Source organism: Rhizobium sp. CF080 (genome assembly GCF_000282095.2).
Taxonomy (GTDB): Bacteria; Pseudomonadota; Alphaproteobacteria; order Rhizobiales; family Rhizobiaceae; genus Neorhizobium.
Genome location: NZ_AKKC02000008.1, coordinates 401,638 through 516,980, shown reverse-complemented (window position 1 = coordinate 516,980; position 115,343 = coordinate 401,638). Strand labels below are relative to the sequence as shown.

The 115,343-nt window shown below is 63.0% G+C and carries 94 protein-coding genes and 2 pseudogenes (1 of these 96 running past the window's edge); 51 read left to right on the top strand and 45 right to left on the bottom strand.

What is annotated here, in order from left to right; all coding sequences use genetic code 11:
* Together PMI07_RS19515 and PMI07_RS19510 are read right to left on the bottom strand one after the other, a co-directional pair.
* On the bottom strand, positions 1-218 hold the beginning of the coding sequence (locus tag PMI07_RS19515) for a sigma-54 dependent transcriptional regulator (protein WP_007751478.1). The gene continues 1,153 nt to the left of window position 1, outside the view; 218 of the gene's 1,371 nt are visible here — the first part of the coding sequence; it begins with the start codon at positions 216-218; its stop codon lies off the left edge, out of view.
* A complete protein-coding gene (locus PMI07_RS19510) occupies positions 215-2,023 on the bottom strand; it encodes a sensor histidine kinase (RefSeq protein ID WP_280949778.1) in 1,809 nt (602 codons plus the stop codon). The genes PMI07_RS19515 and PMI07_RS19510 overlap by 4 nt, the downstream gene beginning before the upstream one ends.
* Positions 2,024-2,277: 254 nt before the next feature.
* Here PMI07_RS19510 and PMI07_RS19505 point away from each other — a divergent pair, with 254 nt between their 5' ends.
* From PMI07_RS19505 to PMI07_RS19490, 4 genes are all read left to right on the top strand, one after another.
* Entirely contained in the window at positions 2,278-2,754 is a 477-nt protein-coding gene (locus PMI07_RS19505; protein WP_024163953.1) for a DUF4126 family protein, read from the top strand.
* Positions 2,751-4,124 carry an FAD-containing oxidoreductase gene (locus PMI07_RS19500; protein WP_007769002.1) on the top strand — a complete coding sequence of 458 codons (1,374 nt, stop codon included), beginning with the start codon at positions 2,751-2,753 and terminating at the stop codon, positions 4,122-4,124. Before PMI07_RS19505 ends, PMI07_RS19500 begins: the two co-directional genes overlap by 4 nt.
* A 105-nt stretch (positions 4,125-4,229) precedes the next feature.
* Positions 4,230-6,188: an asparagine synthase (glutamine-hydrolyzing) gene (gene asnB / locus PMI07_RS19495; RefSeq protein ID WP_007769004.1), complete on the top strand. Its 1,959-nt coding sequence runs from the start codon at positions 4,230-4,232 to the stop codon at positions 6,186-6,188.
* 335 nt (positions 6,189-6,523) lie between these two features.
* The gene (locus tag PMI07_RS19490) at positions 6,524-7,936 is read left to right on the top strand and encodes a GumC family protein (RefSeq protein WP_007761203.1); all 1,413 of its coding nucleotides are present in this window, start codon (positions 6,524-6,526) and stop codon (positions 7,934-7,936) included.
* 6 nt (positions 7,937-7,942) lie between these two features.
* On the opposite strand, the gene PMI07_RS19485 is transcribed toward PMI07_RS19490, so the two are convergent.
* Complete coding sequence (locus PMI07_RS19485) at positions 7,943-9,040, bottom strand: glycoside hydrolase family 5 protein (RefSeq protein ID WP_007761207.1); 1,098 nt, start codon at positions 9,038-9,040, stop codon at positions 7,943-7,945.
* A 282-nt stretch (positions 9,041-9,322) separates the two neighbouring features.
* Here PMI07_RS19485 and PMI07_RS19480 point away from each other — a divergent pair, with 282 nt between their 5' ends.
* The gene (locus PMI07_RS19480; protein WP_037087657.1) at positions 9,323-10,630 is read left to right on the top strand and encodes an O-antigen ligase; all 1,308 of its coding nucleotides are present in this window, start codon (positions 9,323-9,325) and stop codon (positions 10,628-10,630) included.
* Positions 10,611-11,408: a WecB/TagA/CpsF family glycosyltransferase gene (locus tag PMI07_RS19475; protein ID WP_007761212.1), complete on the top strand. Its 798-nt coding sequence runs from the start codon at positions 10,611-10,613 to the stop codon at positions 11,406-11,408. The genes PMI07_RS19480 and PMI07_RS19475 overlap by 20 nt, the downstream gene beginning before the upstream one ends.
* Before the next feature lie 18 nt (positions 11,409-11,426).
* Here the strand turns inward: PMI07_RS19475 and PMI07_RS19470 are convergent, their stop codons facing one another.
* Together PMI07_RS19470 and PMI07_RS19465 are read right to left on the bottom strand one after the other, a co-directional pair.
* Complete coding sequence (locus tag PMI07_RS19470) at positions 11,427-12,200, bottom strand: polysaccharide deacetylase family protein (protein WP_007761215.1); 774 nt, start codon at positions 12,198-12,200, stop codon at positions 11,427-11,429.
* A gap of 49 nt (positions 12,201-12,249) precedes the next feature.
* Complete coding sequence (locus PMI07_RS19465) at positions 12,250-13,437, bottom strand: glycosyltransferase (protein ID WP_197032543.1); 1,188 nt, start codon at positions 13,435-13,437, stop codon at positions 12,250-12,252.
* A gap of 134 nt (positions 13,438-13,571) precedes the next feature.
* Between PMI07_RS19465 and PMI07_RS19460 the strand changes: the two genes are divergently transcribed.
* A complete protein-coding gene (locus tag PMI07_RS19460) occupies positions 13,572-14,996 on the top strand; it encodes an oligosaccharide flippase family protein (protein ID WP_155956568.1) in 1,425 nt (474 codons plus the stop codon).
* Between the two features lie 24 nt (positions 14,997-15,020).
* On the opposite strand, the gene PMI07_RS19455 is transcribed toward PMI07_RS19460, so the two are convergent.
* On the bottom strand, positions 15,021-16,082 hold the full coding sequence (locus tag PMI07_RS19455) for a glycosyltransferase family 4 protein (RefSeq protein WP_051484216.1): 1,062 nt from the start codon (positions 16,080-16,082) through the stop codon (positions 15,021-15,023).
* Between the two features lie 457 nt (positions 16,083-16,539).
* Between PMI07_RS19455 and PMI07_RS19450 the strand changes: the two genes are divergently transcribed.
* Positions 16,540-16,755 (top strand): hypothetical protein, encoded by a 216-nt coding sequence (locus PMI07_RS19450; protein WP_007772013.1) that lies wholly within the window; start codon positions 16,540-16,542, stop codon positions 16,753-16,755.
* A 38-nt stretch (positions 16,756-16,793) separates the two neighbouring features.
* On the opposite strand, the gene PMI07_RS19445 is transcribed toward PMI07_RS19450, so the two are convergent.
* Positions 16,794-17,306, bottom strand: coding sequence for a DUF892 family protein (locus tag PMI07_RS19445; protein WP_007772010.1), 513 nt, complete (start codon positions 17,304-17,306; stop codon positions 16,794-16,796).
* A gap of 441 nt (positions 17,307-17,747) precedes the next feature.
* On the opposite strand from PMI07_RS19445, the gene PMI07_RS19435 reads away from it, so the two are divergent.
* From PMI07_RS19435 to PMI07_RS19425, 3 genes are all read left to right on the top strand, one after another.
* Positions 17,748-17,927, top strand: a complete 180-nt coding sequence (locus PMI07_RS19435) for a hypothetical protein (protein WP_155956585.1) — start codon at positions 17,748-17,750, stop codon at positions 17,925-17,927.
* Positions 17,928-17,962: 35 nt separating this feature from the next.
* On the top strand, positions 17,963-18,166 hold the full coding sequence (locus tag PMI07_RS19430) for a hypothetical protein (protein ID WP_007772005.1): 204 nt from the start codon (positions 17,963-17,965) through the stop codon (positions 18,164-18,166).
* 98 nt (positions 18,167-18,264) lie between these two features.
* Positions 18,265-19,770: a phospholipase D-like domain-containing protein gene (locus tag PMI07_RS19425; RefSeq protein WP_007772004.1), complete on the top strand. Its 1,506-nt coding sequence runs from the start codon at positions 18,265-18,267 to the stop codon at positions 19,768-19,770.
* On the opposite strand, the gene PMI07_RS19420 is transcribed toward PMI07_RS19425, so the two are convergent.
* Positions 19,750-20,691 (bottom strand): lysylphosphatidylglycerol synthase domain-containing protein, encoded by a 942-nt coding sequence (locus PMI07_RS19420; protein WP_007772003.1) that lies wholly within the window; start codon positions 20,689-20,691, stop codon positions 19,750-19,752. The genes PMI07_RS19425 and PMI07_RS19420 overlap by 21 nt on opposite strands.
* A 65-nt stretch (positions 20,692-20,756) precedes the next feature.
* Between PMI07_RS19420 and PMI07_RS19415 the strand changes: the two genes are divergently transcribed.
* Positions 20,757-21,527, top strand: coding sequence for an endonuclease/exonuclease/phosphatase family protein (locus PMI07_RS19415; RefSeq protein WP_007772001.1), 771 nt, complete (start codon positions 20,757-20,759; stop codon positions 21,525-21,527).
* A gap of 3 nt (positions 21,528-21,530) precedes the next feature.
* Here PMI07_RS19415 and PMI07_RS19410 read toward each other — a convergent pair whose 3' ends face one another.
* Entirely contained in the window at positions 21,531-22,214 is a 684-nt protein-coding gene (locus tag PMI07_RS19410) for a phosphoribosyltransferase family protein (RefSeq protein ID WP_007771999.1), read from the bottom strand.
* A 428-nt stretch (positions 22,215-22,642) separates the two neighbouring features.
* Between PMI07_RS19410 and PMI07_RS19405 the strand changes: the two genes are divergently transcribed.
* Together PMI07_RS19405 and cydB are read left to right on the top strand one after the other, a co-directional pair.
* Positions 22,643-24,061, top strand: coding sequence for a cytochrome ubiquinol oxidase subunit I (locus tag PMI07_RS19405; RefSeq protein ID WP_024163950.1), 1,419 nt, complete (start codon positions 22,643-22,645; stop codon positions 24,059-24,061).
* Positions 24,051-25,055: a cytochrome d ubiquinol oxidase subunit II gene (cydB, locus tag PMI07_RS19400; protein WP_007772596.1), complete on the top strand. Its 1,005-nt coding sequence runs from the start codon at positions 24,051-24,053 to the stop codon at positions 25,053-25,055. Before PMI07_RS19405 ends, cydB begins: the two co-directional genes overlap by 11 nt.
* Positions 25,056-25,168: 113 nt before the next feature.
* On the opposite strand, the gene PMI07_RS19390 is transcribed toward cydB, so the two are convergent.
* Both PMI07_RS19390 and PMI07_RS19385 read right to left on the bottom strand, forming a co-directional pair.
* Positions 25,169-25,777 carry a flavodoxin family protein gene (locus tag PMI07_RS19390; protein ID WP_007772600.1) on the bottom strand — a complete coding sequence of 203 codons (609 nt, stop codon included), beginning with the start codon at positions 25,775-25,777 and terminating at the stop codon, positions 25,169-25,171.
* 72 nt (positions 25,778-25,849) lie between these two features.
* Complete coding sequence (locus PMI07_RS19385) at positions 25,850-26,413, bottom strand: XRE family transcriptional regulator (protein ID WP_007772602.1); 564 nt, start codon at positions 26,411-26,413, stop codon at positions 25,850-25,852.
* 94 nt (positions 26,414-26,507) lie between these two features.
* On the opposite strand from PMI07_RS19385, the gene PMI07_RS19380 reads away from it, so the two are divergent.
* The gene (locus PMI07_RS19380) at positions 26,508-27,869 is read left to right on the top strand and encodes an LLM class flavin-dependent oxidoreductase (protein ID WP_007772604.1); all 1,362 of its coding nucleotides are present in this window, start codon (positions 26,508-26,510) and stop codon (positions 27,867-27,869) included.
* 4 nt (positions 27,870-27,873) lie between these two features.
* Positions 27,874-29,109 carry an MFS transporter gene (locus PMI07_RS19375; protein ID WP_007772606.1) on the top strand — a complete coding sequence of 412 codons (1,236 nt, stop codon included), beginning with the start codon at positions 27,874-27,876 and terminating at the stop codon, positions 29,107-29,109.
* On the opposite strand, the gene PMI07_RS19370 is transcribed toward PMI07_RS19375, so the two are convergent.
* Complete coding sequence (locus PMI07_RS19370) at positions 29,110-30,633, bottom strand: globin-coupled sensor protein (RefSeq protein WP_007772608.1); 1,524 nt, start codon at positions 30,631-30,633, stop codon at positions 29,110-29,112.
* Between the two features lie 257 nt (positions 30,634-30,890).
* On the opposite strand from PMI07_RS19370, the gene PMI07_RS19365 reads away from it, so the two are divergent.
* From PMI07_RS19365 to PMI07_RS19355, 3 genes are all read left to right on the top strand, one after another.
* Positions 30,891-31,532 (top strand): TetR family transcriptional regulator C-terminal domain-containing protein, encoded by a 642-nt coding sequence (locus PMI07_RS19365; protein WP_007772610.1) that lies wholly within the window; start codon positions 30,891-30,893, stop codon positions 31,530-31,532.
* Positions 31,533-31,547: 15 nt separating this feature from the next.
* Positions 31,548-32,756 carry a pyridoxal phosphate-dependent aminotransferase gene (locus PMI07_RS19360; RefSeq protein ID WP_007772613.1) on the top strand — a complete coding sequence of 403 codons (1,209 nt, stop codon included), beginning with the start codon at positions 31,548-31,550 and terminating at the stop codon, positions 32,754-32,756.
* Between the two features lie 86 nt (positions 32,757-32,842).
* On the top strand, positions 32,843-33,076 hold the full coding sequence (locus PMI07_RS19355) for a tautomerase family protein (RefSeq protein WP_007772614.1): 234 nt from the start codon (positions 32,843-32,845) through the stop codon (positions 33,074-33,076).
* Here the strand turns inward: PMI07_RS19355 and PMI07_RS19350 are convergent.
* Entirely contained in the window at positions 33,058-34,338 is a 1,281-nt protein-coding gene (locus PMI07_RS19350; protein WP_024163949.1) for a DUF763 domain-containing protein, read from the bottom strand. The genes PMI07_RS19355 and PMI07_RS19350 overlap by 19 nt on opposite strands.
* Before the next feature lie 27 nt (positions 34,339-34,365).
* Positions 34,366-35,538: an aminotransferase gene (locus tag PMI07_RS19345; RefSeq protein WP_007754053.1), complete on the bottom strand. Its 1,173-nt coding sequence runs from the start codon at positions 35,536-35,538 to the stop codon at positions 34,366-34,368.
* A 118-nt stretch (positions 35,539-35,656) separates the two neighbouring features.
* Between PMI07_RS19345 and PMI07_RS19340 the strand changes: the two genes are divergently transcribed.
* Entirely contained in the window at positions 35,657-36,319 is a 663-nt protein-coding gene (locus PMI07_RS19340) for a sulfite oxidase-like oxidoreductase (RefSeq protein WP_007754051.1), read from the top strand.
* A 3-nt stretch (positions 36,320-36,322) separates the two neighbouring features.
* Here the strand turns inward: PMI07_RS19340 and PMI07_RS19335 are convergent, their stop codons facing one another.
* Positions 36,323-36,952, bottom strand: a complete 630-nt coding sequence (locus PMI07_RS19335) for an NADPH-dependent F420 reductase (protein WP_280949777.1) — start codon at positions 36,950-36,952, stop codon at positions 36,323-36,325.
* Positions 36,953-37,033: 81 nt separating this feature from the next.
* On the opposite strand from PMI07_RS19335, the gene PMI07_RS19330 reads away from it, so the two are divergent.
* A complete protein-coding gene (locus tag PMI07_RS19330; protein ID WP_007754049.1) occupies positions 37,034-37,987 on the top strand; it encodes a LysR family transcriptional regulator in 954 nt (317 codons plus the stop codon).
* Between the two features lie 34 nt (positions 37,988-38,021).
* Here PMI07_RS19330 and PMI07_RS19325 read toward each other — a convergent pair whose 3' ends face one another.
* From PMI07_RS19325 to PMI07_RS19315, 3 genes are read right to left on the bottom strand one after another with little or no spacing between them, the layout of a single operon-like run.
* On the bottom strand, positions 38,022-40,310 hold the full coding sequence (locus PMI07_RS19325; RefSeq protein WP_007754046.1) for a xanthine dehydrogenase family protein molybdopterin-binding subunit: 2,289 nt from the start codon (positions 40,308-40,310) through the stop codon (positions 38,022-38,024).
* Entirely contained in the window at positions 40,307-41,290 is a 984-nt protein-coding gene (locus PMI07_RS19320) for a xanthine dehydrogenase family protein subunit M (protein WP_007754022.1), read from the bottom strand. The genes PMI07_RS19325 and PMI07_RS19320 overlap by 4 nt, the downstream gene beginning before the upstream one ends.
* Positions 41,290-41,763 carry a (2Fe-2S)-binding protein gene (locus tag PMI07_RS19315; protein WP_007754020.1) on the bottom strand — a complete coding sequence of 158 codons (474 nt, stop codon included), beginning with the start codon at positions 41,761-41,763 and terminating at the stop codon, positions 41,290-41,292. Before PMI07_RS19315 ends, PMI07_RS19320 begins: the two co-directional genes overlap by 1 nt.
* 241 nt (positions 41,764-42,004) lie before the next feature.
* Between PMI07_RS19315 and PMI07_RS19310 the strand changes: the two genes are divergently transcribed.
* Entirely contained in the window at positions 42,005-42,598 is a 594-nt protein-coding gene (locus PMI07_RS19310) for a TetR/AcrR family transcriptional regulator (RefSeq protein WP_024163948.1), read from the top strand.
* A gap of 396 nt (positions 42,599-42,994) precedes the next feature.
* A complete protein-coding gene (locus PMI07_RS19305; RefSeq protein ID WP_024163947.1) occupies positions 42,995-44,953 on the top strand; it encodes a HAMP domain-containing methyl-accepting chemotaxis protein in 1,959 nt (652 codons plus the stop codon).
* A 21-nt stretch (positions 44,954-44,974) separates the two neighbouring features.
* On the opposite strand, the gene PMI07_RS19300 is transcribed toward PMI07_RS19305, so the two are convergent.
* From PMI07_RS19300 to PMI07_RS19290, 3 genes and pseudogenes are all read right to left on the bottom strand, one after another.
* A complete protein-coding gene (locus tag PMI07_RS19300; protein ID WP_024163946.1) occupies positions 44,975-45,802 on the bottom strand; it encodes a helix-turn-helix transcriptional regulator in 828 nt (275 codons plus the stop codon).
* Positions 45,799-46,163: pseudogene (locus PMI07_RS19295) on the bottom strand (nuclear transport factor 2 family protein). Before PMI07_RS19295 ends, PMI07_RS19300 begins: the two are co-directional and overlap by 4 nt.
* A gap of 89 nt (positions 46,164-46,252) precedes the next feature.
* Complete coding sequence (locus PMI07_RS19290) at positions 46,253-46,864, bottom strand: LysE family translocator (RefSeq protein WP_007768903.1); 612 nt, start codon at positions 46,862-46,864, stop codon at positions 46,253-46,255.
* A gap of 134 nt (positions 46,865-46,998) precedes the next feature.
* On the opposite strand from PMI07_RS19290, the pseudogene PMI07_RS19285 reads away from it, so the two are divergent.
* Positions 46,999-48,149 (top strand): annotated as a pseudogene (locus PMI07_RS19285) (DSD1 family PLP-dependent enzyme).
* On the opposite strand, the gene PMI07_RS19280 reads toward PMI07_RS19285, so the two are convergent.
* The 5 genes from PMI07_RS19280 to PMI07_RS19260 all read right to left on the bottom strand — a co-directional run bounded on the left by PMI07_RS19280 (position 48,146) and on the right by PMI07_RS19260 (position 53,022).
* Positions 48,146-48,928 carry an ABC transporter permease gene (locus PMI07_RS19280; RefSeq protein ID WP_007768888.1) on the bottom strand — a complete coding sequence of 261 codons (783 nt, stop codon included), beginning with the start codon at positions 48,926-48,928 and terminating at the stop codon, positions 48,146-48,148. The pseudogene PMI07_RS19285 and the gene PMI07_RS19280 sit on opposite strands and share 4 nt — an antisense overlap.
* Before the next feature lie 4 nt (positions 48,929-48,932).
* Positions 48,933-49,790 (bottom strand): ABC transporter permease, encoded by an 858-nt coding sequence (locus PMI07_RS19275; RefSeq protein ID WP_024163945.1) that lies wholly within the window; start codon positions 49,788-49,790, stop codon positions 48,933-48,935.
* Positions 49,787-50,830, bottom strand: coding sequence for an ABC transporter ATP-binding protein (locus PMI07_RS19270; protein ID WP_007772145.1), 1,044 nt, complete (start codon positions 50,828-50,830; stop codon positions 49,787-49,789). The genes PMI07_RS19275 and PMI07_RS19270 overlap by 4 nt, the downstream gene beginning before the upstream one ends.
* 91 nt (positions 50,831-50,921) lie before the next feature.
* Entirely contained in the window at positions 50,922-51,959 is a 1,038-nt protein-coding gene (locus PMI07_RS19265) for an ABC transporter substrate-binding protein (protein WP_024163944.1), read from the bottom strand.
* 88 nt (positions 51,960-52,047) lie between these two features.
* A complete protein-coding gene (locus tag PMI07_RS19260) occupies positions 52,048-53,022 on the bottom strand; it encodes a 2-oxoglutarate and iron-dependent oxygenase domain-containing protein (protein ID WP_024163943.1) in 975 nt (324 codons plus the stop codon).
* Positions 53,023-53,137: 115 nt separating this feature from the next.
* Between PMI07_RS19260 and PMI07_RS19255 the strand changes: the two genes are divergently transcribed.
* The 4 genes from PMI07_RS19255 to PMI07_RS19240 are packed head-to-tail and all read left to right on the top strand — an operon-like array spanning position 53,138 to position 58,177.
* Positions 53,138-54,247: a carbohydrate kinase gene (locus PMI07_RS19255; protein WP_007758158.1), complete on the top strand. Its 1,110-nt coding sequence runs from the start codon at positions 53,138-53,140 to the stop codon at positions 54,245-54,247.
* 36 nt (positions 54,248-54,283) lie between these two features.
* The gene (locus PMI07_RS19250) at positions 54,284-55,213 is read left to right on the top strand and encodes a pseudouridine-5'-phosphate glycosidase (RefSeq protein ID WP_007758157.1); all 930 of its coding nucleotides are present in this window, start codon (positions 54,284-54,286) and stop codon (positions 55,211-55,213) included.
* A gap of 23 nt (positions 55,214-55,236) precedes the next feature.
* Complete coding sequence (locus PMI07_RS19245; protein ID WP_007758156.1) at positions 55,237-56,061, top strand: enoyl-CoA hydratase/isomerase family protein; 825 nt, start codon at positions 55,237-55,239, stop codon at positions 56,059-56,061.
* A 10-nt stretch (positions 56,062-56,071) separates the two neighbouring features.
* The gene (locus tag PMI07_RS19240; RefSeq protein WP_007758151.1) at positions 56,072-58,177 is read left to right on the top strand and encodes an acetate--CoA ligase family protein; all 2,106 of its coding nucleotides are present in this window, start codon (positions 56,072-56,074) and stop codon (positions 58,175-58,177) included.
* Between the two features lie 86 nt (positions 58,178-58,263).
* On the opposite strand, the gene PMI07_RS19235 is transcribed toward PMI07_RS19240, so the two are convergent.
* From PMI07_RS19235 to PMI07_RS19225, 3 genes are read right to left on the bottom strand one after another with little or no spacing between them, the layout of a single operon-like run.
* The gene (locus tag PMI07_RS19235; protein ID WP_007758149.1) at positions 58,264-59,238 is read right to left on the bottom strand and encodes a nucleoside hydrolase; all 975 of its coding nucleotides are present in this window, start codon (positions 59,236-59,238) and stop codon (positions 58,264-58,266) included.
* A gap of 27 nt (positions 59,239-59,265) precedes the next feature.
* Positions 59,266-62,742 (bottom strand): indolepyruvate ferredoxin oxidoreductase family protein, encoded by a 3,477-nt coding sequence (locus PMI07_RS19230; RefSeq protein ID WP_024163942.1) that lies wholly within the window; start codon positions 62,740-62,742, stop codon positions 59,266-59,268.
* Positions 62,743-64,155 (bottom strand): FAD-binding oxidoreductase, encoded by a 1,413-nt coding sequence (locus PMI07_RS19225; protein WP_007763568.1) that lies wholly within the window; start codon positions 64,153-64,155, stop codon positions 62,743-62,745.
* Positions 64,156-64,372: 217 nt separating this feature from the next.
* Here PMI07_RS19225 and PMI07_RS19220 point away from each other — a divergent pair, with 217 nt between their 5' ends.
* Positions 64,373-65,131 (top strand): FCD domain-containing protein, encoded by a 759-nt coding sequence (locus PMI07_RS19220; RefSeq protein ID WP_024163941.1) that lies wholly within the window; start codon positions 64,373-64,375, stop codon positions 65,129-65,131.
* Between the two features lie 48 nt (positions 65,132-65,179).
* Positions 65,180-66,175, top strand: coding sequence for an MDR family oxidoreductase (locus PMI07_RS19215; protein WP_007760380.1), 996 nt, complete (start codon positions 65,180-65,182; stop codon positions 66,173-66,175).
* Positions 66,176-66,326: 151 nt separating this feature from the next.
* On the opposite strand, the gene PMI07_RS19210 is transcribed toward PMI07_RS19215, so the two are convergent.
* The 9 genes from PMI07_RS19210 to PMI07_RS19170 all read right to left on the bottom strand — a co-directional run bounded on the left by PMI07_RS19210 (position 66,327) and on the right by PMI07_RS19170 (position 78,326).
* Positions 66,327-67,709, bottom strand: a complete 1,383-nt coding sequence (locus tag PMI07_RS19210) for a M20/M25/M40 family metallo-hydrolase (RefSeq protein ID WP_007760383.1) — start codon at positions 67,707-67,709, stop codon at positions 66,327-66,329.
* A gap of 1 nt (position 67,710) precedes the next feature.
* Positions 67,711-69,759 carry a hydantoinase/oxoprolinase family protein gene (locus PMI07_RS19205; RefSeq protein ID WP_024163940.1) on the bottom strand — a complete coding sequence of 683 codons (2,049 nt, stop codon included), beginning with the start codon at positions 69,757-69,759 and terminating at the stop codon, positions 67,711-67,713.
* Positions 69,746-71,632: a hydantoinase B/oxoprolinase family protein gene (locus PMI07_RS19200; RefSeq protein WP_007769641.1), complete on the bottom strand. Its 1,887-nt coding sequence runs from the start codon at positions 71,630-71,632 to the stop codon at positions 69,746-69,748. Before PMI07_RS19200 ends, PMI07_RS19205 begins: the two co-directional genes overlap by 14 nt.
* On the bottom strand, positions 71,632-72,636 hold the full coding sequence (locus PMI07_RS19195; RefSeq protein WP_024163939.1) for an NADPH:quinone reductase: 1,005 nt from the start codon (positions 72,634-72,636) through the stop codon (positions 71,632-71,634). Before PMI07_RS19195 ends, PMI07_RS19200 begins: the two co-directional genes overlap by 1 nt.
* A gap of 12 nt (positions 72,637-72,648) precedes the next feature.
* On the bottom strand, positions 72,649-73,638 hold the full coding sequence (locus tag PMI07_RS19190; RefSeq protein ID WP_007772077.1) for an oligopeptide/dipeptide ABC transporter ATP-binding protein: 990 nt from the start codon (positions 73,636-73,638) through the stop codon (positions 72,649-72,651).
* Positions 73,635-74,672 (bottom strand): ABC transporter ATP-binding protein, encoded by a 1,038-nt coding sequence (locus PMI07_RS19185; RefSeq protein WP_024163938.1) that lies wholly within the window; start codon positions 74,670-74,672, stop codon positions 73,635-73,637. The genes PMI07_RS19190 and PMI07_RS19185 overlap by 4 nt, the downstream gene beginning before the upstream one ends.
* The gene (locus tag PMI07_RS19180; RefSeq protein WP_024163937.1) at positions 74,669-75,583 is read right to left on the bottom strand and encodes an ABC transporter permease; all 915 of its coding nucleotides are present in this window, start codon (positions 75,581-75,583) and stop codon (positions 74,669-74,671) included. The genes PMI07_RS19185 and PMI07_RS19180 overlap by 4 nt, the downstream gene beginning before the upstream one ends.
* Positions 75,576-76,553 (bottom strand): ABC transporter permease, encoded by a 978-nt coding sequence (locus PMI07_RS19175; RefSeq protein ID WP_007752025.1) that lies wholly within the window; start codon positions 76,551-76,553, stop codon positions 75,576-75,578. The genes PMI07_RS19180 and PMI07_RS19175 overlap by 8 nt, the downstream gene beginning before the upstream one ends.
* Positions 76,554-76,673: 120 nt before the next feature.
* Positions 76,674-78,326, bottom strand: coding sequence for an ABC transporter substrate-binding protein (locus PMI07_RS19170; RefSeq protein WP_007752023.1), 1,653 nt, complete (start codon positions 78,324-78,326; stop codon positions 76,674-76,676).
* 283 nt (positions 78,327-78,609) lie between these two features.
* Between PMI07_RS19170 and PMI07_RS19165 the strand changes: the two genes are divergently transcribed.
* The 4 genes from PMI07_RS19165 (at position 78,610) to PMI07_RS19150 (ending at position 84,597) form a co-directional block, all read left to right on the top strand.
* A complete protein-coding gene (locus PMI07_RS19165; RefSeq protein ID WP_007752020.1) occupies positions 78,610-79,410 on the top strand; it encodes an IclR family transcriptional regulator in 801 nt (266 codons plus the stop codon).
* 178 nt (positions 79,411-79,588) lie between these two features.
* Positions 79,589-81,310 carry a M28 family peptidase gene (locus PMI07_RS19160; RefSeq protein WP_007752018.1) on the top strand — a complete coding sequence of 574 codons (1,722 nt, stop codon included), beginning with the start codon at positions 79,589-79,591 and terminating at the stop codon, positions 81,308-81,310.
* Positions 81,311-81,558: 248 nt separating this feature from the next.
* Entirely contained in the window at positions 81,559-83,880 is a 2,322-nt protein-coding gene (locus PMI07_RS19155; protein ID WP_007752015.1) for a xanthine dehydrogenase family protein molybdopterin-binding subunit, read from the top strand.
* A 96-nt stretch (positions 83,881-83,976) separates the two neighbouring features.
* Positions 83,977-84,597, top strand: coding sequence for a nucleoside triphosphate hydrolase (locus PMI07_RS19150; protein WP_007752011.1), 621 nt, complete (start codon positions 83,977-83,979; stop codon positions 84,595-84,597).
* A 29-nt stretch (positions 84,598-84,626) separates the two neighbouring features.
* On the opposite strand, the gene ugpC is transcribed toward PMI07_RS19150, so the two are convergent.
* From ugpC to PMI07_RS19130, 4 genes are all read right to left on the bottom strand, one after another.
* The gene (gene ugpC / locus PMI07_RS19145) at positions 84,627-85,697 is read right to left on the bottom strand and encodes a sn-glycerol-3-phosphate ABC transporter ATP-binding protein UgpC (protein WP_007752009.1); all 1,071 of its coding nucleotides are present in this window, start codon (positions 85,695-85,697) and stop codon (positions 84,627-84,629) included.
* 22 nt (positions 85,698-85,719) lie between these two features.
* Entirely contained in the window at positions 85,720-86,604 is an 885-nt protein-coding gene (locus PMI07_RS19140) for a carbohydrate ABC transporter permease (RefSeq protein WP_007752006.1), read from the bottom strand.
* On the bottom strand, positions 86,597-87,523 hold the full coding sequence (locus tag PMI07_RS19135) for a sugar ABC transporter permease (RefSeq protein ID WP_007752004.1): 927 nt from the start codon (positions 87,521-87,523) through the stop codon (positions 86,597-86,599). The genes PMI07_RS19140 and PMI07_RS19135 overlap by 8 nt, the downstream gene beginning before the upstream one ends.
* A 110-nt stretch (positions 87,524-87,633) precedes the next feature.
* Positions 87,634-88,929 (bottom strand): extracellular solute-binding protein, encoded by a 1,296-nt coding sequence (locus tag PMI07_RS19130; protein ID WP_007752002.1) that lies wholly within the window; start codon positions 88,927-88,929, stop codon positions 87,634-87,636.
* 230 nt (positions 88,930-89,159) lie between these two features.
* Between PMI07_RS19130 and PMI07_RS19125 the strand changes: the two genes are divergently transcribed.
* Genes PMI07_RS19125 through PMI07_RS19115 form a run of 3 tightly spaced genes read left to right on the top strand, consistent with a single transcriptional unit; the run spans position 89,160 to position 92,167 of the window.
* Positions 89,160-90,359 carry an ROK family transcriptional regulator gene (locus tag PMI07_RS19125; protein WP_007752000.1) on the top strand — a complete coding sequence of 400 codons (1,200 nt, stop codon included), beginning with the start codon at positions 89,160-89,162 and terminating at the stop codon, positions 90,357-90,359.
* Positions 90,360-90,403: 44 nt separating this feature from the next.
* Complete coding sequence (locus PMI07_RS19120; RefSeq protein ID WP_007751997.1) at positions 90,404-91,507, top strand: Gfo/Idh/MocA family oxidoreductase; 1,104 nt, start codon at positions 90,404-90,406, stop codon at positions 91,505-91,507.
* 18 nt (positions 91,508-91,525) lie between these two features.
* Positions 91,526-92,167: a ThuA domain-containing protein gene (locus PMI07_RS19115; RefSeq protein ID WP_007751993.1), complete on the top strand. Its 642-nt coding sequence runs from the start codon at positions 91,526-91,528 to the stop codon at positions 92,165-92,167.
* 176 nt (positions 92,168-92,343) lie between these two features.
* Here the strand turns inward: PMI07_RS19115 and PMI07_RS19110 are convergent, their stop codons facing one another.
* Both PMI07_RS19110 and PMI07_RS19105 read right to left on the bottom strand, forming a co-directional pair.
* A complete protein-coding gene (locus PMI07_RS19110; protein WP_280949776.1) occupies positions 92,344-94,392 on the bottom strand; it encodes an alpha-glucosidase in 2,049 nt (682 codons plus the stop codon).
* On the bottom strand, positions 94,358-95,062 hold the full coding sequence (locus PMI07_RS19105) for a GntR family transcriptional regulator (protein ID WP_007751989.1): 705 nt from the start codon (positions 95,060-95,062) through the stop codon (positions 94,358-94,360). The genes PMI07_RS19110 and PMI07_RS19105 overlap by 35 nt, the downstream gene beginning before the upstream one ends.
* A 101-nt stretch (positions 95,063-95,163) precedes the next feature.
* Between PMI07_RS19105 and PMI07_RS19100 the strand changes: the two genes are divergently transcribed.
* The 4 genes from PMI07_RS19100 (at position 95,164) to PMI07_RS19085 (ending at position 99,019) form a co-directional block, all read left to right on the top strand.
* The gene (locus PMI07_RS19100; protein WP_024163936.1) at positions 95,164-96,321 is read left to right on the top strand and encodes an LLM class flavin-dependent oxidoreductase; all 1,158 of its coding nucleotides are present in this window, start codon (positions 95,164-95,166) and stop codon (positions 96,319-96,321) included.
* Positions 96,322-96,335: 14 nt separating this feature from the next.
* Positions 96,336-97,223, top strand: a complete 888-nt coding sequence (locus PMI07_RS19095) for an aldo/keto reductase (RefSeq protein ID WP_037087642.1) — start codon at positions 96,336-96,338, stop codon at positions 97,221-97,223.
* Positions 97,223-97,756 (top strand): flavin reductase family protein, encoded by a 534-nt coding sequence (locus PMI07_RS19090; protein WP_037087641.1) that lies wholly within the window; start codon positions 97,223-97,225, stop codon positions 97,754-97,756. The genes PMI07_RS19095 and PMI07_RS19090 overlap by 1 nt, the downstream gene beginning before the upstream one ends.
* 93 nt (positions 97,757-97,849) lie before the next feature.
* Complete coding sequence (locus PMI07_RS19085; RefSeq protein ID WP_007776088.1) at positions 97,850-99,019, top strand: pyridoxal phosphate-dependent aminotransferase; 1,170 nt, start codon at positions 97,850-97,852, stop codon at positions 99,017-99,019.
* A gap of 556 nt (positions 99,020-99,575) precedes the next feature.
* Here PMI07_RS19085 and PMI07_RS19080 read toward each other — a convergent pair.
* A complete protein-coding gene (locus tag PMI07_RS19080; RefSeq protein WP_024163935.1) occupies positions 99,576-102,026 on the bottom strand; it encodes a DNA translocase FtsK in 2,451 nt (816 codons plus the stop codon).
* A 152-nt stretch (positions 102,027-102,178) separates the two neighbouring features.
* Between PMI07_RS19080 and PMI07_RS19075 the strand changes: the two genes are divergently transcribed.
* The 10 genes from PMI07_RS19075 (at position 102,179) to cysG (ending at position 115,338) form a co-directional block, all read left to right on the top strand.
* Positions 102,179-102,766, top strand: coding sequence for an ANTAR domain-containing response regulator (locus PMI07_RS19075; RefSeq protein ID WP_007767347.1), 588 nt, complete (start codon positions 102,179-102,181; stop codon positions 102,764-102,766).
* Between the two features lie 37 nt (positions 102,767-102,803).
* Positions 102,804-104,081 carry a CmpA/NrtA family ABC transporter substrate-binding protein gene (locus PMI07_RS19070; RefSeq protein ID WP_155956565.1) on the top strand — a complete coding sequence of 426 codons (1,278 nt, stop codon included), beginning with the start codon at positions 102,804-102,806 and terminating at the stop codon, positions 104,079-104,081.
* Between the two features lie 346 nt (positions 104,082-104,427).
* Positions 104,428-105,726, top strand: coding sequence for a CmpA/NrtA family ABC transporter substrate-binding protein (locus PMI07_RS19065; RefSeq protein WP_007757700.1), 1,299 nt, complete (start codon positions 104,428-104,430; stop codon positions 105,724-105,726).
* 63 nt (positions 105,727-105,789) lie between these two features.
* Entirely contained in the window at positions 105,790-106,683 is an 894-nt protein-coding gene (gene ntrB, locus PMI07_RS19060) for a nitrate ABC transporter permease (RefSeq protein ID WP_007757701.1), read from the top strand.
* Between the two features lie 10 nt (positions 106,684-106,693).
* Positions 106,694-107,491 (top strand): ABC transporter ATP-binding protein, encoded by a 798-nt coding sequence (locus tag PMI07_RS19055; RefSeq protein ID WP_007757702.1) that lies wholly within the window; start codon positions 106,694-106,696, stop codon positions 107,489-107,491.
* 5 nt (positions 107,492-107,496) lie between these two features.
* Complete coding sequence (gene nirB, locus PMI07_RS19050) at positions 107,497-109,947, top strand: nitrite reductase large subunit NirB (RefSeq protein ID WP_024163933.1); 2,451 nt, start codon at positions 107,497-107,499, stop codon at positions 109,945-109,947.
* A 4-nt stretch (positions 109,948-109,951) separates the two neighbouring features.
* The gene (gene nirD / locus PMI07_RS19045; protein ID WP_197032544.1) at positions 109,952-110,287 is read left to right on the top strand and encodes a nitrite reductase small subunit NirD; all 336 of its coding nucleotides are present in this window, start codon (positions 109,952-109,954) and stop codon (positions 110,285-110,287) included.
* 48 nt (positions 110,288-110,335) lie between these two features.
* A complete protein-coding gene (locus PMI07_RS19040) occupies positions 110,336-111,187 on the top strand; it encodes a formate/nitrite transporter family protein (protein ID WP_007757225.1) in 852 nt (283 codons plus the stop codon).
* Positions 111,188-111,218: 31 nt separating this feature from the next.
* Positions 111,219-113,894: a nitrate reductase gene (locus PMI07_RS19035; protein ID WP_037087639.1), complete on the top strand. Its 2,676-nt coding sequence runs from the start codon at positions 111,219-111,221 to the stop codon at positions 113,892-113,894.
* A complete protein-coding gene (gene cysG / locus PMI07_RS19030; protein WP_007758414.1) occupies positions 113,866-115,338 on the top strand; it encodes a siroheme synthase CysG in 1,473 nt (490 codons plus the stop codon). The genes PMI07_RS19035 and cysG overlap by 29 nt, the downstream gene beginning before the upstream one ends.
* Positions 115,339-115,343: the final 5 nt, after the last annotated feature.

Sequence of the window (115,343 nt, the reverse complement as noted above, 5' to 3'; positions counted from 1 at the left end):
TCGAGCTCGCGGATCTTCTGGAGCAGCGTCATTCCGTCGGTGCCCGGCATGCGGATATCGCTGACAACGACGCCATCGAAGCCGAAACCGGTCAGTTCCAGCACATGGTCGGCGTTGAAAAAGGTCTGGACCGACAGGCCGAAAAGCTCCAGCGCCTGCGCCGTCGAACGGCGCAGCTCCTCCTCGTCGTCGACCAGCAGAACCCTTTGCTCACTCACTCGGCCGCCTCCAGAAGATTGCCGTCGGCAACGTCGAGTTCGATCAGGAAGACCGCGCCGCCTTCCGGGTGATCGGCGACGCTCAAGCTGCCGCCGAAATCCTTGATGATATTGTAGGAGATCGACAGGCCCAGGCCCAGGCCCTTGCCGACACCCTTGGTCGTGAAGAACGGATCGAAGATGCGCTCATGGATGGCGGCCGCGACGCCCGGTCCGCGATCGCGCACCGAGACCAGGACCTTGCCATCCGCTTGGCTGGCCGAGACGGTAATGCGCCGGTCATCGAGGCCCTCGACCGCATCGGCCGCATTGGTGATGATGTTGACCAACACCTGCTGAAGCCGCACGGCACCCGCCTTGACCGCGGGAATGGCGGGATCGATGTCGATGTCGAGCTCTGCATCCGCAGTCTTCAGGCGCGCGGCGACGATTTCCAGCGTGTCGCGCATCACGTCGTCCAGGGCGACGGCCCCGAGCTTCTCGTTCGGCTTGCGGGCGAAGTTGCGCAGGTGCTTGCTGATCGAGGCCATGCGGTCGATCAGCGCCGAAATCCGCCGGACATTGTCGCGCGCGTCTTCGGTCCGGCCGATGTCGATCAGCACCGCGGCCGTTTCGGCGTAAGTCTTGGCGGCGGCAAGCGGCTGGTTGAGTTCGTGCGACAGGGCCGCCGACATCTGGCCAAGGCCGGCGAGCTTGCCGGCCTGAATGAGGTCGGCCTGGGTCTGGCGCAGCCGCTGCTCGGTGAGCCGCCGTTCGGCAATCTCCTCCTCGATGCGGCTGTTGACGCGGGCGAGATCGGCCGTGCGTTCGGCAACGCGGCGTTCGAGCTCGTTGCGCGCTTCGGCCTGCAGCATCAGGCGTTCATTGAGCCGAGCACGGCGTTGCAGGATGATCGCGAGCCCCAGACCCACAAGGCAAAGCGTCAGAAGCGCTGCAACCGTCGCGGTCTTTGCCTGGGTATGGACCGAGCCGGTATCCATCAGCACGTTGACGGTCCAGCCGGCATCCGGCATCGGTTGCGATACGACGAGATATTCCTTCTCGGACCCGCCATCCTGGATGACCATGACGTCGCGACCGGCAAAGCTGCCGCGCTTGACCGGCAGTTCGCGAAGCTTGGCGTCCGCATACCGCCGCGACGCCTCGGTTCGGGCGATCCGGTCGGGCGTCAGCGGCAAGATGCTCGCATAAAGCCATTCCGGGCTCCCGGTCATGAAGATGATGCCTTCTGGGTCCGACACGAAGATCCGGTCGTCGCCACCACCCCAGGAGGCTTCGAGGGTGTCGATATCCACCTTGAAGACGATCACGCCGCGGATGGTGCCGGCAATCTCGATCGGCGAGCCGAAATAGTAGCCGCGCTTCGAAGACGTCGTGCCGAGCGCATAGAAGCGCGACTGGTTACCTTTCGCGGCATCCTGGAAATAGGGCCGATAGGTAAAGTTCTCGCCGACGAAGCTGACGGGGCTATCGTAATTGCTGGCGGCGATCGTCTCGCCATCCATGGTCATCACATAGATGTCGGAGGATTTCAGAAGCTCGTTGATCTCCTTGAGATAGGCGTTCGTCGTCGCCCGCAGCGTCTCGTTCTTCGGATCGAGGATCAGCGCCTCGATGTTCTGCTGGTCGGCGATGAGAGCCGGCAGCGCCTCGTAACGCTTCAGATGGCCGTCCAACGCCGACACCGCCAGTCGCAGCGTCGTGCCGGCCTGGATCTCGGCCTCGTCGATATAACCGCGCGCGGCGATATCGCTGCCCTTGAAGACCAGCGCAAGGCCGATCGCCGCAAGTGCTGCCAGGGGCAAAAGAAAGCGATATCTCAACGGGCCGACCTCTTCCCATCTTTCTGCAGGTTTCCGACAGATCGGCTCATTCTAACCGCTGGGCCGCGGAATTCCACCAGCGCTGCCGCAGGAATCGTCAAGCCGGAGGAGTGATCTGCAAGAAAAGGCGAGCATCCGGTCGTTATACAAGTTTTACTTGACCCGACGTTTTCCGCGGAACAGTCTTGCGGCTTGGGGTCAAGTTAACGCCGCAAACGGCATCAAGGGGGAATTCAATGGTTTACGTACTCGCATTGCTGATCGGTATCGTCGCGGGCCTTCGTGCCATGACGGCACCTGCCGCCATCGCCTGGGCCGCCTATCTCGGCTGGCTCAACCTCTCCGGGTCCTGGCTCGCCTTCATGGGCACGATCTGGGCCGTCGGCATCTTCACCATCCTCGCCGTCGTCGAACTGGTCACCGACCAGCTTCCCTCGACGCCGAGCCGCAAGGTGCCGCAGCAGTTCGGCGCCCGCCTGATCATGGGCGCGCTCACGGGTGCAGCGATCGGCACGCCCTATGGCGGCTGGATCGTCGGCCTGATTGCCGGCATCATCGGCGCTGCAATCGGCACCTATGGCGGCGCTGCCGTCCGCGGCAAGCTGGCCGCCAGCTTCGGCAAGGATCCGCCGGCCGCCTTCATCGAAGACGCTGTCGCGATCGTCGCGGCCTACCTCATCATCGCGTCCCTGCCTATCGCGGCTGCGGTATGAAAACCTTCGACGCCATCATCATAGGGGCCGGCCAGGCCGGCCCCTCACTCGCCAGCCGCTTCAACGACGCCGGCAAGACCGTTGCGATCATCGAGCGCAAACATGTCGGCGGCACCTGCGTCAATACCGGCTGCAAACCGACCAAGACGCTCGTCGCCAGCGCCTATGCCGCCCAGGTCGCCCGCCGCGGCAGCGATTATGGCGTGGTTCTCGACAGCCCGGTGAAGATCGACATGCCGGCCGTCATGCGCCGTTCGCACAAGGTGACGCTCGACTCGCGCCAGGGCAACGAGAGCTGGCTCGAGGGCATGCCGAACTGCACGCTGATCCGCGGCCATGCCCGGTTCGAGGATAAGAACACGATCCGCGTCGGCGACGAGCTTTTGACCGCGCCGCAGATCTTCCTCAATGTCGGCGGCCGTGCCGCGATCCCGGATTTCCCCGGCGTCAGCGACGTGCCCTACATGACCAACAGCGATATCGTCATGCTCGACCGGGTGCCGAAGCATCTGGTCATCGTCGGCGGCAGCTATATCGGGCTGGAATTCGCCCAGATCTACCGCCGCTTCGGCGCAGAAGTCACCGTCGTCGAAAAAGGCCCGCGCCTTGTCGGCCGCGAGGACGAAGAGATTTCACAGGCGATCCGCGAAATCCTCGAAGCCGAAGGCATCCATGTCCGCACCGGCGCCGAGTGCATCCGCTTCCGCAGCCATGAGGACGGCGTCGCCGTCGGCGTCGACTGCACCGAGGGCGCACCGGAAGTGATCGGCTCCGACGTGCTGCTCGCCGTCGGCCGCCGCCCGAACACCGACGATCTTGGCCTCGACAAGGCCGGCGTCGAGCTGGATGCGCGTGGCTATATCAAGGTCGGCGACGACCTCTCGACCAATGTCGACGGCATCTGGGCGATGGGCGACTGCAACGGCCGGGGCGCCTTTACCCACACCGCCTATAACGACTTCGAGATCATCGCCGCCAACCTCTTCGACGGCGAGAACCGCAAGGTCTCCGACCGGCTGATCGGCTACGCGCTTTATATCGACCCACCACTCGGCCGTGTCGGCATGACTGAGGCAGAAGCCCGCAAATCCGGCCGCAAGGTGCTGGTCGGCCGTCAGGCCATGGCGAGGGTCGGCCGCGCAGTCGAAAAGGGCGAGACGCAGGGCCTCATGAAATTCGTGGCGGATGCGGACACGCACGAGATCCTCGGCGCCGCTATCCTCGGCACCGGCGGTGACGAATCGATCCACGGCGTGCTCGACCTGATGAATGCCCGCGCCACCTACGACACGCTGCGCTGGGCGGTGCCGATCCATCCGACGGTCTCGGAATTCTGGCCGACGGTGGTGCTTGGCATGAAACCGATCTGAGCCTCTTTTGGACACGATTACAATTTTATCGATCCTCTAAGCGGGCCAGCAAGCATTTCCGTCTATGACCGGGGGCATCAGTGTCCCTGTTCATGATGGAAACAGATGTGCGGTTTTGCGGGCTTCGTCGGTGAGGCATTCGGCTCCGGAAATCCGGAGGCCCTGCTCTCTTCCATGGCACAGGCGATCGCCCATCGCGGGCCGGACGGGAAAGGCATTCTCGCCGCTCCCGGGCTGGGCCTTGCGCATGTGCGGCTGTCGATCGTCGGGCTTTCCGACGGCCAGCAGCCGATGACCGACGCCGAGGGCCGCTTCACCATCGTCTTCAACGGCGAGATCTTCAATTATGTCGAACTGCGCGACGAACTGAAGGCGCGCGGCATTGCCTTCCGCACCGGCAGCGATACGGAAGTCCTGCTGCAGCTCTACGCGGCCTATGGCGAAGCCTGCCTCTCCCGCCTCAACGGCGACTATGCCTTCGCGATCTGGGATCACCGCGAGCGCCGGCTGATGCTTGCCCGCGACCGGATGGGTGTGCGGCCACTCTTTTATACCGAGCACAAGGGCTCGCTCTATTTCGCCTCGGAGATCAAGGCGCTGCTGGAAGTGCCGGGCATCGAGGCCGAACTCGATCCGCTGGCCCTCGACCAGATTTTCACCCTCTGGGCGCCCATCCCGCCGCGCACAACCTTCAAGGGCATTTTCGAGCTCGAACCCGGCCACCTGATGATCGCCAAAAACGGCCGGACTGAAACCCGGCCCTATTGGGTGCTCGATTTTCCGGATGCGGGCGATCATGCCGAGGTCGACCAGTCCGCCAGGGAAGAGGAATTGCGGGCACTGCTGACGGACGCGACGCGGCTGCGCATGCGCGCCGACGTGCCGGTGGGCGCCTATCTCTCCGGCGGGCTCGACTCCTCGCTGATCACGGCGCTCGCAGCACCGATGGCTCCGAATGGCCTCAACACGTTCTCGGTCACCTTCGACGATGCCGAACACGATGAAAGCGCCTTCCAGCGACAGGTCGCAGAAGCGCTCGGCACCCACCACCGCGCCGTCGCCAGCGGTTCGACCGATATCGCCGCAAGTTTCCCGGATGTGATCCGCTTTACCGAACGGCCGGTTCTGCGCACCGCGCCTGCGCCGCTTTACCGCCTCTCGGGCCTTGTCCGCGACGCCGGCATGAAGGTGGTGCTGACCGGCGAAGGTGCCGACGAGGTATTCGCCGGCTACGACATTTTTCGCGAGGCACAGGTGCGCCGTTTCTGCGCCCGCCAGCCGGAATCGAAGATGCGGCCGCATCTTTTCCGCAAGCTCTATCCCTATCTGCCCGGGCTGAAGCAGCAGTCGGCCGAATATCTCGCCGCCTTCTTCGGCGCCGGCAACGATGTGGCGAACGATCCGCTGTTCTCCCACCGCCCGCGCTTCCGCTCGACCGCGGCCGCCAAGATCTTCTATTCCGACGATCTGCGCGGGACACTCGGCGGCTATGATGCGGCCGAGGAACTCGCCTCCCGCCTGCCGGCAAATTTCGGCCGCTGGCATCCGCTGCATCAGGCGCAATATCTCGAAAGCCGTTTCCTGCTGCCCGGTTACATCCTGTCGAGCCAGGGCGACCGGATGGCCATGGCGCATGGGATCGAAGGCCGGTTCCCGTTCCTCGACCACCGGCTGGTCGAATTCGCCAGTCGGCTCGCTCCCGGCATGAAGCTCAAGGGCCTCGACGAAAAACACATCCTGCGCCGGGTCGCCAAGGACGTGCTTCCCGATATCATCGCCAAGCGACCGAAACAGCCCTATCGCGCGCCGGACAGCCGCTCTTTCGCCGGCAATAACGAACAGGCCTATGTCGGCGAGATGCTGGGTGAACAGGCAATCTCCGCCTCCGGCCTCTTCAATCCGAGGGCCGTCGCCAAACTCCATCAGAAATGCCTTACGCAGCCGGTCTCCGGGTTCCGAGACAACGCGGCCTTCGTCGGCATATTGTCCACCCAGCTCTGGCTGAAGGGGTTTTCCCGATCTACCGCAGACGAGGCGCATACCATTCGCAAAGTTTCTTATTAGCCTTTGAAAATCTTCAATTAACCTAAAATTCACGACAATTCGTCATGATCGCCAGAGTGTGTCCAATTGTAGGTTCTTTCGCTGTGGCGGAAGGGCGGAGGTAGTCCATGTACGAGCCGAAGGAGCCACATAATCGGCGGTCGGCATCGGCCCGGGCTTTGCGCTATAACAGCGAATACCAGAGCTCCCTCCTGGACCACCCCATCCTCGAAGAAGAACCTGAAGAACAGCCACCGGCGCGCGCTCGGCCTCGTCCTTCTTCGGCACCTGACTATCGATCCCGTTCGGACTATCATCGTGAGCCACCCGCCTACGAACGGGAAGATGACGACCGGATGAGATATGAGGACATTCCGTTTGAAAAACGGATCGAAGCACAGCTTCAAAGCCTGACGGATATCCATTTCACCGATATCATCCGCTGGCTGCGCAAGGGCTTTCTGCGGATCATCGCCGCCGCGATCCTCGGCGCCGTGCTCGCGCTGCTTTACGCCGCCATTGCCTCGCCGCGCTATACGGTCAGCACCGAGATCATCATCGATCCGTCGAACCTGAACCTCGTTTCCGACGACGTCTTCTCCGCCAACCCGCAGCGCGATTCCCAGCTTCTGGAAGTCGAGAGCAAGTTGCGGGTCCTGACGTCGCGCAACGTGCTGACCAAGGTCATCAACGATCTCAACCTGACCCAGGACCCGGAATTCAACCGCCCGGGTAGGCTTGACGGCCTGCGTAGCCTGATCTCGTCGCCGTCCGCACCCGAGGACAAGCAGCTGAGCGTGCTGCGCCAGCTCGAAAAGCAGATTTCCGCGACCCGCGACGACGGCTCGTTTGTCGTCGTCCTGTCCGTCTGGACGGGCGACGCCGAGAAGTCGATCAAACTGTCGAACGCGATCGTGTCCGCCTTTGAAGGCGAATTGTTCAAATCCTCGTCGGATAGCGCCGGCCAGCTTGCGATCGGCCTCAACAGCCGGCTCGACGAACTGCGCCGTTCCGTGACGGAAGCAGAGGAAAAGGTCGAACAGTTCAAGCGCCAGAACGGCCTGCAATCGACCGCCGGCGAGCTCACCAGTACCCGCATTTCCGGCGCTCTCGATACGCAGGTCCTCGACGCCCAGCAGCGGCTGATTCAGGCCGATACCCGTTACAAGCAGCTGCAGTCGGCCTATGCCGACAGGCGGGTTGCGAATTCGGCTGTGTTCGACTCCGCTACCATGATCACCCTGCGCGCCAGCTATAGCGCTCTGCAGCAGCAGATCAGCTCGATGACGCTGGTCTATGGCAACCGCCATCCGCGCCTGGTCGCGCTGCAGTCGGAACTGGCATCCGTCGATCGTGCGATCTCCGAGGAAGCCGCCCGTCTCCTTCAGTCCGCGAAGACCGACGTCGATCAGGCAAACAGTGCCCTGCAGGAGCTGCGCCGCAAGTCCGACGCCTCGCGCTCGACCGTGTTTACCGAAAACGACGCCCAAGTGCGCCTGCGCGAACTGGAGCGGGATGCCCGCTCCAAGGCGGCCGTTTATGAAACCTATCTGTCGCGGACGCACCAGATCAGCGAGCGCCAGCAGATCGATACCAGCAATGTCCGCGTGATCTCGCCGCCCATGCCGCCGCAGTCGAAGAGCTGGCCGCCAAGCTCTATCCTGCTGATGATCGGCGGCGCTTTTGCCGGCGCTATTTTCGGCGTGCTGATGGCCCTCACATTCGGCCTGTTCGGCCATATGCGCGAAGCCGGCCGAGAGCTCGCGTGAACCTTCCTACTTCTTCGGAACCAGCGCCTCATGCAATTCCGGCAGCCATGACTTGGTGGCGGGGTCCCAGGGACCGAATTCGTGCGACGCGAAATCCCAATAGGCCCAACTCAGGCCCCGATTCTCGATCTCTTCGCGCATGATCCGCGTGTAGGTCACCCGGTCGGGATAATAGGCGAGCGAGTTGGATCCGAATTCCCCGACGAAGATCGGCCGGTCATTCTTTTTTCCCCATTCAACCGCCATGTCGAGCGGCGTCCTGATCTCGTCAATCTGCGCCTTTTCACAGCAGGACGTTCCGAGCCAAGGCTTGGATCCCTCGATCCAGGAGGCGCCCTGCATCGTGAATTTGAAAGGCGCATAGTTGTGGATGGTGACGATCACCCGGCGGTCTTCGCCAGGGATCGTCAGCTTCTCCAGCCCCCAGGCGGTAGCCCAGTCCACCGGATCGACGATGAGGAAGCGATAGGGATTTGTCTTGCGTATCACCGCAAGCGCCTTGGCGAGCAGATCGTTCCAGACCTCCTCCGTTTTGCCATGCGGTTCGTTGTAGATCTCGAACAGCACCCTGTCATTGGGAAGGCTCTGGTATCGCTGCGCAAGCTGTTCCCAGATCGCCAGAAAGCGCTCCCGGCTCTTCTCCAGCCCGATCGCGACCTCCTCCGCCTCGAGCGGATCGCCATCCATCTCATGGTAGTGGTGGAAATCGATGATGATGTTGAGCTGACGCGACAGCGCGTTATTGATCGCAAAGTCGACGCGCTTCATGAAAGCTTCGTCGAGCTTGTAGGGCGCCGAGATGGCCGCATGGCTGCTGAACCTGACCGGCAGCCGGACGGTCTGGAACCCGCCTTGCCTGACCGCCGCGAACAGCTCGGCGGAAAGCCGCCCTCCCCAGGCCCCTTCGCTCGGCGCCTCCAGCGTCCCCCCGAAATTGACCCCTCGCCCCAACGCCTTGGCCTGGTCGGCCGCAGTCAATCCGACGACTTCAGGCGCGCGGGTTTCCGAAAACGGTTTCACCACGAAATTCTGTGCCTGCGCTCCCATAACTCCGATCGCCATCAGGACGAGAGATCCGGCAAGCCGCGCAAACACCCTCAGCATTCGAAATGCTCCATCATGCCAGAAATCGTGCGTTGCTTTGATTGTCTCATCGAGGCAAGTTCTGGTTCAGCGGAGCGAAGGTCAAGCAAACGGCCGAAGTTTATCCGGTTATGATGAACGCCCGGAATATCCGGCAACCACGTTCTCGTGTTGGCGGCCTGCGAAGCCGGCGTTTAACCGCTCTTCGCTGGCCTCGAGCAGTGGCCGGTTGGGATATGGATGCTGGCGAGATTCGGCGGTTTCTGTTACGATTCGCGCGCAGAAGGACGCGGCGGCGAGTGGATGACGAGAGACACGGACGAAGTTGCGTCTTTTGGAAATTTCGGCACCAAGCTGCTGTTTTGCTGCGTCGGGTGCTTTTACTGGATCACGCTGACGCCCTTCGTCGATACGAGCGTCAACCCGGCCCTGGCAAAGCCGGCTCTCTGGAGCCAGCTTCTTGCCTATATGCTGTTCCTGATCGTGGTCATCTATGCGATGACGCCGCGGGTGCGGAGCGTCATCTTCCGGCCCCGCCTGCTGCTTGCAATCGTATTCGGGTGGCTGTTTCTGACTGCGGCGCTTTCGGTCGATCCGCTCGGTGCCATAAGGCGCGTGTTGATTGCGCTGACCGTCTGCATCAGCGCCAGCGCATTTTTGATGCTGCCGAAGGGCGAAAGCCAGTTCGCAAGACTTGCCGGCGGCGGCATGATACTGATCGTCGGCCTTTGTTATTTCGGCGTGCTCTTTCTCCCGAGGCTCGCCGTCCATCAGCTGACCGATTTTCTCGAGCCCCAGCATGCAGGACTCTGGAAGGGAATTTACGTCCAGAAGAACGAGACGGGCGTCGTCATGGCGCTCTCCTGTTTCGTCGGCATCTACCTGATGTCGGCCTGGTCACGGGTCATCGGCTTGCTCCTGATCGCGGCAAGCTGCCTGTTCCTGTTGAAGACCGGCGCCAAGACCTCGACCGCCATGCTGCCCGGCATCTTCCTCCTCAGCATTTTCTTCGAGCGCTGGCGCTGGATCCGCATCCCCGTCGTCTTCGGCGGCGTTGGCCTGCTCAATCTGGCGACTGTCGGCGTATCGACCATCGCGCCACTGAGAGAGATCGTCGCCGCGACCGGAATCGACACCACCTATACGGCGCGCGCCGATATCTGGCGGCTGGCGCTCGATGCTATTGCGCAGCAACCGATCACCGGTTATGGCTTCGGCTCTTTCTGGGGCGCAGAGAGCCTCGTCAACAGCGATATGCGCACCTTGAATTGGGCCGTGCGCGCGGTGGATGCCCACAATGCCTATGTCGATGCCGCCATGAACGCCGGCATACCGGGATTGATATTGATGGTGATATGGGTCTTGGCTACTCCCCTTAAGAATCTGGCGGCAATCGACGCCGCAAGGAATTTCACGCCGCTCACCAGGCTTTTTTTGAGAATCTGGCTTTTCTCGATATTCCTCGCCTGCCTCGAAAGCATCTTCCTCGCACGGTCGGGACCGATCTGGTTCACGATGATGGTTGCCATGTTCGGCCTTGGCTATCAGGCGCGCTACCGCATCATAGCCTCCAGGAAGGCGGAGCCTGCCTATGGACCAGCGTACGCCTGAAATGTCCGAGCAAGCACCTGCAAAACAACGGCGAACCTCCGTCTTCGGCATCGAGTTCTCCACCTGGGACGCCGGAAGGATCGTCGATGCCATCGTCACCGAACCGGTTCCTGCGGGAGAAGGCCTGCGGCTGCTGGTGACCGCAAATCTCGATCACATCGTCCAGCTGAACAGGAATCCCGCGTTCAAGGCCGCCTATGACAGGGCATGGTTGACCACCGTCGACGGAAGCCCTGTCCTCCTCTATGCGTGGCTCCGCGGGCTTGCCGTCCCGGGCCGCATCACCGGCGCCGACCTCTTTCCTGATATCATCGCGCGCCTGAAGCCGGGTATTCACCGGCCCCTGCTTTTATGCTCGAGCGAAACCACGGCCGCTATCCTGGACGAAAAACTGCGCGCGCTCGGTTTTTCCGAACACGTCATCGTCACGGCACCGCCGGCGTTCGAGCGGAACGAGGTGTTTGGCCGGGAACTGGTGTCCAAGCTTCGGGAAAACCGGGTGACCCATATTTTCTTCGGCATCGGCGCTCCGAAATCCGAGATCTGGATGGACAAGCACCGAGCAGACCTTCCCGATTGCTACGGCTTCGGTTTTGGCGCCGGGCTCGACTTCTATGCCGGCGTCAAATCGCGCGCCCCGGTGTTCCTGCGCAAGGCGGGGCTGGAATTTCTCTGGCGCGTCGCGACCGAACCGCGCCGCCTGGCACGGCGCTATTTCATCACGTCCTGGGCATTCTGCTGGGCCGTGTACAAAGACCTGAAGGCCGACCGGCGCTAGGGCGCCGGGGATGTCCTTCTAGGCGACGCCGATCCGCTTCAGCGTATCGATCACCGTCTCGACCCGGATGCCGCGACGGCGAACCTTGTCGACCACTTCCGAGAAGAATGCCGGCGAACAGCCGATATTCGTCGGATCCTTGCGCACATCGTGGGTATAGAAGATCAGCCAGCCGCGTCGGCGTTCGACATCGTCGAGCATCCTGTCGATCGACGATGAATCGTTGCTACAGTCATAGAGTTCCTGCGCCTTGAGATGGGCAAGATCGATGAGGCCGGAATTGGTGCCGACCTTGATGCCGCGCAGACCCGGATAATGATGCATCAGCGCAAGCTTGGACGGGAGCGAGATCATCCCGAAAGGATAAGCGAAGGAAACCGGTTTTGCGGAACCGACGATCCGGGCGATTTCCTCGTCGTTGCGCCTGACATCGGCCATGAGATCGCGACGGGGCGTCTTCTGGACATTGATATGGCCATGCGTGTGGCCGCCGATCTCATGCCCCTTTTCCGAAAGGGCCGCAACCATCTCCTCATCTACGATCAGTTGGCCGTTTTCGACGCGCTGCATCAGCCCGCTTGCAAGATAGAAGGTGCCGAGCATGCCTGCATCCTCAAGAGCAGGCGCGGCATTCTCGAAAACCGAGACAGGAAAATCGTCGAAGGTGAAAGCAACGACAGGTGCGTCCAGTTTCAACAGGTGCGGGCGAAAATAAACATGCCGCCCGATCTTGCGGGATACCCCCGCAAGTATCTCGGAACCGGACATTTCCCAAAGCTTCGTCTTCCCCATTTACCCCCACCCACTAAGATCAAATCTTCCAGAACTTGAGACCATAATGTCAAATACTTACGGTTGTCTCAACCCTTGGCTCCGTTAGCTCCGCGCTTCCCGCTATTCCCGCGCCCTGAAGAAGCTGGATGAACCGTTCCGCCGATTTCTCCACGCTGAACTCCGCCGCGCGAGCCTGGAGTATGGCGCTGTCGGTTGGCTGGTCGAGCGTTGCGGCCATGGCCTCGGCCAAGGCGGCCGCGTCGCCGACAGGCACCAGCCGCCCCAGGCTGCCGCCTTCGAGGATTTCGCGGGGGCCATAAGGTGCATCCGTCGCAACGACAGGCACGCCGCAGGCCATGGCCTCGATCAGCGCATTCCCCAGCCCCTCGTGGGAGGATGACGACACGAAAAGCGAAGCCTGCGACACGATCGACAACGGGTCCGGATTGTGTCCGGGCAGGCTGACATCCTCCAACAGACCCCTGGCTTCGATCAAGGCCTCCAGGTTCCCGCGCTCGTCACCCTCTCCGACGATCGTCAGCCGCGCGGCACGCGTCCGCCGGAGCTGCGCAAACGCCTCGATCAGCGTCGCATATCCCTTTTCCGACGAGAGCCTGCCGACCGAAACGATGAGGCCGGGCTGTGGCGCGCGGCCGAGCTGCTCGATCCTCTGCCGCATCTGCGGTGTGAGAACGGCATTGGTTCCGAGATTGACGACCTTCGCCGCCGGCACCCCGAAACGGGAGATGAGGTCGTTTCGCGCACCGGCCGTCAGCGTCAGGACGAGATCCGCGCGCGGATAGGCAAATCGGATCAGCCTGTAGGCCAGCCGGTTCTGCCAATAGGGATCTCCTGTACGCGCCTGCAGGGGGCTTGCGACCTCGCGCAAGACGATCGACGGCCGCGTTTCCCGTGCCAGTCCTCGGGAAGCCAAAACCACCAGGACATTCGCCGCCGCCTCGGAAGACACCAGTGCTTTCGGGCGTCCGGTGACCAGCAAACGTCTCAATGCAGCCGGAGCAAGGGCAAGGCGCCGCTTGCGACCATTGCCGAGATCGACGACAGGCACGTCGGTACGGATCAGGCCGCGCAAGGGTCCGGAACTCTGAAGCGTGACGATGGCGCTCGGAAATCCGCGGGCCTGCAGTTCGTTTGCCAGCAGAATGGCGTCACGCTGGGCGCCTCCACCATCGAAGCCGCGGACGAGAAAGCAGATCCTCGCTCCGACCGGATCAACAATCCGAGAGCTATTCATAATCATCACATGCCCTATGATTATTGCATTTTTTCCTGCTAAGGAAGGATCTATACCACTCCCGGCAACGATCCTGCCTACCCTAGAGGGTTAGCGGTTAATTCTGACCAAATGCATATTATTGGGCGACGAAATTGAGCGATAGACATGCCTCGGTGTATTTAGCCTCGCGGGCGACCTCGGCGATCATCAATCTCGTGTCGGTTTCCATCTTCACCCGCATGACCAGCGCCGAGGTATACGGCCAGTACATCGTCGGGTTTTCCATATGCATGATGGTCTATAGCCTGGGCGTCCAGTGGATCGTCTTCGCGCATTTCGGGCGATACGACCCGAAGGAAGCCGATCGGCTCGCGGGCGCCCTGCTGCTGGTTTCAGGGGCCGTCATGTTACCGGCGATCGGCTTCATATACCTGTTCTACCTGTTGGGAACATTGCATGCCGGGGTTGCGGTCAGCAGCAGCTTGCTGGTGATTTGCTTCACATTGTATTTTGTCGCCGTCGAAATCAGCCGCGCCCACCTGCTTGTCCGGCTCGTCGCGATCGCGACCATTGCCCGCAGCATCTTCTCCCTGCTGTTCGGTTTCATCGCCGTGCTCGAATTCGACACGCCCGGCGCACTGCTGGCAGGCGTCGGATTGGGTTACGCCTTGGGCTCCGTGCCAGTTTTCCGTCATTTCAGCCGCACCATATGGGCCTCCGGCTTCGTCTGGCCGCGGGGCAGCGACGTGCGGCGGATGTGGCGCTACGGCTGGCCGCTTGCCATAGCCTTCGGCGCCTCAGCAGCCGCGATGAACGTCGACCGGCTGCTCTTGGCAGGCCTCTATAATACCAGCACCGTCGCACCCTACGGTACCGTGCTCGACCTCATGAAGCAGACTTTCCTGGTTTTGGCCGAGGCAATCAGCGCGGGCTATATTTCAAGCGCCAAGAACCTCCATACCGAGGGGAATCGGGCCGAAACGAGGAATACTCTCAAGCGCGCCTTCATTACCCAATGCTATATCGTCATCTTCGGCACGGTGTCCTTCATCCTGCTGGGCGACGTCATCTTTGCGGTCCTGCTGGCTCCGAGCTATCTGCCGGTCGTCACGCAGATCATGCCGATCCTGCTCGTCGCCAATGCCTTTCTCGTCATGCGGTCACACTATTTCGGTCAGGTCATCTATTTCAGCGGGACAACGAACCTGGAACTGGTCGCTTCTGTTGCGATGCTGGCGGTCACCGGGACGCTGAGCTACCTGCTGATCCCTCCATACGCCGCAATGGGCGCCGCCATTGCCTTCACGCTCGGGCAGGCGGCGGCGCTGCTGATCTGCCTGATCTATGCGTCCGGAAACCTGCGCATGCCGCTCGACCTGCCGCGGGGCGGCATGCTGCTGGCTCTCGGCATATCTCTGGTTGTGGTTGGTAAGGGCGTTGAAATCCCGGCGGGAGAACCGGTGGCGAGCGCCATCAATTTCGTCCTGATCGGCATCGCCAGCGCTTATATCGCCCTGCGTTGGAACCTGTTCGATGCCCGCTCGCTGCTTCAGCGGGTTTATCCCCGACGCGGCTAGCCGACCATCAACCCAGTACCGGGATCAGCGGGCGCCGCTCTCGGAGCGCAGGAAATTCGTATACCGCTCCAGCATCAGCTCCCGGCTGTGATGCTCCTGATGCAATCGCGCAAAATCCTTCCGAAGCTGCGCATCCGGATAATTGGCAGCCAGGTTTCTGATCGCCTCGGCAAGGCTGATCGCATCGCAGGGCGGATGGAACCGTGTCATGGTGGCGTTTTCGTGCTCGTCGCCGATGCACAGCACCTCCCGCAGAACCGGGAGATCGGATGCGACAACCGGTAGCCCCGCCATCGAAGCCTCCACCCCGGCAAGGCCGAAAGTCTCCCAGATCGACGGAAACACATAGATATTCCCGGCCGTCAGGATGTCGCCGAGTTCGTCCCGGTTGATGGAGCCGACCAGATGGACGCGCTCCGCCACATCGAGAGCCCGTGCCTTGTCTTGCAGCGCCTCCCGGTTGGGACCATCACCCGCGATGATCAGATGCATCCCCAGCAGCATTCGGAGCGCCTCCACCAATACCGCGTGGTCCTTCTGATCTACCAGCCTGCCGGTGGCGACCAGGACGAAAGCTTCCTGCGGAATGGAAAGGCGCTGCCGCCAGTCGACCGCCGCGCGAGCCGGCGGAATGGGATCGACACCGTGCGGGATCAAAATAAAACGACGCCGATAAGCAGCGGGCCATTTGTTGAACGAAGCGCTGGTCGATACGGAATTCGATACGAAATGGGTGAAGATTCCCGTCGAGCCGAAGAGCCAGTCAAGCGCCTTCCAATGCCGGCGAATACCCTCCGGCGCTGCGGTGTGATGGGCAGCGCGCACGGGCACCCGCCCCAGAAAGCCGAGAAAGCCGCCGAAGACGGAGGCCGCCGCCTGATAGGTGAATATCGCGTCGTATTTTCGGGAAACGATGGCCCATCCGAGGCGCGCGAGATTGCGAAGCGTCGGCATCGTTCCGTGACCGGTGTCGAGAGGCAGGGTCTGCACGTCGAAACCGCGGGCGTGCAGACCGGTTTCGACCATCTGCACGAGCGTGCGCACGCCACCCATCTTGTCATGGGTGACGAGCTGGAGAATCCGCATCCCCGAGGGATTTATCGTATCGGCAGCCTTCGGAAAAGCTGAGCTGAATTCGTGCCTCATAACCCGAAACCCTAGGGCTGAAATCTTAAAATCTGTGCAGAGAGATCATTCAGATTTCTCCTATCCGATTTTCCGCGGATCAAAAACTCTTCGGCGCGGTTCTGCCTTTGAGCAGAAGAAAACCAGGAGACAGACCTCATCGCCAAAGCCAGTTCGAAACACATGGCCGCAGTTTCACGATCACGAGGCTAACCGTCTTAACGACTGAAAAAGCACGTACATTCACGACTGGTTGAGAAAGGACCCAAAGCCACCTCAGCGGGAGCTAACCTGCTTTCTTCCCTTGCAAAGGGAAGGAGAAGTAGTAGTCTTTGGCCATCGCTGGCTTAAGAGAAAAACAGGGCGCCGGCGACTGGAAGACAGGAAGCGCTTTCGCCACCACTTGGGAGGCTGAAAAATGAACGCAGCAGTCCTGACCAACACTTTCGAGCCGAGTGAACTGGCATTTCTTCAACGTTTTTTTGATGATGTCTGTGCCGAACGCGGGTTGGCCGGCGGCAGCCTTGCCGCAAACAATCTCGCAGCCCAGATCATCCAGCTTTATCAGCAGGGTGTGCGCGACGTAAGAGAGCTGCAGGTCCACCTGGATTCGGACGCGCCCCTGAGAACCTGATCTCTCGGCCAGCCGTCATTGCAGCGCCTGGCCGTCGCCTATCTTTTTGCCATCAGGTCCCGCTCGTCCCGCATCAGGAATATGCGGGTGATGGCGTCCAGATTGGCTTCCAGCCAATCCGCCATGGCGATCTCTTCGGCCAGGATGCGTTCAAAGACAGCTTTCGCTTCCATTTCGTCCAACTCGTCCGCCGCTGCAATCAGGACCCGGTAGCTGGCGATCTCCATGTGTTCGAAAGCGTAACTTGCCATTGCTCCCTTGACGACCTCGTCACTGGTCAACATGCCGCCGACGCCCTGCGCCTTGGCCGTCAGTTTGGCGGCCATGTCCTTGATCGCCGACACGCTGCCGGTCCCCGAAAAATGGTCGAGGAGCGCCTTCAGCGCTCTGGCATGTTCCTCTGTCTCGTGCAGGTGCTGTACGATCCGGGCCTTGAGGTCGGGATAGCTCTCGATCCGCCGCGATTGGGCGGAGAGCGTGGTGATCGCCTGCTCCTCCATGGCATGGGCAGCACGAAGCCAGGCAAGAAAATTGTCTCGGGCATGGGTCATTCGCTTCTCCTCGCAAATTGGTTGCCCAGATCGGTTACCTGGAATGCGGATCGCAAGACCGTCGGATTCAACCCCTGAAAGCATCCGAAGTTCCTCTTCCCCCAGTACTTTGGAACATTGCCGCCGTTTACGAATTGTCCAGTGGCAAATTCACAAGCCATAGAGGCGAAGATCATGTCACGCGAGACAAGAGCAAATTCGATCATCGGAGGCATTATTGTGGTGCTCCTCTTGCTGGCTGGCGGCTATTATTTCACCGGCACGTCAGACAATACGGCCCAAGCTCCGGCACCCCCGGCGACAAATGACACGGCGCAGATGCCTGCACCTGCTCCCGGCACGGACCCGACAAGCACCGGCTCCACGAAGCCGTAAGGCCAATTCGCGAGGAACAATCGCCATGTCGGGCGGTTGTGGAATGAGTAACAGGAGTTTTCCATGATACCCGATCCTCGCGAACCAAGTGAACGGCCGCCCATGCCGGCACCGATCTGGAAACCGGATCCACCGATCACCGAACCGGAACCCGACCGGCTGCCGGATGAGGCACCGTTGCCCAATCCTGACGAGAATCCCAGTCCGCCGGTCTATATGCCGCGCGGCAACATGGCATCCACTTGAAGAGGTGCCGGCGCGAACGTGCCGGTAGATCGACTATGACCATACATAGCCACACACGTGCAGACCGCAGCGAAGTGCAGGGAGAAAGCAGCCCGGCGCCGATAGCCGGCGGGCTTTGGAAGCTGCTGGTGGCTGCAATTCTCATCCTTCTCGGGCTTATCATCGCGATGGAATTCTTCGGAGCGGGCGATAACGACTTCATTACGCCCAACCCGACACGGCAGACGATCGTCGAATAGCATCCGCTCGGCTTTCTTCCGGACAGCGCAGCATCCGAGCTTGGAACAAAGCGCAAATTCCGCGCGTTCATTTGCGATTCCAAGACGAGGTGGCGCAGGTGGACGTAAGAACGCAATCGATCCCGACCGGGGAAACAGCACTTCCATTCGAACCGATCATCCGCCCCGGCCGCAATGCCTGGCGCAGTGCGAAGGCGGACAAGCTCGCTTTCCTGATCGATGGCGAAGACTATTATTCCCGGCTCGATCAGGTGCTGAGGCAGGCGGAACGCTCGGTCTTCATCATCGGCTGGGATTTCAATCCCGGCATCCTGCTCCGCCCCCGCGATCCCGATGGCGAGACGCTCGGCGCGCTGCTGCGCAGGATGGTCGAGGAAAAGCCTGCGCTTGAAGTCCGCATCCTGGTCTGGGGCATGGGGCCGGTCTATTCCGGCAAGAGCCTCAAGATGTTCGGCAAGATGGACTGGAACGACCATCCGCGCATCTTGCTGCATTTCGATTTCGATCACCCGCTGCGCGCCAGCCATCACCAGAAGATCGTCGCGATCGACGACCGGACGGCGTTTCTCGGCGGCATCGACCTCACCGCGCGCCGCTGGGACGACCGCAGCCACTCCATCGTCAATCCCCTGCGCCGGTCTCCGGACGGAACCGCCTATGGCCCGGTCCACGACATGCAGACGATCGTGACCGGCGATACCGCAAAGCTGATCGGCGATGTCGCGCGCCGTCGCTGGAAGAAGGCGACACGCGAAGTGCTGGCGGCACTCGACATGCCGGGTGACAACCCCTGGCCTGAAGGTCTCGAACCGGCGCTGACCGATTGCAATACCGGCCTGGCGCTGACCGAGCCGTGGAAGTGGAAGGGCCGCCGCGGCCATCGTGAGGCGATCCGGCTGACCCATGACGCGCTGAAGGCCGCCAAACGCCATCTTTATATCGAAACGCAGTATCTCGCCTCCTTCGGCGTGGCGCGCACGCTCGCCAAGCGCCTCAGAAAGGTCGACGGGCCGGAGGTCGTCGTGATCGTCACTCGCGAGTCCCACGGCTTCCTGGAAAAGCTGATGATGGGCAACAACCGCAACCGGCTGATCCGTCGCCTGAAGCGCGCCGATCGTTATGGGCGGCTGCGGGTTTTCTTTGCCGTGGCGGCGGACGGCAAGGGCGGCGAACAGGAGATCATCGTTCATTCCAAACTGATCATCGTCGACGACCAGTTCGTGCGCGTCGGCTCTTCCAACCTGAACAACCGTTCGGAAGGGCTGGACACGGAGGCGGACCTTGCGATCGAAACCTCGGACCCGGCGGGACGACAGGCGATCACAGCTCTCCGCAACGACCTGATCGCCGAACATCTCGATGCGGCGCCGGCGGAAGTGGCCCAGATCATCAAGGAAACCGGCTCCATGCTGGCCGCCGTCGACCGATTGAACGTCAAGCCTCGCGGCCTGCGGAGCTTCGTCGTCGATACGGAAAAGGGGGAGACAAGCTCGCTGGTCGGCACGGGGATCATCGATCCGAAACAGCCTTTCTGGCCGATCCCGGAAATCAAGGCGGGTTTCAGGCGGCTTTTTTCCCGCCTGTCACATCACCGTCTGCTCTAGGAACTTAGCCCCCCGATGACGATAATAGGCCTCGGTGACGAGAAGCGTCGGCACGCCGACCGTGAGCGGCACGAAATAATAGAGCACACGGAAGGCGACCAGCGCGCCGATCGAGGCGGATGTCGGCAGGATGCCGAGCATGGTCGCCTCCAGCACGCCGAGCCCGCCCGGCACGTGGCTGATCAGCGAGGCTATGTTGGCGGTGACATAGGCGCTGGCTACAGCCAAGTAGCCGGCATCGGTAAAGCTTGCCAGAAGCTGCTGGATGGAAGCCGTGACGCAGGCGAAATTCAGCGTGCCGATGACGATCTGGCCGAGCGCAAGCCGCATCGCCGGCGGCTCGAAACGCCAGTTGCGCACGACAAGCGGGCGGCGCACGAAGGCACAGATCAGCAGATAGGCCGCAGGCCCGGTAAGGCAGAGAAGGCCGACCATGAGCCGTGCCGCCCCGTCGAGGCCGAGCAGATCCGCCGCATCGCCTTGTTGGAGGATGAGTGCAAGCCCGGCGAGCGTTCCAAGTCCAAGGCCGACGGTCACCCCGCAGAACACGATGACCTTGGCAATATCCTCGCCGGTCAGACCCCAGCGTGTGTAGAACCGGTAGCGCACGGCACCGCTGCTGAGCGCCGCAAGCCCGACAGTGTGGCCGATCGACAGCGCCGTGAAGGAGGCGAGCGAAGTCTGGCGCAGGAGAAGAGGTTTGCCGGCATAACGCACGGCGAGCGCATCGAACCCGCCAAGGCAGAGATAGGAAAGGATGACGAAAAAGAAGGCGCTCGCCAGCCGGAACCCGGCGATCGACTGAACGGATTCCTCGATCTCGTCGAGCGAGTAGCGACCAAGACTGCGATAAACGAGGAAGCCTGCCAGGCAGATCGCGGCGCCGATCAGAAGTTTGAGCAGATGGCGTCTGGCGATCATGGTCCCTCACGTAAACGGCTGTATAAGAACGGGAACGAAACCGGGGCCAAGGTGTTCCCAGCGCCATGACGGATCAGACAGCAGCATCGCCATCCACGGCCCGCCTCATCCCCGCAAGGCATCGCCTGAAAATCCTGAGCTACAATGTGCATAGCTGCATCGGTACCGATCGCCGGCTTGATCCTGCCCGGGTGGCCGAGGTCATTGCCGCCCTGGAACCGGATATCATCGGATTGCAGGAATTGGATGTCGGCCGAAGCCGCACCGGCGGCATCGACCAGGCTCATACGATCGCCTCGTTGCTGCAGATGGAATTCCACTTCCACGCGGCGCTCAACGTCGCCGAAGAGCGTTACGGCGACGCAATCCTGACCGCCTTGCCGGCAAGGATGATCAAGGGGGCAGGCCTGCCCTCGCATGGCGAGCAGCGCGGTGCGGTCTGGGTGGAAATCGACGTCGGCGAGCACAAGCTGCAGGTCTTCAACACTCATCTCGGCCTGCTGGGCAGCGACCGGATGCGCCAGATCGGCGAGATTCTCGGGGCCTCCTGGATGGGTAGCCCGGAATGCCAGGACAAGCCGAAGATCCTGATCGGCGATTTCAACGCCATTCCGGTGACCGCAACCTACAAGGCCGTCGCCGGTCAGATGGCGGATGCGCCACTCCTGAGCGGGACGAAGCCCAGGGGCACCTTCCCTTCACGGTTTCCGCTTCTGAGGATCGACCACGTCTTCGTCTCCAGCGAAATCACCCCGGTCGCGACTGAGGTCGTCTCGACGCCGCTTTCCCGCCGGGCTTCCGACCATCTGCCGCTCCTGGTGACGGTCGAGCTCTGATCCTCAGTGGGACAGTGTGCGGCTGAGCCGCCGGGCCTCCTTCAGAAGACGCACCACGTCCTGGTCCGTCGTCTCCGTGAAGTCGCCGTAGTGCAGGCTGACCGCTTCCATGCGGTCCGGCGCAGACAGGCAGACGATATCATCCACCTCTTCCTGCAGCGTTTCTAGCAATCGACGCGGCGCCACGGGCACGGCGATCCGGATCGATGCTACACCCATGTCCTTCAAGGCATGAATGCCGGCGCGGATCGAGACGCCGTTGGCAATGCCGTCGTCGACGAGAATGATGTCGCGGCCCGTGTGATCATGTTCGCTCGGCTCGTCCTCACCGAAATACATCCGGTGGCGGCGCTCGATTTCGGCGAGCTGATGCTCGCGTTCCGCCGCAAGATAGCCGGGCGGCACGTGAAAATGGCGCGCAGCCTCCTCGTTGACGACGATATGCGGCTCCCGGCCGTCGACGACAGCGCCGATGCCGTATTCCGGATGACCGGGCGCGCCGATCTTGCGAACGATGAGGAGATCGAGCGGCAGCCCCAGACGTTGCGCCACCTCGAAGGCAACGGGAACCCCGCCGCGCGGCAAGGCCAGGATCACGGCATCAGGAAGCGGCGCCGCCTGCATGGCTTCCGCCAATTGCCTTCCGGCATCCTCGCGATCGATAAAGGTTGGGCTTAGACCGGACATATCATCCTCCCGAGACGGTGCTACGGCATCTGCCGTTGCCCTTGGTTCGTTATGCCAGCCCGGAACGGATCATATCACCGCCGGGGCATCGGACAACCTTGAGACATGGTTTAGGTTCCACTCCGCAGCCGGCTGTCCCGTTTTGAAACACGAGAATGAAAGCGAGAGGGGAACAAAACTCACGATCATGTGTTCAAGGCGGGTCGGGCGCATGACCTCCAAGCGACCGACAGCGTCATAAGTACCCTCCCCAACTAGGCGCTTCCCTCGCGGGAAGCGCCTTTTTACCATCTGCGGCGGTTCAACGCAGGGCTGCGGCATTCGGGCACGCGGCGTTCGTGCATATTGATCTCTTGACGACCTCCACCGATTGTCATCCCATCAGCAACGGACGGACTTTTGGCCGCCGCCGGAAAAGGGATAACGCCATGTTCGAGGCCTTCGACGCGACGCTGCTGGCGCGCATGCAATTCGCCTTTACGGTTTCCTTCCACATCATCTTTCCGGCTTTCTCGATCGGGCTGGCGAGTTATCTCGCCGTGCTGGAAGGCTTGTGGCTGTGGAAGAAACAGGTCGTCTATCTGGAGCTTTTCGACTTCTGGAAGACGATTTTTGCACTCGCCTTCGGCATGGGCGTGGTGTCAGGCATCGTCATGTCCTACCAATTCGGCACCAACTGGAGCGTGTTCTCCGACAAGGTCGGCCCGATCATCGGCCCGCTGATGGGTTACGAAGTGCTGTCGGCCTTCTTCCTGGAGGCAGGTTTCCTCGGCATCATGCTGTTCGGCCGCAACCGCGTCGGCCCCGGCCTGCATTTCTTCGCGACGCTGATGGTCGCGGTCGGCACGCTGATTTCGGCGACATGGATATTGTCCGCCAACTCCTGGATGCAGACGCCGCAGGGTTTTGCGATGAACGAAAAAGGCCAGTTCATCCCCGCCGACTGGTGGGCGGTCATCTTCAACCCGTCCTTCCCCTATCGCCTCGTCCACATGGTGCTCGCCGCGTATCTGACGACAGCTCTCGTGGTCGGCGCCGTCGGCGGCCTGCATCTGCTGCGCCGCACCGCGCCGCTGCGGGCCGGCACGATGTTCTCGATGGCGATGTGGATGCTGACACTGGTCGCTCCGATCCAGATCTTCGCCGGCGACCAGCACGGCCTCAACACGCTGGAACACCAGCCGGTCAAGGTCATGGCGATGGAAGGCCATTACCAGAGCCATCCGGACGGCGCGCCATTGATCCTCTTCGGGCTGCCGAACCAGGCCGGGCAACGGATCGACTACGCGATCGAGATCCCCAAGCTTTCGAGCCTCATCCTCAAGCACAGCCTGGATGCGCCGCTCAACGGTCTCGACACCGTGCCGCGCGAATTGCAGCCGCCGGTTCCGATCGTCTTCTGGTCCTTCCGCATCATGGTTGGCCTCGGCTTCGCCATGCTCGGCCTCGGCCTCTGGAGCCTGTACTGTCGATGGAAGGGCAGCCTCTACACGACCGAGTGGCTGCACCGCGCCGCGATGGTCATGGGACCTGCCGGTTTCGTCGCCGTGCTTGCCGGCTGGGTGACCACCGAGGTCGGCCGCCAGCCCTACACGGTCTACGGCCACCTGCTGACCGCCGATTCCGTCTCGCCGATTGCGGCCGCCGCCGTCGGCTCTTCGCTGGTCGCCTTCATCATCGTCTATTTCCTCGTCTTCGGCGCCGGCACCTTCTACATCCTGCGGCTGATGTCCCGCCTGCCACGCGATCCGAGCGACGACCTCGACGGCGGCCCGATCCGCACTGCCGGCATCACGCCCGGCCCGCAAACCCCGGCACTTCAGGCAGGAGCCCGTCATGGCCATTGACCTTCCCTTCATCTGGGCAGCCATCATCGCCTTTGCGGTGCTCGCTTATGTCATCCTCGACGGCTTCGATCTCGGCGTCGGCATCCTCTTTCCGCTGTTTCCGGAAAAGCGCCATCGCGACGTGATGATGAACAGCGTCGCGCCGGTCTGGGACGGCAACGAAACCTGGCTGGTGCTCGGCGGCGGCGGGCTGATGGCGGTCTTTCCGCTCGCCTATGCGACGATCCTGCCGGCACTCTACGCACCGATCATCGCCATGCTGATCGGGCTGATTTTTCGAGGTGTCGCCTTCGAGTACCGCTGGCGCACCGGCCGGGCGCAATATCTCTGGAACTGGGCCTTTTGTGGCGGTTCCGTCGTGGCGGCGTTGGCGCAGGGAATCGCGCTCGGCGCGCTGGTGCAGGGCATTCCGGTCGAAAACCGCGCCTATGCCGGCGGCTGGTGGGACTGGCTGACCCCGTTCTCGATCGCCACCGGCATCGCCGTGGTGATCGGCTACGCGCTGCTCGGCTCGACCTGGCTGGTGATGAAGACGACGGGCGACCTCCGCGACAAGGCCCGCAGCCTATCCTATATCGCCGCCCTCGCGACGCTCGCCGCGATGGGCGTCTTCAGCCTCTGGACGCCCTTTCTCGAGCCGCTCTATCTGCAGCGCTGGTTCTCCTGGCCGACAGCAATCTTCAGCGTCATCGTACCCCTGTTGGTCCTCGGCTGTTTCTGGCTTCTGCTCACGGGCCTCAAGAACAACCGCGACAGCCGGCCGTTCCTCGCAGCACTCGGGCTTTTCGTGCTCGGTTACGCCGGCATCGGCATCAGCTTCTATCCCTATATCGTGCCCACATCCGTGACGATCTGGGACGCCGCGGCACCCGACGAAAGCCTGAGCTTCCTGCTGGTCGGCGCACTGATCCTGGTGCCGCTGATCCTCGCCTATACGAGCTATGCCTATTGGGTATTCCGCGGCAAGGTCGATCCGCATGAGGGCTATCACTGATGGCCGTCGGTGAAACCTTGAAGCGGCTCGCCTGGTTCGTCGGCCTGTGGGTGGCCGGCGTCGCCACTGTCGGCACCGTGGGCATGATCATAAAATTCTGGCTCGGCGCCTGATCATTCTCCCGGGTATTCGTTCTGCTTCAGCAGCTTGGCGAGATGCGCCGTGTTGCGGGCGAGCATCTCAACCGATGTCGTCACCACCTCCGGAACCTCGTCGAGATCGACGAAATTGGTGCTGCCCATCGCCCCGCCGACCCAATAGGCGACCGCATTGGCGGCGATCGTGAAGCCGACATCGTTGATTGCCTGGTAGAGCTCGGCCGAGACGTGGTGTGCGCCGTCCTCGTTGCCGACGACGGCAACGGCCGCAACCTTGCCATAGGAGACCATCCGGCCCTGATCGTCCTTTTCTTCCAAAAAGGCGTCCATGCGTTCCAGTGCCCGCTTGACTACGCTCGAGGGCTGGCCCACCCAGATCGGCGTGCCAAGGATGAGGATATCCGCGTCGAGGATCAGCTTGCGGATCGCCGGCCAGGCATCGCCCGCCCCTTCATCCGAAGTCACGCCCGGCTTGACGTTGTGATCCGCGAGCCGGATCGTTTCGGTCTCGACGCCTTCCTTCTGCAGAGCCGCCGCGATCAGATCAAGCATCCGGTCGGTCGATGACGGCTCGCCGCCACTGGATTTCAGGGTTGCGTTGAGGGCGATCGCTGTGAGGGCCATGAAAGTCTCCCGATGGACATGAATTGCCGGACGCTAACCAACAGGCGTCCTGCTTGTTCCATCGCGGAATGCCTACCGCCGCGTCAGCGCCACCACGTAACGCGTCGGCTCCTTGCCCGGGTTGAAGAAGACGCAATCGGCAGGCGGACCGAGCAGGAGGCAATCACCTTCGGAGAGGTGATGCATCACCGTCCCCTCCCGGAAATCGAGCCGGCCGGACAGGACCCAGATCTGCTGATGCTGGAAGGCGAAGGCCGAAGCTGGATAGGGGACGCGAACGCCAGGAGGCAGCGACACGTCCAGAAGCTCCAGCATGGAATTCGGCGGAGAGACGGCGCGGCGGATATAACCGGTTTCCGGATCGGTCCAGACCGGCTGTTCCGCCTGTAGCGCGACGCGCTCCTGCGTCCGCTCGGCAAGCGCCAGCAGCACCGAGAGCGGCAGGCCGAAGGCACCGGAGAGCCTGCCGAGCACTGTCGCCGTCGGGCTCGCCTCGCTGCGCTCGATCTTGCTGATCATCGCCTTGGAAACGCCCGAGCGCTCCGCAAGCTCGGCGAGCGACCAGCCGCGCGCTTCCCGCTCGATCTTCAGCCGCATGGCGATCGCCTGGACCGGGTCGTTTTCCGTCTGCTGCAAGCGGCTTGCCTTTCAATGATCGTCTTCTATAGTAGACAAATAGATCCTATAAGAGACAACGCTCGTTCGCAACGAGGAATTCAGGGGAACGACTGTGACGCGCGAAATCCGTTTCAACGCTTTCGACATGAACTGCGTCGGCCATATCCAGCAGGGACTCTGGGCACATCCGCGCGACCAGTCGCACCGCTATACACAGCTCCGCTACTGGACGGACTATGCGAAGAAGCTGGAGGCCGGCCTGTTCGACGGCATATTCCTGGCGGACGTGCTCGGCGTCAACGACGTCTTCGGCGGTAGCAACGCGGCGGCCCTGAGGGGCGCGGTGCAGGTGCCGGTCAACGATCCGCTGCTGCTTGTGCCGGCCATGGCCGGCGTCACCGAACACTTGTCCTTTGGCGTCACCGCCAACCTCACCCATGAACCGCCATTCGTTTTCGCCCGCCGCATGTCGACCCTCGATCACCTGACGGGCGGCCGGATCGGCTGGAACATCGTCACGGGTTATCTCGACAGCGCCGCCAAGGCGATCGGGCTGGAGGGTGTCGCCGCCCATGACGACCGCTACGACCTCGCCGACGAATACATGGAGATCATGTACCGGCTCTGGGAAGGGAGCTGGGAGGAAGACGCCGTGGTCTTCGACCGGGCGAACCGCGTTTATGCCGACCCGGCCAAGGTCGACAAGGTCCATCACCGCGGCAAGCAATACGGCATCGAGGCGATCCATCTCTGCGAACCCTCGCCGCAGCGCACGCCGGTCCTCTACCAGGCAGGATCCTCGACTCGCGGCCGGCAGTTCGCCGCGACCCATGCCGAATGTGTCTTCGTCAACGGCCAGAAGATCGAAGGCGTCAAGGGCATCGTCGACGACATCAGAGCCCGCGCGGTCGAATACGGCCGCAACGCCGAGGACGTCAAAGTCTTCGTCGGCGCCACGATCGTCACCGGCCGCACCGAAAAGGAAGCGCGCGAAAAGTTCGAGGATTACCGCGCCTATGCGAGCTCCGAAGGTGCGTTGGTGCATGCCGCCGGTTCGCTCGGCATCGATTTCGCAAAGTATGATCTCGACGAGCCGATCGAGACCGGCAAGAGCTCGGCGATCGTTTCCAACGTCGAAGCCATGACCCGAACCGCAGGGCCGCAATGGACCAAGCGCAAGCTGCTCGAACAGATGGTGCTAGGCAGCCGCCAGGCGCCGATGATCGGTTCCGCCCAGCAGATCGCTGGCAATCTCGCCGCCTGGATGGATCAAGCAGGCGTCGACGGCTTCAACCTGTCGCGTACCGTTGTGCCGGAATGTTTTGACGATATCATCGAGCTGGTGATCCCGATCCTGCAGGAACGCGGCCTCTACAAGACCGGCTACCGCGAAGGCCCGTTCCGTGAAAAACTGTTCGGAACGCCGCGCCTGCCGGAACGCCATATCGCCGCCAGATACCGCATCACGGGATAAATTGATGAGCACCGCGACGATCCCGGAAACGCCAGCCGCAGGCCGCTGGTCCATGCTGGCGCTGTTGTGCCTCGCCGTCGTGCTCTCCTTTTCCTGCTGGTTTTCGGCCAACTCCATCGCGCCGGAGCTGAAACGGGCCTGGTCGCTATCCGAAAGTGCCGCCGCGTGGCTCACCAACGGCGTACAGATCGGCTTCGTGATCGGCGCGCTGACGGCAAGCCTGTTCAATCTCCCGGATCTCATCCGCATGAACCGGCTGATGGCGGCCTCTGCCCTGCTCGCCGCGCTCTCCAACGCCGCCTTGGCTCTGGAACCCGGCCCGACCGGCGCCATCCTCTGCCGCATGGTCACCGGCTTTGCGCTCGCGGGCGTCTATCCGCCGGCGCTGAAACTCGTCTCGACCTGGTTTATCTCGGGCCGTGGCCTCGCACTTGCCGGCGTCATCGGTGCGATCACCGCCGGCTCCTCGCTGCCGCACCTCTTTCGTGGCATGTCATCTGCTGTTGACTGGCACAATGTCGTGCTGCTTTCGAGCGGTGCCACGCTGGTCGGCGCCGTCGTTCTCCTCGCCTTCACCCGCGAAGGCCCCTACCCATTTGGCAAGGCGCTGTTCGATCCGCGCCAGATCGGCAGGGTGCTCAAAGACCGCAACCTGCTGCTCGTGAACGGCGGTTATCTCGGCCATATGTGGGAACTTTATGCCATGTGGGCCTGGCTGCTCGCCTACCTGACCGCAGCGCTCGACAAGGGCGGCACCGGGATCAGCAGCGAAGCCTCGCTGCTCACCTTCATCGCGGTCGCCTCAGGCGTCCTCGGCTGTTTCGCCGGCGGCGTGCTCTCGGATCGTTTCGGGCGCACCGCCACCACCGCCGGCCTGATGATCGTCTCCGGCGCCTGTGCGCTGACCATCGGCTTCGTCTTCGACGGCCCCTTCTGGCTGCTGGCGCTGGTGGTGATCGTCTGGGGAATTTCTATCATCGGAGATTCGGCGCAATTCTCCGCCGCAGTGACCGAACTTGCCGACCGCAATTACATCGGCACGGCATTGTCGCTGCAGATGGGCATGGGCTTTGCGCTGACCATCTTCATGATCTGGCTGATGCCGCATCTGGCCGAGCTGCTCGGCGGCTGGCGCTGGGCGTTCGTGTTGCTGGCGATCGGGCCGATCTTCGGCGCCGCCTCCATGCTGATCCTGCGCCGCAGGCCCGAAGCCGTCCGGCTTGCCGGCGGAAGGCGCTGATCAGGCGACGAGGCGATGGCCCGGAATCTCGTCCCGCTTCTGCCGGTCGCGGGCGAGCCGTTCGGCGCTGCGGGTCTTGAAGCCGCGCAACGCCGTGACCAGCCGTTCCACCGCATCGCGCAGGTCCGACGTCTGCTTGGATGTCTCCAGCACCATGGCCGAATTTTCCTGGGTGAGCGAATCCATCCGGCTCAGTGCACCGTTGACCTCATGCAGGCCGGTCGACTGGTGCGCCGCTTCGGTGGCGATCGTCTTGACGATCGTGTTGATGTCGTCGATGCGCGCGGTGATCTGGCTGAGCGCCGCACCGGCATTGTTGACGAGATCGACCCCCGCCTGAACCTGGCGCGAACTGTCGGAAATCAGGTCTTTGATCTCCTTGGCGGCATCGGCGCAGCGCTGCGCCAGCGCCCGCACCTCCTGCGCCACCACGGCAAAACCGCGACCGGCCTCGCCGGCACGCGCCGCCTCTACGCCCGCGTTCAGCGCCAGGAGGTTGGTCTGGAAGGCGATCTCGTCGATGACGCCAATGATCTTGGAAATCTCGTCGGACGAGCGTTCGATCTCGCCCATGGCGGCCACCGCCTGCTTGACGACCGGCCCCGAGGCACGCGCCTCCGACAGCGCCACGTCGACCGCGCCGGCCGCCTTGCTGGCGCCTTCGGCGGTGCCGGAAACGCTGTGGGTGAGCTGATGCAGCGTGGCAGAACTTTCCTCCAGGCCCTGGGCCTGTTCTTCCGTCCGCCGGGCAAGATCCTGTGAAGCCTGGGAAATGCCGTTGGTGCTGGTGAGGATTTCCTCGCCCGCATGGCGCACGGTCGCCAATGTGCCGCGCAGCTTCTCTGCGCTGCCGTTGTAATCTTCCGCCATCCGGACAAAGTTCGCGGGAAGAGCAGTGGAAAGCCGGCTCTCCAGATCGCCCGCGGAAAGCCCCTTCAGCACGTCGTCCAGAGCCTGGAGCGCAACCTCCTGCTCCTCTTCGGCGACGAGCTTCGCCTCCTCGGCGCGGCGGCGCTCCTCGGCCTGGATATCCAGATAGACGGAGATCGAATAATCCATGTCGAGCATCGCCGCCTTGACCAGGGTGCTGACTTGCTTGGCAAGCTCTTCGGATTTGCCGCGGCCGAAACGGGATGGCCAGTTTTCGGCCATCACCTTGTGGATCAGGCTTTCCATGACCAGCGCCTGACCGCCGATATACCAGCGCGGATCGAGCCCGGAATGGGCATGCGCGGCGCCCACGGCCTGCACGCCTTCCACATAACGCTCGTCGTATCTGGCTTCGCCGACGACGCTCCAATGGCTCATCTGGCGCTTCTGGGCGCCGTCCATGTGAGCTTGGCTAGAGTACAGCTTGGCGGTGTCGGGCGTCGATTGGATCTTCTTGTAGAATCTGCCGAGAGCCGCCGAAAGACCGGCATTGATGATCGGTGCGAGACGGCGAAGCGTTGCCCGCGCCTCCTGGTCCAGACCGATGAAATCCAGGCGCTTTTGCAGTTCGCGTTTTTCTTCAGCCGACGACATTTATGATCCCCCAATACGCCGCGGTCACCACCCAGCATGGGGTGTATCGGTTCCATATTGTGAAGGTTAAGGTATAGGATCTCTTAATACGAACCCCTGAAAACTGATAGAAAGTTACAATTTGCGACGCCTTTTCGCCGGCCGAACGATGCCGATGCGGCAGATCTTCAAGGAATTTGCTTGCGCGAATTATTCACGCGTATAATAAGCCTCAGCGCCGTGAGAAGAACGGCTGTCCCGCCCTCAGGAGATGACCCGTGAACCGCCGCACCTACCACAGGGCAAGCGAGGCCGAGCGGCGCGAGGACCTGATTGCCGCGACGCTCGACTGTATTGCCGAGTTCGGCATCCAGGGCGCGACGGTCCGCCAGATCGCCATGCGCGCCGGCGTCACCGGCGGGCTGATCCGGCACTATTTCGCCGGCAAGGATCAGATGCTGCAGGCGGCCTACCGCAAGGTGATGGCCGGCATGACCGAGGCGGCGATCGCCGCCGCGATCGAAGGCGAGACGGCCCGCTCGCGCCTTCGGCGCTTCATCGTCGCCAATGTCACGCCGCCGGTCACCGATCCGCGCACCCTGTCGCTGTGGGCCGCCTTCATCAGCCATATCCAGATCGACCCCAGCTTCGCCGCCATCCATCGTGAGAACTACCTCTCTTTCCTGGAGGCGCTGGAAACCCTGCTGACCGCCTTCTTCACCGAGGAGAGGCGGGTGGTGAGCCGTGCCCAATGCCGCACCTATGCGATCGGTCTCAACGCGCTGGTCGACGGCCTCTGGCTGGAAGGAACGCTTGCGGCCGATACGTTCGCGGAACACGAACTCGCAGAAAATGCCCTGATCTCCGTGGAAGCGCTGTTGCGTCTGCAACCCGGCGAACTTTCAGCCGAACAACGATAGAAATAGGAACCTCCGATGCGTTATGCCTCGATCACCGACCGTCTCGCCCATCTCGGTTCCGGCCGCTGGGCACTCCACCTGACCGCCCGCCGCATGAAGGCTGCAGGCGAGGAGATCATCGAGCTCACCATCGGCGAGCCGGATGTCAAGCCGGATAAGGCGCTGCTCGACGAGGCGGCGCGCGCCATGTATGCCGGCCGCACCCGTTATTCCAACGGCCGTGGCGAACCGCCGGTGCTGAAGGCGCTGGTGGAAAAGTATTCGAAGCGCCGGCCGGGCGTCACCGAGCGCAATTTCCTCTGCTTCCCCGGCACCCAGACGGCGCTCTACGGCGTCATGACCGGCCTCGTCGAAGCCGGCGACGGGGTGCTGGTCGGCGATCCGCTCTATGCGACCTATGAAGGCGTCATCGCCTCGACCGGCGCGCATATGATCCCCGTGCCGCTGCGCCCCGAGAAGAAATTCCACCTGCAGGCCGAGGATCTCGAACGGGCGATCACGCCGGAGGCCCGCGTCCTCCTCCTCAACACCCCGCACAATCCGACCGGCGCTGTGCTGACCGCCGCCGAGATCGCCGCCATCGGCGAAGTCTGCCGCCGGCACGACCTCTGGATCATCTCGGACGAGGTTTATGAACAGCTGATCTTCGAAGGCACACCCTTCGCCTCCCCCTTCGACATTCCGGCACTTGCCGAACGCACCATCGTCGTCTCGTCCATCTCAAAGTCGCATGCCGCGCCGGGCTTCCGCAGCGGCTGGGCCGCCGGCCCGGAAGAATTCTGCGAAAAGCTGCTGCCGGTGTCCGAGACCATGCTGTTCGGCGTGCAGCCCTTCATCTCCGACATGACCGCCATGGCGCTGTCGCAGCATTTCGACACGGCCGACGTGATGCGGGAAAACTATCGCCGCCGCGCGACGATCGTCGAAAAGGCCTTTGCCGGCAGCAATCTCATCAAGCCGATGCCGCCGGAAGGAGGCATGTTCATCCTGCTCGACGTGACAGCCACCGGCCTGAACGGCGAGGAGTTCGCCTGGGAACTGCTGCGCGAGGAAAAGGTCGCCGTCATGCCCGGCGCCTCCTTCGGCGACCAGGCCGCAGGTTTCCTGCGCATCTCGCTGACGATGCCGGAGGATGTGATCGCGATCGCCATGGAGCGCATCGCCAGCCTCGCAGGCCGGATCGCGTCTACCAGCAAGGACCGCGCGACGACCCCGATGGCGTGAGTGGAGTTCACGATTGATATCCGGGAGCGAGACGGGATATCTTCGCTTTCGGCTGGCTTGAAAATTGCACATCGAAGGAGCGCAACATGCCCCACGTTATCGTCAAAATGTTCGAGGGACGCTCCGAAGAGCAGAAGCAGGCACTGGCAGCCGAGGTGACAAAGGCGCTGATGTCCGCCCTCGGCTCCACCGAAAGCTCTATATCGGTCGCGATCCAGGATGTCCCCAAGGACGACTGGACGGACAAGGTCTACGTGCCGGATATCCAGGGGCAGCCGGAGCTCATCTACAAAAAGCCGGGCTACGATCCCTTCAAGTAATCGGCTGATCCCGGAAAATCGGCGGTCTCCTCCGCCGGTGGCTCCCAGCCGAAGACGCTGCGGCCGCCCCATTCGTGCGACTGGCGGTATTCGCCGGCGACGATTTCCTTCAAGTCCGGCCCGGTCACATAGCGTTCCATCTGACGGGCCTGGTCGTCCAGCCGCTTCAGCGCCTGCAACTCTTCCTCGCGGCCGAGCCGGGCCTTGCCGACGGCGGACTTCATCACCTTGATCGTCTCGTCATAGACTTTCAGCGGCACCGGAAACGGATGCCGGTCCTTGCCGCCATGCGCGAGTGAGAAACGCGCTGGATCGGAGAACCGGCAGGGCGCGCCATGCACGACTTCGGCGACCATCGCGAGCGCCTTGACCGTCCGCGCCCCGACGCCCGGCATCAGCAGCAGGTTCTCGAAATCCTCCGGCCCGCGATCGGCAGCGGCCGCCAGCGTCCCGTGCAGCCGCTTCATGTTGACGTCCTCCTCGCGGACATCGTGATGGGCCGGCATGATCAGATGCGGCAGCATCGGCTGCGCCGGCTCCTTCACCTTGCGCGCCGGCTCGATGGCGATCACCTCGCGGACGATCCGGTCCGGCCCGAGTGTCGCAAGCAGGTCGAGCTGGCCCTTTCGGGAGGCCTCCGCGCGGTGGTCGGCGAGGTTGACGATCTCGCCCTGCCCGCGGCCCTCGATCGCCGCATGCGGTGAATCGACAAAGCTCTTCAGCCCCTCGGATATCCAGTGGTAACGCCGCGCCTGGCGCTTGTCGCCGTTCATGCCCTGCTGCACCACGACCCATTTGCTGTCGTCGGTGACGATGAAACCGTGCAGGTAAAGATCGAACCCGTCCTGCACCGCGGCGCTGTCCACCTTGGCGACCAGCCGGCTGGTCGTCGCAAGGCCGCTGCCGTCGATGCCGACGCGGTTGCCGATCGCGATCAGCTCGTCCGGCGTCTTGCGCGAATTCTGCCCACGGCCGCCGCAGACATGGATGCCGAGCTCGCCGGCCATCGGCGTCAGCCCACGCTTTAGCGCGCCGAGAACGCTGGTGGTGATGCCGGACGAGTGCCAGTCCATGCCCATGACGCAGCCGAAGGACTGGAACCAGAAGGGATGCGCCAGCCGCCGCAGCAGCTCATCGCGGCCGTATTCGATGACGATCGCCTGGGTGATGACGGCGCCAAGCTTGGTCATGCGCTCGCCGAGCCACCGGGGAACCCGGCCACCGTGAAGCGGGAGATCGGCGCTGCCTGCTCTTTGAACCATGCTCCGCTTATATACGGGCGCTGATGCTCACGATAGGGAAAAGTTCTGCAAACGTTCCTGCAGCCGGCCGATCGTCGGCACGTCCGCATTGGCAAAGGCGAAGCGCAGGTAATCCTGCTGGCTCTCGCCGAAATAAGCGCCGGGAATGCAGATGATGCCGGCGTGCTTCGCAAGCTTTTCCGCCACTTCCGCTGAACTCTTGCCCGGGAAGGGATGCCGCACGAAGGCGAAATAGGCGCCGATCGCATCGAGCTTCCAGTCGTTGACGGCCCGCATCACCGCTTTCAGCGCGTCGGCACGGCGGCCGATCTCCTGTCGGTTCTCTTCGCGCCAGTCGGCCAGAAGCGGCAGCGCCTTGGCAACCGCCGCCTGGGCCGCACGCGGCGCGCAGATCTGCAGATTGTCCATGATCTTGGCGATCTGCCCGACCGCGACCGGGCCGGCGGTAATCGCCCCGAGCCGGTGGCCGGGAATGCAGAAGGATTTCGAGAAACTGTAGAGGCTGATCAGCGTGTCTTCCCAGCCGTCGAGGCTGAAGAGCGCGTGCGGCGCCCGGCCTGCGACCCGCAGAAAGTCGCGATAAGTCTCGTCGAGGATCAGCCAGATGCCCTTGTTCCGGCAGAGCTTGAAGATCGCTTCGAGCAGCGACGGCGGATAGATCGCCCCGGTCGGATTATTGGGCGAGACGAGCGCCAAAGCCCGCACCTCGCCGGTGATCGCAGCTTCAAGTCCCACGAGGTCCGGGAGGAAACCGTTGGCGGCTTCGCAAGCCACGAAAGCGGTCTTGACGCCCATCATCGCCAGCGTCGTTTCGTGGTTGAAATAGAAAGGCTCGGTCATCAGCACGGTATTGCCGGGACCAGCGACCGTCATCGCCGCGCAGACGAAGGCCTGGTTGCAGCCAGACGTGATGTGGATGTTCTTAAAGCCGATGCTTGTGCCATAAACCTCGGAGACATGCGCCGCATAGGCGGTCCGAAGCTCCGCCTCGCCCTCGATAGGCCCGTAACCGGTAAAGGCCTTGGAGGAGCCGGTCTCGCCGAGCAGCCTCAGCATCTCCGGATGGGCGGGATAACCGGGCACCGCCTGCGACAGGTCGATCAGCGGCCCTCTGGAGCCGTCATAAGCACGCCCCCAGGCGGCAACGGACGGAACGGGCGGCGGGCTGAGCTTTTCGATAAGAGGATTGAAGGCAGGCATGATTTTCCGAGCACAGAATTTCCAAAATAGACAATTGCCAAGACGGGTAATTGCCAGACAGACGATTGATTGCCTTTCTTGTTTATCAGATTATCGGGCGACGCAAGGAGAACCGGATATGGCCGACGAGATTGAGCCCGAGGATTCAAAGCTCACCATCACCAAACGGAAATGGGCAGAGCAAGGCAAATTCCTGACCGGCCGGATCACAAGGCCGGAAACCGACCGCCTGCCGCCGGGCCAGCATCTGGTCAAGAACTGGCCGGTTCTCGATCTCGGCCAGCAGCCGCAGGTCTCGACCGAGCGCTGGAAACTCGACGTGCGCGGCCTCGTCAACAACCGGAAAACCCTGGACTGGGCGGCCTTCCAGGCGTTGCCGCAGACCGAGATGCGTTCCGACATCCATTGCGTGACCACCTGGTCGCGCTACGACAACAACTGGAAAGGCGTCTCGACGCACGATTTCCTCGATCTCGTCGATCCGCAGGATGAGGCGGTCGCCGTCATGCTGACGAGCTATGACGGCTACACTACCAACCTGCTGCTGTCGGATTTTGCCTCGCCGGATGCCATCATCGTCACCGAGTGGGAAGGCAAGCCGCTCAGCGAGGAGCATGGCGGGCCGGTGCGGCTCGTGGTGCCGCACCTCTATTTCTGGAAGAGCGCCAAATGGCTCAACCGGATCGAATTCCTCGGCAAGGACCAGGCCGGCTTCTGGGAGAAGAACGGCTACCATATGCGCGGCGATCCCTGGTCCGAGGAACGGTATTCTGACGACTGAGCGTCAGCCGAAATTGACGAGGTTCAGTCCAGGCAGCGGGCCGCCCGGGAACTGTGCCAGTTTGGCCCCGACCGCAAGCGACCCGAGATCTATGCCGAAGAAACCGAGCTTCTCCGTCAAGGCGGCGACCTCCGTCTTTGCGGCCACGTCGTCGCCCGAATAGAACAGCACCCGCTTGCCGCCCTCGGAAGAAGGATCGGCCTCGACCAGCTTCGCAAACAGATGATTGAAAGCCTTCACCACCCGGGCGCCCGGCACGAGATCCGAGACGATCTCGCTGGAAAGACGGCCATTGAGTTCGGCCGGTTTGTAGAGCGGCGACTCGATCGGATTGTTCGCATCAATGACGATCCGGCCGTTCCAGTCCGGCAGGCCGGCAAGGGCAGCCGGCAATTTCGACCATGGAACCGCGATCAGCACCATGTCGGCGCTTGCGGCCTCCTCGATCGTGCCGGCGGAAATCCAGGGCGACAGTTCGCGCGTCAGCGTTTCGAGCGAAGCCGGGCCGCGGCTGTTGGCGATGGTGGCGCGCACGCCGCTGCGGGCGAGAGCGCGGGCGAAAGCTGCGCCGATATTGCCGGCGCCGATGATACCGATGGTCATGTGCGATACTCCTTGTGGTTTCGATGACAGGAATATCGCCTCTGGATTGGCGCTTGATTAGCCGATAGAAATGCGGATCATTTTCAAGCAACCGTTGAAAATAGGCCTTACATGGAAAGCCTCGCCAATCTGGAATCCTTCCTCCGCAGCGCCGAACTCGGCAGTTTCTCGACGGCAGCCCGACGGCTGGCGCTGACGCCCGCGGCCGTCAGCCGCAATGTCGCGATGCTGGAGAAGAACCTCGGCGTCCGGCTTTTCCAGCGCAACACGCGAAAACTGACGCTGACGGAGGCGGGTGAGCGCTTTCTCTCCGAGATCCGGGATCACGTCGAGGCGCTGCAGGCTGCGATCGCCGGCGCCTCGTCGGAAAGCGGAGAACCGGCCGGTATCCTGAAGGTCAGCATGAGCCCGCATTTCGGGACGGGCTATATCCTGCCGCTGCTGCCGGAATTCATGGCCCGCTACCCGCGGATCCGGCCTGAATGGACGTTCGAGAACCGTCAGGTCGATCTGATCGCCGAAGGATACGACGCGGCGATCGGCGGCGGCTTCGAACTGACGCCCGGCACGGTCGCGCGGGTGCTGGGACCGGCCCATATCGTTATGGTCGCGTCACCTGGCTACATGAAAGACAGGCGAATGCCGGCCGATCCGGCGGACCTTGCGAACCTGGACGGCATCCAGATGCGCTCAGCCAATACCGGCCGCCTCCGCCAATGGGTGATGCGCAATGCGGCAGGCGACGAGATGCCCGCCGCGATGACGGAAAAGATCGTGCTGAACGACCCGGCGGCGATCGCCCGCGCCGCAAGCCTCGGTCTCGGGGTCGCGATGATCGCCATGCCGGATGGCTTGACGTATTTCGAAAGCGGCGAACTCATCCGGCTGCTGCCGGACTGGTATGCCGATATCGGGCCGATATCGATCTACTACGCCAGCAAGACGCTGCTGCCGGCAAAGACGCGCGTCTTCGTCGACTTCGTGGTCGAGCATTTCCGGAAAGAGCATCTGGCTGAACGTTTTGCCGGCAGCCTCGGCGCATCGAACATGCCGAAGAGAAAATAGGCGCACCCGGCCGAAACCGGGTGCGCCAGATCGATCAGATCAGCTTTTCCAGCGTGATCGGCAGGTCGCGGACGCGTTTACCGGTGGCGTGGAAGACAGCGTTGGCGATTGCCGGCGCGACGCCGACGATGCCGACTTCGCCGACACCCTTGCCGCCCAGCGCCGAAGCGCCGTAGTCGGGAATGCCGACTGAGATCACCTGGATATCCGACACGTCCGCATTGGTGGGCACCAGATAGTCGCCCATGTTGTTGTTCACGGTGCGGCCGTTGCGCTGGTCGACGAGACCTTCCTCGAGCAGCGCCTGACCGATACCCATGATGATACCGCCCCGCCACTGGCTTTCGACCAGCCGCGGATTATAGAGCCGGCCGCAATCGAAAGCCGAGACGATGCGGGAGACCCGCACCGTTCCAAAATCCTCGTCGACCCGCACTTCGGCGAAATGGGCGCACCAGCTGTGCATGGAAAATTCGCCCATGGTCGGCCCCTGGACCTTCGCCATGGTCGTCCAGGCCTGGTGATGCTCCTGAGGTGTAGCACCATCCGGCAGCGTGTTGCGACGCGTCTCTATCTCGTCGCGGCCGAGCGCCGCCATCAGTTCCGGCAGGCTGAGCGACGGACCCTGGTCGCGGGGCACCGCGATGCGGCCCCCGCTGAAGGTCAGCGTATTCGCGCCGGTATCGCGGAGCGGCGATTTCTCGTCACTGAGCGCCAGCCCGATCAGCTCGTCGCGTGCCGCGGTCGCCGCCTTGTGGACGGCGCCGAGGATGGAGCCCGCCAGCATCGAGCCGCCGGCGATGGCCGAGCCCGGCAGACGGGAATCGCCGAGATGGACCTCGACCTGATCGACGGGAATGCCGAACACTTCGGCAACCGTCTGGGCAAGGATCGTATAGGTCCCCTGCCCCATGTCGATCGCCCCGCTGACCACCTCGACCCGGCCATTGCCGAGGATGCGGATCATCGCCTCGCTCGGCGCCTGGATGACCGGGAACGTGCCGCAGCCGATACCCCAGCCGACCAGCTGGTTGCCGTCGCGCATCGAGCGCGGTTCATGGCTGCGCTTCGACCATCCGAATGCCGCCGCACCTTCGGTCAACGCTTCGCGCAGCCGGCGGGTCGACCAGGGTTTTCCCGACTGGTAGTCGTGGTCGGCATAGTTCTTCAACCGCAGTTCGAGCGGGTCCATGCCGAGCTTGTAGGCGAGCTCTTCCATCGCGCTTTCGATACCGAAGGCGCTCGGATTCTTGCCCGGGCCGCGCAGCGCGCCGGGTGTGACGGTGTTGACCGGCACGACCCGGTGCTGCGACGAGAAATTCTCGACTTTGTAAAGGATCGGCGTCGCCGCACCCGTCTGCTCGGGATAATCCATATAGGTGGATGTCTCGCTGGCCCCACGATGGACGATCGCCTGCAGGACGCCGTCCTCCGTCGCACCGAGCTTGATCTTCTGGCGGGTCGCAGCGCGGCCGCCATAGCTGGTGAAGTTCTGCGGCCGAGTAACTGCGAGCTTCACCGGCCGGCCGAGTTTCTTCGCCGCAAAGGCGGCGACGGCACTATAGGCGAGAGCCGCTCCCTTCGAACCGAACCCACCGCCAATGAACGGCGAGATCAGGCGGACATTCTCATAAGGAATGCCGAACCATTCGGAATAGCTGCGCGCCATGCCATGCGACCACTGGCTCGGTTCCCAGACCGTCAGCTGGTCGCCGTCCCATTTCACCGTCAAGCCATGCGGCTCCATGGCGACGTGATATTCACGCGGCGTCGAATATTCGCCTTCGATCCGGATCGGGGCAGCGGCGAGAGCCGCTTCGGCATCCCCCCAGCCGATGGTGAGATTGCCCATCACCTTGCCTTCGCCGGCCTTGGGATCGTCGATGCTGGCGACCGCCGGGGTTTGCGCATAGGTGACGCAGATCAGCTTGGCCGCTTCCAAGGCCTGTTCGCGGCTTTCCGCGATTACGGCGACGATCGACTGGCCGTTGAAGCTCACCTCGCGCGGCAGCGGGTGATAGGGCTGGTTTTCCGGGCGGTTTCCGTACCAGTCGGACGCGGTCATCAAGCCGAGATCGTCGTCCGGCGTCAGGATCAGCAGCACGCCCGGCGCAGCCTTCGCCTTGGACGTATCGACGGACGTGACGCGTCCGGCCGGGATCGTGCTCTGCAGCAGAACAGCATGCGCCACGCCTTCGATCGGGTATTCCAGCGCATAGGTCGCGCCGCCGGTGACCTTGAGATTGCCTTCGAAACGCGTTTGACGACCGCCGACCATGCCGTCGGAGGCATCGCCGTGTTTGCGGGGTTCCATGATGGTCATGCGAGACCTCCAACTTTCAGGATGGCGCGAGCGACGACGCGCGGCGCAAGTTCGATCTTGTAGCGGTTGGCGCCGTGGCTGACGGCGCCTTCCATGGCGAGCCGGCTGGCCGTCTCGACGGTTTCAAGGCTGAGCATCTTGCCGATCAGGGCCTGTTCGACGCCCCGCACCCGCCACGGTTTGGTGGCGACGCCGCCGAGAGCGACGCGGATATCGCGCACCGTTCGGCCGTCCGCTTCGAATTCGAGACCGACCGCGGCGCTCGCCGCCGCAAACTCGTAGGACTGCCGGTCGCGAACCTTCAGATAAGTCGAGTTCGTCGCCGCGGCCGAGGACGGGACGGTGATCGCGGTGATCATCTCGCCGCGTTCCAGCACGGTTTCCCTCTCCGGCGTATTGCCAGGCAGAAGGAAGAAGTCATCGACCGATACCGTCCGCCCGCCGAGTTCGACCACGGCGTCGAAGGCGACGAGCGCGACGGCGAGATCGCCCGGATAGCTGGCGATGCAGGTATCGCTCGTACCGAGGACGGCGTGGTTACGGGTGATACCGCCCATCGCCGAACAGCCGGAGCCGGGATTGCGCTTGTGGCAGGCCGGAAACACCGCCGGCTCGCGGAAGTAAGAACAGCGTGTCCGCTGCAACAGGTTGCCGCCGATCGTCGCCATGTTGCGGAGCTGGGCGGAGGCCGCCAGCGACAGCGATTCCGAAACTGCCGGGAAAGCGGCACGGATGCCGACGTTATCGGCAACCTCGCCCATCTTGGCAAGCGCACCGATCCTGGCGCCGTTCGCATCGACCTCGATCCCGCCGAGACCGGAGAGGTGGGTGATATCGACGACGGTTTCCGGCTCCATCACACCGCATTTTGCAAGATCGAGCAGCGTCGTACCGCCGGCAAGCAGCGCGGAACCGGCCTGAAGCGCCGCCTGGCGGGCCTCGTCGGCCGAGGAGGCGCGGAGATAGGAAAAGTCTCTCATCACGCCATCTCCGCCGCTTCGCGCACCGCCGCGACGATGTTGTTATAGGCTCCGCACCGACAGAGATTGCCGGACATGTATTCGCGGATTTCCTCGTCGGATCCCGCATGGCCTTCGCGGATGCAGGCGACTGCGGACATGATCTGGCCCGGCGTGCAATAGCCGCACTGGAAGGCATCATGCTCGACGAAGGCTGCCTGGACGGGGTGCAGCTCGCCGTTTTCGGCGGCGATCCCCTCGATCGTGGTGACCTGCCGGCCTTCGACCTGAGCCGCCAATGTCAGACAGGAGAGCACGCGCTTGCCGTCGACATGACAGGTGCAGGCGCCGCACTGGCCCTGGTCGCAGCCCTTCTTGGTGCCGGTTAGCGCCAGATGTTCGCGCAGGGCATCGAGCAGGGTAACGCGCGGTTCGACATCGAGATCGTACCGGCCCCCGTTGATGTCGAGCGAAAGATGGATGGTTCGTGTCATGGATCAAGCTCCTGCCATCGTCACGAGAATGAGAAGTTCGGAATGTAGAATGCTCTGGTCGACGGTCGACCAGATGCTATATGGTTTTTTCTCCGCCAGATGCGCCGATGAGATTTCGGCATGACATCCTGCAAGCTTCTGGATTAAGAAGTGGAAGGCGCCGCGCATAAACGGAGGCGCCTCCGATTAAACTAGTGGCTTACGGATTTTCGTCAAGCCCTCATCGCTCTGGAGCAGCATTTTGGCCTCGGCCGAGCCGAAGACAGCATCGCCAGCACCGACCAGGCTTCGCGCCGATGCCCGCCGCAACCGCGACAGGCTGGTCGAAGTCGCGGCCGCAGCCTTTGCGGAAAAGGGCGTCGAGACCTCGCTGGAAGATATAGCCCGCCAGGCGGGCGTCGGCATTGGCACGCTCTACCGGCATTTCCCGACCCGCGAACATCTCGTCGAGGTCGTCTATCGCCGCGAGCTCGAAAGCCTTGCCGCCGCCGCAACCGAGCTTGCCCAGAAACATACTCCCGACATGGCGCTCGAAGAATGGATGCGGCGCTTCGTTGGCTATATTGCCACCAAGCGCGGCATGGCCAACAGCCTGCGCATCCTCATGACGTCGAACTCCTCGCTGTTTACCGAGGGGTCTGGCCTTGTCCGCGGCGCGCTGGAGAGCCTGTTGAAGAATGCCGGCGACAAAGGATTTATCCGCAGCGACATCGAAACGACCGATCTCCTGCATGCGCTGTCGAGCATCTATTCGATTCCGGAATCGCCTGAATGGCGGGAACGCTCGCATCGCCTGATCGGCCTGCTGATGGACGGCCTCCGGACCCGGAAATAACGCCTCTTCCGTGCATCGGATCTGCGCCGGAGCGGCCTGCCGCGAGGCTAGATTTCGCATCTGGTTTGAACGGAAAATCAAGCAATCCGCGATTGACAGGCATCCTGTTACTGCATGCCGCCTGATTCCAATATTATCCTTATAAAATAAACGGATAGCGGAAGTGAAATTCCGCACATTTCGCGCCAAAAATCATCAAAAGTCATTATATACTATCAAAATTCAATCTGTCGTTAAAGAGTTTGACCTTAAGCTCCCGGCTACCGCGCGACCGCCATCCGGTGTAGCGCAAGAGCAGGTATGAGACCGGCTCTCTTCCCACACCGCCAGATATCAGATCTGCGCGTGAAAACGCGTTGCCTCATTCGAGGCTTCACCATTCCGGAGCCGAATCTCATGTCCCGTCTCTCCATTCGCAGCTCGCTCATCGCCGTCTTCGGCGCGATTGCGGCGCTCGTCGCCGTTCTTGCCTGGGCGGCCATTTCCTCGCTCTCCAATGTTGCCGGCAATCTCACCACGATTTCCGAAAATTCGATGCCGAGCGTCCAGGCCTCGAAGAATATCGAGACGGCCATTCTCGGCATGACGGTCGCCTATATGGGCCATCTGACGACGACGTCGGACTTCGGCATGGAGGCCGCAGAAAAGCTGATCGCCCAGCAGTCGGGAGCACTGAAGACCGCTCTCGAAACCTACAGACCGCTGATCTCCAGCGATCAGGAAACGCAGATCATCGACCAGATCCAGACGGGCGTCGACAAATACGCCCTGAACGGCCAGAAGATGCTGGACTTCTCCCGCAAGGCCTCGGATGCCCGCGCCCGCGTCGAAATGGAAAAGATGCGCATCACCATCCAGCCGGTCATGGAAGCCGTGGCCAAGCTGGTCAAGTCGAATACGGATGAGGCGGCCGTGGAAACGGCCAAGGCGAAGACAACCTATTCCACCGCGCTTACCACGATGGAAATCATCCTGGGCGTCGTCTTCCTCCTGATCGTCGGCGCCGCGGCCTACGTGCTGGCCGGCATCGCCCGTCCGATCCAGCGCATCACCGCTTCGATGAGCGGCCTTGCCGCAGGCGACACGGCAACCGAGATCCCCTTCGCGGGCCGCAAGGATGAAGTCGGCGCCATGGCCGGCGCCGTCGAGGTGTTCCGCCAGGCCGCAATCTCCAACAGGCGGCTTCAAGAAGAGGCAGAAGAAGCCCGCGCTCGGGCGGAAGCCGACCGTATCCGCCTGCAGGAAGAGGCGGAAGCCTCGGCTCAGGCCCGCCTCCAGGAAGCGACCTCCGGCCTTGCCGCCGGCCTGCGCCGCCTCGCCTCAGGCGACCTCGCCTTCCAGCTCAACGAACCCTTCGCGCCGGATTTCGAAGCGCTGCGCGAAGACCTGAACTCGGCGGTGTCCCGTCTCGGCGCAGCCCTTTCGGAAGTCGCCGGATCGGCTCAGTCGATCGACAGCGGTTCGCGTGAAGTCAGCCAGAGCGCCGATGACCTGTCCAAGCGGACCGAACAGCAGGCAGCCTCGCTCGAAGAGACCGCCGCCGCCCTGGACGAGATCACCGCCAACGTCTCGAACTCCTCCAAGCGCGCCGACGAGGCAAAGGCGATCGCCCTGCAGGCAAATTCCAGCGCCGCCCAGTCGGGCGCCGTCGTCGCCAACGCCGTCGACGCGATGCAGCGCATCGAACAGTCGTCCAGCCAGATCTCCAACATCATCGGCGTGATCGACGAGATCGCCTTCCAGACCAACCTTCTGGCGCTGAATGCCGGCGTCGAAGCGGCCCGCGCCGGTGAAGCCGGCAAGGGGTTCGCGGTCGTCGCCCAGGAAGTCCGCGAACTCGCTCAGCGTTCGGCGAATGCCGCCAAGGAGATCAAGGATCTCATCCGCAAGTCGGGCTCCGAAGTCCAGAACGGCGTGAAGCTGGTGCGCGAGACCGGCGACGCGCTGAAGACGATCGAAAGCCACGTCGTCACCATCAACGAGCATATCAATGCGATCGCCACCGCCGCTCGCGAACAGTCGGTCGGCCTCGCAGAGGTCAACTCGGCCGTCAACCAAATGGACCAGGTGACCCAGCAGAACGCCGCGATGGTCGAGGAAACCAACGCTGCGGGTGCCAACCTCGCATCGGAAAGCACCAAACTTCGCGATCTGCTGACCCGCTTCAAGCTCTCCGAAGGCGGCCAGCGTTCCGGCATGCAGCAGCGGCCTGCCTACGGCTCAGCCCCGGCCCCGGTCGGCCGCAACGCCGCTCCGCAGGAATCGCCGGCCCGCCGCCTTGCACAGCGCGTCAGCAAGTCCTTCGGGGGTGCAGCGGCGGCTGCAACCGCCGAATCCCAGTGGACCGAATTCTGATCCGCCGGCTAGACTAACTTCCTAACTGCCATTCTTCGACGGCCCGGTTTCTGCCATTTGGCGCAGAAGCCGGGCCGTTTCGTCATTGGCGGGAAAGAAGGATTCGACCGCCAGTTCCGACAGTGTCACGTCGACCGGCGTGCCGAAGACGGTCGTGGTCGAGATGAACGACAGCAACCCAGCCTCCGTCCGCAATTCCATCGGCACGGCGATACCCGCATAGTCGTGTTTCGGCGCCGATTTCGACGCGCCTTCCGGCACCGGATAACCGGACAGTTCTTCCAGCAATGCCTGGAGAACGCGATCGCCGGACGCCGAGACCTGCTGGCGCAGCCGTTCGAGCAGGTGACTACGCCATTCCGCCAGATTGGCGATGTAAGGCGCGAGGCCCTGCGGATGCAGGCTGAGCCGCAGGACGTTGACCGGCCCCTCGATCAACGACCGGTCGGCGACATCGGCAAGCAGCGGCGCCACCGCGGCATTGGCGGCCACCAGCGTCCAGTGCCGATCGACGGCAAGCGCCGGAAATGGCTCATGACCTTTCAGCACCATGTCGATCGCCCGCCGCGCCGGCTGAAGTGCCGGATCGTCGAGCTTACGCTCGGCAAAGACCGGCGCAAAACCGGCAGCGAGCAGCATCGGGTTGCGCTCGCGGAGCGGCACGTCAAGCCGCTCCGCGAGATGCAGGAGCATGTCGCGGCTCGGGGCCGCCCGCCCGCTCTCGATGAAGCTCAGATGGCGTTGCGAGATATCGGCCTCGAGCGCCAGGTCGAGCTGGCTCATGCGCCGGCGGCGGCGCCAATCGCGCAGGTAATCACCGAGAGGGCGGGCGGCGCCAAGCGTTGTCATGCGGCAGCCGGAACCTGATCGAGGAAACCGTAGACCGACTTCAGGCGGCCGTTTTCAGGACCGCGAAATCCGTGCCCTTGATCAACGCTTCGCCGTCTTGCGGGCCGAGGCCCCAGGAAAAGCGCAGATTGTCGTCATAGCCATCGGCCGAGCCGATCAGCGTGAAGCGGAAGCCCGGAAACCGCGCCTGGACGCCCTCGACCAGGTCTCCGATCCGCTCATGGCCTTCGCCGCGCATCAGCGGATCGACGTAAAGCCCGTCTTCCGCCCAGGCCTCGGTTATCATCGCCTTGCGGCGGATGGCGTCCGTCTCATTCCAGATGGCGAGATAGAGTTCGGCTTTGGTGTTCGCATCGGTCATGTCTTTTCTCCTTGGATCGCCCTACTCGTTGCAGGCAGGGCGAACATGCCGGAGCGGCTGCATCGTCTCAATTACGCGGCAGGTAATAACTATCGCGCCGAAAGCGCAAGCCGCGTGCCGAGAAGGACGAAGGCGCCGGCAAAGACGCGGCGCATCCAGGCAAGGATGTTCGGCCGCGAGATCACGTGGCCGCGCACCGAGGCGGCAAACAGGCCGTAGAGAACGAAGATGCCGAAGGTCATCAGCATGAAGACGAGGCTGAGCTCGGTCATGCGCAGAACGGGTGCTGCTTCGTCCCGGCCGACGAACTGCGGCAGGAAGGCGAAAAAGAAGATCGACAGTTTCGGATTGAGCGCATTGGCAAGGATTGCCGAAACGATGACTTGGCCAACGGATTTCGGCTTCCGGTCCGCCTCGACGGTCAGCGCGCCCTTTTCCTGCAACACCTGCCAGGCCATGAACAAGAGGTAGGCGACACCGAGATATTTGATGATTTCGAAGGCCAGGGCGCTGGCATGCAGCAGTGCTGCAAGGCCCGAGACTGCCGCGATCATGTGCGGCAGAATGCCAAGCGTGCAGCCGAAGGCGGCGATGACACTCGCCCGCGCGCCACGCGACAGGCCGGCGGCGAGCGTGATCAGCACGCCGGTACCCGGCGACGCGACGACGATGAGGGAAGTGATCAGGAATTCCGGGCTCATGGGGGATCCTTTCGAGAGGTTTTCCCATGGCTACCGAAGAACCTCGCCCCGATCTTGAACGAAATTGCAGGCCGGCGATTGCCTGGAGGGGCCTGGGAACCTATCGTCGCGCCATCTCATTGCGGACCCATCTCATGACCTCTTCTCCCAAAAACCTCGACATCGGCTATGACGTGCCGGCCTCTGTCGGCGACACGATCAACGACATCCAGACGCCGGCGCTGATCATCGATCTCGATGCCTTCGAGCGGAATGTCGGTCGGATGAAAGCCTATGCCGAGGCGATGGGGGTCCGGCTTCGCCCGCATGCCAAGACCCACAAGTCGCAGATGTCGCGCTTTACCAGATGGCAAACGGCGGAGCCGTCGGCATCTGCTGCCAGAAAGTATCCGAGGCGGAAGCACTGGTGCGCGGTGGCGTGACCGACGTGCTTGTCGCCAACGAGGTCGCCGATCCGAAGAAGATCGACCGGCTGGCGCGGCTCGCAAAGAGCGCCCATGTCACCGTCTGCATCGACGATCCCGCAGTCGTCGCCACGCTTTCCGAAGCAGCTGTCCGGCATGGCGTGACGCTCGACGTGCTGGTGGAGATCGATTGCGGCGCCCGCCGCTGCGGCGTTCTGCCCGGCGCACCGGCTGTCGAGCTGGCAAAGATGGTCGCCGCCGCGCCGAACCTCGCCTTCGTCGGCATCCAGGCCTATCACGGCAGCGCGCAGCATATCTACGATCCGGCCGAGCGCCGCGCCGCGATCGACACGGCGATCGGCATGGCGCGGGAAACGGCCGTGCTGCTGCGGGAGGCGGGGCTGGAGCCGAAGATCATCACCGGCGCGGGGACTGGCACCCACAATCTCGAAGGTGCATCCGGTCTCTACAACGAGATCCAGCCGGGCTCTTACATCTTCATGGATGCCGACTATGCCCGCGTCCGCGCGACGGAGGGTAACGGCACGGTCGGCAGCTTTGAGCATGCGCTCTTCGTGCTGACCTCGATCATGAGCAAGCCGGCCTCCGGCCGCGCCATCTGCGACGCGGGCCTCAAGGCGCATTCGATCGACAGCGGGTTGCCGACGGTGTTCGAACGCCCCGATCTCAAGTTCGTCAGCGCGTCGGACGAGCACGGCAAGATCGAGGACCTGCAAGATACATTGAAGCTCAACGACCGCTTGTCGCTCGTGCCGGGTCACTGCGACCCGACCTGCAATCTCTACGACTGGTATGTCTGCATCCGCAACGGCCACGTCGAGGCGCTGTGGCCGGTCACCGCCCGCGGCAAGCTCTACTAGAAACGGTGGATGCGCAGGCCCAGCACCTTTTCCGAAATGATCACCACCGCCATCGTCAGCACGATCGAGCAGGTCGAGACGGCCGCCGCTTCCGGCGTGAAATTGGTGCGCAGGTAGTCGAAGAGCTGGATCGGCAGCGTCGACATGCCAACCCCCTTCAGCATGAAGGAGATGGTGAAGACGTCGAACGAGATGATGAAGGCGAACAGGCAACCGCCGATGACGCCTGGCTTGATCAGCGGCAGCATGATCCGCCGGAAGCGGGTGAACCGCCCGGCCCCGAGGCTCTGCGCCGCAAGGCTCCAGGCCGGATCGTAGCTTTCCATCGAGGCCGAGACGTTGATGAATACGAAGGGCAGCGTGATCAGCACATGGCCAACGATCATGCCGACCAGGTTCTGCGTGCCGAGACCAACCGAATAAACGAAGAACAGCAGCGAGATCGCTGTCAGCACTTCCGGCAACAGCAGCGGCGCCAGCATGGCGACCCGCACCGTTTCCTTGAGCCTGCCGGCATGGGTTACATAAAACATCGCCGCCATCGTGCCGATGATCCCGGAGATCACCGTGGTCATCGCCGCGATCCACAGCGAGGTGCGGATCGCTCGCATGAACACCTCGTTGTTGAAGAAGACGAGGTACCAGCGGAACGAAAGCCCCTGCGGCGGGAATGTCAGGAAGGCGCCGGCATTGAAGGAGGCGATCACCACGACCGCGATCGGCGCCAGCAGGAAGGCATAGATGATCAGGCAATAGACGGTGAAGAATGGTTTCGACATCGGCTCAAGCCTTCCACTTCATGACGGTCAGCCGTCCAAAGATAACGACGACGATCGCACCGGTCACCGACAGCATCAGCGCCAGCGCCGAACCGAAGGGCCATTGGAACGTATCGATCAGCGCATCCACCACGGTCACCGCCATGGTCTTGACCCTCAAGCCCCCGATCAGCGACGGCGTCACATAGGCGCTGAGCGACAGAACAAAGACGAGGATGCAGCCGGCCTGGATGCCCGGCAGCGACAGCGGCAGGGTGATGCGCCGGAAGGAGGTGACCTTCGACGCCCCGAGCGACCGGGCGGCGGCCTCGAGCGATGGATCAATGCCCTGGATGGCGCTCATGATCGGCAGGATCATGAAGGGCAGGAAGACATGCACCAGCGCGATGATGATGCCGAGCGCGTTATACATCAGCGGCAGCGGCCCATCGATGAGGCCCCAGCCGGTCAGCGTGCGGTTGATGATGCCGTTATTGCCGAGCAGGATCGTCCAGCCGTAACTGCGAATGACGATGCCGACCAAAAGCGGCGAGAGCACCAGCGCATAGCCGACAGCCCGAAAAGCCGAGGCTCCGCGCGCCAGTTGCCAGGCGACGGGATAACCAAGGATCAGGCAGAGGAAAGTCGTCAGAAAGCCGATCCACAGCGTGTTGATCACCTGTTGGATGTAGAAGAAGTCCGAGAAGAACTTGCCGTAATTGCCCAGCGTGAAGCCCGGGCCATAGGGTGTACCCTGCCCCGGCATCCGGAAGCTCATGACGACGATATTGAGATAGGGCAACACGAGAAAGACGCCGAGCAGGATCGCGGCGGGTGCGATCAGCAGCAGCGGTCCGAGCCGTTTCTTGGGCGGGACATTCATGCCGCACTTCCAAGCGGCCAGAAGCGATCGGCCGGCGCATGCACCAGCACTTGCTCGCCGTCCGCAAACCGCGTGCGCGGAAAAGTCTGGACGTTGACGACAACGCCGCCCGCAAGCTCCAGCCGGTAGTCGACGAGACTGCCGGAATAATAGCTGGAGAGAACCTTAGCCTGCGCACCCATCGCCCCCGAGTTGATCGGCAGCAGTTCGACCGCTTCCGGCCGCAGAGCCAGCATCAGCTCGGCGCCATCGGCGAAATCTCCGCTGACCGGCACATCGCCGAAGGCAGTCGAAACGACGCGATTGCCCACCTTGCCGCGAATGATGTTCACCTGCCCGACGAACTCTGCGACTTCCAGATTGGCAGGCCGCTCGTAGATATCCGATGGCGTACCGATCTGGGCGATGCGGCCGCCGAACATCACCACGACCCGGTCGGACATGGTCATCGCCTCGGCCTGGTCGTGGGTGACATAGACCGTGGTGATCCCGACGCGGCGCTGCAGGTCGCGGATGAAGACCCGCATCTCCTCACGCAGCTTGGCGTCGAGATTGGCGAGCGGTTCGTCGAGCAGCAGGATTTTCGGCTCGATGACGAGAGCCCGGGCAAGCGCCACGCGCTGCTGCTGACCGCCGGAAAGCTGGCGCGGATAACGCTCGGAATACCCCGTGAGCTGCACCATATCCAGCACCTTGGCGATGCGGATGCGGATCTCGTCCTTGGGCGTCTTGCGCATCTCCAGCCCGAAGGCGAGGTTCTTTTCGACCGTCATATGCGGAAACAGCGCATAGTTCTGGAAGACCATGCCGATATCGCGCTTTTCGACCGGCACTGCCACGACGTCGCGCCCGTCGAAGCGGATCGCCCCTGCGGTCGCGTCCTCGAAACCGGCGATCATCTTCAGCGTCGTCGTCTTGCCGCAACCGGACGGCCCGAGCAGCGAGATGAACTCGCCCTCGGCGATCCTGATCGAAATGCTGTTGACCGCGGGACCCTGCCCGTAGTCCTTGGTCAGCTTTTCGATGCTAACCTCTGTCATGAAATTCCACTTTCCAATTGAAGAGCTTGACCCCGAAAAAAGCCGATCATGGCCGGCCGTTGAGGGCAAGCCATGATCGCAGTGGGGGAAATCACTTGATGGTCTTCGCCCAGCGTTCGGCGAGTTCGCCCTGCTTTTCGTTGACGAAGTTCCAGTCCCAGGTGAGGATCTTGTCCATGTCGGCGCCCGAAACCGGCACGTCGGCCTTGAGATCGGCCGGCACGACCACCTTGGAATTGGTCGGCGAGATGAAGAACTCCTTCATCATCATCCCCTGCACTTCCGGCGACAGCAGGAAGTTTGCGTATTGATAGGCCAGCTCCTTTTCCGGGGCATTGACGAGAATGTTGATGGTCTGGTCGAACATGAACATCCCTTCTTCCGGGATCACACAGTCGACCGGCAGGCCCTGGCGGCGCAGGCGGGCGATCTCGCCGAAGTCGAACGGTGCCACGACGATTTCGCCCGACGCGAGACCGGTCGACAGGTTGAAGTCCACCTGGATCACCGAGCCGAGCTTCTGGAGAGCGGCGAAACCGGCATCGACGTCATACTGATCCTTGCCGAAGATCTTCGAAAACAGCAGCAGCTCCATCTTGCCGGCGCTGTTGGCGAAGTTGTAGAGGCCGATCTTGCCCTTGAATTCCGGATTGTTCCAAAGGTCCTTCCAGGATTTCGGCTTGGTCTTCACGAGGTCCGTGCGGTAACCGATGCCGATCGGCGAAACGGCGCCGATCGCGCCCCAGCCGTCGGTCTTCTTGGCAAGCGGATAGAGGTCGGCGTAGTTCGGCAGCTTGGTGAGGTCGAGCTTCTCGAAGAAGCCTTCCTTGCGCAGGCCCGAGGCGAAGACCTCGTTGGTCATCACGATCGAATAGGGCGGCTTGGCAGCGCCCGCCGCTCGCAGGTTGGCCCCCCAGACGCGGCCGTTGCCGACGTCGAGCGTCACGGCCGCACCGGTCTGCTTGGTGAAGGCGGGACCGACGGTCGAGCGCCAATACTGTTCCCACACACCGCCGAGCGTCGGCACGACCAGCGTCTTCGCTTGAGCCCGCGCCGGAAGGCCGAAAAGGCCGGCCGCGGCGAGTGCACTCATTCCGGCAAGCGTTTGCCGCCTTGTCAAATCCATCATGTCCAGTTCCCCTTGTTGCGATCTTTGATCGATATGTGCCGGCGGTTCTCCGCTTCTGCGCACAGGTTCAGTCGAGTTTAGTCAGTCATCAGCCCTTCGAAAAAGCCTGTTTCGTCTTCAGGTCGATATATTCGCCATAGGTAATCGGCTCATATTTTGCGCCGCCTTTTACAAAAGGCGACAGGCACTCGATCACCGTATCCTTGGCCGGATTGAGAAAGAACGGGATCGACTGGCGGCGGGCAGTGCCCTTGAACCCGGTCGGCGGATTGGCGACCCGGTGCGGCGTCGAGACCCACTCGTCGTTCGTCCAGCGCATGAAGGCGTCGGCAATGTTGATCACGTAGGCGCCTTCGATCGACGGCGCGTCCAGCCATTCGCCATTGCGGTTGCGCACCTGCAACCCGCCGGCCGAGGCTTCCGAGCGAAGGATGGTCATGAAACCGTAATCGGTGTGGACGCCGGCGCGCATCTGGCCCGGCAGCGGCGATTCGTCCTGCTCCGGATAGTTGATCACACGCAGCGCCGAGAGATGGTTCTCGAAGGAAGGCTCGAAATAATCCTGATCAAGCCCGATCGCCTGGCAGAAGATCCGGCGCATATGCTTGGCGAGGATTTCCATTTCCTTGAAATAATCACGGAACGCCTGTTCCAGCCCGTCCGGCCTGTCCGGCCAGGTATCGCCGGGAAGGTTCTGGCCGAAGTTGAGGCTTTCCTTGTAATCGCCCGGCGTCTTGATGCCGAGTGTCGCGGCAAGCGCTTCCTCAGCGATCGGCGAAAATGCGACGCCGCCCACAACGCCGGTGCCGCGGCCCTGGGTCTTCTTCCAGTCCTGAGGGTAGTCGAAGAAGGCACGGGCGAGATTGTAGAGCCTGGACGTCACCTCCGGCGAAACACCGTGGCCGGTGACGAGGAAGAACCCGGTATCGCGGCAGGCCGTCTCGATGGTTTTGACGACGGCCGCAGCGCCTGCCTCGTTGTGGATGAAGGGGCCGACATCGATCACCGGAATGCCGGGAACGGCACCATGGGATGACGCTGGATTGGCGCTCGAAACGGACATGGCTTCCTCCAATTCACATCTGACAAACAGATGTTGACAAAAACATCTGTTGTTGTCCATATCAAAATTAACGAAGTTGCAACGTGGTTCTCGCCTCAAGGACGATCGACGGAACATGGATGACCTTGCGCCACAGGAAGCGGCCGTCCTGGCAATCATCAAGGACAACCCGTTCGCGGGACAGCAGGAGATCGCCACCATGCTCGGGCTGGCGCGCTCCACGGTCGCCGCCCACATCGTGCAGCTCATGCAGAAGGGCTATATCCTCGGCCGCGGCTATGTGATGCCGGCCGAGACCCGCGCCGTCTGCATCGGCGGCGCCGTGCTCGACCGCAAGTACCGCGCCAAGCAGGAGTTCGTCTTCGAGACATCCAACCCGGTAGACGGTGTGCGCAGCCTTGGCGGCGTCGCCCGCAACGTCGCGGAAAACCTGGCGCTTCTCGGCACCACGACCAGTTTCGTCTCGATCGTCGGCGACGACGAAGGCGGGCGGGCGGTGCTGAAACACATGCGCGACCGCGGCATCGATGTCAGCCAGATCATCACCACCACCGAGCGCCCGACGGCCGAATATGCCGCCATCCTCGACACCAAGGGCGACCTCGTGCTCGGCATTGCCGACATGAGCATTTTCGACCTGCTGCTGCCGAACCATATCGAGCGCATCTGGCCGCATCTCGCCGCCGCAAGCTGGGTATTTTCCGACTGCAACCTGCCGGCCGAAACGCTGGCCGCGCTCATCGCCAAGCGCCAGGGCGCCCGTTTCCGGCTGGCTATCGACGCGGTCTCGACGCCCAAGGCGGCTCGGCTGCCAAGGGATCTCACCGGCGTGGACCTGCTGTTCATGAATATCGACGAGGCAAACGCGGTCCTCGGACGCAAGGCGCACGAGACGATCGACGATGCAAAGGAAGCGGCACTTGCCCTGCAGGCGGCCGGCGCGCGCGAGGCGGTCGTCACCATGGGTCCACGCGGCATCGCGGTTGCCGGCACCGAAGGCGCCCGCACCTTCCCGGCCGTGCATGCCCGACCGATCGACATCACAGGCGCGGGCGACGCGATGATCGCCGGCACGCTGCACCGCATCCTGCATGGCGAAGACACCTACACTGCGGCCCGCACCGGCGCGCTGCTCGGCACGCTGACCACCGAAAGCACCGCAAGCGTCCATACGGAATTGTCCGAACGCTTCCTGGAAGCCAATATGCACCGACTGGCCGGCTGAGCCTCAGTCGCCGAAAACGATCCAAGGAATACAAAAATGGCCCTCATCAAACCGAAGCTGAGTCGTGAAGTGGCCGAGACGCTCGCATCCGGCGGCCCGGTCGTGGCGCTGGAATCGACCATCATCACCCACGGCATGCCCTATCCGGCGAACCTCGAAACCGCGCTCGGCGTCGAGGCGGTGATCCGCGAGAATGGCGCGATCCCGGCCACCATCGCCGTCGTCAATGGCGAGTTGCGCGTCGGCCTCGAACACAGCGAATTGGAAGAACTCGCCCAGGCGAAGGGCGTCGTAAAAGCCTCCGGACGCGACCTCGCCGTCGCCATGGTGCGCGGCCAGTCGGCCGGCACCACGGTTTCCGCCACCATGCTGATGGCCGATCTCGCCGGCATCGACATCTTTGCGACCGGCGGCGTCGGCGGCGTGCATCGCGGCGCCGAACAGACCTTCGACATCTCCGCCGACCTGACCGAGCTCGGCCGCACAAAAACCGCCGTCGTCTGCGCCGGCGTCAAGTCGATCCTCGATATCGCCAAGACGCTGGAATATCTCGAAACCCAGCGCGTGCCCGTCATCGCCTACGGCACCGACGACTTCCCAGCCTTCTTCACCCGAAAGAGCGGCTTCAAGGCCGACCACCGGCTCGATACGCCGGAAGAAATCGCCAGGGCCATGTATCTCCACCACCAGCTCGGCACCGGCACCGGCCTGATGATCGCCAACCCGATCCCGGAAGCGGCAGCGCTGACACCGGAATTCATCGACGGCACCATCAACGACGCCGTGCGCGAGGCGGACGAGCGCGGCATCGGCCGCAAGGAATTGACGCCCTTCCTGCTCGCCCGCATCAACGAACTGTCCAAGGGCGAAAGCCTTAAGGCCAATATCGAGCTGGTGAAGAACAATGCGCGGCTCGCCGCGAAGATGGCCGTCGCCTATGCGGCGCTGAAGAAGGCCGGCAAATAGTTCAAGAACAAGGGGAACTGCCCATGAACCAGCAAATGAACGGCTACGAGACAATCCTTTACGAGAAGGATGCCACCGACAAGTTCGCGACGATCACCATCAATCGCCCCGACAAGATGAACGCGATGAACAAGGTGGTGATCCGCGAGATCGACGCGGCCGTCACTGCCGCCGTTGCCGATCCGGATGTCAACGCGCTGGTCATCACCGGCGCGGGCCGCTCCTTCTCCGCCGGTTACGACCTGCAGGGCGGCGATTTCGACGTCGACATCGATTTCTGGCGCGAGGATATGACCGAGAACGCCGAGGCGTTGCTCAACATCTGGCGCGCCCCGATCCCGGTCATCGCCTCGGTCAACGGTTACGCGCTTGCCGGTGCGCTCGAGCTGATGATGTGCTGCGATCTCGCGATCGCCGCCGACAACGCCAAGTTCGGCGAACCGGAAGTGCGCCACAATTCCGGCCCGCCGGCGCTGATGATGCCCTGGCTGCTCGCCACCCGCGACGTGCGCTGGCTGATGTTCACCGGCGACATGGTAGACGCACAGGAGGCGCTGCGCATGCACCTGATCAACAAGGTCGTGCCGGCCGACCAGCTCAAGGAAAAGACCGAAAACCTCGCCCGCAAGCTGGCCCGCATGCCGGTTCCGGCACTGAAATACACCAAGGCCTCGATCAACAACCAGCAGATGGTCGCCGGCCTGATGCCGTCCTTCCAGTACAATATCGAGGCGATTGCCGCTCTTCACGTGACCAGGCAAGGCCGCGAATGGATGGCGAACCTCGCCAAGATGTCACTGAAGGAATACCTCGCCTTCCGCGACGATCCCTTCAAGGGCCTCGACTGAGGCCCTGGTCATGACGGCCAACACGCCTGAGGCGATGCAGGCCCTCATGGCGCCGCGCTCCATTGCAGTTGTCGGCGCCACCGAGCGCGCCGACGCCTCCTCCAGCTACGTGATGAAGAACCTGATGCGCTTCCGCTATCAGGGACAGATCATTCCGGTGCATCCGAAGGCCGGGACGATCTTCGGACTTCCCGCCTCGCCCTCCCTCTCGGCGTTGGATAACGCACCCGATGTGGCCGTGATCGGCATCGCCGCCGACAAGGTGATCGCGGCCCTCGAAGAGGCCGGAAGCACCGGCGTCAAGGCGGCGGTCGTGCTGGCCTCCGGTTTCGCCGAACTGGACGAAGCCGGCCGCGAGCGGCAGCGGCAACTGGTCGAAATCGCCGAACGTTACGGCATGGCGATCTGCGGTCCGAACTGCCTCGGCCTCTTCAATCTCGGCTCAGGCGCCGCACTCTATTCCTCCAGCCTCTCGACCAATCTCGAAAAGGGCCGCTTCGCGATCCTCTCGCATTCCGGGGCCAGCGCCATTGCGCTCGGCAATACCGGCCGCTTCGGCCTCAGCCACATCGTCTCCTCCGGCAACAGCGCCGCGACCGATATTCCCGACTACCTCGAATTCCTCGCGGCGGACGATGAGACCAGCGCCGTCGGCATCGTCATCGAAGCCATCCGCGAGCCGGAAAAACTCGCGGCCGCGATGGAGAAGATGCACGCGGCCAACAAACCGGTAATCGCCCTCCGCGCCGGCCGCTCTGAGCGTGGTGCCCAGGCGACCGCCGCCCATACAGGCTCGCTCGCCGGCAGCAACGACGCCTACCGCGCCTTCTTCCGCCGGGTCGGCATCATCGAAGTGTCGGACATGGACGGCTTCATGGAGACGGCGACGCTTTGCCTGACGCTGAAGGGCCGGCCCACCAAACCGGGCGTCGCGATCGTCGGCGTCTCCGGCGGCGGCGTGGCGCATGTCTCCGATATCGCCGACGAGGTTGGTCTCTCGTTACCCGATCTGCAGCCGGAAACGGTTGCCCGGGTAAAGGCGCTGCTGCCGCCCTTTGCCACACCGCAGAACCCGCTCGATACGACCGGCGTCGTCTTTGCCGACGGGGGGATCTATCGCGATGTCCTGCATGGGCTTGCAGACGATCCGTCGATCGGCCTGATTGTGGCGACGCAGGATGCACCACTCGGCCTGGACGATTTCTGCGCCTCCGAATATCTCGGCATTGCCGAAGCGGTGTCCGACTATGCCGGGACGGGCAAGGCGCCGGTCGTGTTCATGGGCAACCTCTCCTCCGGCCATCATCCGGCTGTCGAAGCCAAACTCTCAAACGTACCTGTGCTGCGCGGCACGAAAAGTGCGCTGACGGCCGTTCGCAGCCTGATCACTCGGAGCGAGGTCGTTTCCTGGCCCGGCAAGGTCGCGGCGACAAGGAAGAATCTCCCCGCCGGTGCCTTGACCGAGCGCGAGGCCAAACAACTGCTCGCCACCGAAGGACTACCGGTCCCCCGGGAACAACTCGTCACCAGTGCCGATGCTGCCGCCGAATTCGCAAAGCAGCTCGGCTTCCCGGTGGTCATGAAGATCGAGTCGCCCGATATCCTGCACAAGACCGAAGCCGGGGGCGTAAAGCTCGGCATCGCTTCTGAAGCGGAAGCCCGCGCCGCCTTCGACACCATCATGGCAAACGCGCGCGCCTATGCTTCCGACGCCGCACTGCGCGGCGTCTCGGTACAGGAAATGGTGACGGGCGGCATCGAGGCACTGGTCGGTCTTGTCCGCCACGAACCCTTCGGTTTCGGCCTCGTCGTCGGCATCGGCGGCGTGCTGGTGGAACTGGTGAAGGACAGCGCCTTCGATCTCCTGCCGATCGACCTTGCCCGCGCCGACACGATGATCGGCGAAACGAAACTGGCATCGCTGCTGGAAGGCTATCGCGGTGCGCCGAAGGCGGATCGCCAGGCGCTCGCCGAACTCTTGGTCAAGGTATCGGACTTTGCCGCCCGATACGGCGACGATATCGAGGCGATCGATCTGAACCCGGTCGCAGTTTTGCCCGATGGCAAAGGCGTGCGCATTCTCGATGCGCTGATCATTCCGCGGAAGATGCCGTGAAATTGTGTTGCGGTCTCTGTTGGAAACCGGAGGACGGCCCCAAATACCCTCATTCCTGTGACAAGCACAGGAATGAGGGTGAAGTGCTACACCAGCCGCAGCTTTGGCGCCGCCGCCTCCGCCCGGCCGAACCATGACAGCCGCTCGGTCAGCAGCGCATAAAAACCGTCCGCATCGACGTCGCGCATGAACATCGCGTTCTTCGGCCGGCCAGAAACACCCCACCAGTCGGCGACCGTCATGCCCTTGGTGAGTTCGGACTCCGTCTCGATCTCGACGTTGCAGAGCCGGCCGGAATAGAGCTCCGGCTTCAGGAGGTAGGCGATCACGTTCGGATCGTGCAGCGGCCCGCCGTCGCTGCCGTATTTTGCCACGTCGAAGCGCTCGAAATAATCGAGCCAGCCGACCACGGCATCCGAAAGCGGCGTGCCGATCGCCTGGACTGCGGCGACGCGGGCGCGGGTCGTCAGCGTCTTGTGGGTGACGTCGAGCGGCATCATCACGATCGGCACGCCGGAGCCGAACACGACGGCGGCCGCCTGCGGATCGACATAGATGTTGAATTCCGCGGCCGGCGTGATGTTGCCACCCTCAAACAGCCCGCCGCCCATCAGCACGATCTTCTTGATACGGCCCGCGATCTCGGGAACCCGGGTCAAAGCCTTGCCGAGATCGGTGAGCGGCCCGAGCGTGCAGACGGTCACCGTGCCGGCCGGTTCGCTCGTGAGCGTCTCGATGATGAAGTCGACGCCATGCTGTTCCTGGAGCGGCATGGTCGGTTCGGGAAGATCGGCGCCGTCGAGGCCGGTCGCGCCGTGGACATGTTCGGCGGTGACGAGCGGTCCCGTCATCGGCTGGCTGCAGCCGGCAAACACCTTGATGTCGGGGCGGCCGGCCAGCTCGCAGATCTTGCGAATGTTCTTGGTCGTCAGCGACAACGGCACGTTGCCGGCGGCGGCGACGATCCCCAGCACCTCGATTTCCGGGCTGGCGAGCGCCAGCAGGATGGCCAGCGCGTCGTCCTGGCCGGGGTCGGTATCGATGATGATCTTTTCTGCCATGCTGGTCACTCTCGGATACGGTAACGGTTACGCGACATGGGTGAGCGGCTCCCTCGCCCGCCATTTCGCAACGAGATCGGTTTTACGCTTTTCGAAACGCTCGACGGATGCGAGCTTCACATGGCCGAAGCCGCGAACCATGTCCGGCAGCCCGGCAAGCTCGACGGCAAGCGCATGATTGCCGATATCGAGCCCGGCCGAAAGCTCGGTCACGAGATCGAAATAGTCCGCGATAAGCTGCCGCTCCATCCGCCGCTCGGCCGTACGGCCGAAAGGATCAAAGGACGTGCCGCGCAGGAATTTCAACTTTTCGAGCACCGCGAAGACGGGGCGGATCCAACCACCGAACGCGATCTTCGCCGGATGGCCGGTGCGCTGGTCCATCTTGGCGATCATCGGCGGCGCGAGGTGATGCCTGATCCTGAAATCGCCTTCGAACTGTTCGGCGAGCTTCTTTTCAAAACTCCGGTCGCGATGCAGCCGGGCGACCTCGTATTCGTCCTTGTAGGCCATCAGCTTGAAGGCGTTCTTCGCCACCGCTTCGGCAAATCCGGTCACGCCGCGCAAACGCATCTCGGCCGATTTTGCGATATCGACAAGGCCGGCATAACGCGCCGCATAGGCGGCGTTCTGGTAATCCGTGAGGAAGGCTGTGCGACGGGCGACAATCTGTTCCAACGTCTCGGCCTTCGGCTCGGTCTTCGCCAGTCCGGCTTCGCGAGCGACAGCCTCTAGATCGATGGCAGCCCGTCGCCCCCAGCCGAAGGCGGCGCGGTTCAGGGCGATGCCCGTGCCGTTGAGCTCGATCGCCTTGTCGATGGCGACAAGGCTGATCGGCACCAGCCCGCGCTGCCAGGCATGGCCGAGCAGGAACATGTTGGCGGCGATCGCATCGCCAAGCAGCGCCGTCGCCAGATCGGTTGCGGCAACCGTTTCGACGGCTTCCTCTCCGGCGGCACGGCGCAGAGACTTCAGCGTCGCCTCCTGCCGGAAATCGATCGTTGTATCCTTCACGAAGGAAGCGGTCGGCGCAAAATGGTCGTCGATGACGGCCCGCGTCTTGTTCTTTGCAAACGAGGCAAGCGAATTCTTCTGCGCGGCGACGACGATATCAAAGCCGAGCACCAGGTCGCTCTCGCCGGGGCCGATCCGCACCGCATTGATCTGCGCCGGGTCCTTCGCCAGCCGGATATGCGACACGACCGAGCCATTCTTCTGGGCAAGGCCGGTCTGGTCTAGGGTCACCAGGGCCAGTCCGTCGAGCAAAGCCGCCTGGGCGAGGATGGCGCTGACGGTGATGACGCCGGTGCCGCCAATGCCGGCCAGCAGCATACTATAAGGCGTCTCGAAGGTCGCGGTGAACACGGGCAGCGGCAGATCGTCGGTCTTCACCGATTTCGACTTCGCCGCCGGCTTGCGGATGCTGCCGCCCTCGACGGTAACGAAACTCGGACAGAAGCCCTTGATGCAGGACAGATCGGTATTGCAGCTCGACTGGTTGATGCGCCGCTTGCGGCCGAATTCGGTCTCCTGCGGCTCGATCGAGATGCAGTTGGAGACGGCGGAACAGTCACCGCAGCCTTCGCAGACCAGTTCGTTGATAAAGGCGCGTTTGTCCGAGACCGGATAGGCGCCGCGTTTCCGCCGACGGCGTTTTTCCGCGGCACAGACCTGATCGTAGACCAGCACCGTTACGCCGGGGATATCACGCAATTCGCGCTGCACCGCATCAAGCTCATCGCGGTGATGGATGGAAACTTCGCGCGGCAGATTGCCCTGCCAAACCTCCGGCCGCTCGGCGACCACCACGACGCGCGCCGCACCCTCCGCCAGCATCTGCCCGACAATGCCGGGCACGGTGACGTCGCCATCATGCTTCTGGCCGCCGGTCATGGCGACGGCGTCGTTGTAGAGGATCTTGTAGGTGGCGTTGACCTTGGCCGCGATCCCGGCGCGAATGGCGAGCAGGCCGGAATGGAAATAGGTGCCGTCGCCCATGTTGACGAAGATGTGCTTCTCGTCGGTGAAGGGCGACAGGCCGATCCAGGCACCGCCCTCGCCGCCCATCTGGGTGAAGGTCGAGGTGTTGCGATCCTCGTTGCCGATGATCATCATGTGGCAGCCGATGCCGGTGGAGGCACGGCTTCCCTCCGGCAGTCGGGTCGATACGCTGTGCGGACAGCCCGAGCAGAAATAGGCTTCGCGCCGGAGCGCAGTCGCCTCCACTCCAAGAGCAAGTGTCATCTCCTCGACGAACCGCGCCCTGGCCTGCAGCGCCGCGTCGAGCATGCCGAGCCGCGAGAGAATGGCCTTGGCGACCGAGAGCGTATTGATCTCGCCGATCGCCTGCAGCAGCGTTGAACCACTCTCGCCCGCCTTGCCGAACACGCGCGGACGCCGCTCGGCGGGCAGGTTGAATAATTGCGCCTTGATCTGGTCTTCAAGGATCGAGCGTTTTTCCTCGACCACGAGCAGTTCGTCGACACGGGAAGCAAAATCGGCGATCCCCTGCGGCTCCAGCGGCCAGACCATCCCGACCTTGTAGAACGCGATGCCGAGTTCGGCGGCACGGGCTTCGTCGATGCCGAGCAGCGCCAGGGCGCCTAAAAGATCGAGCCAGGATTTGCCGGTTGAAACGATCCCGAGCCTGGCACGGCCCGTGGTTCCCCAGACGGCGCGATCCAGCCGGTTGGCGCGGGCGAAAGCCTGCACGGCGAGCATCTTGCGCTCCAGCCGCAGCTCCATCGCATGCGGCCCGTCCGGCCAGCGCAGCGACAGGCCATCCGGCGCGAAAACCTCGTCCGGAATGACGATCTGCGGCTTGTCCGGATCGAGATCGACGGTCGCCGAACATTCGACGATCTCGGTCTGGCATTTGAAGCCGATCCAGGCGCCGGAATAGCGGCTCATCGCAAAACCGAGCAGGCCGTATTCGATATATTCGCCGACGCCGGCCGGCGACAGTAGCGGCACCATGGCCGAGATCAGATTGTGCTCGCTCTGGTGCGGCAGCGTCGAGGAGACCGCCCCATGGTCGTCACCGACCAACAGCAGCACGCCGCCGTTGGGGTTGGTGCCGATCGCGTTGGCATGGCGGATCACGTCCATGCTGCGGTCGACGCCCGGCCCCTTGCCGTACCACATGCCGAACACACCGTCGTAACGAACGCCCTGGAACATGCCGGTCTGCTGCGTGCCCCACACGGCTGTCGCCGCCATATCCTCGTTGAGGCCCGGATGGAATTTTACATGGCTCGCATCGAGAAATTTCTTCGCACGTCCCATCTCCCGGTCGAAACCGGCAAGCGGCGAACCGCGGTAGCCGGACACGTAACCAGCGGTATTCAGTCCACGCGCCAGATCTCGGCTCCGCTGGATCATCGGCAGGCGCACCAGCGCCTGTGTGCCAGACACCAGGATACGACCCTTTTCCAGCGTATAACGGTCGTCGAGGCTGACCTTGCTGTCCGAGAGATTCGTATCCGGCGCGATATGGATCGACATCTACGCGCGCTCCGCCTGCAGCAAAAAAACCGGCGGTTCGAAGACCCGGCCACGATTGAGAATGTAGTTCGGATCGAATGCCGTTTTCAGCCGGCGCATGGTGGCGATCTCGGCTTCGCTGCGGGCATATTTCAGGTACTTCACCTTGTCGGTGCCGATACCGTGCTCGGCGGAAACACCGCCGCCGACCGCTTCGATGCCCGAGAAGATCGCCTCGGCGACCTTTTTCTCGTGATGGCTGAACATGCAGTAATGCAGGTTTCCATCACCCAGATGGCCAAAAATATAGGTCCGCGCCTCCGGATCGATCTCTTCGACGGCGAGTGCGGCCTTGTCGAGGAATTCCTGCATGCGGGAAAGCGGCACGGAAATATCGAAGCCGATCATCACCCCGGTACCGAACAGATAGTCGTTGATGCCGTCGCGAATTCCCCAGAGCCCGTTGAACTCGCGCAGCGAATTGGAGAGTACCACGTCGATCGCAAGCCCGTCTTCCAATGCGGCGGCCAGGGCCGTTTCGAAACGCTCGTTGTCCTGATCCGGCGCCTGACCCTGGATCTCGACCATGGCATACATGCCGGCCCCTTTTTCGACCGGCGGGCGGATGCCCATATAATCGACGGTGCCTTCATAGACATTCGGAAAGATCGCCTCGAAGGCGGAGAGCAGACCGGACAATTCCACGCGCAGCCTTGCCAGAAGCTCCTGCGCCGCTCTCAGCGACGGCAGCGCCACGAAGGCATTGCGCTCGATCCGCGGCTTCGGATGCAGCTTGAGGCAGGCGCGGGTCACGACCCCGATCGTGCCTTCGGTGCCGATGAACAGCGGATTAAGATCGTAGCCGGAATTATCCTTCGGCAGCCCCTTGAGGGAGGAAAGTATGGTCCCGTCCGCCAGCACCGCTTCCAGACCCATGACCTGCGCCCGGTACATGCCGTAACGCAGAACCCGGATGCCGCCGGCATTGGTGCCGATATTGCCGCCGACGGTGGCCGTGCCGCGCGCGCCGATATCGACGCCGAAGAACAGGCCGACATCGCTCGCCGCCTCCTGCACGACCTGCAGCGGCGTGCCCGCCTTGACGATCATCGTCTGGGCCGCAATGTCGATCGACTCGACGCCGTTCATCCGTTCGAGCGAGATGGAGACCTCCCCCTCGATGGGCCGGGAGGAGCCGGAAAGCCCGGTGCGTCCGCCCTGCACGACAATCGGCTGGCGCAGTTCACTGGCGGCGGAAAGAATGGCGGAAACGTCTTCGGTATTGCGCGGGCGCAGAACGGCTGCGGGCCGGGCGCCAGGAGCGGTCGCATCCGCAGCATAGCCATCCGAAATCGCATCGCCGGTGAGGATCGCAGCGGCGTCCAGCCGGTTTTCGAGGAGGGAGAGAAGACGGTTCGCGCGCTCAGAGGACAAGGACGCCCTCCCGCGAAAATCCTGCCTTCAGGCCCTGCACTCCGGCTTCACCGAATGCGATTGCGCCCATCCTCTTGTCCCCTTGTTTCTTGGGGGCGAGGTTATTCCCATTCCCCTATTTGTCAAACCTATATTTAAAAAGCAGTAGCGTTTTCACTGCTCCCATGGCATCACTATAGACAGGAGACTGGGCCCAGGAATATGCGGGAAGGATGACATGATCCTCAAATACGACGAGGTTGTCCGCACGGGCATCGCCAGACAAGTGTCTGACAATATCCGTTCGGCGATCATGGATGGCCGGCTGAAGATCGATGAACGCCTGCCGACCGAGGAAGAGCTCGCCAAAAGCTTCGGCATTTCCCGCCCGACCGTGCGCGAAGCCCTGAAACGCCTCGCCGCCCAGAACCTCATCCATTCCAAACGCGGCCCGACCGGCGGCAATTTCGTCAAGCGGCCGGATCCGGAAGGCCTGTCCAAGGCGATCACCGGCGCGGCCACCCTGCTCGTCGGCATCGGCGCCTTCGACATCGAAGAGATCATCACCGCCAGGCTGGAAACGGAAGCCGTCTGCTGCCGGCTGGCCGCCAGCAATCGCAACGAAGCCGATCTCGCTGCGATGGAGGCGGAGATCGCGGTGCAACTCGACGAAGCTGTCAGCGACGAGGATTTCTGCGCTTCGGACGTGCGCTTTCACAGGGCGCTGGTGGAATCGACCGGCAACGGTCCTTTGAAGCTGATGATGTACACGGTCATCGAGGCCTTCATTCCGATCACCAACATGATCGTCTTCCGGGTGCGCGAGCGCCGCCACGTCGCCTCGCTGCACCAGGAAATCGTCGACGCGGTACGCAGTCGCGAGGATGCCAAGGCAGCCGATGCGCTCGCTAGGCTGCTCGCCTATGTGCGCGAAAGCTATTCCGCCGTGCTCGACGCGCGCGCCAAGCGCGATACCATCGTGCAGGCCTCCGCTTAAATTCAATCACACCAGAATATCGGCCCACCAGAATATCGGGAGAGAGACATGACCGAGACCTTCACCGCCATGGTGATCGATGCCGTCGACGGCAAGCCGAAAGGCGCCTTCAGAGAAATCTCGATCGCCGACCTTCCCGACAATGACGTGTTGGTCGAGATCGCCTATTCGACATTGAACTACAAGGACGGACTGGCAATCACTGGCAAGGGCCGCATCGCCCGGCGCATGCCGATGATCGGCGGCATCGATCTTTCCGGCACGGTCATCGAATCCCGTTCGCCGGAATGGAAGGCGGGCGACAAGGTGGTGCTGAACGGCTGGGGCCTTTCCGAAACCGAATGGGGCGCCTTTGGCCGCTACCAGCGCGTCAAGCCGGAATGGCTGATCCGCCTGCCCGATGCCTTCTCGATGGAACAGGCGATGGCGATCGGCACCGCCGGATACACGGCTGCTCTCTGCGTCGACGCGCTGGAAAAATGGGGTTCGATCAAGCCGGGTGAAGGCGAGGTGCTGGTGACGGGTGCGGCCGGCGGCGTCGGCTCGGTGGCGATAGCTCTGCTGGCGGCGCGCGGCTACAACGTTACCGCCTCCACCGGCCGGCCGGAAACCCACGACTACCTCGCCTCGCTCGGCGCCACCAATTTCATCGACCGCGCCGTGCTTGCGGAAAAGGGCGGCCCGCTGCAGAAGGAACGCTGGACCGGCGGCGTCGACAGCGTCGGTTCGACGACCCTCGTCAATGCGCTCTCCCAGACGATGCGCGGCTGCGCCATCGCCGCCTGCGGCCTTGCCGGCGGGGCAGATCTTCCGGGAACCGTGCTGCCGCATATCCTGCGCGCCGTGACGCTGATCGGCGTTGATTCGGTGATCGCCACGCGGGAGCAGCGGCTATCGGCCTGGGCGCGGCTCGCCCGTGATCTCGATCCCGCCAAGCTTGCGGAGATTACCACGACGGAACCGATGTCCAACCTGCCGCAACTCGCCGAGGACATTATCGCCGGCAGGATCCGTGGCCGGGTCGTGATAGACGTGACGAAATAGGCCGCAGTTTCTTCCTGGCGGCTCAAGCCGTTCAGCGCAGAGCACGACCGCCCTCCTCACTTCCGTCATCCTCGGGCTTGACCCAAGGATGACGGCGGAGGAGACGAGTCGGAGGAAGGCATTATGACGACACAGGCCTCCGCATCCCCAATTACCCCTCAAGCTTCATCTCGCCCAGCTTCGTCAGCAGCGCCGCACCTGTCTTGATGCCATCAATGAACAAATCCAGTTTCAAATTCTCGTTCGGCGCGTGGTTCGCCTCATCCGCATTGGCGTAAGGCACGACGAACGCCGGCTTCTTCAGGATCTTGGTGAACACGTAATCCGGAAGCGAGCCGCCGACGGTCGGGTAGAGCAGCGGCTCAACGCCGCGGGCGGTGAAGATGGCGTCCTGGATGACCGGTGCGAACGGGCTGTCCATCGGCGTCTTCGACGGCAGCATGGCGTTGAGGGCTATGAACTCCACGTCCGGCGCGTGGGCCGCGACGTGTGCCCGCACCTTTTCGAACACGTAATCCGGCGTCAGGCTTTCGACCAGGCGGATGTCGCATTTGGCAAACGCCTCGCAGGGCAGAACCGTCTTCTGGCCCGGGCCGCCGTAACCGCCATGCAGGCCGTTGATCGTCAGCGTCGGATGGAACATCAGACGGTCGAAATAGCCGCGGTCGAGCGGCGCGTCGAGTTCCTTGATGCCGAGATCAGCCTTGATCGCATCAAGATCGAGTGGCAGCTTGTCGACCGCCTCGCGCTCCATATTGGTCGGCGGCACGACGACATCGTGAAGACCGTCGATGGTGATCTCGCCCCTGTCGTTCTTCATCGTGGCGAGCAGATGCACCAGCTTCCAGATCGCGTTCGGCATGACGCCGCCGAAATTGCCTGAATGGGCATCACGATTGGCGGTCTTCGCGCGCAGTTCGAAGGAGGCCACCCCGCGCACGCCAAAGGTGATGATCGGCGTATCCGATTCATGCAGCGGGCCGTCGGAGGTGACGACCAGATCCGCGGCATCCAGTTTGTCCGCATGCTCCGCCACGAACTCGGCGATATGCGGGCTGCCGATCTCCTCCTCGCCTTCCAGCAGGAAGATGACGTTGCAGGGCAGTTCGCCGGTCACCTTGAGATGCGATTCCAGCGCCATCAGCTGGGCGAAATGCTGGCCCTTGTTGTCGCCGATGCCGCGGGCATAGATGCGGCCGTCGCGGATGGTCGGCTCGAAGGGCGGGCTGAGCCACAGTTCATAAGGCTCCGGCGGCTGCACGTCGTAATGGCCGTAGAGGAGTACGGTCGGCTTGCCGGGTTGCTTTTCCATGCGGCCAAGCACCATCGGATGATTTTTCGTGGGGATGGTCACCGCCTCCATGCCCATGCCGTTCAGCATGTCCACGAGGATGGCCGCCACTTCCGCGATGCCCTTGTTCTGGGCGCTGATCGAAGGATGCCGGACATAATCCATTACCCGTTCGATGAAGCTTTCGCGGTTTTCCTCGATATGCGCGAAGACGCGGTCGAGATCGGTCTGGGCTTCCGTCATGTCACGCATCCTGCTTGCGGGTGAGAAGAACGGCACCGGAGCCGTGTACCGTGCCGGTCCAGCCGGGTGAGACCAATGTCGTCGTGTCGAGCTGGGTGAGGATCATCGGACCTTGGAAGGTAGCGCCGGCACCGAGCGTCGAGCGGTCGACAACCGGAACGCTCGCCACGCCGCTTTCGAAATGCACCGGCACATGGTCGAACGGGGTGACATCGGAGCCCTTCTCCAGAATGGCCGGCGGCGGTTCGACCGTCATGCCGGCGGCCTCGACGCGCAGGGTCACCAGTTCGATCGCCGCTTCCAGCACAAAACCGTAGAGCGCCTTGTGCTCGGCGGCAAACGCAGCCTCGACAGCCTCGCGGGTCTCGCCCCAGGTGACGGCAAGCTCGCCGCCCTGGCCGTGATAGCGCAGCAGCGCGACGGTCGCGATACGGCGATCCTTTTCGGCAACGCCTTCCATGTCGAACCAGGCGGATGCCTGGGTCTTGAGCTCGGCGATGATGCCGTTGGCCATCACTACATCCACCGCACCGGCTTTCGGCAACGTGCGGCTGAACTCGGCCTTGAGGTCGGCGGCCAGCAGGCCGTCGGCGCAGAGGATGCCGGGAGCCGGCGCGATCATGACGCGGGAAATGCCGAGCAGTTCGGCAAGCGCGCAGCCATGCAGCGGACCAGCGCCGCCGAACGGCACAAGCGTGAAGTCGCGCGGATCATGGCCGCGTTCGACCGAGACGACGCGCACCGCCCCAACCATATGGTTGTCGACGATCGCCAGGATGCCGCGCGCTGCCGTCGCCGTCGAAAGACCGAGCGGCGCCGCCACCTTGCCGTCGACCGCCTTGCGGGCAGCTTCGACATCCAGCGCCATGCGGCCGCCGAGAAGTCGGGCCGGCAGATGGCCAAGTACGACATGGGCGTCGGTCACCGTCGGGTTCTCGCCGCCATGACCATAGGCGGCCGGGCCCGGACGGGCACCGGCGCTCTGCGGACCGACGGTCAGCGTGCCGTCCGCCACCTTGGCGATCGAACCGCCACCGGCACCGATCGTCACCATGTCGACCATCGGCAGCGGCAGCGGCCATTCGCCGACCTTGCCGTGCTGGGTGAGGCCAATCTTGCCATCCTTGATCAGGCAGATATCCGCGCTGGTGCCGCCGATATCGACGGTGATGATATCCTTGATGCCGCAGGCAGCGGCAACCGACCGCGCACCGACCACCCCGGCGGCAGGACCGGACAGCGCCGTCAGCGCCGGAGCCTGGCGAATGGTCGCCGCACCGGCGACACCGCCGTTCGACTGCATCAACAGCAGCGGAGCCGCGACCTTCTCGTCCTCCAGCCGCTTTTCGAGCCGGCCCACATAGGTGGTGACGCCCGGCATGACGGTGGCATTGAGGACGGTCGTCAGCGTCCGTTCGAATTCGCGCACCACGGGCAGCACGTCGGTCGAGGTGGTGACGGCGAGATGCGGCAGTTCCTCACGCAGGATTTCCGCCGCACGCTTCTCGTGGATCGGATTGGCGAACGCATGCAGCAGGCAGACGGCAACTGCCTCCACATCCATGCCGCGGATCGCTTCGGCCGCAATCCGCACGCTGTCCTCGTCCAGCGCATCCAGAACCGCACCGCCGGCGGCGATGCGTTCGTCGATCTCGACGATGCGCGAGGCCGGCACCGGCCGCTCCGGCTTCACCCAGGTGTAAAGGTTCGCCTTGCGGGGGATATCCTGGCGGCCGATGTTCAGCACATGGCGAAAACCCTTGGTGGTAACCAGCGCCGTGCGAGCGCCCTTGTCTTCCAGGATCATGTTGGTCGCGACAGTCGTGCCGTGCAGGACCTGGCCGAGCGAGGAAGCCTCGCGGCCGGCGTCGGTGAGCGCCAGGCGAATGCCGTTGAGGAAGGCTTCCGAAGGATCGGAGGGCACGCTCGGCGTCTTTGCCCGCCAGACCTTGCCGGTGGCGCGGTCGAGAAGGGCGACGTCGGTGAAGGTGCCGCCGATATCGACTGCAACGGAAAGGGACGTATCGATAAAGGTCTCAGGCGAGGACATCGACATACTCCTGACGATGGAATGCACGGGTGGCGGGGCGGTTGGCGCGAAGTGCGGCCGTAGCCGCCTGATCGACCTTGGTGCCCTTCACGACAACGCCATAGAGGCGCTCTGCGGATTCGGCGCTGACGAAACCGCCGAGCACGTCTTCGAGAATCGCATCGAGATCGCGGTCGAACGGATGGCCATAGCCCCCGCCCCCGCCGGTCTCCATGCGCAGTACATCACCCTTGACGAGCCTGTTGCCGTCCGAAAGCGGCGGAACGAGACGCTGGTCGGGCCGTCCAGGATTGATGGTGACGCGGCCGGTGCCGCCGCCCATGCCGCCTTTGATGCCCCAGGGCGGGTTCTTGACGCTGTCGATACGCACGGCCAGCATCATGTCCTCGGCGAGGATCTCGTATTCGCGGATGATGCCGCAGCCGCCGCGGAACTGGCCGGCGCCACCGCTATCCTTGACAATACCGTAAGTGCGCAGGCGCACCGGATAACCGACCTCAAGGAACTCGACAGGATAGTTCTCCTGCGCCACGAAATAGACCGCGTCGATTCCGTCCGAATCGGGCCGCGCGCCGTAACCGACCCCGATGCCGTCGGCGAGCAGGAAGCGCTTCAGCTCGCCCGCGTCGTCCTTGTAGTTGCCGCGCATGATGGTGATGACATAGGCCGAGTTGGAGGCCGGCGCCTTGCCGCCCGCCGTGTTGACGAGACCGTTCAGAGCCGACAGAACACGCATCATGGTCAGGCCGCGCATGCCGAGTGCCGCGGGGAAGTTCGGCTGCAGGAAGGATCCCTGGCGCAGGTTCACCGCATCCAGCGCCTGCGGGCCGCCGGCATTGCAGACCTGGCCCGGATCGCCACCGAGATAGAAGAGCCCGAGCGCCATGCCCGGCACGCCGCGGTTCATCAGGAAATTGATCGGACCGGGCGCCTGATCATCGGATTCGGTGGCATCGAAGGTGAACTTGTCCTCGCCATTCGCCAGCTTTTCGCGCGTCAGCGAGAGGCGCATCTTGAACGGGCCGTTGCCATGGCCATCGCTGTCGATCGCATCGGTGAATTTGTGCGTGCCATAATCGAAGGTCTCGGCGAGCTTGGAGCGCACCAGCTTGCGGGTGCGGGTCAGCAGCTGCGCCAGCGCATCCTCGACGACATCGGAGCCGAAGCGATCGAGGATTTCGCCGATGCGCTTCACGCCGACGTCAACGCTCGCCATCAGCGCCCGCATGTCGCCGATGCTCTGTTCGGGAAAGCGCGAATTGCGGTGGAAGATATCAAGTGTCGCCTCGTTGGTGACGCCCTGGTCCATCAGCTTGGTGACCGGAATGATGATGCCTTCCTGATAGATGTCGGTCGCGTCCGGACTGATCGATCCCGGCCGCATGCCGCCGATATCGGCGAAATGCGCCCAGCTCATCACGAAGGCGCATCGCTTGCCGTCCTTGAACACCGGCGCCAGCAGGACCTGATCGTTGGAATGGGAAACGGCGCCGCGCGAGCCGTAGCAGTCATTGTACCAGTAGAGATCGCCGGGCTTCATCGTATCGGCCGGGAACTTGTCGAACACCGGGCCGGTCATGTCGCCGAACACCGGCACCATCGAGCCTACCGCCATCACGCCTTCGCCATCGAACAATGCGGTATAAAAGTCTTTCTTTTCGCGGATGAAGGCGGAGATGGCAGTGCGCTCGAGAAGAGCCTCCATTTCCGATTGAGCAGCGGCGATCGCGCCACGGATGATTTCGAGCGAAACGGGATCGCAGACGGACCCTTCCGGTTTTACCGCCCTGGCGGGCGTGCTTTCGCTTTCCTTGGGATTGTACATCTTGGAATCCTCGTTGGATGCTGTGGAATGGATCGATCGGGTGCTCATTAGGCACCTCCGATCAGAACGACGACATTGCCGAGACCGCCGCGCTCGACGCGCTCATGGGCCTTGGCGATATCGTGAAGGGGAAATGTCGCGCCGATGGCGACCTTGAACCTGCCGGCATCGGCAAGCTCGGCGATCATCCTTTCACCCGCCAGCCGCTGATCCTCCGGGATCAGGAAACCCTGGATGAAGCGCAGGTTGGCGCCTTTGGCTGCGAAGGCGTAGTAGGGAAGCACAGGCGTCGGATTGCTGCTCGACGAATAGGAGGCGACAGTGCCGTTGCGTTTGAGTACGGCCGCGTCGAGTTCCAGGTTTGCCCCGAAATCGACCTCTACGACGCGGTCGACACCTTCTCCGTTGGTCAGTTCAAGGATACGGGCCGATACGTCTTCCGTCTTGCGGTCGATTGTTGCGAAGGCACCGGCTTCCTTCACATGCACCGCAGCCTCCACAGTGCTGACAGTGCCAATCACCCGCGCTCCGCCGGCAACCGCCATCTGCACTGCAAAATGCCCAACCGCACCGGCCGCGCCGTTCACGAATATCATCTGGCCGGTCACCGGCCCATCCGCGAAGACCGCACGATAGGCGGTCATCGCCGGCACGCCGAGATTGGCGCCATCGGCGAAACTCAGGCTATCGGCAAGCTTCACGGCCTGATGGGAGGCAATGGCGATGAATTCGGCGGCGGTGCCGAAGGCGCGGCCCGCCTCTCCATAACCGCCCTGGGCATTCCACATCCAGACCCGTTCGCCGATACGGCCCCGGTCCACGCCCGACCCCACGCCGACGATCTCGCCGGCACCATCCGTATGCGGGATGATCAGCGGGTGGTCCATGCCCATGCCGCGCCAGCCGCCGCGGCGTTTCACGTCGGCAGGATTGATGCCGGACGCATGCACGCGCACCAGCACCTCGCCGGGAGCGGCGACCGGTGCAACCATCTCAGCCACAGATAGAACCTCCGCGGCAAGACCGGTGCGTGTGTAGGAAGCGGCGAGCATCGATAACTCCAATCAGTACAGATGGCAGGCGACGGTGCGGGTGCCGACCGGTTTCGGCTGCGGTATTTCGGCCGCACAGCGCGCATGGGCTGCCGGACAGCGGTCGCGAAAGACGCAGCCGGAAGGTGGATTGCGCGGGTCCGGCGCGCCGCGGCCGATCGGCAGCGGATCATGGCTCTGGTCCGGGTTCGGCACCGGAACGGCGGCGACGAGCGCCTTGGTATAGGGATGCAGCGGTTCGCGGACGATATCCTCGGTCGGCCCGTCCTCCATGATCCGGCCGAGATACATGACGATCGTCCGCTCGCAGACGTAGCGAACCAGCGCCAGATCGTGGCTGATATAGATGGCGGTGAGGCCCAGCCGGTCGCGCACGTCGCGGAAAACGTTGAGCACGCCGGCGCGCACCGAGACGTCGAGCATCGAGACCGGCTCATCGGCCACCACGAATTCCGGCTGCAGGATCAGCGCCCGCGCCATCACGACGCGCTGCAGCTGGCCGCCGGAAAGGTGATGCGGATAACGGTCGAGGAACTGCGCCGGCTCGGGCAGCTTCACCAGTTCGAGCGCTGTGATGATCCGGCCCTCGCGCTCGCGCTTCGGAATGTCGGCATTTTCCAGCGGCTCGGCCAGCGTCTGGCGGATGGTGAAGCGCGGATTGATCGCGTCGAAAGGGTTCTGGAAGATCAGCTGCGCCTTGGAGCGGAACTTCTTCAGCCTGCTGCCGCGCACCGCGCCGACCTCCTCGCCATCGAAATGGATCGTGCCGCCGGTCTTTTCCTCGAGCTTCAGCAGCAGCCGGCCCATCGAGGTCTTGCCGCAGCCGGATTCGCCGAGCAGTCCGACGCTTTCACCGCGCCGGATATCGAAGCTGACACCATCGACCGCTTTCACCACCGTCGACTTGCCGCGCATCGCCGCGAACGCCCCGCCGACGGCATAATGCAGCTTGGCATCGAAAACGGAGACCAGAACATCCGGCTTTTTGGTGATCATGTTCATGCCGGGGCCATCCATGTCTCCGTCTTGGCGGATTCGATACGCAAGGCAGCACTCTCATGGGCACGGTGGCAGAGCACCGGATGATCCGGCGCAACCTCGATGACCGGCGGCTCGGTGCCGCAGATGTCGAGCGCGAAAGGACAGCGCGGCTTGAACCGGCAGCCGGCAGGCGGCGAAGCAAGGTTGGGCGGCGCACCCTCGATCGGCGTCAGGATGCCGGAAGCGGCCCCCTGCAGATCGGGAAAGGCGTTGCGCAGGCCCATCGTATAGGGATGCGACGGCGCGGTGAGCGCCGCCTGCATCGTGCCGGATTCGGCCACCTTGCCCGCATACATGACGACGGTGCGGTCGCAGATATAGGCGACGACCGAAATATCGTGGGTGACGAGGATGACCGAAACGCCAAGGCGCGTCTGCAATTCCTTGAGCTGGTCGAGGATCTGCCGCTGCACGATGACGTCGAGCGCCGTCACCGGTTCGTCCGCGATGATCAGCTTCGGATCGAGCGCGAGGGCCAGCGCGATCGCGACACGCTGGCGCATGCCGCCGGAGAACTGGTGCGGATAATCGTTCAGGCGGTTCGCATCGATGCCGACCATCTCGAACAGTTCTTCGGAACGGGCACGGGACTGTTTGCGGCTCAGGCCACCGCGGCGACGTAGCACTTCGTCGAGCTGGTATTCCACCGTGTAGACCGGATCGAGCGAGTTCATCGCGCTCTGGGGAATGAAGGCGATATCGCGCCAGCGCAGCGCATTCATCTCCTTTTCGGGGATCTTTGCGAGATCCTTGCCGTCGAACAGGATCTGTCCGCCGGTAATAGCGGCATTTTCGGCAATCACCCGCGTCAGCGCCCGGGCGACGGTCGTCTTGCCGCAGCCGGATTCGCCGACGAGGCCAGTGATCGAGCCGCGCGGAATGTCGAAGCTTGCGCCATCCACGGCGTGGACGAAATTGCGCCCCACCTGATAGCTGACCCGCAGATCCTTCACTGAAAGAAGGGGGTCTCGAACGGAGAGAAGAGGTTCGCTCATCGGCTCAACTTCGGGAAGAGGATGTTTTCATAACCGCGGGTAATGAAGAAGCCCGCGCTGACGACGAGGATGATGCAGATGCCCGGCGGCACGAACCAGTAATAGGCCTGCTTGGCGAGCGCCTGGCTGGCGAACGCATCCTGCAGCATGTAGCCCCAGCTGATCGAATCCGGATCGCCGAAACCGAGGAAGCTGATCGACGCCTCGGTCAGGATCGCCCAGCCGATCGCGATCGATCCGTAGAGGAAGGAGAGCGGCAGGATATTCGGCGCGATATGGCGCAGGATGATCTTGAAGTCGGAAGACCCCGCCACCCGCGCCGCCTCGACATAACCGCGGGTCCGAAGCGTCAGCACCTGGCTGCGGATGACGCGGGCCGTATCACGCCACAGGACCAGCGCCATGGCGATGACCACGTTCCAGATCGACGGCCGCAGGAAGGCGGCAAGCACGATGACGAAGGGCAGGAAGGGAATGCCGAAGGCGATATCGGCAAGCCGCATCAGGATGGCATCCACCCAGCGCCCGAAATAACCGGCGACGAGACCGATGACCGAGCCGATCAGCGCCACCATGAACGCGGCAGTGATGCCGATCAGCAGCGCCGAGCGGCTGCCGTAAACAAGCTGCGAGAAGATATCCCGGCCGAGGCTGGTGGTTCCCATGATGAAACCGTCCTGCCCCGGCCGGAGGTCCGCCGCGAGATCGTAGGCTGGCGTGTAGAGGATTTCGGTCGGGTCATGCGTGGCGATCTGATCGGCAAACACCGCAACGACGATGAACACCAGATAGATGAGAAGACCGGCGACCGCGAACGGGTCGTTCATCGGAAGTCTCAGCGCGCGAAACATCCGGGCGATAATATTGGGACGTCTCGGCTTGATGATGGCGGGTGCGGCGATCTCAGGCATGGGAAATCCTTGGATCGAGGAAGGCATAGAGCAGGTCGGCAAGCAGATTCATGAAGATCACCACGAGCGCGATCATCAGGAATGCGCCCTGCGCCAACGGATAGTCGGAAGCGGCGACAGCGTTCACCAGCTCGCGGCCGAGGCCCGGCCAGGAGAACACCGATTCCACCACGACATTGCCCTGCAGCTGATAGCCGACGGCAATAGCGAACGAGGTCATCACCGGCAGCAGCGCGTTGCGGGCCGCGTGGCGCACCACCACCGTCCAGTTCGACAGGCCCTTGATGCGGGCCATGGTGACGAAGTCCTCCTTCATCACGTCGAGCATGTTGGAGCGCATCAGGAGAAGCGGCAGGCCCTGGCTGTAGATCGCCAGCGTCGCCGCCGGCAGCGCCAGATGGGCGAGGAAGTCGCGCGAGGTGTAGAGGTCGAGGAAGCCGGAATATTCGTTGCCCGGAGCGCGCGTGCCACCGGCCGGCAGCCAGCCGAGCGAAAACGAGAAGATCGCCAGCATCACCATGCCGAGCCAGAATTCCGGCATGGCGCGGGTGGTGAGCACCAGCGGAATGGCCGCCTGCTCCACCCAGCTTCCGCGGCGCCAGGCGAGATAGGCGCCGGCGAGAATGCCGAAGACATAGGCGACGATCAGCGAAGAAAAGGTGAGGATCAGCGTGTTCGGCAACAGGATCCAGATCCGCTGTCCGACCGGTTCCCGATAGCGAAAACTCTGGCCGAGCTCGCCCTGCAGAAGGTTGCCAAGATAGATCAGGTATTGATGCCACAACGGCTTGTCGAGGCCGAACTGGGCCATCAGCTGCTGCTGCTGCTCGAGCGTAAAGGTCGGGTCGATATAGGCGGCCATCGGATTGCCCGGCATCAGCCGGAACATCAGAAACAGGATGGTCACCACCGCCCATAAAACAAGAGCGAGCTGCAGCAACCTGCCGCCCACAGCCTTGAAATTCTTCATCTGAAAAGATTCCTTCTCTTGGCTCGGCGCCCCATTTGGGAGGAAAGGCGAGGCTGCCGATGTCAAGCGTCAGGCAAAAATGGGAGGCGGCGTCGCGACAGCCCGCCGCCTCCGTGAGGATTACTTGGCGGCGACGGTTTCCTTGGTGTCGCCCGGATAGCGAAGCTTGCCACCGTCCAGGGTATAGCCGGCATCCTTCAGGGTCTTGGCGGCAATGGCCTGTCCGGCCTTGAAGCTGTCGACGACCGACTTGTCATGCCAGTATTCCAGCGCCGGAGAGACGATGGAGTTCGAGGCGACCGCGAAACCGCGATAGGCGGCCTTGACGATCAACTGGCGGTCGACCGCTTCGGAAAGCGCACGACGGAAGGCCGGGTCGTTGAAGGGCGGACGGCGTTCGTTGAAGGCGATGTAGCGGAAGCCCATGTCGACGGTGGAAACCACTTCCAGGTCGCCGTCCTTCTTGGCGGCATCGATGAGCACCTGCGGATCGCCGGTGAACTCGCCCATGAAGTTGATTTCACCCGAGCGCAGCATGCCGAGTGCCGCTTCCGCGTTCGGCACGATACGCAGGATCCAGCGATCGACCTTCGGCGCGGCGAAGTGGTCCTTGTTGGCGGCAAGCGTGACGGACTCGTTCTTGGCCCAGCTGGTGAACTTGTACGGACCGGAGCCGATCGGCATCTGCTCCTGATAGCTTTCCGCAGTCTCCGGCTTGGTGGCCAGATCCTTGAGGATCGGCTCCCAGATATGCTTCGGGATCAGGTTGACCTTGGCAAGGCTTGACGTAACGAAGGAGGCGGCCGGCTTCTTCAGCTTGAAGGTGATGACATCGCCGTTGATGGTGATCGCATCGATATTCGTCGCGAAGGGCTTGTACATCGGGGCTTCGCCGCTAACCGCCGCTTCGAACGAGAACTTGACGTCCTCAGGCGTGACCGGCTTGCCGTCATGCCACTTCATGCCGGACTTCAGCTTCACGTCGACCGTGGTGCCGTCCTTCCAGGTGAAGCTCTCGGCGGCCCATGCCTTCGGCAGGCCATCCGGACCGACGCGCAGCAGGCGGTCCCAGACGAGTTCGGTGATCCAGCTGTCGACGCTGCCCGAGATATAGAGCGGGTTGATCGCCTTGATATTGTCGGACGAGTTGATGATCAGGTCCTTCTTAGGACCCGCCGGCTCGATGCCGAGGAAGGTCCAGGTGTTGCGGATGCCGATGCCGCTCTGGTTGACGACCGATTCCGGCTTCCAGACTGTCTTGTCGAAAGCGAAGGTCGATTTCGGATGCACCAGCATCATGTAGGGCTGATCTTTCGACAGGATCTCCTGAGCCTTGAAGACCAGCGCCTTGCGCTTGGCCGGATCGATCTCGCCGCGCTGAGCTTCGGCGGTCGCGTCGTAATCCTTGTTGATATAGCCGGCGAAATTGTAGCCGTCCTTGGCGGTCGAGGAATGGAAAAGGTTGAAGACGAGCTCGTCCGGATCGGAACGCTCGGGGCGGCCGACCATCTGCCAAGCGGTCGAGTCCCACTGGTCGCGCTTGTACCAGACTTCGTCGGACATCTGTTCCCAGGGGATCGCCCGGACTTCGACATCGAGGCCGAGCTTGCGCCATTCCTGGGCAATCAGCTGGACGGACTGGAATTCCGCCTGCTGGCCGGCCTGCGGGCGGGACAGGATGGTGATCTTGCGGATCGGATCGCCGGCCCAGGCGGGCAGAGCGACGGCCGTCACCACAAGAGCTGCGAATGCACTTCTCAAAACGGACTTCATGGTCGTTCTCCTCTGAATAGCTTGACTATTCTCTTGTTGGCAAAGGGTTTTCTCCCTCCGCATCGCAAATCCGAAATCGGCCGTCGAACACGTTTCCCGCGCATTCAAAACCGATGCTCAATCCACAGAATTCTCCAAGAGTGCCTTCGAAGGGTTTGCAACCCGGCTCTCAATGTTTTATTGTGTGAAACATCGTTTCGCATTGAGAGCGAGTAAAACATATTCCAAGAAGATTGCAAGAAGCTTCAAGCAATCCAAATCAGATGCCGGAGGAGACCATCCGATGAGCGAACCAAAAGACTACAAGATCGCGGCAGTGGACCGGGCGCTCGCCCTTCTCGAAGCGCTTGCCGATCGCCCGGACCAGGGCGTGACCTCGCTTGCAAAATCGCTGGGGATGACCAAATCGCTGGTCTTCCGGCTGCTCCACACCCTGGAAGAACGCGGCTTTGTATCGCGCGATCCGGAACGCGCCGAATTCGCGCTCGGCTACCGCATTGGCGTGCTCGGCGAGCGCCTCGGCAAGGACGGCGCCCTGCTTTACGCCGCCCGGCCCGTCATGGATGCGCTCCGCGACCAGACATCCGAGAACGTCAACCTTGTCGTGCGGGAGGGCCTGAAGACCTATGTTCTGGCAACCCGCGCCGGCCGCCATTCGATCCGGCTTTTTGCCCAGGCCGGACGCAATGGCCCGTTGCATGCGGGTGGAGGCTCGCTGCTTCTGCTGGCTTACGCGGATCCGTCGGTCATCGATGCGGCACTCTCCCAGCCGCTCGAAGCCTTCACGCCCTACACGATCACCGACCGGGCGAAACTGCGCCAGGCGCTCGAACGCATCCGCGCCAACGGCTACAATATCGTGCTCAACGATCTCGATGAAGGCGCCTTCTCCGTCGCCGCCCCGATCACCGGCGCCGACGGCACCATCATCGCCTCGATCTCGGTCGCCGGCGCTGTCGCCCGCTTCGACGAGGAGCGCCGCGAAAGCCATTTGAGGGCTGCCCTCGACGCCGCGGCCGAAATATCCGAGCGCCTTTCGATCCACGGCCCCGGCGAAAACGGCCTCGTGAAATCAAGGGCTTGAGGCTCGCTCAAGCCGATCTCCAATCATCCGGAAATTAGCGGGCGCCCTGGCGCCCATTTTCGTCAGTGCGATTTCTAGCCCTTCGAAGCCGCTTGCGGGGTCCCCAAACCTCTGTTAGCGTTTTCATGTTTTGCGAAACAGTGTTTCACTAGATAAAACAAATTGGGGAGTACCGGATATGAACGAGATCGAATCTGCCGTTCTGGGAGCGGTGAAGCTGGATGAACCCTGGGCTCTGGTGGAGAGCTTTGCGACCTACAAGCGCGAACATCCGACCGATGTGAACCGCGCCATGGACGAGGTCGCGGCCCGGCTCGCCAAGCACGGTGTCGAGGTCAAGATGCACGAGGCCGACCTTTTCCTCAGCCTGCCGGGGCTCGCCCGTGTCGAAGCGGGGGATAAGACCTTCCGCGCCAAACCGCCCTCCTATTCGCTGGATGCATCGAAGGGCGTGAAGGGCGAGATCGTCTATATCGCCAGCCTTCAGCCGAAGGCGATCTCGACCATGTTCGAAAAGACCGTCGACGGCACCGGCGAACTCGCCGCCCGGGTCCGCGGCAAGGTGGTTCTCTCGGAAGGTTTCGCCAATCCGGGTCTCGTTTCGCAGTTCACCGAGCTTGGCGCCGTCGGCGTCATCGCCATCAACCCCGGCGTCGACATCCATTGGGGCACCTGCACCACCGTCTGGGGCACGCCCGATCTCGACGACCTGCCGCGCAAGCCGTCGATCCCGGCCGTTGCCGTCAACCGCGAGAGCGGCGATGCGCTGATCGAGCTTGCCAAGACCGGCACGGAAGTCACCGTCTTTGCGGACATGGAAGAGGGCTGGTTCAAATCGAAGCTGCCGGAAGTCTTCATCAAGGGCACTGAGGAACCCGACAAATACGTCTTCCTGCACGGCCATCTCGACAGCTGGGATGTCGGCGTCGGCGACAACGCGACCGGTGATGCAACGATGCTCGAAATCGCCCGCGTTCTCTGGGCCAACCGCGACAAGCTGAAGCGCTCGATCCGCATTTGCTGGTGGCCAGGCCACTCGACCGGACGTTATGCCGGCTCCACCTGGTTCTCCGACAATTTCGCGCTCGACCTCGACGAAAACTGCGTCGCCTCGGTCAATTGCGACAGCCCCGGCTGCCGCTGGGCGACCGAATTCATCAATCTCTGCATGATGACCGAGACGGAAGCCTTCCTCTCCGATGTCATCGAGGAAGTGGCCGGCAAGAAAGCCGAAGCCGAACGCCCGCACCGCGCCGGCGACTATTCCTTCAACAATATCGGTCTTTCGAGCTACCTGATGCTGTCCTCGACCATGACGGAACGGGACCGCGAGGAAAAGGGCTATTACACGGTCGGCGGCTGCGGCGCCAACATCGCCTGGCACACCGAAAACGATACGCTCGAGATCGCCGACAAGGACATCATGTTGCGCGACATCAAGGTCTATCTGCTCGCCGTGCTGCGCAATGCCAATGCAAAAATCCTGCCCTTCGATTGGCGCGCGACGGCACGCGAGTTCCTCCACACGGTCGACACCTACCAGAAGAAGGCCGGCCACCGCTTCGACCTTTCGCCGAGCCGCAAGGCGGTCGAGTCCTTGGCCGAAGCACTCGCCGCATTCTACGCCGGGATCGACAGCGGCAAGATCGAGCCGAAGGCCGCCAACCACGTGATCCAGAGGCTCGCCCGCATGCTGGTGCCGCTCAATTACACCCGCGAGCAGCGCTTCCGCCACGACCCGGCCTTGCCGATCCCGGAACTGCCCGCCATCTCGACGGCAGCCGACCTCGACAAGCTCGGCCCCAAAAAGCTCGGTTTCGCCAAGACCCAGCTCGTGCGCGGCCAGAACCGCGTGATCTCGGCGCTGCGTCAGGCAGAACAGCTGGTTCGCGCTGCCTGATCGTCGACGCATAGACAAAAGCCCGCGCCGAGAGACTGGCGCGGGCTTTTTTTGCTGATCTATTCCCCGCCGAAATCATGGCGATAGTATAAAATCGCATTTGTCAGAGTTGAATTCATGCATTAGCGTCCGTCGCCGGCAGAGGTATACGACAATCGGATGGGATACCATTCGCCGGGCGTTTGATTCTCGGCACAGAGGCCGAAGAGGCGCATCCGGCAGAAATCGCCTGGCGTGGGAGAATGTTTTTGAGTAGTGATCATGAGGTCTTCACCGGTCGCCGGGAAGACATGAGACTTATTACCGGCCAAGGCGAATATACCGCCGACAAGGTCTTGGAGGGCCAGCTCCACGCCGCATTTTTGAGAGCCGACATGCCGCATGCGCGCATTGTTTCGATCGATGTCGAGGCGGCGCTCGCGGCTCCTGGCGTCCATATCGTGCTGACCGGCAAGGATGCGCTCGAGGCCAATCTGATCGCCCCCGGCCCGCTGGTCTCCTTCCCCGGCGTCGACGGCATGAAGATCAAGGCGCCGAGCCGTTATGCGCTCTCGACCGACCGTGTCCGCTTCGTCGGCGAGCCGGTCGCGGTGGTTGTGGCCGACAGCGCCGAGGCGGCCGCCGACGCGGTCGAGCTGATCGCGGTCGAATATGAAGATCTGCCGGCGATCATCGACCCCGAGGAGGCATTGGAAGACGGCGCGCCGCGGCTTTTCGACGACGTGCCGGGCAATCTGGTTTTCCTGCACGGTTTCGGCGACGAGGCGACGACCGATGAAGCCTTCGCCAAGGCAGCGCATGTCGCGGCGCTGACGGTCGAGTCGCAGCGCGTCGCCGCCAATCCGCTCGAACTCAAATCCTTCATGGCGGCCTATGATGCCGAGACGGACGTCTTCGACGTCTATTCCGCCAGCCAGGGCACGGGCCTTGGCGATGGGCTGGCGCGCTTCACCGGTCATCCGCCGGAAAAGGTCCGGCATCACATGGGCGATGTCGGCGGCAGCTTCGGCATTCGCGGCGCGCCCTATCCGGAATATGCGGCGATCATGCTGGCCGCCAGGAAGCTCTGTCGGCCGGTGCGCTGGACCGCCAGCCGCACCGAAAGTTTCCTCGCCGACTATCACGGACGCGCCGTCAGGTTCAGCGGCGAACTGGCGCTCAGCGAAACCGGCGAGTTCCTCGGCATCCGGATGAACGTCGTCTGCGATCTCGGCGCCTACCATTCGCCGGCCGGCGCGTTGATCAACGTGCTCAACCCGATGCTGACCGGCACCGGCTGTTACCGCATCCCGGCGGTCTTTGGCCTCAACCGCCTCGCCTTCACCAATACCTCGCCGATCGCCGCCTATCGCGGTGCCGGCCGTCCGGACATCAATTATTTCGTCGAGCGGCTAGTCGATCAGGCCGCCACCGATCTCGGCATGGACCGGATCGAAATCCGCCGGAAGAACCTGATCCCCGACGACGCCTATCCCTACAAGACGCCGACCACGGTTTACGACAGCGGCAGCTATGTCGCGATGCTGGAAGAAGCCGTCTCGATCTCCGACTGGAAGGGTTTCGAAGCCCGCCGGAAGGAATCGGAAAAGCGCGGCAATCTGCGCGGCATCGGCATGGGCATCTTCGTCGAACCGTCCGGTGGCGGCCACATGCCGGAGGAAACCGAAATCCGCTTCGAGGCGGACGGCACGCTGACGCTCTACACGCTTTCCGGCTCCGCCGGCCAGGGCCACGAAACGGTGCTGCCGCGAATGGTCGCCAGGGAACTCGGCATCGACGAGAACCTCATCAACCTGCGCGCCAACAGCGTCCATGCGCCTCACAAGCTCAAAGGTGCCGGCACCATGGGGTCGCGAACCATGGCATCGCACGGCGCGTCCCTGACGATTACCTCACGCGAGGTGGTGAAGAAGGGCCTCAAGCTTGCCGCCGAAGCGCTGGAAGCCGCCGAAACCGACATCGAATTCGACCACGGCCATTACAAGGTGGCCGGCACCAACATGTCGATCTCGCTGCTGGAACTGGCGACCCGCAACGTCACGCCTGATGGCAATGCGCTCGACACGCTGGCCTCGATCCAGCCGGAGCGCAATTTCCCGGGCGGCGTGCATGTCGCCGAAGTGGAGATCGACCCGAATACCGGCGAGACGAAGGTGACGTCCTATATCGGCGTCGACGATGCCGGCCATGTCATCAACCACACGCTGCTCGAAGGCCAGATGCATGGCGGCCTCGCCCAGGGCGCGGGCCAGGTCTTCGGCGAACACATCGTCTACGACAAGGACAGCGGCCAGATGCTGACCGCGACTTTCATGGACTATTTCATGCCACGCGCCGACTTCATGCCGACGCCGCGTTTCTTCGACCTGCCCGCGCCTTCGCCCACCAATGTGCTCGGCGTCAAGGGCGGCGGCGAAGCCGGCACCACCGGTGCCCTACCGACGCTGATGAACGCCGTCCTGGATGCGCTGCGCCAGGCCGGCGTCAAGGATTTCGACATGCCCGCAACGCCTTACAGGGTTTGGGAAGCCATCAGGGAGGCCAGGGAGGGCGCTCGACGGGTTTCTTGATCGAGCCACCCGTTTCATCTGTCGGTGGATTGCCTGAATGCCCTGCGGAACGTTAGAAGTCCTGTTCAAAGCAATGGAACGCAGGGCCTCGGCGCTATGACACTGGACGACATCACCGACACCGTCATCGACCGCGCACGGGACAAGCGGCGCTTCATCGTTGCGGTCGCCGGCCCGCCGGGTGGCGGAAAATCCACCCTCGCCGACGCCCTGCACGAAGCCCTGCTGGCCCGGGGCGAAGCGGCCGAAGTCCTGCCGATGGACGGTTTCCACATGGACAACGGCATTCTCGAAGCCCGCGGCCTGTTGCCTCGCAAGGGCGCACCGCAGACTTTCGATGTGCGCGGGTTCGCGGATGTCCTGAAGGCGGTGCGGCAGGGAGACGAGGAAGTGCTGGTGCCGGTCTTCGACAGATCCCGAGAAATCGCCATCGCCTCGGCGCGTGCCGTCTCTCCCGAAACGCATATCGTTCTGGCGGAAGGCAATTACCTGCTGGTCGACGAAGCGCCCTGGTCGCGGCTCGCAGAAATGTTCGACTTCACCATTTTCGTCGGCCCATCGGAGGATGTGCTCCGCGAGCGGCTCAGAGCACGCTGGGTGCATTATGGCCTCGACGAGGCCGGGATCGCGTGGAAACTCGATGGCAACGACCTGCCGAACGGCCGCTATATCCTCACCCGTTCACGGCCGGCCGATATCAGGCTCGAAAGCTTCTGATCTCTCCGAGAGGTTCAGAACATGCCCGCTCAGAGCGCCACCCCCGTTTCACGGTCGAAGACATGCACCTGTTCGGCCGGGATGTTGGCCTCGAACCGCGCGCCGTAGCGGGCCGGATATTCGCCGTCGACGATAGCGACGACCGGATGGCCGGCGAGGTCGAAGATGATGTGGGTCTGTGCGCCGGTCGGCTCGACCAGCAGCGTCTGCCCGGCAAGCGCAGTCCCCCCGACGCCGGGGCTCAGATGCTCCGGACGCAGACCGACCTTGATCGCCTGGCCGCGCTTCACCTTGCGGTCCGGCGCGATGCGGATCGCGGTTCCGTCTCCAAGGCGCGCGGAGGGTTCGCCGCCATCGCCGTCCACGGTGCCGTCGAGAAGGTTCATCGCCGGCGAGCCGATGAAGGCGGCAACGAAAAGATTGGCCGGCTTCTTGTACAGTTCCATCGGCGTGCCTTCCTGCTCCACCTTTCCCTGGTTGAGGACGACGATGCGGTCGGCGAGCGTCATCGCCTCGATCTGGTCGTGGGTGACGTAGATCGACGTCGTCCCGACCTTCTGGTGCAGCTGCTTGATCTCGGCGCGCATCTGCACACGGAGTTTCGCGTCGAGGTTGGAAAGTGGCTCGTCGAACAGGAAGACGGCCGGGTTGCGGACGATCGCCCGGCCCATGGCGACGCGCTGGCGCTGACCGCCGGAAAGCTGCGCCGGCTTGCGGTCGAGAAGCGGCATGAGATCGAGCATGCGGGCGGCTTCGGCGACGCGTTCGGCAATCACCGGCTTCGGGGTGCCGGAAAGCCGCAGGTTGAAGCCCATGTTTTCGGCGACCGTCATATGCGGATAAAGCGCATAGGACTGGAACACCATGGCGATGTTGCGCTCGCGCGGCGTAAGCTCGTTGACGACAGCATTGTCGATGATGATCTCACCGCCGGTGATTTCCTCAAGCCCCGCGATCATCCGCAGCAGGGTGGACTTGCCGCAGCCGGAAGGCCCGACCAGTGCGACGAACTCGCCGTCTTCGATGGCCAGCGACACTCCATGGATGACCGGGAGTGCCCCATAGGCCTTGCGGACTTGTCTCAGTTCGACGGATGCCATGCGAAATACTCCGGGTCGGGGCTCAGGACTTCACCGCACCGGCGGTCAGACCGGCGATGATGTGCTTCTGGGCCAGGAAGAAGGCGATGATGGTCGGCAGAATGGTGAGCGTGATGAAGGCCAGCACCAGCTGCCATTCGGTGCTGAATTCGCCCCGGTAGATCATGATGCCGAGCGGCCAGGGATAGCGGCTCTCCGAATTCAGCATGATCAGCGGCACGATATAGCTGTTCCAGCTGCCGACGAAGGAGATGATGCCGACGGTGGCGATGATCGGCCGCGACAGCGGCAGCGTGATATGCCAGAAGAAGCGCATATAGCCGCAGCCATCCACGAACGCCGCGTCGAAGAGTTCCGACGGCAGATTGCGAAAATAGTTGCGGAACAGCATGATGCTCATGCCCATGCCGAACGCCACCTGCGGCAGCACCACGCCCCAATATGTGTCGACGAGCCCCAGATCGCGGATGCGGATATAGAGTGGCAGGATGGCGGTCGCGGCTGGAAACATCAGTCCGATCAGGAAATAGTTGACCAGATAATTGGCGCCGAAGAAGCGGATGTGCGCGAAGCAGAAGGCCGCCATGGCGCCGAAGGTCAATGTCAGGAATACCGTCAGCAGGGCGATGATCAGCGAATTGCTCATCTGCAGCCAGTAACGCTTGCTGATGATGATGTCCGTGTAGTTCGACCACTGCCATTCCGTCGGCAGACCGAACGGGTTGCCGCGCAGTTCGCCCAGAGTCTTGAAGCCGCCGAGTGCGGTGCTGATAAGCGGCACCACCACGATGGCCGCCACGATGACCAGCGACACGTACATATAGACCTGCGTGCCGGCGCGGATGCGCTGGCCGGAGGTCGGCGCGCTGGCGGCATCGATGGGCTGTGCTGTCGAGATCTCAGTCATTGCGCATGAATACCCGCTTGTAGCTGAAGGCGAGCGTCACGCAGATCACGAACAGCACCACGCCGACCGCGCTGCCGAACCCGACCTGCATGCGGGTCACCCCGAAATTGTACAGGAACGTCACCATTGTCTGTGTCGAGTTCGACGGACCGCCGCCGGTGAGCGGCATGATCATGTCGAAGAGCTGCAGCGAGCCCACGACCGCAAAGAAGACGGAGAGACGCACAGTGGAGCCGAGCAGCGGCAGCGTCACAAGCCGGAATTTCTGGAAACCGGTCGCGCCGTCGATGTCTGCCGCTTCCAGCACGCTTTTGTCGATCGCCTGCAGGCCGGCGATGAAGAGCATCATGTGAAAGCCGAAATACTTCCAGACCACGACGCCCAATATCGCGTACATCGCCACGTCCCGGTCGGCCAGCCAGAAAGGCGGTTCGACGCCGATGAAATGCGAAATGCCGGCGACGAGACCGAAATCCCCGTCATAGACGAAACGCCAGATCATGCCGGCCGCGACATCCGCAAGCACGTAGGGCAGGAAGAAGATCAGCCGGAAGAACAGCGCGCCCTTGATCCGGCTGGAGATCATCGTCGCCAGCCAGAGCGCCAGCGGCACCTGCACGCAGAGCGAGGCGAGCACGATCAGGCCGTTGTTGATCAGCGCCTGGGTGAAGGCGCTGTTGCGGAAAATCAGCTGGTAATTGCGCCAGCCAACCCATTGCGTCGGGCTGCCATAGCCGTTCCAGTTGTAGAAGGAATACCATGCGGCCTCGCCCATGGGCAGGATGACCAGCACCGTGAACAGAAGAAGCGCCGGCGGCAGGAACAGGATCAGCACCGGCCACTTGCTGTTGGCGAGCGACCGCTTGCGGCGCCGCGAGACCGCAAGCGTTTTCCCGGCAGGCACGGCGTTGGCAGACATCAGCGTATCGCTCATCGATTTTTCGAGCCTTTCAGGCTGCAAAACGGCGTCAGGCGAAAACAGGAACCGGCGCTCCCAGGGTCAGGACCTTAGGCGCGCCGGCACTGCGCTTACTTGCGCTCGAGAGAATAGGCATCCTCGATCTGTTGCGCGGCGGCCGCCGGCTTCATGCCGCCGGAGACCACTTCGACGCTGACGTCGTTGACGATCGCGCCCACATTGGGGCCGAGATCCTGGTCGAGGAAGTTCTGGTGCCAGGTTTCCTTGGCAAGAGCCTCGGCAACTTCCTTCAGCAGCGGCTTGGAGATCGCTTCGCTCGCACCCTTGGTGACGGGCATGATCTGCGTATCCCTGGCGAGCACCTTCTGCACGTCGATGCTTGCCATGTAGCGGAGGAATTCCTCGGTTTCAGGCGGCGCGTTCTTGGTGACCACCCATCCGTTGAGACCGCCGAAACTGTCGGTGGTAACACCGGGCCCTCCGCTGACGACGGGGAACGGGAAGCGACCGATATTGTCGTCGGCAAGGCCTTTGCGGCTCGTCGAATTCGACGCCTGGGTCGCGGGCGTATTCTCGAAGCTCAGGATGAGCGCGGCCCGGCCATCGCCGAAGGCGGCAAGCGCATCGTTCCATGTCGCGCCCAGATAGCCGTTCTGGAAGGGTTCAAGCTTGCCGAGCTCGGCCAGCCGCTCGCCCGCCTTGACGAAAGGCTTGCCGGCGAAGCCGTCGTTCTTGCCTGCCTTGGCATCGGCAAAGCCTTTTTGTCCCGCCTCGCGCATCGAGAGATAGCTCCAGTAGAAATGCAGGGGCCATTTGTCCCGCCCGCCGCCGGCAATCGGCGTCACGCCTGCCTGCTTCAGCGCCTTGACGGCACCGAGGAAATCGTCCCAGGTCGCGATCTTCGAGGCATCGACGCCCGCCTTCTTGAACAGTTCCTTGTTGTAATAGAAGGAAACCAGACCGCTCTTGGAGGGCGAAGCCCAGACCTTGCCGTCGAAGGTCAGGCCGTCGACGGCGGAGGCGTTGACCGACTTGCGCCATTCCCCTCCATTGGCATCGAGCGCCGCATTGATGGGCCGCAACGTGCCGGTCTCGGACTGCGCCTTGAGCACGCCGCCGCCCCAGCTATAGAACATGCTCGGCGCGTCTTTCGACTGCAGAAGCGTCGGCAGCTTGGCCTTGAACGCCTGGTTTTCGAGAAATTGCAGCTCGACTTTGACGCCGGGGTGCTTGGCCTCGAAATCCTTGGCGATCTGGTTCCAGACGGCTATGTTCCCCGGCACCTGCTCGACATGCATCCAGCGAATGACGCTGTCCGCCGCGGCAACGCCGGCCGTAAAGAGGCCCCCGGCGAGAGCAACGGCGGTCGCGGAAATCAAACGCATCCTGTGATATCTGTTGGACATTGAAGGCGCTCCTCCCAAAGCTTTATTCCTGCATCCGAATTAAATAATCGGCAAGCCTGTCGCATCTGTCAATAGCCCCAAGCGACATTACCGGATTTTGGCGAAAAATGCGCCTTTTGCTGCTTTATCTATTGCACACCGCCCAAAATCGGCTCTAGAACAAAGCGAATTTAATTTGCACCTCGAATTAAATAGCGTTCGGTGCAAAACCCGACGAGTGCGCAGAAGAGATGAAAACCGCCGATCCAGAACTCATGCGTGCGATGAACCGCCTCAGCGTGCTGGATACGATCCGGCGCCGCGGCCCCATCTCCCGCGTCGAAATTTCCGAGCGCACCGAACTCTCGACAACCACCGTTTCGGCCATCACCGGTTCGCTGCTCGACGACGGGCTGATCCTGACCCGCCACGAGGGCGATATCCGCAACGAGGCGGTGCGTGGCCGACCGCGCGTCATGCTGGAGGTCAATCCGGATGCCGCCCGCGTCGTCGGCGCCAAGATTGCCGCAAGCCGCATGGTCTTCGTCGTCACCAATTTCCGCGGCGACGTGCTCTCCCAACTTACCCTGCCGATCCGTATCGACCGCCAGCCGATCGCTGTCATCGCCGATCTCGTCGAGGATGGCGTGCGCCGCTGCGTCGTCGATGCCGGCCTGTCGCTGGAGGATGTCGACAGCGTCTGCCTCGGCCTCCCGGGCGTCATCGAACACCGCACCGGGCATATCCGCTCGAGCCCGATTTTTCGCGAGATCAACATCGATTTTGCGGCGGAAATGTCCAGCCGCCTGTCGACGCCGACCATCGTCGAGAGTGACGCCCATGCCATCACGCTCGGTCATCACTGGTTCGGAAAGGCCCGCGATCTGGAGGACATGGTCCTGATCTCGCTTGAACAGACGCTGGGCCTCGGCGTGCTGCACGGCAACCGGCTTTTCCGCGGTGCCGGCGGCCTCAGCCACAACCTCGGTGATCTCGTGCTCGGCATGGGACCTCAGGGCATCGTGCGGCTTTCGAGCCAGGCCGGCGAGAGCGCCATCCTCGGCGAGCAACAGACGGACGGGCGTTTTGCCGAAGCAGTAAGACTCGGCCGCGGCATGACCCATGTCCAGGCGCTGATCCAGGCCGACGACGACCGGCTGATCGGCGCAGCCGTCCGCGCCGGCGAGGCCGTCGGGCTGACGATCGCCAACATCGTCACGCTATTTGCGCCGCCGCGCGTCATCCTCGTCGGCTCGTCGCTGGCGCTCGGCGAACCGTTCCTGAACAGCCTGCGCGATGCCTATGCGCTCGCCATTCCGCCGTCGCTGAAGGGCGTCAGCGAACTCGTCTTCGACGATTCGACGGATGATTTCTGGGCGCAGGGAGCGGCGGCCGTCGCGCTTTACGAACTTTACGAATCGCCCTGGAGCACCACCGGGCCGGCGCTCTAAAGCGCCCAATACCAGAATTCATCAGCATTCATCGGGAGGGAATAATGGACAAAGTCGGTATCGGCATCATCGGATGCGGCAATATTTCAGGCGCCTATCTGAAAGCGATGACATCCGCCTTTCCGATCCTCGATATCCGCGGACTGGCCGATCTCAACCGCGATCTGGCCGAGGCGAAGGCTTCCGAATTCAATCTGAAGGCCCGCACCGTCGGCGAATTGCTCGCGGACCCGAAGGTCGAGATCATCGTCAACCTGACCATCCCCAAGGCGCATGTCGCCGTTGCCCTGCAGGCGCTCGATGCCGGCAAGCACACCTATTCGGAAAAGCCACTCGGGATTAATTTCGCGGAAGGGAAAAAACTGGCGGAAGCCGCCAAGGCCAAGGGCCTGCGCATCGGTGCTGCCCCCGATACCTTCCTCGGCGGCGGCCACCAGACGGCCCGCGAACTGATCGACCAGGGCGTCATCGGACTGCCCGTCGGCGGCACCGCGACCTTCATGTGCCCCGGCCACGAGCGCTGGCATCCGAACCCCGCCTTCTATTACGAGGTCGGCGGCGGCCCAATGCTCGACATGGGTCCCTATTACATCACCGATCTCGTCAACCTGCTCGGCCCCGTCTCGCAGGTCGCGGGCTTTGCCATCACGCCCCGCCAGGAGCGCATCATCACCAGCGAGCCGCGCAACGGCGAGCGCATTCCGGTGCACGTTCCGACCCATGTGGCGGGCGTCATGGCCTTTGCCAACGGCGCGGTCGTTCAGATCGGCATGAGCTTCGACGTCGCCGGCCACAAACATGTGCCGCTCGAAGTTTACGGCACCGAAGGCACGCTGATCGTGCCGGACCCGAACCGGTTCGAGGGCCCTATCGGCTATCTGAAGAAGGGCGGCCAGTTCGAGGACCAGCCCGCCACCCTGCCCTATGCGGAGGGCAACTACCGTTCGATCGGCATCGCGGACCTCGCTTACGCGATACGCTCCAACCGCCCGCACCGGGCCAACGGCGATCTGGCGCTGCATGTGCTGGAGGTCATGGAAGCCTTCCACACGGCGTCCGCCGAAGGGCGCACGATCAAGATCACCACGGCGACGGAGCGGCCCGCTCCGCTGTCGGAATCGCTCGTCGATGGACGGCTGGCGAAATAATTCTGGAGGACGAACAAAATGCGTGAAGCACTCATCGTATGGGGCGGCTGGAGCGGCCACGAACCGCAGGAATGCGCCGAAATCATCAAGGACATGCTCGAGGAGGACGGCTTCAAGGTCTATCTCGAACATTCGACTGAGGCCTTCGCCGATCCATCCATTCACGACCTGAGCCTCATCGTGCCGATCATGACCATGTCGAAGATCGAGAAGGAGGAGGTGAAAAACCTCGCCGCCGCCGTTGAGAAGGGCGTCGGCATTGCCGGTTACCACGGCGGCGCAGGCGACGCATTCCGCGAGTCGGTCGACTATCAGTTCATCATCGGCGGCCAGTGGGTCGCCCATCCGGGCAATATCATCGACTACACGGTCAACATCACCCGGCCGGATGATCCGCTGATGGAGGGGATTACCGATTTCCCCTACACGTCCGAGCAATATTACATGCATGTGGACCCCTCGAACGAGGTGCTGGCGACAACCACCTTCACGGGAGATCACGCCTACTGGATCAACGGCGTCGTGATGCCGGTGGTTTGGAAGCGCAAATACGGAGAGGGCCGCGTCTTCTATTCCTCGCTCGGCCACCAGGCGAAGGAATTCGACGTACCCCAGATGAAGACGATCTTCCGGCGCGGGGCGAACTGGGCGGCGCGGTGAGATTGGACTGAGACGGCGCCGCATCCGATCTCCCCCCTTGAGGGGGAGATGCCCGGCAGGGCAGAGGGGGGTGCTGCGGCATACTCTTCGCCAGTCGAGTTCGCGGCGCCACCCCCCTCTGTCACCTCTGGTGACATCTCCTCCTCAAGGGGGGAGATTGGGAGTGCGCCGCGACCTCACATATCCTTCAGCGCTGCAAACATCTCCACAAAAACCGCGTCCGCCCGATAAAACACCGGCGGACAACCGATCGGCGAAGCAACCGTCACCTCTTCCCCACCCGCATATTCCTTTCCGCTCCACACATGCACCCAGCTCGCCCCCTCCGGCAGATAGACGCTCCGCACCTCCTGCGCCGCATGCCAGACCGGCGCCACCAGCAGTTCCGGGCCGTAGAGATAGGCATCCTGGATGGCATAGGTTTTCGGATCATGCTCGTGATGCAGGAAAAGCGGCCGCTGCACCGGCAGACCTCGCGCGGCGGCCTCCGCTGACAGCGTCTTCAGATACGGCGCCAGATGCACGTAGATATGCGTCATCCGGGCAAAGTGCTCCAGCACCTCAGGATCCTGGTCGATCTGGATATTGTCTCTCGGCCGGTTGCCCTCGTGGCTGCGCATGACCGGCGTGAAGGCCGCCATTTCCGCCCAGCGCATCAGCAGTTCCGGCGTGCGGACATTGCCGAACAGGCTGGTATAACCACCGATATCGGAATGGTGATAGGCATTGCCGAGCAGGCCTGACGAAAGGGCAGCGCACATCACGGTGACGAGCCCGTCATGGCGCGAAAAATCCACCGACTGGTCGCCGCCCCAGAGCAGCGGGCAATGTTTCTGCACGCCGCTGAAGCCGGCCCGCATAAAGAACAGCGCCTCGCCCGTCTTGCCTCGGCTGGCGATCGCTTTCGCGTTGACCTCGGCCCAGAGCGTCGGCCAGGCATTGTGCATCAGCTTGGCGTCGATGCCATTGGCGAGCTCCACATCAATCGGCAGGTATTCGCCGAAATCGGCCATCCAGCCGGTCAGCCCGAAATCGAGCATGCGACGGCCGATCACCTCTTCGGCAAACCAATCGGCCGCTTCCGGATTGGTGAAATCGACGACGCCACAATCGAACTCGCCGAAATCGACGATCGCGGTTCGGCCGAGCTGATCCTTGGCGAAATAACCCGCGGCTTCAGCCTCTGGAAACAACGAGCCATCGACGCAGAGATAGGGATTGACGTAGCCGAGGAAACAGATGCCCTCCCCGTTCAGCTCGGCAATCCGACGGCGCAGGTCCGGATAACGCTCGTCGTTCGCCTGCCAGTCCCAGAACAGCCGCGATCCGAACGAGGTCTGGCGAAGGCCGACCCAATCCTCGCACCACAGACCGGAGACCTGCACGCCGGCATGACGCATCTTTTCCAGCCGCTCGAAGGAATTGACCCCATCCTTGAGGCCGATGATAGCACCCTTGTAAACCCAGCCCGGCAGTTCAGGCTGCCGCCCGAAGCGCAACGACAACGCCTCGACCAACTCGACGAAGCTGGGTGCGGCAAACAGCTCGATACGCTCCGGCACCGCCCACGCTTCGATCTCGTGAAATGTCTTGCGACGAAAATCGAAGATGGAATAGGCGGTCGTTTTCACATGCAGCGCATAGCGCGACGAGGAGATGTAGGTCGGCTGCGGATAGTTGGTGTTGTAGTAGTCGCCACCGGCCTTGTCCTTCAGGTCGGACTTGAAGGTGATCTCGCTCGTCTTGTCGCGGCCGACGCCGGGCTCCGAGGTCCACAGCGGAAAGCGGCGTCCGCGCATGTCGAAATAGGACATCTGCTCGCCGCCGCCCCAGACATGCTCGTCATTCTCCGCGTGGATGCGGATCCAAAAACGGTTGATCGTCTCGTCCAGCGACCGGAAATGCACGGCGGTTTCGGAGATCGTCAGCTCCAACCGCGGCGCCCGGCCCTCCGCCTCCGAAAGGCTGATCACATTGCCGTCGACATCCGCATGGCGCAGCGCGCAGCGCTCGACGATATAGTCCTCGACCTCGAAATTGCCGCGGTACATGTCCATCCGCTCCTGCCCCTGGCCAACGAAGAGGCAGGGCGAAGCGGGGCTGTGGCGCAGAATGCTGCGGCCGTTCAGCGAAATGGAAAAGCCGTCTTGTGTCGTCTCGAATTTCATCTTGCCGGTACTCGATTGTCTTTTACCGCAGCCGCGATACGTAGCGCGCCACGGAATGGTCGAACCATGTGCGGGAAACCTCGGCCACCGCGCCGTCCTGTGCCTGGCTCGTCCGGAGCACGTGGGGGATCGGTGCGCCCGGCTTCTGGCCGAAGGCCGGCGGTGCCCAGTCGGGCACGGCGTCGAGGTCGATCTTGTCTTCCGCCCTGACGATCCACAGGCCGAGCCGGGTGCGGTAATAGAGATAGAGGGATTCCGACAGATCTTCCGGTGCGATTGCCGCCACATAGGAGCCGTCCAGCCAGATCTCCTCGAGGGCTGCGACTTTGCCCGACAGCCGGCGGATGCGGCGGATGCGGTGCCCTTCCGGCGAAAAACCGAACTTCGGCAGGTTCTTGGGCTTGTCGAGCCGCATCACGTCGAGCACTTCCGCCGTCGGCAGGCCGCCACCCTGGATGAGTTCCAGCCGGAACATCGCATAGACGCTCTTCGGATCGCTGATTGCCCTAATGTAGTTGCCTGACCCCTGCACCCGCTCCAAGAGCCCGCGATTCTGCAATTCCGCCAGCGCCTTGCGCAAGGTGCCGACGGCAATGCCGAGCTGCACCGCCATGTCGCGCTCGGGGGCCAGCTTCTCGCCATCGCCAAGCCGGCCGGCGGCAATGTCGCGCACGAGAAGTTCGGCGATTTGCAGATAGATCGGCAGACTGCCCGGATGGCTCTCCATCAGCACTTCCCCCTCCCCGGGAACACATGCGCTGAAAATTGATACACCATTGATTTACACGAAAGCCAGTGATATGCAAGTCGAAGGTGGAGGAGTATCTGATGACGATCGTGCCCATAACATCGCCGGATCTCGATGCGGCCGAAGTCTCGTGGTTCGCCGCCCTGTGTTCGGACGACTACGCCTATCTCGGCGTCCCCGACGATGCACTGAAATCGAGCTGGGAACATTGCTCCGACATCGTCAGGCGCACTGAGGCGCTCGGCTTCCGCAACATCCTCTGCCCATCGTCCTATCAGGTCGGCCAGGACACGCTGAGCTTTGTCGCCGCCTGCTCGCAGATAACCGACAGGATCAATCTTCTGGCCGCCATCCGCTGTGGCGAGATGCAGCCGATCATGCTCGCCCGCACCGTCGCCACGCTCGACCACATGCTGAAGGGCCGGCTGACGCTCAACGTCATCAGCTCCGATTTCCCCGGCGAAGTCGCTGACAGCGCCTTCCGTTATCGCCGCAGCCACGAGGTCGTGCAGATCCTCCGCCAGGCCTGGACACGCGACACGATCGATCACGACGGCGAGGTCTATAATTTCAAGGGCGTCACCACCGAGCCTGCCCGCCCCTACCAGCAGAACGGCGGCCCGCTTCTCTATTTCGGCGGTTATTCGCCGGACGCGCTGGAACTCTGCGGCGCCCAATGCGACGTCTACCTGATGTGGCCGGAAACCAGGGACCAGCTGGCCGAGCGCATGAAGGCGGTCCATGCTCGCGCCGCAGCCCATGGCCGCACGCTCGACTATGGCCTGCGTGTCCACATGATCGTCCGCGACACCGAGAAGGAGGCCCGCGACTATGCGGAACACCTCGTCTCCAGGTTGGATGACGAATACGGCCAGTTGATCCGCAGCCGCGCCCATGACAGCACCTCGCTCGGCGTCTCGCACCAGGCGAGAACCCGCGAGCTTGCCGACAAGTTCGGTTATGTCGAACGACACCTCTGGACCGGCATCGGCCGGGCACGTTCGGGCTGCGGCGCGGCACTGGTCGGCTCGACCGACCAGGTGCTTTCGGAAATCGAGGCTTACAAGAAGATGGGCATCCGGGCTTTCATCTTTTCGGGCTATCCGCATCTCGACGAGGCGGAACATTTCGGTCAGAAGGTCCTGCCCGAGCTCAAGACCTGTTCGCTGCCGCATGCCTATGGTCGCGTGCCGGCCGAGACACCTGCAACGCCGCTCGGCAACGGGAGACGACACTGATGACCCCTCATCACCTGGACCGCATTCAACTTTCGCCCGATCTCCAGCTCAGCCGCCTCGTTTACGGCATGTGGCGGATCGGAAACGATGCCGACACCTCGCCGAAACATGTTCAGGCGAAGATCGAGGCCTGCCTGGCGCAGGGCATCACCACCATGGACCAGGCCGACGTCTATGGAGGTTACACGGCGGAAGCGATTTTCGGCGCCGCGCTGAAAGCCTCGCCTTCGCTGCGCGACAAAATCGAGATCGTCACCAAATGCGGCATCGTCGCGCCGGCCGGCCGCCATTCCGCCGCCCGCGGCAAGCACTACGATACCAGCGCCGCCCATATCAACGCGTCGGTCGAGGCATCGCTGCGCGACATGGCGACCGACCATATCGATCTCCTGCTGATCCATCGGCCCGACCCTTTCATGGATCCGGACGAGACCGGCCCGGCGCTCGATGCGCTGGTCGTATCCGGCAAGGTGCGCGCCGTTGGCGTTTCCAATTTCCGCCCCTGGGATTTCTCCCTGCTGCAATCCTCCATGGAAGCGGAACTCGTCACCAACCAGATCGAGATCAGCCTTGTGGCGGCAAGCGCCTTCACCAATGGCGATCTCGCCTATCTGCAGGAACGCGGTATCGCGCCAATGGCCTGGTCACCGCTCGGCGGCGGCTCGCTGTTCAAGAACGAGAGCCTGATGTCGGTTCTGGAACGGATCGCCGCGGAACAGGGCGTCGATGCAACGGCCGTCGCGGTTGCCTGGCTGCTGGCCCATCCCGCCGCCATCCTGCCGGTGCTCGGCACCAACAATCTTGCCCGTATCGCCACGATCGCCGACGCCGCGAAGGTGACGATCGATCGCCAGACCTGGTTCGAACTCTACACCGCCGCAACCGGAAAGCAGGTGCCATGATGATCACTGCCGACACCGCAAGCACGCTCAGCGAACAGATCTTCATTCCGGACGCATCGACCGCGCGGCATTACCGCAACGCACTCGGAGCCTTCACGACCGGCGTGACTGTGGTGACGGCAACAACTCCGGATGGCCCGATCGGCATGACGGTCAACAGCTTCACCTCCGTGTCGCTCGATCCGCCGCTGGTTCTCTGGTCGCCGGCCAAGAGCTCGTCGCGCCACGCGGCCTTCACGGCGGCAAGCCATTTCGCCATCCATGTGCTCAGCGCCGACCAGGATCTGCTGAGCGCCCGGTTCACGCGCGGCGGTCTCGGGTTCGAAGAGCTGTTTTGGAACCAGAACCACGAAGGCGTGCCGGTCATCCCCGGCACGCTGGCTCGCTTCGAATGCGAACTCTCCTCGATGCATGATGCCGGCGACCATACGCTGATCCTCGGCCGCGTCCTGCGCGCAGCCCACCGCGAGGGCGATCCGCTGTGTTTCTCCCGCGGCACATTCGGCCGCTTCGCGAGCACCACCAGCCAGTAAAGAACAAAATCCGGCACGGGAAATATTGACCCGCGGGCGCGGTTGGGCCAAGTCAGTTTTGCGACAAACCAGCCAGGACCGACAGGGCAATCCATGACAATCATCAGACCGGACATCAGCGCCCGCGCCGCGGCTGCGCCCCGCAGCGGCATTGGCGAAATCGTCACCTATGCCCGAGGCCGCGAAAACCTGATGCCGCTCTGGATCGGCGAAGGCGACCTGCCGACCCCCGATTTCATCACCCGTGCCGCCAGCGAAGCTTTGCTCGCCGGAGAAACCTTCTACACCTGGACGCAAGGGATTCCGGCGCTACGCGAGTCGATCGTCCGTTATTACCAGCGGCACTATGGGCGGGACCTGTCGGTCGACAACATCTATGTCACCGGTTCCGGCATGCAGTCGATCGTGCTCGCCATCCAGACGGTGGCCTCCGCCGGCAACGAGATCGTCTATCTCTCGCCCGCCTGGCCGAATGTCGTCAACGCCATCGGCGTTTCGGAAGCCAAGCCGGTCACCGTCGAACTCGGCTTTACCGACGGCCGCTGGGTGCTCGACATCGAGCGGCTGAAGGCGGCGATCACCCCGAAGACGAGCGCGATTTTTATCAACTCGCCGTCCAACCCGACCGGCTGGACTGCTACCCATGACGATCTCAAGGCGATCCTCGATCTTGCCCGCAAGCATGGCCTGTGGATCATCGCCGACGAGATCTACGGCCTCTATTATTTCGAAGGCGCCCGCGCGCCGTCTTTCATGGATGTCATGGAGCCGGAAGACCGGATCATCTTCGCCAATTCCTTCTCGAAGAACTGGTGCATGACCGGCTGGCGGGTCGGCTGGATGGTGGCACCTGCGGAAATCGGCCAGACGCTGACCAACTTGATCCAGTATTCGACCTCGGGCGTCGCCCAGTTCATGCAGAAGGGCGCGATTGCCGCTCTCGAACAGGGCGACGATTTCATCCGCACCAATATCGAGCGGGCGCGGAAATCCCGTGATATCCTCTGCGACGCGCTGATCGCCACCAACCGGGTGGAAACGCTGAAGCCCGAGGGCGCCCTCTATGCCTTCCTGAAGATCGACGGCGTCACCGACAGCCGCGAGGAGGCGTTCAGGATCGTCGACAAGACGGGCGTCGGATTGGCGCCGGGAACCGCCTTCGGCCCGGGCGGACAGGGCTTCATGCGCGCCTGTTTCCTGCGCGATCCGCTGCAGGTCGAGGACGCAGCCAACCGGCTGAGCGACTATATCCGCAGCCGGTGATACCGGCTGCACCCCGATCAGGCCAGCGCGCCATGACCTGACCTTCGGCCGCGCGCGATCCCCCCGCGCAGTTGCCTGCCGTGGCTTTTCAAATATCGGAGAGCCCACACGAATGCGGAACCTCAATAGATTTTAATAGGTGGCTCCGCATTCGCGTGGCCTTCGGCGTGTTTTCGGGGTGTCCCTCCCCTACAGGTGAGCACCTCGCCTCGCTGCATGGCTTCGTTCGCGCCCCTCCTTTCGGGAAGGGCTTGCCACTTGCACGGCTCAACCGAACCCGGCCCGGCGGCCAGGGGGAGGCTTGATAGGAATGTTCGTCTTTCAACGAGCACTCCATGGCTTTCACCTCTTCCACCATCCCCGCACGTTACGGTTCCGATGAAAGCGCCGGCCCCCGCCTGCCCGCGAACGTCTCGCGAAACACTCCGGCGACGGAAGCGGGGCAATTGTAGGCACGGGTTTCAGGGGTGGGGAAAATCGCAGCGGGATTTTTTTTGCGGGCGTGCCGTGTGACGCCCGCCCGATCCGTCGCGTGTATAAAATTCAGAAATCCGCTTCAGTCCCCGAAATCCTCGGCGGCGGCAGAACGTCCGCCGGCAATGATCTCGCGCTTGCCGACATGGTTGGCGGGGCCGACCAGACCTTCCTGCTCCATACGCTCCACCAAAGAGGCGGCGCGGTTGTAACCGACCGAAAGGCGGCGCTGGATATAGGAGGTCGAGCACTTGCGGTCCTTCATGACCACCTTGACGGCCTTGTCGTAAAGCTCGTCGCTGTCGTCGCCGCCCATCGCGCTCTTGTCGAACACGGCTTCCTGGCTCGAAACGTCCTCGTCTTCCTCGTCGTCTTCGTCCTCGGTGACCGTGCCGAGATAGTCAGGCCGGCCTTGGGTCTTGAGGTGGCGGACCACCAGTTCGACTTCCGCATCCGAAACGAACGGACCGTGGACGCGCGAAATCCGCCCGCCGCCCGCCATATGCAGCATGTCGCCCTGACCGAGCAGATGTTCGGCACCCTGCTCGCCGAGAATGGTGCGGCTGTCGATCTTCGAGGTGACCTGGAAGGAGATGCGGGTCGGGAAGTTCGCCTTGATCGTGCCGGTGATGACGTCGACCGAGGGACGCTGGGTCGCCATGATCAGGTGGATGCCGGCGGCGCGTGCCATCTGCGCCAGCCGCTGGATCGCGCCTTCGATATCCTTGCCGGCGACCATCATCAGGTCGGCCATCTCGTCGACGATGACGACGATATAGGGCATCGGCGAGAGGTCCATCTCCTGCTCTTCGTAGAGGATCTCGCCGGTCTGCCGGTCGAAGCCCGCCTGGACGCTGACGGAGATGACCTCGCCTTTTTCGCGGGCGCTTGCGGCACGCTGATTGTAGCCGTCGATATTGCGGACGGCGAGGCGCGACATCTTCTTGTAACGATCCTCCATCTCGCGGACCGCCCATTTCAGCGCCAGGACGGCCTTCTTGGGGTCGGTGACGACGGGAGTCAGCAGGTGCGGAATGCCGTCATAGACGGAAAGCTCCAGCATCTTCGGGTCGATCATGATCAGCCGGCACTCCTCCGGTCGCAGCCGGTAGAGAAGCGACAGGATCATCGTGTTGATGGCGACCGACTTGCCGGAACCTGTGGTGCCGGCGACGAGCAGATGCGGCATCTTGGCGAGTTCGGCGATAACCGGTTCGCCGCCGATCGTCTTACCGAGGCAGAGCGCCAGCCGGTGCTTGGTCTCCCAATAGTCCTCGCATTCGATCAGTTCGCGGAAATAGACCGTCTCGCGGGTCGCGTTCGGCAGCTCGATGCCAATCACGTTGCGGCCGGGCACCACGGCGACACGGGCAGACAGCGCCGACATCGAACGGGCAATGTCGTCCGCAAGACCGATGACGCGCGAGGATTTGACACCCGGCGCCGGCTCGAATTCGTAGAGCGTCACGACCGGACCCGGCCGCACGTCGATGATCTCGCCGCGGATGCCGAAATCCTCGAGAATGCTTTCGAGCAGGCCGGCGCTCTGCTGCAGGGCATCCGGCTGCATCGCCTGGCCGCGCTCGCCCTGCGGTTCCTGCAGGAGCGAGATCGGCGGGAACTCGTATTCCGCCTCGGGCGGCCGCACGGTCCGGGGACGCGCGATTTCAGGCTGGACGGGAGTCGGTTGGATGGCGACGGATTCGGTGGCCACGAACGACGCGGGTACAGGTACCTGCATGACAGGCGCAGGCGCAAACACGGGTTCGACGACGACCGGTGCCTTGGCTTTCGCCACACGCTGCGGAGCGACCCGGACCGGCGCGACAGGCTCAGGTGCCTTGACCGGCTCCGGCCTCGGAGACGGCGCGACGACTACGGTTCTCGCAGCAGTGCGGCGTGGCACTTCGCGGTAAAGATCGGTCACGGGAGCACCCGGTTGCGCCACGACGACCGGAAGGACTTCAGATTCGACCGGCGGGGCTTCGGCCTCGATGACCACTGGCCCTTCCAATTCGAACGGCATGGCGTCCCAGAAGGCGAAGTCGGAGATCGCGATGTCCTGGCGCGGCGCTGCGATGGGTGCGATCTCCTGAACCGGCTGGGGCTGTGTAACGATGACGGAATGCGTTTCCGGCACGTGGTAACGCATCGTCGCGGCAAGCTGCTGCAGGCCGGCGATCTGTTCGAGCGGGGCGGACGGCTCATGGGTTACTGGCGAATCATGGGCGGCGGCGGTCAGGAACACTTCGGACGGAATCACTTCGATCTCTGCGGCGACAGGCACATTGACCGGCTCCTCGAGAGCCTGCCCGGCATTTGCCCTGCGGGCGACCACGCTTTCGGGCGTGCGGGTGAACCGCACGTTCGGCGCCAGCCGGAAAGCCGCCTGCCAGGGCGCCTGCTCCAGAACCGGCTGATTGAAATCGGCAAGGCTCTGCGAGGGACGAGCCTGCTGCGCCACGTCGACGGTATCGTCTTCGGCGTTGGGGAGGTCAGAACTCTGGGGATGATTATTGCGTGAGAACTGCATGACAACCAGACGAGATACGGGAACGGCACATTCTCACAGGAAGTAGAAAATAAAGGTTAACCGGTTCTTTCCATGCGATGGATGCCGGGACGATTTGATGAGCGGGATAGTAGCGCTTGCCAAGATTGCTGCGCTGCGTCATTCCTATAAGGATGCCGGCACCCGATCTCACCATTCTGGTTATCGATGAAAATGCCATCCGCGCTTCCATCATCGAGGAAGGGCTGCGGGAGGCTGGGCACAGCAATGTCACCGTCATCCACGAGGTCCATGGCGTCGCCCGGATCATCGAGACGTCGAAGCCGGACGTCATCGTCATCGATATCGAAAACCCCAACCGCGACATGATGGAGCATCTGTTCCAGCTGACCCGCACCGTCAGCCGGCCGATCGCCATGTTCGTCGACCGGTCCGATACGGCCCTGATCGAGGCGGCGATGGACGCGGGCGTCTCGGCCTATGTCGTCGACGGGCTGAAGAAAGAGCGCGTCAAGGCGATCCTCGATATGGCGGTGAGCCGCTTCAACGCCTTCAGCCGGCTCCAGCGGGAGCTGGCCGAGGCGAAATCGGCGCTCGAGGAACGCAAGGTGATCGAGCGCGCCAAGGGCATCCTGATGAAGATGCGCGGCCTGTCGGAAGAAGACGCCTTCGCGCTGCTGCGCCAGACCGCGATGAACGAAAAGAAGAAGATATCGGATATCGCCCAGAGCGTGGTGACGGCGGCGGGGCTGTTGATGTGATGATGTCGAGTACCGAAATATCCGGGAGAAAGCCGGAGTGAACATGATGACCAAGACCGACCGATCCGGCAGCAATCTTGGCGCGCCTGCGCGCGCCAACGGCGAAGGGCCTAAAATCCTGCGCGCCGGCTTTATTCCGCTGGTGGATGCCTCCGTGCTGATCGCTGCCTCCGAATTCGGCTTTGCCGCGAAGGAAGGACTGACGCTCGATCTGGTCAAGGACGTTTCCTGGGCCAATGTCCGCGATCGCCTCGCCTTCCGCCAGTTCGACATCGCCCACATGCTGTCGCCGATGCCGGTCGCCTCGATGCTGGGCCTCGGCTCCAACCCCTCGCCGACCATCACGCCGTTTTCGCTCGGCCGCGGCGGCAATGCCATCACGCTCTCGACCCGCCTGTTCGAGCGGATGCGCGAGACGGCCGGGCTTTCCGAGACCGCGGGCGCGCTGGAAAATGCCCAGGCCCTGGCGGCCGTCATCCGCAGCATGAAGGCCAATGCCGAGACCCTGCCGACGCTCGGTATGACCTATCCGTTCTCTTCCCACAATTACGAATTCCGCTACTGGCTCGCCGCCGGCGGCATCGATCCGGACCGCGACGTCAAGCTGGTCGTCGTGCCGCCGCCGCTGACGTCGGACGCGCTGGCAGCCGGCGCCATCGACGGTTTCTGCGTCGGCGCGCCATGGAACATGGTCGCCTCCGAACGCGGCGTCGGCCGCATCGTCGCCGCCAAGCAGGACATCTGGCCGTCGGCGCCGGAAAAGGTGCTGGCCATGCGGCCGGAATGGGCCGAGAGCCATCCGGAAACCGTTTCCCGCCTCATCGTCGCGCTCGATGCCGCAGCCCGCTGGTGCGACAAGGCGGAGAACCACGATGCGCTGGCCGAGGTCCTGGCCAACCCGCGCTTCATCGGCGCGCCGGTCAACATCATCCGCCACGTGCTGTCCGGCGAATTCAGCCTCGACGCCAAGGGCAACCGCCGCGTCATCACCGATTATTTCACCTTCCATCGCAGTTTTGCGAACTATCCGCGGCCGAGCCACGCATTGTGGCTCTACAGCCAGATGATCCGCTGGGGCCAGGTGGAGTTCAGCGAGGACGGTTTGGCCGCCGCCGCCGCGGCCTATCGCCCCGATCTCTATCGGACCGCGCTCGGCATCGGGCCGACGCAACCCGACATCGGCATCGAAGGCGACCGGGACGGCGACCGCTTCATGGACGGCCATGTTTTCGATCCTTCCGAGATGGCGAACTATGTCGAGAATTTCGCCGTCAGCAGCGCTCTCGCAACCCAAACCGACCGCCACGAGATCTGACTTCCGGCACGCTGCACAGCAATTGCGCGCATTCAATTTAGCAACCGCACAAAAATATTGCAGCCGCACAGGTTGCCGACAATTTAAGCCAAAAGTTTCATAGAGAAAATTCGTTTCATTTTCAATACCTTATAAGATCACCTCAAACTTGGCACGCTGCTTGCTTCTGTGCAATTGCCCCAGTCAATGGCGATTGGAGCAGATGAGCGCGCCATAAGCGCTTCCAAAGACATCGACGTCGCAAGGTTTTTGCTGCCCGGAACTCCTCCCAGTTTCCGCAGGCTCAATCTCCGAGCGGCGTTTTTTTGTGCCTGAATTCCTAAGAACCAGCAGAGGGAACCTGCGCATGACCAAGATTTCGACGACCGGCATCACCCGCCGCAACCTGATCAAGACCACAGCCACCGCCGCCCTCGTCGGCGCCGTCAAGACCGCATTCCCGTCCGGTGCCTTCGCAGCCGGGGCCGGCCCGGAAGTCAAGGGCATCAAGCTCGGCTATATCGCGCTCACCGATGCAGCGCCGCTGGTCATCGCCAAGGAAAAAGGTTTCTTCGACAAGCACGGCCTCCCCGAGGTCGATGTCGCCAAGCAGGCGTCCTGGGGTGCGACCCGCGACAACCTCGTGCTTGGCGGTGCCGCGAACGGCATCGACGGCGCCCATATCCTCTCGCCGCTTCCCTACCTTATGCACACCGGCAAGGTGACCCAGAACAACAAGCCTGTGCCGATGGCGATCCTCGCCCGCCTCAATCTCGACAGCCAGGGCATCTCGGTCGCCAAGGAATATGCCGAAACCGGCGTGCAGTTGGATGCCTCAAAGCTGAAGGCGGTATTTGAAAAGAAGAAGGCGGAGGGCAAGGAAATCAAGGCGGCGATGACCTTCCCCGGCGGCACGCACGACCTCTGGATCCGCTACTGGCTCGCCGCCGGCGGCATCGACCCCAACAAGGACGTCTCGACCATCGTCGTGCCGCCGCCGCAGATGGTGGCGAACATGAAGGTCGGCAACATGGACGTCTTCTGTGTCGGCGAGCCCTGGAACGAACAGCTCGTCAACCAGGGCATCGGCTTCACGGCGGCCACCACCGGCGAACTCTGGAAGGGCCATCCGGAAAAGGCGCTCGGCCTGCGCGCCGACTGGATCGAAAAGAACCCGAACGCCGCCAAGGCTTTGCTGATGGCCGTCATGGAAGCCCAGCAATGGGCCGACAGCATGGCCAACAAGGAGGAGATGGCCGACATCCTCGGGCGCCGCCAGTGGTTCAACGTGCCGCCGAAGGACGTCCTCGGCCGCCTGAAGGGCGACATCAACTACGGCAACGGCCGTGTCGCCAACGGCACCGACCTCTACATGAAGTTCTGGAAGGACGGCGCGTCCTACCCGTTCAAGAGCCATGACACCTGGTTCATGGCCGAGAACATCCGCTGGGGCAACCTTCCGGCCAATACCGACATCAAGACACTGGTCAACCAGGTGAACCGCGAGGACATCTGGCGTGACGCAGCCAAGGATCTCGGCGTCAAGGCAGCCGACATTCCGGCCTCCTCCTCGCGCGGCAAGGAGACCTTCTTCGATGGCAAGGTCTTCGATCCGGAAAATCCCTCGGCCTATCTCGACAGCCTTTCCATCAAGGCAGCGTCCTGATTTCCCCACCTCCGGCGCGTGGACGCACGCGCCGGCCTTTTACCCACTCTGAGGAGCGCGCCGATGTCCGCCCTGGCAAAAAAAGAAAATGTTTCCGCAGTCGCTACCGCAAAGCCGGCAGCAAATATCGTCCCCTTTTCCGGCAAGCCGGTATCGAGGATCGATTTCAAGCAGATCGGCATGACGACACTGCGCAACGTTGTGCCGCCGGTTGTCGTGCTGGCGCTGATCCTGCTTGTCTGGCAGGTCCTCTGTTCGGCGCCGGATGCATCGCTCCCCTCGCCGCATGTGGTCTGGACGGAAGCCTATGACCTGATCGCCTATCCGTTCTTCGTCTACGGTTCGCAGGATATCGGGCTCGGCTGGCGGGTACTGGTCTCGCTGCAGCGCGTCGCCTACGGGTTCGGCCTCGCCGCCGTGACCGGCGTCATCGTCGGTGCGATCATCGGCCAGTCCGTCTGGGCGATGCGCGGTCTCGACCCGATCTTCCAGGTACTGCGCACCGTGCCGCCGCTCGCCTGGCTGCCGCTGTCGCTCGCAGCCTTCCAGGATTCGAGCCCCTCCGCGATCTTCGTGATCTTCATCACCTCGATCTGGCCGGTGATCATCAACACCGCCGTCGGGGTGCGCAACATCCCGCAGGACTACCGCAACGTCGCGCAGGTGCTGCGGCTGAACCAGATCGAGTTCTTCTTCAAGATCATGCTGCCGTCGGCCGCGCCGTACATCTTCACGGGCCTCAGGATCGGCGTCGGCCTCTCCTGGCTCGCCATCGTCGCGGCCGAAATGCTCACCGGCGGCGTGGGCATCGGCTTCTTCATCTGGGATGCGTGGAACTCGTCGCGCCTGCCCGACATCATCGTCGCGCTCGCCTATATCGGCATTGTCGGCTTCGCCCTCGACAAGCTGGTTTCCGCGCTCGGCAAGATCATCACCCGCGGCGCTTCGGCAAACTGAGGAGCGGACCATGAACGCCTATCTCAAGCTCGACCATATCGACAAACACTTCGACCGTGGCGGCAATCGCGCCGAGGTTCTGAAGGACATCAACCTGACGATCTCCAAGGCGGAGTTCGTCTCGATCATCGGCCATTCCGGCTGCGGCAAGTCCACGCTGCTCAACCTCATTGCCGGCCTGACGCCCGTCTCGGCGGGTGCTGTCCTGCTCGAAAATCGCGAGGTCAACGCACCGGGTCCGGAACGCGCCGTCGTCTTCCAGAACCATTCGCTGCTGCCCTGGCTGACGGTCTACGAAAACGTCAACCTGGCCGTCTCCAAAGTCTTCGGCCGCACCAAGACCAAGGCACAGCGGCATGACTGGGTCATGGAAAACCTGGACCTCGTCCAGATGGCCCATGCCAAGGACAAGCGCCCGGCGGAAATCTCCGGCGGCATGAAGCAGCGCGTCGGCATTGCCCGGGCTCTGTCCATGGAACCGAAGATCCTGCTCCTCGACGAACCCTTCGGCGCCCTCGACGCCCTGACGCGCGCTCATCTGCAGGACGCGGTCATGGAGATCCACAGCCGTCTCGGCAACACGATGGTGATGATCACCCACGATGTCGACGAGGCCGTGCTGCTGTCCGACCGCATCGTGATGATGACCAACGGCCCGGCCGCCAAGATCGGCGAAGTGCTGGACGTGCCGATCCCGCGTCCGCGCAACCGCATCGAACTTGCTTCCGACCGAACGTATCTCAAGTGCCGCGAGGCAGTGCTGAAATTCCTCTACGAACGCCACCGCTTCGTCGAAGCCGCGGAGTAAGAACCATGACAGAAAAACTCATCATCATCGGCAATGGTATGGCGCCGGGGCGCATGCTGGAACACCTCTTCGAACAGGCACCCGGCCGCTACGACGTCACGATCTTCAACGCCGAACCGCGCGTCAACTACGACCGCATCATGCTCTCGCCGGTGCTTTCCGGCGAAAAGAGCTTCGAGCAGATCGTCATCCACGGCGACGGCTGGTACATCGACCATGGCATCACGCTCTACAAGGGCCACAAGATCGTCGCGATCGACCGTGCCGCGAAGACCGTCACCTCCGACCACGGCGTCACCGAGAGCTACGACAAGCTGGTGATCGCCACCGGCTCCGTGCCCTTCATCATCCCGGTGCCGGGCAAGGATTTGCCGGGCGTCATCACCTATCGCGACCTTGACGACGTGCAGGCCATGCTGCTCGCCGCCCAGTCGCGCGAAAAGGCGATCGTCATCGGCGGCGGCCTGCTCGGGCTCGAAGCAGCCGCCGGTCTCGCCCAGCGCGGCATGGATGTGACGGTGCTCCATGTTATGCCGACGCTGATGGAGCGCCAGCTCGATCCGGCCGCCGGTTACCTGCTGCAGAAGGCCGTCGAAGAACGCGGCATCAAGGTGATCTGCAAGGCCAATACCAAACAGATCATCGGCAATGGCAAGGTCGAGGGCGTCGAACTCGACAACGGCACGATCATTCCTGCGACACTGGTGGTCATGGCCGTCGGCATCCGTCCGAGCGCCGGCCTTGCCAAGGAAGCAGGCCTTGCGGTCAATCGCGGCATCGTCGTCGATGCGGGCATGCAGACCTCGGACGGCGACGTCTATTCCATCGGCGAATGCGCCGAAGTGGGCGGCATGGTCTACGGCCTCGTCGCACCGCTCTACGAGATGGCCCGCATCGCCGCGTCCCATCTGGCCGGCGATACGAAGCCTGCCTTCGTGCATTCCGACACGCCGACCAAACTCAAGGTCACCGGCATCGACCTCTATTCTCTCGGCGACTTCGCCGATGGTGACGACCGGCAGGAGATCGTGCTGCGCGATGCCACCGCCGGTATCTACAAACGCCTCGTGCTGAAGGACAACCGTATCATCGGCACGGTTCTTTACGGCGAGACCTCCGACGGCGCCTGGTTCAACGACCTGAAGAAGAAGGCGACCGATATCTCGGAGATGCGCGACACGCTGATCTTCGGCCAGGCCTACCAGGGAGGGTCTCCGCTGGACCCTATGGCGGCCGTTGCAGCCTTGCCGGATGATGCGGAAATCTGCGGCTGCAACGGCGTCTGCAAGGGCAAGATCACCTCGACCATCACCGCCAAGGGCCTGACCTCCCTCGACGACGTGCGCGCCCACACCAAGGCCTCCGCCTCCTGCGGCACCTGCACCGGCCTCGTCGAACAGCTGATGGCGATCACGCTTGGCGACGCCTACAATCCGAAGGCCGTGCAGCCGATGTGTACCTGCACCGAACTCGGCCATGACGACGTCCGCCGCCTGATCAAGGCAAAGAGCCTGAAGACCATCCCGGCGGTCATGCAGGAACTCGAATGGAAGACCTCCTGCGGCTGCGCCAAGTGCCGCCCGGCGCTCAACTACTACCTCGTCTGCGACTGGCCGGATGAATATGCCGACGACTACCAGTCGCGTTACATCAACGAACGCGTCCACGCCAACATCCAGAAGGACGGCACCTATTCCGTCGTGCCGCGGATGTGGGGCGGCGTCACCAATTCGCAGGAATTGAGGGCGATCGCCGACGTGGTCGACAAGTTCGAGATCCCGATGGTGAAGGTCACCGGCGGCCAGCGCATCGACCTTCTCGGCATCGAGAAGGAAGACCTGCCCGCCGTCTGGGCCGATCTCGGCAAGGCCGGCTTCATCTCCGGCCAGGCCTATGCCAAGGGCCTGCGCACAGTGAAGACCTGCGTCGGCTCCGATTGGTGCCGCTTTGGGACACAGGATTCGACCGGCCTCGGCATCCGCATCGAGAAATTCATGTGGGGCTCCTGGACACCGGCCAAGCTCAAGATGGCCGTCTCCGGGTGTCCGCGCAACTGCGCCGAGGCGACCTGCAAGGACATCGGCGTCATCTGCGTCGATTCCGGCTTCGAGATCCACTTCGCCGGCGCTGCGGGCCTCGACATCAAGGGCACAGAAGTGCTCGGGCTGGTGAAGACCGAGGACGAGGCGCTCGAATACATCGTCGCCCTCACCCAGATGTACCGCGAACAGGGCCGCTATCTCGAGCGCATCTACAAATGGGCGAAGCGCATCGGCCTCGACGAGATCCGCCGCCAGATCATGACCGATACGGAGAAGCGCCAGGCCTATTACGAGCGCTTCGTCTTCTCCCAGAAATTCGCCCAGGTCGATCCCTGGTCGGAGCGCGTCTCTGGCAAGGACAAACACGAGTTCCGGCCCATGGCAACGGTCGGTTATTCGCATGCAGCCGAGTGAGGAGATGGACATGAACTGGATCGCAATCGGCAAGCTGACCGACATTCCGCTCCGTGGCGCGCGTTGCGTGAAGACCCCGCAAGGCAAGATCGGTGTGTTCCGTACGGCCGACAACCAGGTCTTCGCCATCGAGGACCACTGCCCCCACAAAGGCGGGCCGCTCAGCCAGGGCATCGTGCACGGCACCTCGGTGACGTGCCCGCTGCACAACTGGGTGATCTCGCTCGAAACCGGCAAGGCGCTCGGCGCCGACGAAGGTTCGGTCCGGACCATCCGGCTCGAACTGCGCGGCGAAGACATCTTCATGGCACTCGAGGAACAGCTGGCCGCCGCCGAATAACCGGGGCGGCCATTTCAAACGACTAAGCTCTAGGGAGACGAGAAAAAAATGTCCTATGTCACACCCGCGGAATTCGTGACGAAGATGATCGACGCCGGCGAGGCGAAGATCTTCATGTCCACGCGCGACACCCTGATCCGGGCCTTCATGGCGGGCGCAATCCTTGCGCTTTCCGCCGCCTTCGCCGTGACCATCACGGTGCAGACCGGCAACGCGCTTGCCGGCGCAATCCTCTTCCCGGTCGGCTTCTGCCTCCTCTATCTGATGGGCTTCGATCTCCTGACGGGCGTCTTCACGCTCGCGCCTCTCGCCCTGATCGACAAGCGGCCGGGAGCGACCGCCGGTGGCGTGCTGCGTAACTGGACGCTCGTCTTCATCGGCAATTTCGCCGGCGCCTTCCTCGTTGCGGTGATGATGGCGATCATCTTCACCTTCGGCTTCAGCGAGGCGCCGAATGAAGTCGGCCAGAGGATCGGCCACATCGGCGAAGGCCGCACGCTCGGATATGCCGCCCATGGCGCGGCTGGCATGCTGACGCTCTTCATCCGCGGCGTTCTCTGCAACTGGATGGTTTCGACCGGCGTCGTCGCTGCGATGATGTCGACCTCCGTGTCCGGCAAGGTCATCGGCATGTGGATGCCGATCATGCTCTTCTTCTACATGGGCTTCGAACATTCCATCGTGAACATGTTCCTGTTCCCGTCGGGCCTGCTGCTCGGCGGCAAGTTCTCGATCATGGATTATCTGATCTGGAACGAGATCCCGACCGTCATCGGCAATCTTGTCGGCGGCCTCACCTTCGTCGGTCTGACGCTCTACTCGACCCACGGCCGCAAGAGCGGCAAGCAGAGCGCTCCGGCTGGCCGTATCGGCAATCCTGCCGTCGTTCCGGCGGAGTGAACCGATGGGGGCGGGCCTTCTGGAAACGGAAATGCAGGCGGGTGGAACCACCACCAGGACGACCTGCCCCTATTGCGGCGTCGGCTGCGGCGTGATCGCCACAGTGGCGGACTCTGGCGCCGTGACGGTCAAGGGTGATCCCGAGCATCCGGCCAATTTCGGCCGGCTCTGCTCGAAGGGCTCGGCGCTTGCCGAAACCATCGATCTCGACGGACGCGTGCTCTTGCCCGAAATCGGCGGCCGGCAGGCGGATTGGGACGAGGCGCTCGATCTCGTCGCCCGGAAATTCTCGCAAACCATTGCCGAACACGGCCCGGATTCGGTCGCCTTCTACGTCTCCGGCCAATTGCTGACCGAGGATTATTATGTCGCCAACAAGCTGATGAAAGGTTTCATCGGTTCGGGCAATATCGATACGAATTCAAGACTTTGCATGTCGTCGTCCGTCGCCGGCCACCGCCGCGCTTTCGGATCCGATACCGTTCCCGGCACCTACGAGGACATCGAACTCGCCGATCTGGTGATCCTGACCGGTTCCAACCTCGCCTGGTGCCATCCGGTGATCTATCAGCGGCTGGCAGTGGCCAAGACCGCGCGGCCGGGCATGAAGATCGTCGTCATCGATCCGCGCCGGACGATGACCTGCGACATCGCCGACCTGCATTTAGGGATTCGGCCGGATGGCGACGTGGCGCTGTTCATGGGCCTGCTCGCCCATCTGGCGCAAGGCCCGGCAATCGACCAGAACTATATCGCCGCGCATACGCAAGGGTTTGGCGAAGCTTTCACGGCCGCCGCCGCGCTCTCGTTCAGCGAACTCATGGAGCGCACCGGCCTTCCCGCCATGCAGCTGCGCGAATTTTTCCATCTGTTCGAAACGACGGAGAAGGTCGTCACCTGCTACAGCCAGGGCGTCAACCAGTCGTCGTCGGGCACGGACAAGGTCAACGCGATCATCAACTGTCACCTCGCGACCGGCCGCATCGGCCGGCCGGGCATGGGGCCGTTCTCGCTGACCGGCCAGCCGAACGCCATGGGCGGCCGCGAGGTCGGTGGCCTCGCCAACATGCTTGCCGCCCATATGGCGATCGAAAGCGCCGAGGATCGCGACCGGGTGCAGCGCTTCTGGGCCTCGCCGAGGATCGCCGAAAAGCCGGGCCTGAAGGCCGTCGACATGTTCCGCGCCGTCGCCGAAGGGCGGATCAAGGCGCTGTGGATCATGGCGACCAACCCGGTGGTTTCGATGCCGGATGCCGATGCGGTCGAGGCCGCCATCAAGGCCTGTCCCTTCGTCGTTGTCTCCGACATTCTTCGGGACACCGACACCGCCCGCCACGCGCATGTCCTGCTGCCTTCGCTCGGCTGGGGGGAGAAGGACGGGACGGTCACGAATTCCGAGCGCCGCATCTCCCGCCAGCGCTGGTTTCTGTCCGCCCCCGGCGAGGCCAAGGCCGATTGGTGGCAGATGGCAGACGTCGGCAGGCGGATGGGTTTTGTCGGTTTCAACTATCAAACGCCCGCCGATATTTTTGCCGAGCATGCGGCGCTTTCGGCCTTCGAGAATGACGGCAGCCGGGATTTCGATATCGGCGCTCATGCGGATATCGGCCTAGCGGCCTATGATAGCCTGTCTCCCTTCCAATGGCCGGCACCTGCCGAAGTTACCCCCCTCCGGAGGGATGGCGACAAGCGCTTCTTCGCGAATGGGGACTTCTATCATCCAGATCGCAAGGCACGTTTCATCCCCGTCCAGGCTCCAGCCACTGACCGCACCGACGAAAAATATCCGCTGACGCTGAACACAGGCCGCGTCCGCGATCACTGGCATACGATGACGCGGACGGCCAAAAGTGCCCGGCTTTCGGGCCATATCGCCGAGCCCTTCGCCGAAATCCATCCGCGCGATGCAATGGAACTCGGCATTCGCGGCGCCGGCCTGGTCGAACTCGAGAGCCCGCACGGGAGCGCGATCGTCCGCGCCCTCCTCACCGAACGCCAGGCGCGCGGAAACGTCTTCGTGCCGATGCACTGGAACGATCAGTTCGCCGCGAAAGCCCGCATCGATGCACTGGTCGCGCCCGTCACCGACCCGTTTTCCGGCCAACCGGCCTCGAAGAATGTCGCGATTGCCGCCCGGCCATTCGCCGCTTGCTTCTACGGCTTTGCCGTTTCCGCCCCGAAACCCCTAAACCCGCAGGCGGATTATTGGGCGCTCGCCAAGGCCGATGGCGGCTGGCGGATCGAGCTCGCCTTCGCGGATCCGGTCGAGGACTGGGTGGCGTGGTGCCGGGCAGCATTCGGCATTGCGGCCGAGATCGAGCCGCTCGGTTATGCCGACCAACAATCCGGCGACCTGCGCCTCGCCTTCTTCGACGGCGGAAAACTGCTTGCCGCACTTTTCCTTGCGAAAGAACCGGTCGCCGTCGCGCGCAACTGGGCGATCGGCCAGCTTGCGGTGGAACACACCGACCTGCGCAAACGCTTCGCCATCGTCGCCGGACGCCCCGGGGCCGACCAGCCGGATCCCGGCGCGACCGTCTGTTCCTGCTTTTCGGTCGGCGTCAACCGGATCATCGGCGCCGTGCGAGGCGGCTGTCAGAGCGTCGAGGCGGTCGGGAAAGAAACCAATGCCGGCACCAATTGCGGCTCCTGCCGCGCCGAAATCAGGGGGATCATCGATGGATGTCTTGCAGCAGCCGCGGAATGAAGTGCCCGCCCGCATGGCGCCACTGGCCAAACTTCCGGTCTTCTGGGCGCTCGAGCGCCGGCGCGTCGTCGTCGCCGGCGGATCGGATGCCGCTGCCTGGAAAGCCGAGCTTCTCGCCGCCTGCGGAGCGCAGGTGCATGTCTATGCGCAAGAGCTTTCCGAGACATTTGGGAAGCTGATCGGACGCGGCGCGGAACATCCACAGGGCGAGTTCATCCATCACCCGCAGGCGTGGAGCGCTTCGATTTTCGAAGGCGCAGCGATTGCGATCGGGGATTGCGAGGATGAGGACGAAGCGCAGGCGTTTTTCGACGCTGCCCGCGCAGCCGGCGTTCCGGTCAACGTCATCGACAAACCCGCCTTCTGCCAGTTCCAGTTCGGTTCGATCGTCAACCGCTCGCCGGTCGTCGTATCCATTTCAACGGATGGTGCGGCGCCGATCCTGGCACAGGCGATCCGTCGTCGTATCGAAACCCTGCTGCCGGCCTCGTTGAAAAGCTGGGCGGAGCTCGCCCAGTCGCTGCGGGAAAAGATCAACGATCGCCTGGCGCCCGGCCCTCAGCGAAGAGCCTTCTGGGAACGTTTCGTCGACCGCGCCTTCGGCACCCAGCCGGGAGCGGAGAGCGAAGCCGCGATCCTCGCCGATGCCGGCCGCGTGGCAGCATCCTCGGCCGAAAAGGGCCGTGTCACCCTCGTCGGCGCCGGCCCGGGCGATGCCGAACTTTTGACGCTGAAGGCGGTGCGCGCCCTGCAGGCGGCCGACGTCATCCTGTTCGACGATCTCGTCTCCGACGAGGTGCTGGAACTCGCGCGCCGAGAGGCGAAACGTATGCTGGTGGGCAAACGCGGTGGCCGCGTGAGCTGCCGCCAGGAAGACATCAACGATATGATGGTGAAGTTCGCCAAGGCCGGCAAACGCGTCGTCCGCCTGAAATCCGGCGATCCGATGATCTTCGGCCGCGCCGGCGAGGAAATCGCCTGCCTGGAGCGCGAAGGGATCCCGGTCGATGTCGTGCCGGGCATCACTTCGGCGAGCGCCATGGCCTCGCGGCTCGGCGTGTCGCTGACCCATCGCGACCATGCGCAGGGTGTTCGCTTCGTCACCGGCCATTCGCGCAAGGGCGTGCTGCCCGACAATCTCGACTGGAAAAGCCTCGCCGATCCCCGGACCACGACGATCTATTATATGGCGGGACGCACCGCGGGCGAGATTGTCGGCAAGCTCACGGATGCCGGCATGACGCACGACATGCCGGTGGTGATCGTCAGCGCGGTCACCCGGCCGAACGAGCGGCGCTGGACCGGACGGCTGAACGACCTGGCTGCGGCCATGGCCGAGATCGGCGTCGATGAACCCGTGCTGATCGGCATCGGCCACGTATTTCGCAAGGCCGGTATCGCCGGCGGCACGGCGTGGAGTGATCAGGCCGCGGCAAGCGCCTGAGAAGC

Bases quoted from the DNA above. Each gene is read 5' to 3' on its own strand.
- PMI07_RS19505 (WP_024163953.1), top strand. From the start codon at position 2,278: ATGGTTTACGTACTCGCATTGCTGATCGGTATCGTCGCGGGCCTTCGT.
- PMI07_RS19500 (WP_007769002.1), top strand. From the start codon at position 2,751: ATGAAAACCTTCGACGCCATCATCATAGGGGCCGGCCAGGCCGGCCCC.
- asnB (WP_007769004.1), top strand. From the start codon at position 4,230: ATGTGCGGTTTTGCGGGCTTCGTCGGTGAGGCATTCGGCTCCGGAAAT.
- PMI07_RS19490 (WP_007761203.1), top strand. From the start codon at position 6,524: ATGAGATATGAGGACATTCCGTTTGAAAAACGGATCGAAGCACAGCTT.
- PMI07_RS19485 (WP_007761207.1), bottom strand. From the start codon at position 9,040: ATGCTGAGGGTGTTTGCGCGGCTTGCCGGATCTCTCGTCCTGATGGCG.
- PMI07_RS19480 (WP_037087657.1), top strand. From the start codon at position 9,323: ATGACGAGAGACACGGACGAAGTTGCGTCTTTTGGAAATTTCGGCACC.
- PMI07_RS19475 (WP_007761212.1), top strand. From the start codon at position 10,611: ATGGACCAGCGTACGCCTGAAATGTCCGAGCAAGCACCTGCAAAACAA.
- PMI07_RS19470 (WP_007761215.1), bottom strand. From the start codon at position 12,200: ATGGGGAAGACGAAGCTTTGGGAAATGTCCGGTTCCGAGATACTTGCG.
- PMI07_RS19465 (WP_197032543.1), bottom strand. From the start codon at position 13,437: ATGAATAGCTCTCGGATTGTTGATCCGGTCGGAGCGAGGATCTGCTTT.
- PMI07_RS19455 (WP_051484216.1), bottom strand. From the start codon at position 16,082: ATGCGGATTCTCCAGCTCGTCACCCATGACAAGATGGGTGGCGTGCGC.
- PMI07_RS19450 (WP_007772013.1), top strand. From the start codon at position 16,540: ATGAACGCAGCAGTCCTGACCAACACTTTCGAGCCGAGTGAACTGGCA.
- PMI07_RS19445 (WP_007772010.1), bottom strand. From the start codon at position 17,306: ATGACCCATGCCCGAGACAATTTTCTTGCCTGGCTTCGTGCTGCCCAT.
- PMI07_RS19430 (WP_007772005.1), top strand. From the start codon at position 17,963: ATGACCATACATAGCCACACACGTGCAGACCGCAGCGAAGTGCAGGGA.
- PMI07_RS19420 (WP_007772003.1), bottom strand. From the start codon at position 20,691: ATGATCGCCAGACGCCATCTGCTCAAACTTCTGATCGGCGCCGCGATC.
- PMI07_RS19415 (WP_007772001.1), top strand. From the start codon at position 20,757: ATGACGGATCAGACAGCAGCATCGCCATCCACGGCCCGCCTCATCCCC.
- PMI07_RS19410 (WP_007771999.1), bottom strand. From the start codon at position 22,214: ATGTCCGGTCTAAGCCCAACCTTTATCGATCGCGAGGATGCCGGAAGG.
- PMI07_RS19405 (WP_024163950.1), top strand. From the start codon at position 22,643: ATGTTCGAGGCCTTCGACGCGACGCTGCTGGCGCGCATGCAATTCGCC.
- cydB (WP_007772596.1), top strand. From the start codon at position 24,051: ATGGCCATTGACCTTCCCTTCATCTGGGCAGCCATCATCGCCTTTGCG.
- PMI07_RS19390 (WP_007772600.1), bottom strand. From the start codon at position 25,777: ATGGCCCTCACAGCGATCGCCCTCAACGCAACCCTGAAATCCAGTGGC.
- PMI07_RS19375 (WP_007772606.1), top strand. From the start codon at position 27,874: ATGAGCACCGCGACGATCCCGGAAACGCCAGCCGCAGGCCGCTGGTCC.
- PMI07_RS19370 (WP_007772608.1), bottom strand. From the start codon at position 30,633: ATGTCGTCGGCTGAAGAAAAACGCGAACTGCAAAAGCGCCTGGATTTC.
- PMI07_RS19360 (WP_007772613.1), top strand. From the start codon at position 31,548: ATGCGTTATGCCTCGATCACCGACCGTCTCGCCCATCTCGGTTCCGGC.
- PMI07_RS19355 (WP_007772614.1), top strand. From the start codon at position 32,843: ATGCCCCACGTTATCGTCAAAATGTTCGAGGGACGCTCCGAAGAGCAG.
- PMI07_RS19350 (WP_024163949.1), bottom strand. From the start codon at position 34,338: ATGGTTCAAAGAGCAGGCAGCGCCGATCTCCCGCTTCACGGTGGCCGG.
- PMI07_RS19345 (WP_007754053.1), bottom strand. From the start codon at position 35,538: ATGCCTGCCTTCAATCCTCTTATCGAAAAGCTCAGCCCGCCGCCCGTT.
- PMI07_RS19340 (WP_007754051.1), top strand. From the start codon at position 35,657: ATGGCCGACGAGATTGAGCCCGAGGATTCAAAGCTCACCATCACCAAA.
- PMI07_RS19330 (WP_007754049.1), top strand. From the start codon at position 37,034: ATGGAAAGCCTCGCCAATCTGGAATCCTTCCTCCGCAGCGCCGAACTC.
- PMI07_RS19325 (WP_007754046.1), bottom strand. From the start codon at position 40,310: ATGACCATCATGGAACCCCGCAAACACGGCGATGCCTCCGACGGCATG.
- PMI07_RS19320 (WP_007754022.1), bottom strand. From the start codon at position 41,290: ATGAGAGACTTTTCCTATCTCCGCGCCTCCTCGGCCGACGAGGCCCGC.
- PMI07_RS19315 (WP_007754020.1), bottom strand. From the start codon at position 41,763: ATGACACGAACCATCCATCTTTCGCTCGACATCAACGGGGGCCGGTAC.
- PMI07_RS19305 (WP_024163947.1), top strand. From the start codon at position 42,995: ATGTCCCGTCTCTCCATTCGCAGCTCGCTCATCGCCGTCTTCGGCGCG.
- PMI07_RS19300 (WP_024163946.1), bottom strand. From the start codon at position 45,802: ATGACAACGCTTGGCGCCGCCCGCCCTCTCGGTGATTACCTGCGCGAT.
- PMI07_RS19290 (WP_007768903.1), bottom strand. From the start codon at position 46,864: ATGAGCCCGGAATTCCTGATCACTTCCCTCATCGTCGTCGCGTCGCCG.
- PMI07_RS19280 (WP_007768888.1), bottom strand. From the start codon at position 48,928: ATGTCGAAACCATTCTTCACCGTCTATTGCCTGATCATCTATGCCTTC.
- PMI07_RS19275 (WP_024163945.1), bottom strand. From the start codon at position 49,790: ATGAATGTCCCGCCCAAGAAACGGCTCGGACCGCTGCTGCTGATCGCA.
- PMI07_RS19270 (WP_007772145.1), bottom strand. From the start codon at position 50,830: ATGACAGAGGTTAGCATCGAAAAGCTGACCAAGGACTACGGGCAGGGT.
- PMI07_RS19265 (WP_024163944.1), bottom strand. From the start codon at position 51,959: ATGATGGATTTGACAAGGCGGCAAACGCTTGCCGGAATGAGTGCACTC.
- PMI07_RS19260 (WP_024163943.1), bottom strand. From the start codon at position 53,022: ATGTCCGTTTCGAGCGCCAATCCAGCGTCATCCCATGGTGCCGTTCCC.
- PMI07_RS19255 (WP_007758158.1), top strand. From the start codon at position 53,138: ATGGATGACCTTGCGCCACAGGAAGCGGCCGTCCTGGCAATCATCAAG.
- PMI07_RS19250 (WP_007758157.1), top strand. From the start codon at position 54,284: ATGGCCCTCATCAAACCGAAGCTGAGTCGTGAAGTGGCCGAGACGCTC.
- PMI07_RS19245 (WP_007758156.1), top strand. From the start codon at position 55,237: ATGAACCAGCAAATGAACGGCTACGAGACAATCCTTTACGAGAAGGAT.
- PMI07_RS19240 (WP_007758151.1), top strand. From the start codon at position 56,072: ATGACGGCCAACACGCCTGAGGCGATGCAGGCCCTCATGGCGCCGCGC.
- PMI07_RS19235 (WP_007758149.1), bottom strand. From the start codon at position 59,238: ATGGCAGAAAAGATCATCATCGATACCGACCCCGGCCAGGACGACGCG.
- PMI07_RS19230 (WP_024163942.1), bottom strand. From the start codon at position 62,742: ATGTCGATCCATATCGCGCCGGATACGAATCTCTCGGACAGCAAGGTC.
- PMI07_RS19220 (WP_024163941.1), top strand. From the start codon at position 64,373: ATGATCCTCAAATACGACGAGGTTGTCCGCACGGGCATCGCCAGACAA.
- PMI07_RS19215 (WP_007760380.1), top strand. From the start codon at position 65,180: ATGACCGAGACCTTCACCGCCATGGTGATCGATGCCGTCGACGGCAAG.
- PMI07_RS19210 (WP_007760383.1), bottom strand. From the start codon at position 67,709: ATGACGGAAGCCCAGACCGATCTCGACCGCGTCTTCGCGCATATCGAG.
- PMI07_RS19205 (WP_024163940.1), bottom strand. From the start codon at position 69,759: ATGTCCTCGCCTGAGACCTTTATCGATACGTCCCTTTCCGTTGCAGTC.
- PMI07_RS19200 (WP_007769641.1), bottom strand. From the start codon at position 71,632: ATGAGCACCCGATCGATCCATTCCACAGCATCCAACGAGGATTCCAAG.
- PMI07_RS19195 (WP_024163939.1), bottom strand. From the start codon at position 72,636: ATGCTCGCCGCTTCCTACACACGCACCGGTCTTGCCGCGGAGGTTCTA.
- PMI07_RS19190 (WP_007772077.1), bottom strand. From the start codon at position 73,638: ATGAACATGATCACCAAAAAGCCGGATGTTCTGGTCTCCGTTTTCGAT.
- PMI07_RS19185 (WP_024163938.1), bottom strand. From the start codon at position 74,672: ATGAGCGAACCTCTTCTCTCCGTTCGAGACCCCCTTCTTTCAGTGAAG.
- PMI07_RS19180 (WP_024163937.1), bottom strand. From the start codon at position 75,583: ATGCCTGAGATCGCCGCACCCGCCATCATCAAGCCGAGACGTCCCAAT.
- PMI07_RS19175 (WP_007752025.1), bottom strand. From the start codon at position 76,553: ATGAAGAATTTCAAGGCTGTGGGCGGCAGGTTGCTGCAGCTCGCTCTT.
- PMI07_RS19170 (WP_007752023.1), bottom strand. From the start codon at position 78,326: ATGAAGTCCGTTTTGAGAAGTGCATTCGCAGCTCTTGTGGTGACGGCC.
- PMI07_RS19165 (WP_007752020.1), top strand. From the start codon at position 78,610: ATGAGCGAACCAAAAGACTACAAGATCGCGGCAGTGGACCGGGCGCTC.
- PMI07_RS19160 (WP_007752018.1), top strand. From the start codon at position 79,589: ATGAACGAGATCGAATCTGCCGTTCTGGGAGCGGTGAAGCTGGATGAA.
- PMI07_RS19150 (WP_007752011.1), top strand. From the start codon at position 83,977: ATGACACTGGACGACATCACCGACACCGTCATCGACCGCGCACGGGAC.
- ugpC (WP_007752009.1), bottom strand. From the start codon at position 85,697: ATGGCATCCGTCGAACTGAGACAAGTCCGCAAGGCCTATGGGGCACTC.
- PMI07_RS19140 (WP_007752006.1), bottom strand. From the start codon at position 86,604: ATGACTGAGATCTCGACAGCACAGCCCATCGATGCCGCCAGCGCGCCG.
- PMI07_RS19135 (WP_007752004.1), bottom strand. From the start codon at position 87,523: ATGTCTGCCAACGCCGTGCCTGCCGGGAAAACGCTTGCGGTCTCGCGG.
- PMI07_RS19130 (WP_007752002.1), bottom strand. From the start codon at position 88,929: ATGTCCAACAGATATCACAGGATGCGTTTGATTTCCGCGACCGCCGTT.
- PMI07_RS19125 (WP_007752000.1), top strand. From the start codon at position 89,160: ATGAAAACCGCCGATCCAGAACTCATGCGTGCGATGAACCGCCTCAGC.
- PMI07_RS19120 (WP_007751997.1), top strand. From the start codon at position 90,404: ATGGACAAAGTCGGTATCGGCATCATCGGATGCGGCAATATTTCAGGC.
- PMI07_RS19115 (WP_007751993.1), top strand. From the start codon at position 91,526: ATGCGTGAAGCACTCATCGTATGGGGCGGCTGGAGCGGCCACGAACCG.
- PMI07_RS19105 (WP_007751989.1), bottom strand. From the start codon at position 95,062: ATGGAGAGCCATCCGGGCAGTCTGCCGATCTATCTGCAAATCGCCGAA.
- PMI07_RS19100 (WP_024163936.1), top strand. From the start codon at position 95,164: ATGACGATCGTGCCCATAACATCGCCGGATCTCGATGCGGCCGAAGTC.
- PMI07_RS19090 (WP_037087641.1), top strand. From the start codon at position 97,223: ATGATCACTGCCGACACCGCAAGCACGCTCAGCGAACAGATCTTCATT.
- PMI07_RS19085 (WP_007776088.1), top strand. From the start codon at position 97,850: ATGACAATCATCAGACCGGACATCAGCGCCCGCGCCGCGGCTGCGCCC.
- PMI07_RS19080 (WP_024163935.1), bottom strand. From the start codon at position 102,026: ATGCAGTTCTCACGCAATAATCATCCCCAGAGTTCTGACCTCCCCAAC.
- PMI07_RS19075 (WP_007767347.1), top strand. From the start codon at position 102,179: ATGCCGGCACCCGATCTCACCATTCTGGTTATCGATGAAAATGCCATC.
- PMI07_RS19065 (WP_007757700.1), top strand. From the start codon at position 104,428: ATGACCAAGATTTCGACGACCGGCATCACCCGCCGCAACCTGATCAAG.
- ntrB (WP_007757701.1), top strand. From the start codon at position 105,790: ATGTCCGCCCTGGCAAAAAAAGAAAATGTTTCCGCAGTCGCTACCGCA.
- PMI07_RS19055 (WP_007757702.1), top strand. From the start codon at position 106,694: ATGAACGCCTATCTCAAGCTCGACCATATCGACAAACACTTCGACCGT.
- nirB (WP_024163933.1), top strand. From the start codon at position 107,497: ATGACAGAAAAACTCATCATCATCGGCAATGGTATGGCGCCGGGGCGC.
- nirD (WP_197032544.1), top strand. From the start codon at position 109,952: ATGGACATGAACTGGATCGCAATCGGCAAGCTGACCGACATTCCGCTC.
- PMI07_RS19040 (WP_007757225.1), top strand. From the start codon at position 110,336: ATGTCCTATGTCACACCCGCGGAATTCGTGACGAAGATGATCGACGCC.
- PMI07_RS19035 (WP_037087639.1), top strand. From the start codon at position 111,219: ATGCAGGCGGGTGGAACCACCACCAGGACGACCTGCCCCTATTGCGGC.
- cysG (WP_007758414.1), top strand. From the start codon at position 113,866: ATGGATGTCTTGCAGCAGCCGCGGAATGAAGTGCCCGCCCGCATGGCG.